This is a genomic window from Rhodococcus sp. 06-462-5 (assembly GCF_002258315.1).
Taxonomy (GTDB): domain Bacteria; phylum Actinomycetota; class Actinomycetes; order Mycobacteriales; family Mycobacteriaceae; genus Rhodococcoides.
Genome location: NZ_NOYD01000038.1, coordinates 288,357 through 384,144 on the forward strand (window position 1 = coordinate 288,357; position 95,788 = coordinate 384,144).

The 95,788-nt window shown below is 65.5% G+C and carries 90 protein-coding genes, 2 pseudogenes and 1 riboswitch (1 of these 93 running past the window's edge); of the genes and pseudogenes, 67 read left to right on the forward strand and 25 right to left on the reverse strand.

Annotated features, from left to right (window positions below; all coding sequences use genetic code 11):
• From mqo to CH251_RS18660, 11 genes are all read left to right on the forward strand, one after another.
• Positions 1 to 678: the end of a malate dehydrogenase (quinone) gene (gene mqo, locus CH251_RS18610; protein ID WP_256979157.1), read on the forward strand. Its footprint begins 891 nt before the window's first position; the window shows 678 of its 1,569 coding nt (coding positions 892-1,569); its start codon lies beyond the left edge, outside the window; its stop codon occupies positions 676 to 678.
• 11 nt (positions 679 to 689) lie between these two features.
• Entirely contained in the window at positions 690 to 1,166 is a 477-nt protein-coding gene (locus CH251_RS18615; RefSeq protein WP_027496727.1) for a GNAT family N-acetyltransferase, read from the forward strand.
• Positions 1,167 to 1,251: 85 nt separating this feature from the next.
• Positions 1,252 to 1,402, forward strand: a riboswitch (cobalamin riboswitch).
• A 40-nt stretch (positions 1,403 to 1,442) separates the two neighbouring features.
• A complete protein-coding gene (locus CH251_RS18620; RefSeq protein WP_179273377.1) occupies positions 1,443 to 3,383 on the forward strand; it encodes a magnesium chelatase subunit D family protein in 1,941 nt (646 codons plus the stop codon).
• A 10-nt stretch (positions 3,384 to 3,393) separates the two neighbouring features.
• On the forward strand, positions 3,394 to 4,014 hold the full coding sequence (cobO, locus tag CH251_RS18625) for a cob(I)yrinic acid a,c-diamide adenosyltransferase (protein WP_094614403.1): 621 nt from the start codon (positions 3,394 to 3,396) through the stop codon (positions 4,012 to 4,014).
• Positions 4,008 to 5,438 carry a cobyrinate a,c-diamide synthase gene (locus tag CH251_RS18630; protein ID WP_179273376.1) on the forward strand — a complete coding sequence of 477 codons (1,431 nt, stop codon included), beginning with the start codon at positions 4,008 to 4,010 and terminating at the stop codon, positions 5,436 to 5,438. The genes cobO and CH251_RS18630 overlap by 7 nt, the downstream gene beginning before the upstream one ends.
• Positions 5,439 to 5,452: 14 nt before the next feature.
• The gene (locus tag CH251_RS18635) at positions 5,453 to 5,839 is read left to right on the forward strand and encodes a cobalamin biosynthesis protein (protein WP_094614405.1); all 387 of its coding nucleotides are present in this window, start codon (positions 5,453 to 5,455) and stop codon (positions 5,837 to 5,839) included.
• 2 nt (positions 5,840 to 5,841) lie between these two features.
• Positions 5,842 to 6,861, forward strand: coding sequence for a zinc-binding alcohol dehydrogenase family protein (locus tag CH251_RS18640; RefSeq protein WP_094614406.1), 1,020 nt, complete (start codon positions 5,842 to 5,844; stop codon positions 6,859 to 6,861).
• A gap of 57 nt (positions 6,862 to 6,918) precedes the next feature.
• Positions 6,919 to 8,586 carry an alkaline phosphatase D family protein gene (locus CH251_RS18645; protein WP_179273375.1) on the forward strand — a complete coding sequence of 556 codons (1,668 nt, stop codon included), beginning with the start codon at positions 6,919 to 6,921 and terminating at the stop codon, positions 8,584 to 8,586.
• Between the two features lie 76 nt (positions 8,587 to 8,662).
• Positions 8,663 to 10,345 carry an ATP-binding cassette domain-containing protein gene (locus CH251_RS18650; RefSeq protein ID WP_094614408.1) on the forward strand — a complete coding sequence of 561 codons (1,683 nt, stop codon included), beginning with the start codon at positions 8,663 to 8,665 and terminating at the stop codon, positions 10,343 to 10,345.
• Complete coding sequence (gene cobA / locus CH251_RS18655) at positions 10,312 to 11,592, forward strand: uroporphyrinogen-III C-methyltransferase (protein WP_094614409.1); 1,281 nt, start codon at positions 10,312 to 10,314, stop codon at positions 11,590 to 11,592. Before CH251_RS18650 ends, cobA begins: the two co-directional genes overlap by 34 nt.
• Before the next feature lie 7 nt (positions 11,593 to 11,599).
• Positions 11,600 to 13,087: an MFS transporter gene (locus CH251_RS18660; RefSeq protein WP_094614410.1), complete on the forward strand. Its 1,488-nt coding sequence runs from the start codon at positions 11,600 to 11,602 to the stop codon at positions 13,085 to 13,087.
• A 13-nt stretch (positions 13,088 to 13,100) separates the two neighbouring features.
• Here the strand turns inward: CH251_RS18660 and mgtE are convergent, their stop codons facing one another.
• Genes mgtE through yaaA form a run of 3 tightly spaced genes read right to left on the reverse strand, consistent with a single transcriptional unit; the run spans position 13,101 to position 16,442 of the window.
• The gene (mgtE, locus tag CH251_RS18665; RefSeq protein ID WP_094614411.1) at positions 13,101 to 14,447 is read right to left on the reverse strand and encodes a magnesium transporter; all 1,347 of its coding nucleotides are present in this window, start codon (positions 14,445 to 14,447) and stop codon (positions 13,101 to 13,103) included.
• Positions 14,448 to 14,490: 43 nt separating this feature from the next.
• Entirely contained in the window at positions 14,491 to 15,702 is a 1,212-nt protein-coding gene (locus tag CH251_RS18670; RefSeq protein WP_094614412.1) for a DUF2786 domain-containing protein, read from the reverse strand.
• Entirely contained in the window at positions 15,699 to 16,442 is a 744-nt protein-coding gene (gene yaaA / locus CH251_RS18675) for a peroxide stress protein YaaA (protein WP_094614413.1), read from the reverse strand. Before yaaA ends, CH251_RS18670 begins: the two co-directional genes overlap by 4 nt.
• Positions 16,443 to 16,511: 69 nt before the next feature.
• Here yaaA and CH251_RS18680 point away from each other — a divergent pair, with 69 nt between their 5' ends.
• Both CH251_RS18680 and CH251_RS18685 read left to right on the forward strand, forming a co-directional pair.
• Positions 16,512 to 18,263: a proline--tRNA ligase gene (locus tag CH251_RS18680; RefSeq protein ID WP_094614414.1), complete on the forward strand. Its 1,752-nt coding sequence runs from the start codon at positions 16,512 to 16,514 to the stop codon at positions 18,261 to 18,263.
• Between the two features lie 75 nt (positions 18,264 to 18,338).
• A complete protein-coding gene (locus CH251_RS18685; RefSeq protein ID WP_094614415.1) occupies positions 18,339 to 20,063 on the forward strand; it encodes an acyl-CoA dehydrogenase family protein in 1,725 nt (574 codons plus the stop codon).
• 9 nt (positions 20,064 to 20,072) lie between these two features.
• Here the strand turns inward: CH251_RS18685 and CH251_RS18690 are convergent, their stop codons facing one another.
• Positions 20,073 to 20,681 carry a TetR/AcrR family transcriptional regulator gene (locus CH251_RS18690; RefSeq protein WP_256979158.1) on the reverse strand — a complete coding sequence of 203 codons (609 nt, stop codon included), beginning with the start codon at positions 20,679 to 20,681 and terminating at the stop codon, positions 20,073 to 20,075.
• A gap of 82 nt (positions 20,682 to 20,763) precedes the next feature.
• On the opposite strand from CH251_RS18690, the gene CH251_RS18695 reads away from it, so the two are divergent.
• Positions 20,764 to 22,218, forward strand: coding sequence for an MFS transporter (locus CH251_RS18695; RefSeq protein WP_094614417.1), 1,455 nt, complete (start codon positions 20,764 to 20,766; stop codon positions 22,216 to 22,218).
• On the opposite strand, the gene CH251_RS18700 is transcribed toward CH251_RS18695, so the two are convergent.
• Both CH251_RS18700 and CH251_RS18705 read right to left on the reverse strand, forming a co-directional pair.
• Entirely contained in the window at positions 22,181 to 22,621 is a 441-nt protein-coding gene (locus CH251_RS18700) for a ferritin-like domain-containing protein (protein ID WP_094614418.1), read from the reverse strand. The two genes, CH251_RS18695 and CH251_RS18700, sit on opposite strands and share 38 nt — an antisense overlap.
• Positions 22,618 to 23,121 (reverse strand): hypothetical protein, encoded by a 504-nt coding sequence (locus CH251_RS18705; RefSeq protein ID WP_094614419.1) that lies wholly within the window; start codon positions 23,119 to 23,121, stop codon positions 22,618 to 22,620. Before CH251_RS18705 ends, CH251_RS18700 begins: the two co-directional genes overlap by 4 nt.
• 167 nt (positions 23,122 to 23,288) lie before the next feature.
• Here CH251_RS18705 and rimP point away from each other — a divergent pair, with 167 nt between their 5' ends.
• The 8 genes from rimP to CH251_RS18745 all read left to right on the forward strand — a co-directional run bounded on the left by rimP (position 23,289) and on the right by CH251_RS18745 (position 31,705).
• The gene (gene rimP, locus CH251_RS18710) at positions 23,289 to 23,864 is read left to right on the forward strand and encodes a ribosome maturation factor RimP (RefSeq protein WP_094614420.1); all 576 of its coding nucleotides are present in this window, start codon (positions 23,289 to 23,291) and stop codon (positions 23,862 to 23,864) included.
• On the forward strand, positions 23,861 to 24,868 hold the full coding sequence (gene nusA, locus CH251_RS18715) for a transcription termination factor NusA (RefSeq protein WP_068050201.1): 1,008 nt from the start codon (positions 23,861 to 23,863) through the stop codon (positions 24,866 to 24,868). The genes rimP and nusA overlap by 4 nt, the downstream gene beginning before the upstream one ends.
• A 96-nt stretch (positions 24,869 to 24,964) precedes the next feature.
• Positions 24,965 to 25,297 carry a YlxR family protein gene (locus CH251_RS18720; protein WP_179273374.1) on the forward strand — a complete coding sequence of 111 codons (333 nt, stop codon included), beginning with the start codon at positions 24,965 to 24,967 and terminating at the stop codon, positions 25,295 to 25,297.
• Positions 25,298 to 25,394: 97 nt separating this feature from the next.
• Complete coding sequence (infB, locus tag CH251_RS18725) at positions 25,395 to 28,298, forward strand: translation initiation factor IF-2 (protein ID WP_094614421.1); 2,904 nt, start codon at positions 25,395 to 25,397, stop codon at positions 28,296 to 28,298.
• Positions 28,299 to 28,452: 154 nt separating this feature from the next.
• On the forward strand, positions 28,453 to 28,743 hold the full coding sequence (locus CH251_RS18730; protein WP_068050194.1) for a DUF503 domain-containing protein: 291 nt from the start codon (positions 28,453 to 28,455) through the stop codon (positions 28,741 to 28,743).
• Between the two features lie 103 nt (positions 28,744 to 28,846).
• On the forward strand, positions 28,847 to 29,380 hold the full coding sequence (gene rbfA / locus CH251_RS18735) for a 30S ribosome-binding factor RbfA (protein WP_094614540.1): 534 nt from the start codon (positions 28,847 to 28,849) through the stop codon (positions 29,378 to 29,380).
• Position 29,381: 1 nt separating this feature from the next.
• Positions 29,382 to 30,380 (forward strand): bifunctional oligoribonuclease/PAP phosphatase NrnA, encoded by a 999-nt coding sequence (locus CH251_RS18740; protein WP_094614422.1) that lies wholly within the window; start codon positions 29,382 to 29,384, stop codon positions 30,378 to 30,380.
• On the forward strand, positions 30,377 to 31,705 hold the full coding sequence (locus tag CH251_RS18745; RefSeq protein ID WP_094614423.1) for an MATE family efflux transporter: 1,329 nt from the start codon (positions 30,377 to 30,379) through the stop codon (positions 31,703 to 31,705). Before CH251_RS18740 ends, CH251_RS18745 begins: the two co-directional genes overlap by 4 nt.
• 8 nt (positions 31,706 to 31,713) lie before the next feature.
• Here CH251_RS18745 and CH251_RS18750 read toward each other — a convergent pair whose 3' ends face one another.
• Genes CH251_RS18750 through CH251_RS18765 form a run of 4 tightly spaced genes read right to left on the reverse strand, consistent with a single transcriptional unit; the run spans position 31,714 to position 34,838 of the window.
• Positions 31,714 to 32,808, reverse strand: coding sequence for a sulfate/molybdate ABC transporter ATP-binding protein (locus tag CH251_RS18750; RefSeq protein WP_094614424.1), 1,095 nt, complete (start codon positions 32,806 to 32,808; stop codon positions 31,714 to 31,716).
• Positions 32,805 to 33,635 (reverse strand): ABC transporter permease, encoded by an 831-nt coding sequence (locus CH251_RS18755; protein ID WP_256979160.1) that lies wholly within the window; start codon positions 33,633 to 33,635, stop codon positions 32,805 to 32,807. Before CH251_RS18755 ends, CH251_RS18750 begins: the two co-directional genes overlap by 4 nt.
• Positions 33,632 to 34,414 (reverse strand): molybdate ABC transporter substrate-binding protein, encoded by a 783-nt coding sequence (gene modA, locus CH251_RS18760; protein WP_094614542.1) that lies wholly within the window; start codon positions 34,412 to 34,414, stop codon positions 33,632 to 33,634. The genes CH251_RS18755 and modA overlap by 4 nt, the downstream gene beginning before the upstream one ends.
• A gap of 25 nt (positions 34,415 to 34,439) precedes the next feature.
• Positions 34,440 to 34,838: a molybdopterin-binding protein gene (locus tag CH251_RS18765; protein WP_032398374.1), complete on the reverse strand. Its 399-nt coding sequence runs from the start codon at positions 34,836 to 34,838 to the stop codon at positions 34,440 to 34,442.
• A 241-nt stretch (positions 34,839 to 35,079) separates the two neighbouring features.
• On the opposite strand from CH251_RS18765, the gene CH251_RS18770 reads away from it, so the two are divergent.
• Genes CH251_RS18770 through truB form a run of 3 tightly spaced genes read left to right on the forward strand, consistent with a single transcriptional unit; the run spans position 35,080 to position 37,633 of the window.
• Positions 35,080 to 36,003, forward strand: coding sequence for a metallophosphoesterase (locus CH251_RS18770; RefSeq protein ID WP_094614425.1), 924 nt, complete (start codon positions 35,080 to 35,082; stop codon positions 36,001 to 36,003).
• Complete coding sequence (locus tag CH251_RS18775) at positions 36,000 to 36,665, forward strand: 4'-phosphopantetheinyl transferase (protein ID WP_094614426.1); 666 nt, start codon at positions 36,000 to 36,002, stop codon at positions 36,663 to 36,665. Before CH251_RS18770 ends, CH251_RS18775 begins: the two co-directional genes overlap by 4 nt.
• A gap of 35 nt (positions 36,666 to 36,700) precedes the next feature.
• Complete coding sequence (truB, locus tag CH251_RS18780) at positions 36,701 to 37,633, forward strand: tRNA pseudouridine(55) synthase TruB (RefSeq protein ID WP_094614543.1); 933 nt, start codon at positions 36,701 to 36,703, stop codon at positions 37,631 to 37,633.
• Positions 37,634 to 37,648: 15 nt separating this feature from the next.
• Here truB and CH251_RS18785 read toward each other — a convergent pair whose 3' ends face one another.
• The 4 genes from CH251_RS18785 to CH251_RS18800 are packed head-to-tail and all read right to left on the reverse strand — an operon-like array spanning position 37,649 to position 41,050.
• Positions 37,649 to 38,401, reverse strand: coding sequence for a metal-dependent transcriptional regulator (locus CH251_RS18785; protein ID WP_371828393.1), 753 nt, complete (start codon positions 38,399 to 38,401; stop codon positions 37,649 to 37,651).
• A 1-nt stretch (position 38,402) separates the two neighbouring features.
• Positions 38,403 to 39,275, reverse strand: coding sequence for a metal ABC transporter permease (locus tag CH251_RS18790; protein WP_094614427.1), 873 nt, complete (start codon positions 39,273 to 39,275; stop codon positions 38,403 to 38,405).
• A gap of 3 nt (positions 39,276 to 39,278) precedes the next feature.
• Positions 39,279 to 40,091, reverse strand: coding sequence for a metal ABC transporter ATP-binding protein (locus CH251_RS18795; RefSeq protein ID WP_094614428.1), 813 nt, complete (start codon positions 40,089 to 40,091; stop codon positions 39,279 to 39,281).
• On the reverse strand, positions 40,088 to 41,050 hold the full coding sequence (locus tag CH251_RS18800) for a metal ABC transporter substrate-binding protein (RefSeq protein WP_373454965.1): 963 nt from the start codon (positions 41,048 to 41,050) through the stop codon (positions 40,088 to 40,090). The genes CH251_RS18795 and CH251_RS18800 overlap by 4 nt, the downstream gene beginning before the upstream one ends.
• Positions 41,051 to 41,153: 103 nt before the next feature.
• Between CH251_RS18800 and CH251_RS18805 the strand changes: the two genes are divergently transcribed.
• From CH251_RS18805 to CH251_RS18830, 5 genes are all read left to right on the forward strand, one after another.
• Entirely contained in the window at positions 41,154 to 42,122 is a 969-nt protein-coding gene (locus CH251_RS18805; protein WP_179273372.1) for a bifunctional riboflavin kinase/FAD synthetase, read from the forward strand.
• Between the two features lie 122 nt (positions 42,123 to 42,244).
• A complete protein-coding gene (gene rpsO, locus CH251_RS18810; protein ID WP_032397847.1) occupies positions 42,245 to 42,514 on the forward strand; it encodes a 30S ribosomal protein S15 in 270 nt (89 codons plus the stop codon).
• A 392-nt stretch (positions 42,515 to 42,906) separates the two neighbouring features.
• Positions 42,907 to 45,168 carry a polyribonucleotide nucleotidyltransferase gene (locus tag CH251_RS18815; protein WP_094614430.1) on the forward strand — a complete coding sequence of 754 codons (2,262 nt, stop codon included), beginning with the start codon at positions 42,907 to 42,909 and terminating at the stop codon, positions 45,166 to 45,168.
• A 61-nt stretch (positions 45,169 to 45,229) separates the two neighbouring features.
• The gene (locus CH251_RS18820) at positions 45,230 to 46,522 is read left to right on the forward strand and encodes a pitrilysin family protein (RefSeq protein ID WP_256979174.1); all 1,293 of its coding nucleotides are present in this window, start codon (positions 45,230 to 45,232) and stop codon (positions 46,520 to 46,522) included.
• Between the two features lie 212 nt (positions 46,523 to 46,734).
• Entirely contained in the window at positions 46,735 to 47,520 is a 786-nt protein-coding gene (locus tag CH251_RS18830; RefSeq protein WP_094614432.1) for an SDR family oxidoreductase, read from the forward strand.
• Between the two features lie 8 nt (positions 47,521 to 47,528).
• Here the strand turns inward: CH251_RS18830 and CH251_RS18835 are convergent, their stop codons facing one another.
• Both CH251_RS18835 and CH251_RS18840 read right to left on the reverse strand, forming a co-directional pair.
• Positions 47,529 to 48,272, reverse strand: a complete 744-nt coding sequence (locus CH251_RS18835; RefSeq protein WP_094614547.1) for a polyprenol monophosphomannose synthase — start codon at positions 48,270 to 48,272, stop codon at positions 47,529 to 47,531.
• 97 nt (positions 48,273 to 48,369) lie between these two features.
• The gene (locus tag CH251_RS18840; protein WP_094614433.1) at positions 48,370 to 49,134 is read right to left on the reverse strand and encodes a 2-phosphosulfolactate phosphatase; all 765 of its coding nucleotides are present in this window, start codon (positions 49,132 to 49,134) and stop codon (positions 48,370 to 48,372) included.
• 59 nt (positions 49,135 to 49,193) lie between these two features.
• Between CH251_RS18840 and CH251_RS18845 the strand changes: the two genes are divergently transcribed.
• Positions 49,194 to 49,625, forward strand: a complete 432-nt coding sequence (locus CH251_RS18845; RefSeq protein WP_094614434.1) for a hypothetical protein — start codon at positions 49,194 to 49,196, stop codon at positions 49,623 to 49,625.
• Between the two features lie 9 nt (positions 49,626 to 49,634).
• Here the strand turns inward: CH251_RS18845 and CH251_RS18850 are convergent, their stop codons facing one another.
• The gene (locus CH251_RS18850) at positions 49,635 to 49,910 is read right to left on the reverse strand and encodes a hypothetical protein (protein WP_094614548.1); all 276 of its coding nucleotides are present in this window, start codon (positions 49,908 to 49,910) and stop codon (positions 49,635 to 49,637) included.
• Between the two features lie 100 nt (positions 49,911 to 50,010).
• On the opposite strand from CH251_RS18850, the gene CH251_RS18855 reads away from it, so the two are divergent.
• Together CH251_RS18855 and CH251_RS18860 are read left to right on the forward strand one after the other, a co-directional pair.
• Positions 50,011 to 50,655: a hypothetical protein gene (locus tag CH251_RS18855; protein ID WP_143537810.1), complete on the forward strand. Its 645-nt coding sequence runs from the start codon at positions 50,011 to 50,013 to the stop codon at positions 50,653 to 50,655.
• 80 nt (positions 50,656 to 50,735) lie between these two features.
• On the forward strand, positions 50,736 to 51,185 hold the full coding sequence (locus CH251_RS18860; protein WP_094614436.1) for a hypothetical protein: 450 nt from the start codon (positions 50,736 to 50,738) through the stop codon (positions 51,183 to 51,185).
• Between the two features lies 1 nt (position 51,186).
• Here CH251_RS18860 and CH251_RS18865 read toward each other — a convergent pair whose 3' ends face one another.
• Entirely contained in the window at positions 51,187 to 51,900 is a 714-nt protein-coding gene (locus tag CH251_RS18865; protein WP_094614549.1) for an aquaporin, read from the reverse strand.
• 275 nt (positions 51,901 to 52,175) lie between these two features.
• On the opposite strand from CH251_RS18865, the gene CH251_RS18870 reads away from it, so the two are divergent.
• The 14 genes from CH251_RS18870 to nuoN all read left to right on the forward strand — a co-directional run bounded on the left by CH251_RS18870 (position 52,176) and on the right by nuoN (position 67,634).
• Positions 52,176 to 52,535, forward strand: a complete 360-nt coding sequence (locus CH251_RS18870; RefSeq protein ID WP_094614437.1) for an NADH-quinone oxidoreductase subunit A — start codon at positions 52,176 to 52,178, stop codon at positions 52,533 to 52,535.
• 72 nt (positions 52,536 to 52,607) lie between these two features.
• The gene (locus CH251_RS18875) at positions 52,608 to 53,162 is read left to right on the forward strand and encodes an NADH-quinone oxidoreductase subunit B family protein (protein WP_032397855.1); all 555 of its coding nucleotides are present in this window, start codon (positions 52,608 to 52,610) and stop codon (positions 53,160 to 53,162) included.
• The gene (locus CH251_RS18880) at positions 53,159 to 53,821 is read left to right on the forward strand and encodes an NADH-quinone oxidoreductase subunit C (RefSeq protein ID WP_094614438.1); all 663 of its coding nucleotides are present in this window, start codon (positions 53,159 to 53,161) and stop codon (positions 53,819 to 53,821) included. The genes CH251_RS18875 and CH251_RS18880 overlap by 4 nt, the downstream gene beginning before the upstream one ends.
• On the forward strand, positions 53,821 to 55,119 hold the full coding sequence (nuoD, locus tag CH251_RS18885) for an NADH dehydrogenase (quinone) subunit D (protein WP_094614439.1): 1,299 nt from the start codon (positions 53,821 to 53,823) through the stop codon (positions 55,117 to 55,119). The genes CH251_RS18880 and nuoD overlap by 1 nt, the downstream gene beginning before the upstream one ends.
• The gene (nuoE, locus tag CH251_RS18890) at positions 55,116 to 56,009 is read left to right on the forward strand and encodes an NADH-quinone oxidoreductase subunit NuoE (RefSeq protein WP_094614440.1); all 894 of its coding nucleotides are present in this window, start codon (positions 55,116 to 55,118) and stop codon (positions 56,007 to 56,009) included. Before nuoD ends, nuoE begins: the two co-directional genes overlap by 4 nt.
• A 1-nt stretch (position 56,010) precedes the next feature.
• Positions 56,011 to 57,312, forward strand: a complete 1,302-nt coding sequence (gene nuoF, locus CH251_RS18895; protein ID WP_094614441.1) for an NADH-quinone oxidoreductase subunit NuoF — start codon at positions 56,011 to 56,013, stop codon at positions 57,310 to 57,312.
• Positions 57,309 to 59,750 carry an NADH-quinone oxidoreductase subunit G gene (locus tag CH251_RS18900; protein ID WP_094614442.1) on the forward strand — a complete coding sequence of 814 codons (2,442 nt, stop codon included), beginning with the start codon at positions 57,309 to 57,311 and terminating at the stop codon, positions 59,748 to 59,750. Before nuoF ends, CH251_RS18900 begins: the two co-directional genes overlap by 4 nt.
• Entirely contained in the window at positions 59,747 to 61,057 is a 1,311-nt protein-coding gene (gene nuoH / locus CH251_RS18905; RefSeq protein WP_094614443.1) for an NADH-quinone oxidoreductase subunit NuoH, read from the forward strand. Before CH251_RS18900 ends, nuoH begins: the two co-directional genes overlap by 4 nt.
• Positions 61,050 to 61,595 (forward strand): NADH-quinone oxidoreductase subunit NuoI, encoded by a 546-nt coding sequence (gene nuoI, locus CH251_RS18910; RefSeq protein WP_094614444.1) that lies wholly within the window; start codon positions 61,050 to 61,052, stop codon positions 61,593 to 61,595. Before nuoH ends, nuoI begins: the two co-directional genes overlap by 8 nt.
• Positions 61,592 to 62,359, forward strand: coding sequence for an NADH-quinone oxidoreductase subunit J (locus tag CH251_RS18915; protein ID WP_094614445.1), 768 nt, complete (start codon positions 61,592 to 61,594; stop codon positions 62,357 to 62,359). Before nuoI ends, CH251_RS18915 begins: the two co-directional genes overlap by 4 nt.
• Entirely contained in the window at positions 62,356 to 62,655 is a 300-nt protein-coding gene (gene nuoK / locus CH251_RS18920; protein WP_008717020.1) for an NADH-quinone oxidoreductase subunit NuoK, read from the forward strand. The genes CH251_RS18915 and nuoK overlap by 4 nt, the downstream gene beginning before the upstream one ends.
• 13 nt (positions 62,656 to 62,668) lie before the next feature.
• A complete protein-coding gene (nuoL, locus tag CH251_RS18925; protein WP_179273371.1) occupies positions 62,669 to 64,540 on the forward strand; it encodes an NADH-quinone oxidoreductase subunit L in 1,872 nt (623 codons plus the stop codon).
• Positions 64,541 to 64,575: 35 nt separating this feature from the next.
• Entirely contained in the window at positions 64,576 to 66,075 is a 1,500-nt protein-coding gene (locus CH251_RS18930; protein ID WP_373454970.1) for an NADH-quinone oxidoreductase subunit M, read from the forward strand.
• Positions 66,072 to 67,634 carry an NADH-quinone oxidoreductase subunit NuoN gene (nuoN, locus tag CH251_RS18935; RefSeq protein WP_094614447.1) on the forward strand — a complete coding sequence of 521 codons (1,563 nt, stop codon included), beginning with the start codon at positions 66,072 to 66,074 and terminating at the stop codon, positions 67,632 to 67,634. The genes CH251_RS18930 and nuoN overlap by 4 nt, the downstream gene beginning before the upstream one ends.
• Positions 67,635 to 67,637: 3 nt before the next feature.
• On the opposite strand, the gene CH251_RS18940 is transcribed toward nuoN, so the two are convergent.
• Positions 67,638 to 68,117, reverse strand: a complete 480-nt coding sequence (locus CH251_RS18940; protein WP_094614448.1) for a DUF4188 domain-containing protein — start codon at positions 68,115 to 68,117, stop codon at positions 67,638 to 67,640.
• 76 nt (positions 68,118 to 68,193) lie between these two features.
• On the opposite strand from CH251_RS18940, the gene CH251_RS18945 reads away from it, so the two are divergent.
• The gene (locus tag CH251_RS18945; RefSeq protein WP_094614449.1) at positions 68,194 to 68,787 is read left to right on the forward strand and encodes a TetR/AcrR family transcriptional regulator; all 594 of its coding nucleotides are present in this window, start codon (positions 68,194 to 68,196) and stop codon (positions 68,785 to 68,787) included.
• On the opposite strand, the gene CH251_RS18950 is transcribed toward CH251_RS18945, so the two are convergent.
• Positions 68,781 to 69,659: a YdcF family protein gene (locus tag CH251_RS18950; RefSeq protein ID WP_094614450.1), complete on the reverse strand. Its 879-nt coding sequence runs from the start codon at positions 69,657 to 69,659 to the stop codon at positions 68,781 to 68,783. The genes CH251_RS18945 and CH251_RS18950 overlap by 7 nt on opposite strands.
• Positions 69,660 to 69,827: 168 nt before the next feature.
• On the reverse strand, positions 69,828 to 70,082 hold the full coding sequence (locus CH251_RS18955; protein WP_094614551.1) for a hypothetical protein: 255 nt from the start codon (positions 70,080 to 70,082) through the stop codon (positions 69,828 to 69,830).
• Between the two features lie 58 nt (positions 70,083 to 70,140).
• Between CH251_RS18955 and CH251_RS18960 the strand changes: the two genes are divergently transcribed.
• The 7 genes from CH251_RS18960 to CH251_RS18990 all read left to right on the forward strand — a co-directional run bounded on the left by CH251_RS18960 (position 70,141) and on the right by CH251_RS18990 (position 81,151).
• A complete protein-coding gene (locus CH251_RS18960; protein ID WP_094614552.1) occupies positions 70,141 to 70,671 on the forward strand; it encodes a DinB family protein in 531 nt (176 codons plus the stop codon).
• 100 nt (positions 70,672 to 70,771) lie between these two features.
• Positions 70,772 to 72,250 (forward strand): aldehyde dehydrogenase family protein, encoded by a 1,479-nt coding sequence (locus CH251_RS18965; protein ID WP_373454971.1) that lies wholly within the window; start codon positions 70,772 to 70,774, stop codon positions 72,248 to 72,250.
• Between the two features lie 25 nt (positions 72,251 to 72,275).
• On the forward strand, positions 72,276 to 73,787 hold the full coding sequence (locus CH251_RS18970; protein ID WP_094614452.1) for an APC family permease: 1,512 nt from the start codon (positions 72,276 to 72,278) through the stop codon (positions 73,785 to 73,787).
• A 12-nt stretch (positions 73,788 to 73,799) separates the two neighbouring features.
• Positions 73,800 to 75,347, forward strand: coding sequence for a GMC family oxidoreductase (locus CH251_RS18975; RefSeq protein WP_094614453.1), 1,548 nt, complete (start codon positions 73,800 to 73,802; stop codon positions 75,345 to 75,347).
• Positions 75,337 to 77,259, forward strand: coding sequence for a putative nucleotidyltransferase substrate binding domain-containing protein (locus tag CH251_RS18980; protein ID WP_094614454.1), 1,923 nt, complete (start codon positions 75,337 to 75,339; stop codon positions 77,257 to 77,259). The genes CH251_RS18975 and CH251_RS18980 overlap by 11 nt, the downstream gene beginning before the upstream one ends.
• A 24-nt stretch (positions 77,260 to 77,283) precedes the next feature.
• Positions 77,284 to 79,962 (forward strand): glucosidase, encoded by a 2,679-nt coding sequence (locus CH251_RS18985; RefSeq protein WP_256979161.1) that lies wholly within the window; start codon positions 77,284 to 77,286, stop codon positions 79,960 to 79,962.
• 82 nt (positions 79,963 to 80,044) lie between these two features.
• Entirely contained in the window at positions 80,045 to 81,151 is a 1,107-nt protein-coding gene (locus tag CH251_RS18990) for an alcohol dehydrogenase catalytic domain-containing protein (protein ID WP_094614455.1), read from the forward strand.
• A gap of 3 nt (positions 81,152 to 81,154) precedes the next feature.
• On the opposite strand, the gene CH251_RS18995 is transcribed toward CH251_RS18990, so the two are convergent.
• Positions 81,155 to 81,943, reverse strand: coding sequence for an ABC transporter ATP-binding protein (locus CH251_RS18995; RefSeq protein ID WP_094614456.1), 789 nt, complete (start codon positions 81,941 to 81,943; stop codon positions 81,155 to 81,157).
• Between the two features lie 91 nt (positions 81,944 to 82,034).
• Here CH251_RS18995 and dapB point away from each other — a divergent pair, with 91 nt between their 5' ends.
• The 4 genes and pseudogenes from dapB to CH251_RS19015 all read left to right on the forward strand — a co-directional run bounded on the left by dapB (position 82,035) and on the right by CH251_RS19015 (position 84,644).
• Positions 82,035 to 82,793, forward strand: a complete 759-nt coding sequence (gene dapB, locus CH251_RS19000) for a 4-hydroxy-tetrahydrodipicolinate reductase (RefSeq protein WP_094614457.1) — start codon at positions 82,035 to 82,037, stop codon at positions 82,791 to 82,793.
• Positions 82,794 to 82,843: 50 nt separating this feature from the next.
• Positions 82,844 to 83,263, forward strand: coding sequence for a hypothetical protein (locus CH251_RS19005; RefSeq protein ID WP_179273411.1), 420 nt, complete (start codon positions 82,844 to 82,846; stop codon positions 83,261 to 83,263).
• Between the two features lie 6 nt (positions 83,264 to 83,269).
• Positions 83,270 to 83,722: a flavodoxin family protein gene (locus CH251_RS19010; RefSeq protein ID WP_094614459.1), complete on the forward strand. Its 453-nt coding sequence runs from the start codon at positions 83,270 to 83,272 to the stop codon at positions 83,720 to 83,722.
• A gap of 16 nt (positions 83,723 to 83,738) precedes the next feature.
• Positions 83,739 to 84,644: pseudogene (locus CH251_RS19015) on the forward strand (alpha/beta hydrolase).
• A gap of 2 nt (positions 84,645 to 84,646) precedes the next feature.
• On the opposite strand, the gene CH251_RS19020 reads toward CH251_RS19015, so the two are convergent.
• A complete protein-coding gene (locus CH251_RS19020; RefSeq protein WP_256979162.1) occupies positions 84,647 to 85,090 on the reverse strand; it encodes a hypothetical protein in 444 nt (147 codons plus the stop codon).
• 137 nt (positions 85,091 to 85,227) lie between these two features.
• Here CH251_RS19020 and CH251_RS19025 point away from each other — a divergent pair, with 137 nt between their 5' ends.
• The 3 genes from CH251_RS19025 to zwf all read left to right on the forward strand — a co-directional run bounded on the left by CH251_RS19025 (position 85,228) and on the right by zwf (position 89,466).
• On the forward strand, positions 85,228 to 86,589 hold the full coding sequence (locus CH251_RS19025) for an OFA family MFS transporter (RefSeq protein ID WP_094614461.1): 1,362 nt from the start codon (positions 85,228 to 85,230) through the stop codon (positions 86,587 to 86,589).
• Between the two features lie 148 nt (positions 86,590 to 86,737).
• Positions 86,738 to 87,946, forward strand: coding sequence for a winged helix-turn-helix domain-containing protein (locus CH251_RS19030; RefSeq protein ID WP_094614462.1), 1,209 nt, complete (start codon positions 86,738 to 86,740; stop codon positions 87,944 to 87,946).
• Positions 87,947 to 88,011: 65 nt separating this feature from the next.
• A complete protein-coding gene (gene zwf / locus CH251_RS19035) occupies positions 88,012 to 89,466 on the forward strand; it encodes a glucose-6-phosphate dehydrogenase (protein ID WP_094614463.1) in 1,455 nt (484 codons plus the stop codon).
• 27 nt (positions 89,467 to 89,493) lie between these two features.
• Here the strand turns inward: zwf and CH251_RS19040 are convergent, their stop codons facing one another.
• A complete protein-coding gene (locus CH251_RS19040) occupies positions 89,494 to 89,973 on the reverse strand; it encodes a hypothetical protein (RefSeq protein ID WP_094614464.1) in 480 nt (159 codons plus the stop codon).
• A gap of 140 nt (positions 89,974 to 90,113) precedes the next feature.
• On the opposite strand from CH251_RS19040, the gene thyX reads away from it, so the two are divergent.
• The 3 genes from thyX to CH251_RS19055 all read left to right on the forward strand — a co-directional run bounded on the left by thyX (position 90,114) and on the right by CH251_RS19055 (position 93,734).
• Complete coding sequence (gene thyX / locus CH251_RS19045; RefSeq protein ID WP_037189533.1) at positions 90,114 to 90,866, forward strand: FAD-dependent thymidylate synthase; 753 nt, start codon at positions 90,114 to 90,116, stop codon at positions 90,864 to 90,866.
• Between the two features lie 100 nt (positions 90,867 to 90,966).
• Positions 90,967 to 91,875, forward strand: a complete 909-nt coding sequence (dapA, locus tag CH251_RS19050; protein WP_027496818.1) for a 4-hydroxy-tetrahydrodipicolinate synthase — start codon at positions 90,967 to 90,969, stop codon at positions 91,873 to 91,875.
• Positions 91,876 to 91,982: 107 nt separating this feature from the next.
• Complete coding sequence (locus CH251_RS19055; protein WP_094614465.1) at positions 91,983 to 93,734, forward strand: ribonuclease J; 1,752 nt, start codon at positions 91,983 to 91,985, stop codon at positions 93,732 to 93,734.
• A gap of 3 nt (positions 93,735 to 93,737) precedes the next feature.
• On the opposite strand, the gene CH251_RS19060 is transcribed toward CH251_RS19055, so the two are convergent.
• On the reverse strand, positions 93,738 to 94,517 hold the full coding sequence (locus CH251_RS19060; RefSeq protein WP_094614466.1) for a sulfite exporter TauE/SafE family protein: 780 nt from the start codon (positions 94,515 to 94,517) through the stop codon (positions 93,738 to 93,740).
• Between the two features lie 79 nt (positions 94,518 to 94,596).
• Here CH251_RS19060 and CH251_RS19065 point away from each other — a divergent pair, with 79 nt between their 5' ends.
• On the forward strand, positions 94,597 to 95,220 hold the full coding sequence (locus CH251_RS19065) for a TIGR03085 family metal-binding protein (protein ID WP_179273370.1): 624 nt from the start codon (positions 94,597 to 94,599) through the stop codon (positions 95,218 to 95,220).
• A gap of 69 nt (positions 95,221 to 95,289) precedes the next feature.
• Positions 95,290 to 95,788: pseudogene (locus tag CH251_RS27585) on the forward strand (cell division protein FtsK); the annotation flags it as partial.

Sequence of the window (95,788 nt, forward strand, 5' to 3'; positions counted from 1 at the left end):
GCACTGATCGAGCAGCACTCGGCCAAGGTGTACGGCAAGGCGTCGGTCGGTGCTCCGCCGATGTCGGTACCGCACCTCGACACCCGCGTGATCAACGGACAGCAGGGTCTGCTGTTCGGTCCGTATGCCGGCTGGTCGCCCAAGTTCCTCAAGCAGGGCAAGATCACCGACCTGCCCGGCTCGGTCAAGCCCGGCAACCTGATGTCGATGCTCGGAGTCGGCGTGACCGAACTCGGACTCGTCAAGTACCTGGTCAGTGAGCTGGCTCAGTCGCAGGCGGATCGTGTCGAGACGCTGCGCGAGTTCGCGCCCTCGGTACTCGGCGAGAACTGGGAGCTCGTCACCGCCGGTCAGCGCGTCCAGGTGATCCGCAAGAAGGGTCGCGGCGGCGTGCTCGAGTTCGGCACAGCCGTGGTCAACGCTGCGGACGGCACGATCGCGGGACTGCTCGGTGCCTCTCCCGGCGCCTCCACCGCCGTTCCGGCCATGCTGGACGTGCTGCAGCGGTGCTTCGGAGACAAGTACGACGCATGGCAGCCCAAGCTCAAGGAAATGGTCCCCTCGCTCGGGGTCAAGCTGGCACAGAACAGCTCGTTGTTCGACGAGGTCTGGGGCTGGACGTCGAAGACACTGGAACTGGAAAATGCTCGTGAGCTCGCACAGCCCACGGGTGTGTGATAGCAAAAGGTATGAATACGCAAGCAGCAGCTCTCAAACGATCATGGGCACTAGACCTGTCCAACAGCACGTTGTACGACCTGTTGAAGCTGCGTGTCGAGGTGTTCGTGGTCGAGCAGGCGTGTGCGTACCCGGAGTTGGACGGGCGTGACCTGCTGACCGAGACACGGCACTTCTGGCTCGAACGGGACGGCGAAGTGGTGTGCACACTCCGCCTGCTAGAGGAGCACGACGACGGCGAGAAGGCGTTCCGTATCGGCCGGCTCTGCACGCAGCGCTCGGCCAGGGGACAGGGCCACACCACGCGAATTCTGCGGGCCGCGCTTGCCGAGGTCGGCTCTGCGCCGTGCCGGATCAACGCTCAGAGCTACCTCGTCGACATGTACGCCAAGCACGGGTTCCTGCCCGACGGCGAGGAAGTTCTCGAGGACGGCATCCCGCACACCCCGATGCGTCGGGGCGGCGGCACCGCCTGGAGCGAGGCCTGACCTTCCGCAGTACTCGATTACCAGTGAGGTCATTCCGCAGGCTCCACTCCCGGAACGAATGCCACACCCGGTCCACACCGTGTGTGGCATTCGTTCGTTCGGCGGTAGTGTTCCGTTCGAAGTCGGTCGCGGAGAAGTCCTGTGTCAATCAGGCGCGGTCCCGCCACTGTGTTCAGGAGACTCTTCGATCGGAAGATTCCCCTGTCAGCCAGATCGCCGCCCGGCTTCGTGTATCTCGACCGAACGTCCGGCGCGGAACTCCGGGCACGAAGGGAATTGGCTGTGCAGCGAAGTGGGAGTGTTCCCGAACCGGGATATCCGTTCAGTGCGATCGTCGGTCAGGATCAGCTGAGGTTGTCGCTGATTCTGTGCGCCGTGCACCCCGGTATCGGCGGTGTACTGGTGCGAGGGGAGAAAGGCACCGCGAAGTCGACGGTGGTGCGCGCACTCGCGACTCTGCTGCCCGCTGTGGAGGACGAGGACGGCTCGCGCCCGGCGAAGCTCGTCGAACTTCCGGTGGGGGCAACCGAGGACCGAGTGGTGGGGTCCATCGACCTCGAGAAGGTTCTGCGCGACGGCGAACGTGCATTTCAACCCGGTCTCCTCGCGGCCGCGCACCGTGGTGTTCTCTACGTCGACGAAGTGAACCTGCTGCACGATCATCTGGTCGACGTGCTGCTCGACGCGGCCGCGATGGGCCGGGTGCACGTCGAGCGTGACGGTGTATCTCATTCCCACCCTGCGCAATTCGTGCTCGTCGGCACGATGAATCCCGAGGAGGGTGAGCTACGCCCGCAGCTGCTCGACCGGTTCGGTCTGGCAGTGGAAGTGACGGCATCACGGGACGTGGACGTCCGCATGAACGTCGTCCGCCGCCGGATGAACTACGAGCGGGATCCGCACGCGTTCGCCGCAGAATTCCGCAACGACGACATCGCCGTGGCCGAGCAGATTCTGGCCGCCCGGAAGATTCTCGACGATGTGGTGTTGAGCGACAAGGAACTTCGTCGTATCGCCGCGCTGTGTGCGTCCTTCGACGTCGACGGTATGCGCGCCGATCTGGTGCTGGCGCGTACCGCGTCCGCCCACGCCGCCTGGCGAGGCGCGAGCGAGGTGGCCGAGGAGGACGTGCGAATCGCCGCCGAACTGGCTCTGCCGCACCGCCGTCGGCGCGACCCCTTCGACGAGCCGGGCATCGACGACAAGCAGTTGGACGAGGCCATGCGGGACGCAGCCGAACAGGCCGATCAACAACCCGACCCGGAGCCCGACCCCGACGGCGGCGGGGGAGCGCCCGAGCCCGAGGCCCCCGACGACGACTCCCAGTCCCAGTCTTCCGATTCGCAGTCTTCCGATTCGCGCGACGAGTCGGCGCAACCACCACCGTCCTCGGGTGCAGGCAGCGAGAAGCAGGCAGGCACTCCGGGCGCACAGTTCAGAGCGCGATTGCTCGAGGTTCCCGGAGTGGGCGAGGGTGCGCCCGGCCGACGCTCGCGATCACGGTCCTCGCACGGACGGTCGGTTCGGCCCACTGTCGAGGCAGGCAAGGGTCTGCACCTGGTGGGCACCCTGTTCGCCGCGGCCGAGCAACAGGTGGTCCGCGGCCGTACCTCCGGCCGGTTGAAGCTCGCGCCGGCGGATCTGAGGGGCGCGATCAAGGAGGGACGCGAGGGCAACCTGATCGTCTTCGTCGTCGACGCCTCGGGATCGATGGCTGCACGAGATCGACTCTCTGCGGTGACCGGTGCGGTGCTGTCGCTGTTGCGCGATGCCTATCAACGCCGTGACAAGGTCGCCGTCATCACCGTGCGCGGCAGAGAGGCCGAGACAGTGTTGCCGCCGACGTCGTCGGTGGACGTGGCCGTGACGCGGTTGCGGAAGTTGAAGACCGGCGGCAGATCTCCTTTGGCACAGGGCTTTCTGCAGGCACGTGAACTCGTTCTGCGAGAGCGTGTTCGAGATCCGCTGCGCCGCGCTCTGGTGGTCGCGCTGACCGACGGACGGGCCACCGGAGGTACCGATCCCGTCGGCCGGGCCCGCATCGCCGCCCGGCGCATCGCGTCGGACAAGATCGCCTCCGTCGTCGTCGACTGCGAATCGGGAATGGTCCGCCTCGGACTCGCTGCCGATTTCGCGGCATGCCTCGGCGGCGGATACGTGGCCCTCGCGGACCTGTCGGCCGAACAGGTCGCCGCCGTCGTTCGCGCAGCGGCGTAGGGGGTACGCGATGCCTCGGGGTGTACCGGCTCCCGGAACCGTTCCGCAGGACGGCCTCACGACCCGTCAGCGCCGCAATCTGCCCGTGCTCGCCGTGCACACCGGCCCGGGCAAGGGGAAATCGACCGCCGCATTCGGAATGGCGTTGCGGGCCTGGAATCAAGGTTTCGACGTCGGAGTGTTCCAGTTCGTCAAGAGTGCCAAGTGGAAGGTCGGCGAGGAAGCGGCGTTTCGCACACTCGGCGACCTGCACGAGAGCACCGGGGTCGGCGGAGCCGTCGAATGGCACAAGATGGGCGAGGGGTGGTCGTGGACGCGTAAGAGGGGCAGCGACGTCGACCACGCCGAGGCCGCGGCGGAGGGCTGGCAGGAGATCGCCCGGCGCATCGAGCAACAGTCGCACCGTTTCTACGTGCTGGACGAGTTCACCTACCCACTCAAGTGGGGGTGGGTCGACGTAGCCGAGGTGGTCGACGTCCTGACCCACCGGCCTGGCAATCAGCACGTCGTCATCACCGGACGCGACGCACCCCGTGAACTGATCGAGGCTGCAGACCTGGTCACCGAGATGGCCAAGGTCAAGCACCCCATGGACGCGGGACGCAAGGGGCAGCGAGGCATCGAATGGTGAACGCGTCGTGTCCCGCAGTGGTGATCGCGGCCCCCGCGTCGGGCAGTGGAAAGACGACGGTGGCCACCGGACTGATGGGTGCGCTGCGCAGCGCCGGCCGCACCGTCGCACCGTTCAAGGTGGGGCCGGACTACATCGACCCCGGATATCACTCGCTCGCGGCCGGACTGCCCGGCCGTAACCTCGACGCCGTGATGGTCGGTGCCGACCGCATCGGGCCACTGTTCCGACACGGCAGTCGAGGCTGCGACATCGCGGTCGTCGAGGGCGTCATGGGACTGTTCGACGGCAAGATCGACATGACCGGTCCGGGGGAGGCCTCCGCCGAAGGATCGACCGCACGAGTGGCCGCGATGCTCGGTGCCCCGGTGATCCTGGTGGTCGATGCCCGCGGACACAGTCAATCGCTTGCCGCTGTGCTGCACGGCTTCTCGACGTTCGACGCCAGCGTCCGCATCGGCGGTGTGATTCTCAATCGCGTCGGAAGTCAGCGGCACGAGGACGTGTTGCGCCAAGCGTGCGAACGGGTGGGTGTTCCGGTACTCGGCGCGTTGCCGCGCATGAGCGAACTGGTGGTCCCGTCACGGCATCTGGGGTTGATCACCGCAGTCGAACACGGCGGTGCCGCAACCGATGCCGTGGAGGCGATGAGCGCTCTCGTCTCCCGGTTCGTAGACATCGAGGCAGTGAGCGCGCTGGCTCGATCGTCGGTGACAGCGCCGCAGTGGTCCCCGGAGAACGAGGTACGTACTTCCGAGGGATCGCCCGTGATCGCGGTGGCCGGTGGCCCGGCATTCACCTTCGGCTACACCGAACACGTCGAACTGCTCCGCGCAGCCGGGGCCGACGTGGCCGTGTTCGACCCGCTACGTGACGGATTGCCGCCCGGCACAGCAGGAGTGGTACTCCCCGGCGGATTCCCGGAGGAACATGCGGCCGCACTGTCGGCGAACGAATTACTGCTCGCCGACATTCGAGCAGCGGCAGCTCAGGGATTGCCGATCCATGCCGAGTGCGCCGGATTGCTGTATCTGGCAAGGCGATTGGACGGTCATGCCATGGCCGGGGTCGTCGACGTGGACGCGGAATTCGGGAACACCCTCACTCTGGGGTATCGCGATGCGGTTGCCCTCGAATCGTCCACTCTGTTCGACGCAGGCACCCGAGTCACCGGCCACGAGTTCCACCGAACGAAGCTCGTCGTGGGAGTGGAGCCTGCAGGAACGACCCGATTCGGGGACGTGCGCGAGGCGGCCTCGGCCGCCTGGGGCTGGCACAGGCAGAGCCCCGACGGCAGAGCTGCTGTGCGCGAGGGCTTCGTGCAGGGCGGCGTCCACGCGTCCTACCTGCACACCCACGCCGCAGGCAATCCCGAGTCAATCACCCGATTCGTCTCCGCTGCCGTCGATTACGCGCGCGTGTAAGAGGGGTCGCGAGAATGCGGGTGGTCGTCGGAATCGGTGCCCGAGCCGGCGTCGACTCCGCCGACGTCTTGGCCGCGATCGCCACAGTGCTGCAACCGGACTGGCGTGTCCAGGCCATCGCCTCGATCGACCGAAAAGCAGAACTGGTGGCGGCGGTGGCGTCGAGCATGGGGGTTCGGGGGGTGACCTACTCGGCGAGGGAATTGTCGACCGTCGTCACGCCCACCACATCGGTTCGGGTGCTCCGTGCCGTCGGAAGTGCCAGCGTCGCCGAAGCGGCGGCGTTGCTGGCCGGCGGTTCGACGGAGTTGACGGTGCCCAGGTTCGGTTCGGCCGGTGTCACCGTTGCAGTGGTCGAGCTCTGCCTTGACGGTGGACCGGGGGTTTCGGCCATCCTGTAGGTATGACCGAGACAATTATGAACGCCGTTGCCTACACCCGCTCGCTTCCGATCGACGACCCCGCCAGCCTCACCGATGTGGTCGTCGACGTGCCCACCGCGGGGCCGCGAGACCTGCTGGTCGAGGTGCGAGCAGTGTCGGTGAACCCGGTCGATGTCAAGGTCCGTGCCGGCAACGATCCGCAGGGCGTCCCGAAGGTTCTCGGGTTCGACGCCGCTGGTGTCGTGCGCGCCGTCGGTGCCGACGTCACGCTGTTCGCACCGGGGGACGAGGTCTACTACGCGGGAGACATCGGCAGACCCGGGACCGACTCGCAGTTCCATGCGGTGGACGAACGCATCGTGGCGAAGAAGCCGACGACCCTCGATTTCGCACAGGCAGCGGCGTTGCCGCTGACCGTGATCACCGCCTGGGAAGGACTGTTCGACAAGCTCCGCATCACTGCCGAGACCACCGGAACATTACTGATGGTGGGAGCCACCGGAGGTGTGGGATCTGTTGTGCTGCAGCTGGTTCGAACCCTCGTTCCCGGCGTGCGCGTGATCGCGACGGCAGCGGGCGAGGACGCCGTGGAGTGGGTCCGTTCTCTCGGTGCTGCCGACGTCGTGAATCACCGCCGCGACCTTCGCGACGAAGTACGTCGAGTGGCACCGGACGGCATCGACTACGTGTTCACCGCCCATTCCTCCGGGCAGGTCGAGATCTACGCCGACCTGTTGACGCCGTTCGGACAGATAGTCGCGATCGACGATCCCGAGACGCTCGACGTTCTCCCGCTGAAGACGAAGGCGATCTCGTGGCACTGGGAGTTCATGTTCGCGCGTCCGATGCACGACACACCGGATCTGATTCGCCAGCAACAGCTGCTGACCAGGGTGGCCGAGCTCGTCGATGCGGGTTCGCTGCGCACCACTGCCACGACGGTTCTGTCTCCGATCGACGCCGAGCAGCTACGCGAGGCACATCGGTTGGTCGAGGCCGGGCACGTACGGGGCAAGGTCGTGGTCGCTCCCCGCTCGTGAGAACCGATCCGCGCCACCGACTGGCGAAAGCGGGCCGACGCGGGCAATGTGGAACCAATGACTTCCGACAGCACCGTCCTACTCGGCCCGATCGTTCGGTACGTCGGTACCGAGACGGCGACCCTGTGGTTCGAGATGGCCGAATCGTCGACGGTTTCCGTGGTCACCGACGCCGGCGTGCAGGGTTCCGAACGAACGTGGGGAGTGCACGGCCACCACTACGCTCTGGTGCCGCTCGAGGGACTACCGGCCAACGCAACGGTGCACTACGAGGTGTTCGTCGACGAGCGTCGCGTGTGGCCCCCGGAGGGTCGGACGGCCGCCATCCACACCGTCGATGCCGAGGGGCCGGTCACGTTGGCCTTCGGGTCGTGTCGGCGCGGTGACAACTACAGCGACGAATCGCTGAAGCAGATCGGGGCCGACGCCTTGGCCGGGCTGGGGAACGCGCTGATCGAGGAGGATCCGAGTCGATGGCCGCAGGCGCTGTTGCTCCTCGGAGATCAGGTCTACGCCGACGACCCGTCACCGGAGATCGTCGAACGACTTCAGGCGCGCCGAAGCTCGGGCGAGGGACCGCAGAGCGCCATCGGTACCGACGCGGAGAACGAGATCTGCGATTTCGAGGAGTACTCCTGGCTGTACCGGGAATCGTGGGGACTCGAGCCGGTGCGGACTCTGATGGCGAGCATCCCGTCGTGCATGATCCTCGACGACCACGATCTGCGTGACGACTGGAACTCGTCGGCCTCCTGGCGTCGGGACATCGTCACTCGGCCGTGGTGGAACGATCGTGTGGTCGGCGCGTATTCGTCGTACTGGGTGTATCAACACCTGGGCAACCTCTCGCCCAAGGAGCTGGCGCAGGACGAGATGTATGCCGCAGTTCGGTCTGCCGACACCGACGACGAGCGAGAGAAGCTGTTGTCCGACTTCGCGTTACGCGTCGACCGCAGGCCCGAGACCGGACGCTGGAGCTTCTACCGCGATTTCGGCGACACTCGGCTGATCATGATCGACTCGCGGTGCTCGCGGAATCTGGATCCGAACAACAGAGAGATGGTCGACGAGAAGGAATGGGCATGGGTACGCGAGCGCGCACTCGAAAAGACCCCGCGACACCTGCTGTTCGGTTCGTCTTTGCCCTACCTCATGCTGCCTGCTCTGCATTACCTCGAGCAGTGGAACGAGGCTGTGGCGCAGGGCAGTTGGGGGTCGATGCCGGCCAAGGTGGCCGAGAAGATGCGGATCGGCCTCGATCTCGAACACTGGGCGGCCTTCACCAACTCGTTCAACGACATGGCGGCGTTGACGCGTGAGCTCTCCCGCGGCGAGAACACACCCGCCTCGATCATGTGGCTCTCGGGCGACGTGCACTGCTCGTACGTGGCGAACGCGGATTTCGGGGTCGGCGGGCGCGAGGTACCGGCCACGTATCAGCTGACGATGTCGCCGTTCCGCAATCCGCTCGATCTGCCGATTCGCGCGGTCAACAAGCTGGCCATCAAACGTCCCGCTGCCCGCATTCTGTCGAAGCTGGCGCGCGCGGCTCACTTGGGCCCGTCCGGTGTCGAGTGGGAGGCCGAGGCAGGGCCCTGGTTCGACAACGGCGTCATGCTGCTGACGCTGCACGGCGACTCGGCTCGGCTGCGGGTGCACCACGCCCACGTCGACGACGCCGGTAAGCAGGTTCTCACCGAGACGTCGGCCCTGGCCCTCGCCTAGAGAGGACCCTGGCCCTCGCCCAGCGGACGAGTAAACGATTGGCCATCGCCGGGCCGATGAGGTTGGCTGGTTCGTTGTGGCCCACCTCGAACTGAACGACATCGTCTACTTCCTGCCCGACGGACGGCAGTTGATCAACGGTGTCGGGTTTCGCGTCGGCGACGGTGCCAAGACGGCCTTGATCGGTCCCAACGGAACCGGCAAGACGACACTCACGCGGATCATCGCGGGGGACGAGACCCCCGACGAGGGGTCGGTGTCGAGCTCGGGTTCGCTCGGGGTGATGCGGCAGTTCGTCGGCCAGCTGCGAGACGACTCGACCGTGCGTGATCTGCTGCTGTCGGTTGCCTCCCCGGCCGTGCAGACGGCTGCTGCGGCACTCGACGCCGCCGAGAACACGATGATCGAGGTCGACGACGAGAAGACCCAGATGAAATACGCGCAGGCCCTGTCGGATTGGGGTGATGTCGGCGGCTACGACCTCGAGCCGTTCTGGGACAAGGTCACCACAGCTGCACTCGGAATGCCGTTCGATCGCGCGAAGTGGCGCGCTGCGTCGACTCTCAGTGGCGGCGAGCAGAAGCGCCTCGTGCTCGAAGCGCTGTTCGCAGGCTCGGACAATCTGCTCCTTCTCGACGAGCCGGACAACTACCTCGATGTGCCGGGCAAGCGTTGGCTCGAAGCGACCATTCGCGATTCCGACAAGTCCGTCCTGTTCATCAGCCACGACCGGGAGCTCATCGCCAACGCCGCGAACCGGATCGTGACGCTGGAACCGGGTGTCAGCGGTGCCACCTCCTGGGTGCACGGCGGCGGGTTCGCGACCTATCACGCTGCGCGTGAGGACCGGAATGCTCGGCTCGACGAACTGCGACGGCGGTGGGACGAGGAATTGGTCAAACTCCGGGCGCTGGTGTTGCGCCTGCGGGAGAAGGCCAAGTTCAACGACGGCGTCGCCGCTCGCTACCACGCGTCGCAGACTCGGTTGGCCAAGTTCGAGGAGGCCGGACCGCCCGAGGCGGTGCCGCTGAAGCAGCACGTCACCGTTCGGCTGCGTGGCGGCCGAACAGCCAAGCGCGCATTGGTGTGTACGGGTCTGGAACTGACCGGACTGATGAAGCCCTTCGACACCGAGATCTGGTACGGCGACCGCGTTGCGGTGTTGGGCTCCAACGGTTCCGGCAAATCGCACTTCCTGCGGTTGCTGGCCAACGGCGGCACCGATCCCGAGAAGGAGCACGAGCCGGTTCAGGAACTGGCACTGGATCCGGTTCCGCACACCGGCACCGCGGTGCTCGGCGCTCGCGTCCGGCCCGGCCTGTTCGCGCAGACCCACACTCGTCCGGATCTCGCGGGCAACACGCTGCTCGACATCTTGCACATGGGCAACGAACATCGCGACGGTATGGGCCGCGAGGCCGCAGGACGGGCATTGGACCGCTACGGTCTGGCCCGAGCCGCCGAGCAGTCCTACGACAACCTCTCCGGCGGCCAACAGGCGCGCGTGCAGATTCTGTTGCTCGAACTGTCCGGTGCCACCCTGTTGCTGCTGGACGAGCCGACCGACAACCTCGACCTCATGTCGGCCGACGCACTCGAAGACGCGATCGCAGCGTTCGACGGCACCGTCATCGCCGTGACCCACGACCGATGGTTCGCCCGCAGCTTCGACCGATTCCTCGTGTTCGGCAGCACCGGTCAGGCCTACGAATCCGATGAGCCCGTATGGGACGAGAAGCGGGTGCAGCGCGCGCGGTAGCGTTTCCTCTCGTGAACGCGACTGACTCTCCCTATCTGGTCGGCCTCAATCTGGAAGGTCGACGCGTCGTCGTGGTCGGTGGCGGCACCGTGGCGCAGCGTCGATTGCCACTGCTCATCTCCTGTGGTGCCGTGGTGCACGTCATCACGCGCGAGGCCACACCCGCAGTCGAGGCGATGGCGACCTTCGGACAGGTGACGATGGAGTTGCGTGACTATCGGGAGGGCGACCTCGTCGACGCCTGGTATGCCGTCGCCTGCACCGACGAGGCCGAGACCAATATCGCCATCGTTGCCGAAGCCACTGCGTCCAGGATCTTCTGCGTCCGAGCCGACATCGCCAAGGACGGCACCGCGGTCACCCCGGCGTCGGCCGAATGGGACGGGCTGACCCTCGGTGTCCTCGCAGGCGGCGAGCACCGTCGATCGGCCGCGGTACGCAATGCCGTGATCGAAGCCCTGCAGTCCGGTGTGGTCGCCGATTCCGCGCATGCGCCGTTGACCGGCGTCGCACTGGTAGGTGGGGGGCCCGGCGATCCGGACCTCATCACCGTCCGCGGGCGCAGGTTGCTCGCCTATGCCGATGTCGTGGTGGCCGATCGGCTCGCGCCGCCCGAGCTGCTCGCCGAACTGGGACCACACGTGGAGGTCATCGATGCCTCGAAGATTCCGTACGGCCGCGCGATGGCGCAGGAGGCCATCAACCAGGCGCTGATCGACGGCGCGAAGGCAGGCAAGTTCGTCGTCCGGCTCAAGGGCGGCGACCCTTACGTGTTCGGTCGGGGATACGAAGAACTCGAAGCGCTCGCCGCCGAGGGAATCCCGGTCACCGTGGTGCCCGGAATCACCAGCGCCATCTCGGTGCCCTCGTCCGCCGGGATCCCGGTGACGCACCGCGCCGTCACCCACGAGTTCGTCGTCGTCAGCGGCCACGTGGCACCCGACCATCCCGATTCTCTCGTCGACTGGAACGCGCTGGCCAAGCTCAAGGGCACCGTCGTGTTGCTGATGGCCGTCGAACGCATCGGCCTGTTCGCCGACGTTCTCATCGCAGGCGGCCGGCCGTCCGACACCCCGGTGATCGTCGTTCAGGAAGGCACCATGCGCACCCAGCGTGAAGTGCGCGCGACTCTGAGCACCGTCGCCGACGCGGTTCGCGACGCGGAGATAAGGCCTCCGGCCATCGTGGTCATCGGAACCGTTGCCGGTTTCTCTGTGCACGCCGGTAACGTGAACGCCCGTGCCTGAATCATCGATGTCCGATACCTCCAGTACCGAGGTCAAGTACCCGGTGACGACCCGAGCGTTCGGGTTGGCGATCATCGTCCTGAGCGGCCTGCAGTTGATGGTGGTGCTCGACGGCACCGTCGCCAACCTCGCTCTGGCACCGTTGCAGGCCGATCTGGGTCTGTCCGATGCCGGACGCAACTGGGTGCTCACCTCGTATGCCCTCGCCTTCGGCGGGCTGATGCTCCTCGGCGGCAGACTCGGTGACGCCTTCGGCCGCAAGAAGATGTTCCTGGCAGGCGTCGTGCTGTTCACCATCGCATCCCTGTTGTGCGGGCTCGCGGTCAACGAGGCAACGCTCGTGGCGGCCCGCGCGCTCCAGGGCGTCGGAGCTGCGGTGGCGTCGCCCACGGCGTTCGCGCTGGTAGCGACCACGTTCGCGCCGGGCCCGGTTCGGAATCAGGCCATCGCGATCTACGCGGCCATGACCGGTGTCGGCTCCATCGCCGGGCTGATCATCGGCGGTGCGTTGACCGAGGTGTCGTGGCGGTGGATCTTCCTGATCAACGTGCCCATCGGTGTGGTCATCGTGGTGCTCGCAGTCGTGTCGCTACAGGAGACGGTGGGCGCGAAATTGCCGCTCGACGTTCCGGGAGCGATTCTGGCGACGCTCGGCTGCACCGGAGTCGTGCTGGCCCTGAGCGAAGGCACCGAACTGGGCTGGACCAATCCGATCGTCATCGTCTCGCTGCTCGCCGGACTGCTCTTCCTCGGGCTGTTCCTGCTGGTCGAGCGCCGCGCCGACAATCCACTGCTCCCGTTCTCGCTGTTCGGCAGCCGAGACCGAGTGGCCACGTTCGTGGCCATCTTCTTCGCCGGTGGCGTGATGTTCTGCCTCGCCGCCTACGTGGCACTGTTCGTCCAGGACATCCTGGGATACAGCCCGTTGCACGCGGGCCTGGCGTTCGTGCCGTTCGCCTTCGGACTCGGTGCCGCCGCATTCCTGGCCTCGCAGCTGGTGACACGCATCGCCCCACGGTGGCTGATCCTGAGCGGTGCAGTCATCATGGTCGGCTGGCTGATGGTGTCGGTGGCGACGATGAACGCGGACTCGTCGTACTTCCCCGGACTGTTCTTCCCCGTCATCGGCATCGGATTCGGCGTCGGCCTGACGGTCGTGCCACTCCCGCTGTGCGCCATCGCCGGAGTGAGCCCCACCGAGATCGGCCCGTTGACCGCTATCGCCCTGGTTGCTCAGACCCTCGGCGGGCCGCTCGCGTTGGCCGTCATCGGCGCGCTGGTGACCTCGCGCACCCTGTCCCTGGGCGGCATCTCGGGACCGGCGACGCTGATGAACGACACCCAGCTCGATGCGTTGAGCTCGGGCTATATGTTCGCGTTGTTCTGCTGCGCCGTCTGCGCCGTGGTCGCGGGAATCGCTGCGGTGTTCATTCGTTTCACCCCGCAGCAGGTCGCTCAGGCCCAGGCTGCGCAGGAAAGCGCCCAGAAGAGCTGACGAGCAGGGCTGATCACACGCCCAGTACGGCCTTCGCGATGAGGAAGTAGACGATCAACCCCGTCGCGTCGCAGAAGGTGGAGATGAACGGTGTCGAGAAGACCGCCGGGTCCACACCGATCTTCTTCGCGATCAGCGGCATCGCGCCGCCGACCGTGGCCGCAAGCGTGCAGATCGACAGCAGCGTCGTTCCGATGACGACTCCGAGGTGCCAGTCGTAGACGAGTCCGGCGATGACGAAGCCCAGAGTGCCGAGCATCGCACCCATCGTCGCTCCGACCCGAACCTCGCGAAACAGCACCGCGGCGATGTCCCGCGGTCGTACGTCACCCAGCGCGAGCGCCCGCGTGACAGTGGTTGCAGCCTGCGAGCCGGTGTTGCCTCCGGTTCCGGTCAGCAGCGGAATGAACAGCGCGAGCGTGACGACTGCGGCGAGCGCGTGCTCGAAGATCTCGAGAACCTGCACCGTGAGAATGGCCGACAGCGCGAGCACCAGCAACCACACCACGCGAGAGCGAACGATGGACAGCACCGGCGTCGACAGATACGGCCGGCGCAGCGGCTCGGAGCCACCCGCGCGAGCGGCATCCTCGTCCTCGGCTTCCTCCAGAATTCGAGAGGATTGTTCGAGTGTGAGAATGCCGATCAGCCGTTGCTCGGAATCGACCACCACCACCGCAGGGCTGCGGTGCTCGAAGCACAGCCGTGCAGCCTCTTCCGCCGAAGAATCGGCCTCGACCACTGGATGATCCGAGTACAGATCGCCGACCGGAGTGCTCGGCGCGGCCGTCGCCAGATCGGCGAGGGTCACCACCCCCAGCAGAGTTCGGTGATCGTCGGTGATCGGCAACAGATACACCGACTCGGCGTCCGAGCCGGTGCGACGGACGGCATCGAGTGCATCGTCGGCGGTTGCGGCGGTCCGTAGCCGAACGAACTCCGGGCTCATGCGGCGGCCGACCGACCTGCGGTCGTAGCCCATCATGGGGGCGGTGAGCGCCCGCTCGTCGGGGGACAGACCCACCAACAGTCGATGCGCGACGTTGGAGGGGAGTTCGTCGAGCAATTCGACACGGTCGTCCGGGTCGAGTCCCTCGAACAGAGCGATCACATCGTAGCTTCGAAGACTCTCGAACAACTCGCCGCGAACGGTGGCGTCGAAGCGCTCGAAGACCGCCACCGCCTCGTCCTTGGGCAGAAGGCGAAACAACACCGCACGTCGAGACGAGTCGACGCGCTCGAGCATACGTACTGCATCGGTCGTCGACAGCTCGGCCATCAGAGTGGACAGGGCGGCCATGTCACGGTCGGTCAGCAGTTCGGACGTTCGCGTCATGATGTCGTCGAGAGTTTCGGGCACAGAACCATTTTGCCTTGCGTACGGGCGGTCCGACCCGCACACCTCAGCGCGAGAGATCCGCCCGATCCGCCGCGGCCTGGCCCGAATCCCATCCCTCGGCGTCCAGGCGTGGACCGCGCATCGGCTTCGCAGTCGGGAACAATCGATCGAATTCGGCTTCGACGGCGACGGTCTGCGCAGCGAGAATCGGTAGCAGATCACCCGATTCGTGACTCGCCTCCTCGAGGGCGTGTGCGTCGGCGTCGGTCAGACGGTCTCCGATACGGATGGCGTACGCGTACAGGAATGCTTTGCCGAACGCCGCCGATCCTGCCTTCTTGCGCTTCTTCGCCTGCGGTGAATGCCCGAGGGCGCGGGTTGCCTGAACCAACAGAGAGGTGAACAGCAACTCGGTCTGTTCCACGTCCACCGGGGCACCGACGAGGGTTGCGACGGCGAACTCCGGATCCCAGATCGCCTTGACGCGGTTGGCGGTTCCGACGACGTGCAGCAGCTGCGCCTTGGCGGGAGCATGCGGGCCATCGACATGAACGCGTCGGCCGTGAATATCGATGTGGCCCTGCGAGAGCAGCATGGTGTCGATGGAGTAGCGCGTCATCAACTCCTGCGCCTTGGCCGTCAGCGTTTCGGCCTCCTCCTCGAAATCCGTGGCGTCGGCCTTGGCCAGTAGGCCGCGAATCTTGCTCAGCATCTTGGTGTTCGGTGCGTCGGAGCCGGCGACACCCGTCACCGTGGGTCGAGTGCGCGGCCACTGGGACGGCTTGGGGCCGAGCTGAGGCCACCGGGGGAGTGTCTGCCATTGACCGAGCAGGGTGAGTACGTTCAGCCACTGATCGCTGGCAGCGATGTAATCGGTCTTACCGGAGGACGTCAGGTACGCGGTCAGGAAGTCGGGTGTGGCCTCGACCCGGGCCGCAACCTTGGGGAACTGCTCGCAGATCGTGGACATCTGATCCACCCAGTCCTGCGGGGCTCGTGCGTCGGCGTCGGTGAGATCGGCCTGGTGCAGCAGCACCGCACCAGCGAGATCGGCCACGGCCACCGTGTGCTGACGCCGCACGACGTGCACGAGATCCATGGGCTGCCAGCCGTTTTCGTACATCGTCTCGATCATGTTCGTCAGCGCCAGGGAGCCGAGTTGGGTCGCTTCCATCGACACCAGCCGATCTGCGACGTCGTCGGCGACGCGTTGGCTCTTGGTCTTGCCGACCGAGGCGTCGGCCCCGCGGCGGAGCAGTCCTGGAATCTCGTTCATTCGGTGAGCACGATCAACTCGGTGCTCGACGCCACTTCGACTCGCAGACCGGCCTTGGATGCTACGCGCGCAACGGCTTTCACGTCCTTCGGCTCGGCGGTGGTCAGCGTCAACGCGCGTGCCAGCAGGCCCTTGTGATGCTTGTTGAAATGGCTCACCACCGATCGGCTGCCGTCGGGCTTCTCGGTGAGCACCGTCGCGGTGATCGCGCCCGGAACAGGACCGAGCTGTTGATAGGTGCCCGATCGCAGGTCGACGACGATGCCCTCGTCCTCGGCGTCGATGGCATCGGAGAGTTCCGGCTTCCAGTGCGATCGCAGCGTGCCGAAGTTCGGCACGGTCGAGCCACCGGAGAGTCGGTAGGACGGAATCGGATCGGAGGCACGGACGGCCCCGAACAGGGCCGAGCCGATCCACAGTCTCGCGTCCGCTCGGGCGCGACCGGCACGGGTGAACGACGCCGCGTCGAGGGCGTCGTAGAGCACGCCGGTGTACCGCTGCAGCGCAGGTGTGGTGGGTGAGGTCCACAACCGGGCGTTGCGTTCGATCTCGTCCACCTGGGTGGGGCCCAGGCCGAGCGCCGCGATCGACGCGTCGACGTCGGCGGACAGTTCCACCAGCGCGTCGGCGAGCTTTCGACGAAGCGGAGTCAGCGAGGCCAACGACAGTCGGTCCAGATCGAGAGGTGCTCCGGAACCGCCGTCGGACTTCGTCTCGGAGGGAGGCAGCAGAATCAGCACGGGCTCGAGGCTACTCACTGTACGGCCGCCTGCTCACAGGCACTGCAGGAGCGACTAGTCTGACAACCCGTGATCACCCGTCTTTCGCAGTTGTTCCTTCGTACCCTTCGCGACGACCCGGCCGACGCCGAGGTCGACAGCCACAAGCTGTTGGTCCGCGCCGGCTACGTCCGTCGTATCGCGCCGGGCGTCTACTCCTGGCTGCCGCTGGGTCTGCGGGTGCTGCGCCAGGTCGAGCGTGTCGTGCGCGAGGAGATGAACGCCATCGGTGCACAGGAGATATCCCTGCCCGCACTGCTTCCGCGCGAGCCGTACGAGACCACCAATCGGTGGACCGAATACGGCGACGCCCTGTTCCGGTTGCAGGATCGCAAGGGCAACGACATGCTGCTCGGTCCCACCCACGAGGAACTGTTCGCGCTGACGGTCAAGGCCGAGTACAATTCGTACAAGGACCTGCCGGTCACGCTGTACCAGATCCAGACCAAGTACCGCGACGAGGAGCGTCCCCGCGCAGGCATTCTGCGCGGCCGAGAGTTCGTGATGAAGGACTCGTATTCCTTCGACATGGACGAGGACGGACTGAAGAAGTCCTACGCCGCCCACCGCGAGGCGTACCAGCGCATCTTCGCCCGCCTCGGGGTCAGCTACGTCATCGTCGCCGCGACGTCCGGTGCCATGGGAGGCAGCGCCTCCGAGGAATTCCTGGCCGAGAGCGACATCGGTGAGGACACCTACGTGCGCTGCATCGAGTCGGGATACGCGGCCAACGTCGAGGCCGTCACCACTCCGGCACCTGCGCCGCTGCCCATCGAGGGGCAGCCCGCTGCCGTCGATCACGAGACCGGCGACACCCCCACCATCGCGACCCTGGTGGAGTGGGCCAACTCCGCCGATCTCGGACGCACCGTCACCGGCGCGGACACGCTGAAGAACATTCTGCTCAAGGTGCGTAACGCAGAAGGGGAGTGGGAACTGCTCGCCGTCGGCCTGCCCGGTGACCGCGAGGTCGACGAGAAGCGCCTCGAGGCGTCGCTGGAGCCCGCCGAGTTCGCTCTGCTGACCGACGCGGACTTCGCAGCCAATCCGTTCCTCGTCAAGGGATACATCGGGCCTCGCGCGTTGCAGGCCAACGGAGTTCGCTACCTCGTCGATCCCCGGGTGGTCGACGGCACGTCGTGGATCACCGGCGCGGATGTCAAGGGCAAGCACGTGGTCAACCTCGTCGCCGGTCGCGATTTCGTTCCCGACGGCACCATCGAAGCAGCCGAGGTGCGTGACGGCGACATGTCTCCCGACGGTCGTGGACCGCTCGTCAGTGCTCGCGGAATCGAGATCGGGCACATCTTCCAGCTCGGCTACAAGTACACCGATGCGTTCTCCGTCGACGTGCTCGGTGAGACCGGCAAGCCGGTTCGCCTGACTCAGGGTTCCTACGGCGTCGGCGTCTCGCGTCTGGTCGCCGTGATCGCCGAGCAGATGCACGACGACAAGGGCCTGCGGTGGCCGTCGGAGGTTGCACCTGCCGATGTCCACCTGGTGATCGCGAACAAGGACGACGCTGCTCGCGCGGGCGCGGAATCGATTGCGACACAACTCGATACACAGGGCATCGAGGTGTTGTTCGACGATCGCAAGGCCTCGCCAGGAGTGAAGTTCAAGGACTCGGAACTGATCGGTGTTCCGCTGGTGGTCGTTCTCGGCCGCGGTTGGGCCGACGGCAAGGTCGAGATCCGTGATCGCTTCAGCGGTGAGAGTCGCGAACTCGACATCGACTCGGCGGTCGAGGAGATCGTCAAGGCCGTGCGAAACACCCCGTAGAACAGTCTCGCGATCTTTCTGCGCGGTCGTTTACCCGCTGGTAGCTTCGGGTCAACGACTAGGAGAGGTCACACCGTGGCTCAGTATGCGCTGTTCGATCCCACAACCTTCGATCCGGCCGAGCTCGACGAGGATTCTCGCCGACAATTGCGTGCACTGATCGAGTGGTTCGAGAGTCGCGGCAAAGGCAGGCTTCTGGCGGACGATCTGGACAGCGTCTGGCCGGCCGACTTTCTCGAATTCGTCGCCGAGCAGAAGCTGTTCGCAACCTTCTCCACGCCAGCCGCTTATGCGGAGGGACTGCCGAACACGCGATGGGACGCTGCTCGCAACGCCGCGCTGAGCGAGGTTCTCGGGTTCTACGGTCTGGCCTACTGGTACACCTGGCAGGTCACCGTGCTGGGTCTCGGGCCCATCTGGATGAGTGCCAACGACGACGCCAAACGCCGCGCCGCACGCGAGCTGGACCGCGGCGGTGTGATGGCGTTCGGACTGTCCGAGCGCGCACACGGGGCCGACGTCTACTCCACCGACATGCTGTTGACGCCCACGCCCGAGGACTCCGAACTCGAGTTCACCGCGTCGGGGGAGAAGTACTACATCGGGAACGGCAACGTCGCGGGCATGGTCTCGGTGTTCGGCCGACGCACCGACCTGGACGGACCCGATTCGTACGTGTTCTTCGTGGCCGACAGCGCGCACCCGGCCTATCGGCTTGCCGAGAGCGTCGTCCACGGGCAGATGTTCGTCAGCACGTTCGCGCTCGAGAACTACCCCGTCCGGCAGCAGGACATCCTGCACACCGGTGCCGACGCTTTCTCGGCCGCGCTGAACACGGTCAACGTCGGAAAGTTCAACCTCTGCACCGGATCCATCGGCATCTGTGAGCACGCGTTCTACGAGGCGATCACGCACGCGAACAACCGAATTCTGTACGGCAATCGCGTCACCGACTTCCCGCACGTTCGCAGCGCATTCGTCGACGCATACTCCCGGCTGATCGCCATGAAGCTGTTCAGCGCGCGGGCGCTCGACTACTTCCGTGCCGCGGGACCCGAGGACCGGCGCTACCTGCTGTTCAATCCGATGACCAAGGCAAAGGTGACCTCCGAGGGTGAAACGGTCGTCCGTCTGTTGCACGACGTCATCGCGGCCAAGGGATACGAGAAGCACACCTACTTCCGTGAAGCCGCCCAGTTGATCGGAACACTGCCGAAGCTGGAGGGCACGGTGCACGTCAACGTTGCGCTGATGCTCAAATTCATGCCGGCGTACATGTTCTCGCCGACCGACTACCCGGACGTCGGCAGTCGAACAGAGCCGGTCGACGACAGCTTCTTCTTCGCCCAGGGGCCGGCCCGTGGCGCGAGCTCGGTTCGGTTCCACGATTGGAACCCGCTGTACAGCAAGCACTCCGGGATACCCAACGTAGGACGGTTCTACGAGCAGGCACTGGCGTTCAGGTCGTTTCTCCAGGACTGTGCTCCCGACGAAGCACAGCAGAAGGATCTCGATTTCCTGCTCGTGGTGGGGCACCTGTTCTCGCTCGTCGTCTACGGCCATCTCGTGCTCGAACAAGCCGACGAGATCTCGCCCGAGATGCTGGACCAGATCTTCGACTTCCAGATCAGAGATTTCTCCGGTTACGCCGTCGCGCTGTACGGAAAGCCCTCGTCGTCTGCGGCGCAACAGCAGTGGGCCCTGGACGCCATACGCAAGCCAGTGGTCGATGCGGGTCGTTTCGAGGCGGTGTGGAACGAGGTCGCCTCCTACGACGGCCGGTACGAGATGCGTCCCTAGCGCCGACGGTCAGCCGGGATCGGCCGGAATCAGATTGGTTCCGAACGCGCACACCGTCATCTCGTGCAGTCCGGCGCTGTCGTTCGGATGCTCGAGCGCCTGCATCGACATCAGGACGTTGAGCAGCATCCCGTGCGCGATGAACTGCCGTGCCTGATCCTCGGAACAACCTGTGCCCTCACGTATCCGGCTGTAGATGGCACCCATTCCCTCCCGCGCTGCCCGGCCGATCTCGGGTACCGAGCCTGCGCCGAATCCGTGCATCATGACCATCAACAGGTCGCGATCGGCCACCAGATCGGCGTAGGCGGAACCGAGATCTGCCCAGGTGCCGTCGTCGTCGGGGTCGAGCGGGCCCGCCGCCAGCACGGCATCGAACGCGGCCATGATGCCGTCGACGGAGCGTTGGAACACCAGTCGAAACAACTCGACCTTGGTGCCGAACATACGGACCACGTACGGCTGAGAGACGCCGGCTTCCTTCGCGACGGCGTCGGTACTTGTGCCGGCGTAACCCCCGCGCGCGAACGCGCGCATCGCCGCGTCGAGGACGAGCTCTCGGCGTTCGGCCGCATCCATGCGGGTGGCTCTGGGCTTGGGCGCTGACGGGTCGGACATGTTGACAGGTTATCAGTCGATAACTTACGGTCTCCAACAAGTAATCATTCGATGCTTACAAACGCGAGACGGGACGACCGCAATGACCGCCACAGCCTCTCCACCAGGAGTGCAGCCTGCCACTCGGAACGTTCCCGTGTGGCTCGGCATCCTTGCAGCTTCCCTGCCGATGTTCATGGCAACCCTCGACAATCTGGTGATGACCAGTGCACTCCCGGTCATCCAGCAGGACCTGAACGCCTCCGTCGGACAGCTGCAGTGGTTCCTCAACGCGTACACCCTCAGCTTCGCCACCTTCATGCTGACGGCGGCGACGCTCGGCGACAGATGGGGCAGACGCACGGTGTTCCTCGGTGGGATCACCGTCTTCACCGCCGCCTCGGTGGCCAGCGCGCTCGCTGCGAGTCCAGCGATGCTCATCGCGGCGCGCGCCGTGCAGGGAATCGGTGCAGCCGCGATCATGCCGTTGTCCCTGGCGTTGCTCGCCGCGGTGGTGCCGGTGGGCAAGCGTGCGATGGCGATCGGGATATGGGGTGGAGTCTCCGGACTCGGTGTCGCGCTGGGACCGGTGGTCGGCGGAGCCGTCGTCGACGGGATTTCCTGGCAGGCGATCTTCTGGATCAACGTTCCGGTGGCCCTCGTCGCAGTTCCGCTGGCGTACGTCGCGCTGAAGGAAACAGCAGGGCGCATCCAACCGCTCGATCTGCCCGGCGTTGTCCTCGCAGGTGGCGGTGTCTTCCTTCTGGTGTGGGCGGTGGTCCACGGCAACGACGACGGGTGGGCGTCGGCCACGGTGCTCGCCGGCTTCATCGGCTCGGCGGTGCTGCTCGTCGCGTTCGTCCTGCGCGCTTCGCGCACCCGGCACTCGGTACTGCCGCTCGTACTCTTTCGTTCGCGCAGCTTCACCCTCGCCAACATCATCGGAATCACGTTCTCGCTCGGCATGTTCGGGGCGGTGTTCCTCCTCGCGCAATACCTGCAGATCGTGATGAACTACACGCCGTTCCAGGCAGGCCTACGCACGCTGCCGTGGACTGCAGCACCGATGGTGGTCGCACCGATCGCAGGTCTGCTCGCCGAGCGCGTCGGACTGCGCGGGTTGTTGGTCGGCGGCCTGTCGCTGCAGTCGGTCTCGCTCGTGTGGATGGCGCTGATTCTGGGAACCGACACCGAGTATTCGTCGATGGTCCCGGCCCTGCTGATGGCGGGCGTGGGCATGGGGCTGACGTTCGCTCCGTCCGCCACCGCAGTGCTGCGGGATATGAAGGACGACGATCACGCCACCGCGAGCAGTGCGAACTCCACTGTGCGAGAGGTGGGTATCGCGCTCGGCATCGCGGTACTGACAGCGGTGTTCATCGGAGCCGGTGGATCACTGACACCCACCGGTTACACCGACGCCTTGGCACCCGCTCTGCTCGTCGGCGCTGGGGCAGTGGCGATCGGACTGGTGGCGGCGCTGTTCATGCCGGGGCGTTCCGTCGGACCGGAACAAGCGCTCACGGTTGGCCGGGAAATGCCGTCGACGACGGACTGACGCCCAGAATCTGCTGCCACGTCGCGAGGCGCACCGCGGCGTCGGTCAACGCCTGCACCCCCATGTCGCGGGTCGCTCCCGAGCGGCTGCGTTCGATCAGCGAACGCCACGCGATGCTCGTGTCGATCTCGGCCTGCGCGGCCAACTGTGCAGCCGAGATCGCGTCGGTCACCGGAAACGGCGACGCGTACGCCGGATCGGGCAGTGGCACAGTGACGCTCGCTGCCTGGAGCGCATCGATGGTCGCGTCTCGGCGTGCACGGTGAGCGGCAGTGTTCGACGCCACCACCTCGGCGCGGGTGGGGTTGGAGAATGCCGCGACGACGCCGTAGGCGAACACCGCCGCGTATTCGGCGTCCAGGGCATCGACGAGGCCTTGCTGTTCCGGACCGAGATCGCTCATGCCAGAACCACCAGGGCCGAGACCGTGCAGGAGGCGCTGATCGAACCGAGAAGGCCTGCCCGGTAACCGCTTTCGTTGCGCGCCGCATCTGCTGCGCTGCGAGCGGAGGAGGTCAACATCTCCCGCACGGCCACGAGATCGGGCGGTGGCGTCGTGGGAGCGGGTGTCGTGGTGGCGGCGACCGAAGACGTGTCCGTCGAGGCGCCGGTGGCGCGGGCGATCTCGGTGTCGAGCGCAGCGGCGTGCTCGGTCCGCTGCGCCGCAACGATTCCGAGTGCTGCCGCGTAGTCGGTGATCACCGTCGCGGCCGCGGTGGCATCCGCGGCATCGGCGCGGGCAGCACGCAACTGCGCGGTCAGGGTATCGAGGGCAGGACCCGAGATGGTCTCCTGGCTGCAGGCCGCCATGCTGGACACGGTGGCCGCGGACAGAGCGGCGACACCGGCGAGTCGGAACAACCCGCGGCGACTGAGCGCGAGGGGGACGGTCGGCGTTGGCACTCCGATATCGTGCCAGACCGCAGCGCTCGCACGCGCCGTGCCCGTGTGTCGCGTCGGCGATCGTGGTCACGAGCAGTGCCTGCGGGGCGGTAGGCTGTTGGTTCACCAAACGCAGTCCGGCTGCCGTACGCCGGATCGCCCACAACTACACACGAGGAGTTCGCGACATGCCTGTTCCGTCCAAGGAAAGGGTTGTCGAACTGCTCGCCGACCTCGTTCGAGAACGGGGTTACGACCTCGAAGACGTGAACGTTGTCGCCGCAGGAAAGCACAGTGCAGTGCGGATCATGGTCGATCGCGAAGAGGGAATCGACCTCGACGCGCTCCCGGAACTGAGCCGCGAGATCTCGGATGTCTTCGATGCCGTGACCGATTTCGGGGAAGCCCCGTACACGCTGGAAGTCACCACCCCAGGAATCGACCGCCCGCTGACCGAGGCTCGGCATTGGCGTCGGGCCCGCGGACGCAAGGTGCGCGTCGAACTCGCCGACGGCAAGTTCGACGGTCGCGTCGGTGCGCTCGACGGTGACTCGGTCACCGTGGTGATCAAGGAGAAGGGTGTGCTGTCGACGCGCTCCGTTGCATTGGCCGATGTAGTGAAAGCTGTTGTACAGGTGGAGTTCTCGCGGCCGAGCGCCGAAGAGATGGACCTGGCGGGCGGCGTGGTCGGAAGCAGGCCGTCACCCGCGAACACCGATGAGATCGTGGACGTGGAAGCACCGGAAGAAGGGTCGGACAAGTGAATATCGACATCGCCGCATTGCGCGCCATCGAGGCGGACAAGGGAATTCCGATCGAGATGGTGATCTCGACGATTCAGACCGCATTGCTGACGGCCTACCGTCACACCGAGGGGCACCAGTCCAACGCGTGGATCGACGTCGATCGCAAGACCGGCTCCGTTCGGGTGATGGCCAAGGAACTCGACGCCGACGGCAATCTGATCTCCGAGTGGGACGACACCCCGGAAGGCTTCGGACGCATCGCGGCGACCACGGCGCGTCAGGTCATCCTGCAGCGCCTGCGCGACGCCGAGCACGAGCGGTCGTTCGGCGAGTACTCCACGCACGAGGGCGAGATCGTCAACGGTGTCATCCAGCGCGACACGCGTGCCAATGCCAAGGGCACCGTCATCGTCCGCATCGGCAGTGACGCCAACGGAGCCGACGGTCTGCTGCCGCCCGCCGAGCAGGTGCCGGGTGAGAGCTACGAGCACGGCGAACGCATCAAGTGCTACGTCGTCGGAGTCGCCCGGGGCAACCGCGGTCCGCAGATCACGCTCTCGCGCACCCATCCGAATCTGGTGCGCAAGCTGTTCGCCCTCGAAGTGCCCGAGATCGCCGACGGTTCGGTCGACATCGTGGCAGTGGCCCGCGAGTCGGGGCACCGCTCGAAGATCGCCGTTGCGTCCACCGTGTCCGGTCTCAACGCCAAAGGCGCGTGCATCGGACCGATGGGGCAGCGCGTGCGCAACGTGATGAGCGAACTTGCGGGCGAGAAGATCGACATCATCGATTTCGACGAGGATCCGGCCACGTTCGTCGGGAATGCACTTTCCCCGTCGAAGGTTGTCTCTGTGACGGTCGTCGACGCGGTTGCGCGTGCAGCCCGGGTCGTGGTTCCCGAATACCAGCTTTCTCTGGCCATCGGCAAGGAAGGGCAGAACGCTCGACTGGCCGCCCGATTGACCGGTTGGCGCATCGACATCCGCAGCGATGCGGCGGCACCCGAGACGACCAGCGCGTAGGGCCGGAATGCGGAGTTCGGGGCAATACAGCGGTAGAGTGGTCGATGGTTCGGTAACGACCTCTCCGCCCAGAGACATGAACGCGAGTATCCGGTAGTGACAAGCCGGCCGATTCGTACATGCATCGGGTGCAGAGAGCGAGTGCCGGCCGCCGATCTGTTGAGGATCGTGGTTCGAGAAGCTGGTTCGCACGAATTCGCTCTCGTCCCCGACGTCCGGCATTCGATGTCCGGCCGTGGTGCGTGGTTGCACTACAGCCGAGAATGCCTGCACAATGCGGAACGACGCCGAGTCTTCGGTCGCGCGTTTCGGATATCGGGAAATGTGGAATCGTCCGCAGTGACAGCCGTGCTCGACGAGTACGACAAGCTGCAGGCCGAGGACACGACAAGAGCAACACCCGTCGACAAGAACAGGCAACAGCACTGATGAGCACACCGTGAAGCACCAACGATGAACGTCCATCGGAGATAACCCGAGGTCGTGCGGGCACCAAGCCTCGCTCGGCCTCTCAGTGAGGAGAGCAGTGGCAGGCAAGGCCCGCGTGCACGAGTTGGCAAAAGAACTCGGTGTCACCAGTAAGGAACTACTCGCACGGCTCAAAGAGCAGGGCGAGTTCGTCAAGTCCGCATCATCCACAGTCGAAGCCCCCGTGGCACGTCGACTGCGTGAATCCTTCCCGTCCGACAGTGCGGACACGTCTGCACCCGCCGCAGCTGCACCGAACGGTCGCGCAGCGGCCGATCGTGCTGCAGGCAGCACCGCGAAGCCGGGCGCAGCGAAACCGGGCGGACCCCGTCCCGGCCCCAAGCCGGCACCCCGTCCGGCAGAGCCGGAAGCACCCGCAGCGCAAGCTCCCGTGGAGGCAGCACCGGCTGCACCCGCAACTCCGGCTGCCCCGCCGGCTCCGGCCCCGGCAGCACCGACCCCTTCGCCCGCAGCGCCCGCCGCTTCGGTCGAACAGGCTCCTGCCGCGTCTGCCTCAACCAGCGACGCTGCACCCGCCCCGGCCGCTCCCAAGCCCGCAGGTCCCGGTCCCAAGCCCGGCCCCAAGGCTCCGCGTGTCGGTAACAACCCGTACTCCTCGGCTCCCGTGGAGCGACCGGCTCCCCGGCCCGCTCCCGGTGCTCCGCGCCCCGGTGGCGGACGACCCGCTCCCGGACAGGGTGGGCCTCGTCCCGCAACACCGTCCGGTGGCAGTCGTCCGGCTCCCGGTCAGGGCGGGCCTCGTCCCGCACCGGGCCAGGCCGGACCTCGTCCGAGCCCGGGCTCGATGCCTCCTCGCCCCAATCCCGGTGCCATGCCGACCCGTTCGGCACGTCCCGGTCCCGCAGCAGGTCGTCCCGGTCGCCCCGGTGGCGCTCCGGGCGGACGTCCGGGCGGCGGTGGTGGCGGTGGTTACCGCGGCGGCGGCGCTCCCGGCGCTCCCGGTGGTGCCCCCGCAGGCGGCGCTCCCGCAGGTGGTTTCCGCGGTCGTCCCGGCGGCGGTGGACGCCCCGGTCAGCGCGGCGCAGCAGCAGGTGCATTCGGTCGTCCCGGCGGAGCAGTTCGTCGTGGACGCAAGTCGAAGCGGGCGAAACGCGCCGAGTACGAGAGCATGCAGGCTCCCGCAGTCGGCGGCGTCAGGCTGCCCCGCGGTAACGGTGAGACCATCCGTCTCGCCCGCGGCGCATCGCTGTCGGACTTCGCGGACAAGATCGACGCGAACCCGGCCGCACTGGTGCAGGCCCTGTTCAACCTCGGTGAGATGGTTACCGCGACGCAGTCCGTCAACGACGAGACGCTGGAGCTTCTCGGCGGCGAGATGAACTACGTCGTTCAGGTCGTCAGTCCCGAGGACGAAGATCGTGAGCTCCTCGACTCGTTCGACCTCACCTACGGCGAGGATGCCGGCGGCGAGGACGATCTGGAACAGCGTCCCCCGGTGGTCACCGTCATGGGCCACGTCGATCACGGTAAGACGCGACTGCTCGACTCGATTCGTAACACCACGGTGCGCGAAGGCGAGGCAGGCGGAATCACGCAGCACATCGGTGCGTACCAGGTGCTGACCGAGCTCGAAGGCAACGAACGTCTCGTCACCTTCATCGACACCCCCGGTCACGAGGCCTTCACGGCCATGCGTGCTCGTGGTGCGAAGGCCACCGACCTCGCGATCCTGGTGGTCGCAGCCGACGACGGCGTCATGCCGCAGACGGTGGAGGCCATCAACCACGCCCAGGCGGCCGATGTGCCGATCGTGGTCGCGGTGAACAAGATCGACAAGGAAGGCGCGAACCCGGACAAGATCCGGCAGCAGCTGACCGAATACGGTCTGGTCGCCGAGGAGTACGGCGGCGAGACGATGTTCGTCGACATCTCCGCCAAGCAGGGCACCAACATCGATGCCCTCCTCGAAGCGGTGCTGCTGACGGCCGACGCGTCGCTCGATCTGCGTGCCAACCCGGACATGGACGCTCAGGGTGTCGCCATCGAGGCGCACCTCGACCGTGGTCGTGGCCCGGTCGCGACCGTGCTCATCGCTCGCGGAACGCTGCGTGTCGGTGACTCGATCGTCGCCGGTGACGCGTACGGACGCGTTCGTCGAATGGTCGACGAGCACGGCGAGGACGTCACCGAAGCGATGCCGTCCCGTCCCGTGCAGGTCATCGGCTTCACGTCGGTGCCCGGTGCAGGCGACAACCTGTTGGTCGTCGACGAGGACCGGATCGCGCGGCAGATCGCCGACCGTCGAAATGCGCGCAAGCGCAATGCGCTGGCAGCCAAGAGCCGCAAGCGCATCAGCCTCGACGATCTCGATGCAGCTCTGAAGGAGACTTCGCAGCTCAACTTGATCCTCAAGGGTGACAACTCGGGAACCGTGGAAGCGCTCGAAGAGGCGCTGCTCGGTATCGAGATCGACGACGAGGTCGAACTGCGCGTCATCGACCGCGGTGTCGGTGGCGTCACGGAGACCAACGTGAACCTGGCGTCGGCATCCAACGCGATCATCATCGGCTTCAACGTTCGAGCGGAAGGCAAGGCCACCGAGCTGGCCAACCGCGAAGGCGTCGACATCCGGTACTACTCGGTGATCTACCAGGCCATCGACGAGATCGAGAAGGCCCTCAAGGGCATGCTCAAGCCGGTGTACGAAGAGGTTGCCCTCGGGCAGGCCGAGATCCGCGCGCTGTTCCGTTCCTCCAAGGTCGGAAACATCGCCGGTTGCCTCGTCACCTCCGGTACGATCCGTCGCAACGCCAAGGCACGACTCATCCGAGACAGTGCCGTTGTCGCGGAAACCGTCACGATCTCCTCGCTCCGCCGCGAGAAGGACGACGCGACGGAGGTCCGGGAGGGCTACGAGTGTGGTTTGACGGTGACGTACTCCGACATCAAGGTGGGCGATGTCATCGAGGCGTACGAACTCCGTGAAAAGCCGCGCGACTAGTACGGGTGCGGAGCCGTTCGGCTCCGCATTCGGTCGCGTCGGCTCGGTGGTGAAGCCAGGGGAGTGACACTGCGCTCCGACTTTCGAGCCGGTGGTGGTACGACAGATGTACCACCACCGGCTTTGTCGTCGAAGCTGATCGAAGGACGTCAGCGTGTATCTGGGTGCTCTGGAGTTGGACGTGTTGTTGGGGGATGTGCGTTCGCTCGCCGAGAAACGGTCGATGGTGGAACCGGTCCTCGGTGATTTGCAACGGCTGGGCGTCTCGGCTGCCGAAACCGGTGAGCGAGAACGTATTCGGCGGTCCCTGCTGGGGGTTGCCGCGGCCGGTACCGATGTCGACCTACTGCACGACAAACTGGACGAGTGCGAACGGCATGTCGCCGAACGCCACGATCTGGAACTGTTGGCAGTACGCCGGAGAATCTTCGGACCCGAGGATTGATCCGGGAAGTCCGCCGAGCCCTGCTCGGCAGACGTGAAGTGCACAACCGTCGGTACGTCGCAACACAATCGACGTTCGGCCATGAAAGAGGAGTGTGATTGTCGTGGTGGATCAGGCCAGGGCTCGTAAGTTGTCCAAGCGAATCGCTGCCATCGTTGCGACGGCGATCGATCACGAGATCAAGGATCCACGGCTGGCGTTCGTGACCATCACCGACACCAAGGTGACCGCCGACCTGCACGACGCCACGGTGTACTACACCGTGATGGGCGAAGATCTCGATACTCCGCCCGATCTGCAGGCCGCGGCGGCAGGACTCGAGAAGGCCAAGGGTGTGCTGCGCTCGAAGGTCGGAGCCGGAACGGGTGTTCGGTACACGCCGACATTGACCTTCGTGACCGACACGGTGCCCGACACCGCACGCCACATGGAAGACCTTCTCGAACGCGCCCGAGTGGCCGACGAGGAACTGGCCCGCGCCCGTGCGAACGCCAAGCCCGCAGGCGACCCAGACCCATACAAAGCCCCGCGCGAAGTCGCAGACTCAGATGGTCATTCCGCAGGCTCCACTCCTGAATTGGATGGTCATTCCGCAGGCTCCACTCCTGCAGACGTCGAGCCCGCCGAAGCCGACTGACATGTCCGATGGTTCGGGGTCGGTGTCAGAGGCCGACGAGGAGCTGGCGCACGCGATCGAGATGCTCGAACGTGCATCGTCGGTGACCGTGCTCTGTCATGTTCAGCCCGATGCCGACACGATCGGTAGTGGGCTCGCGCTCGGTTCGGTGCTCGAACGTCGCGGTGCGACCGTCCAGGTGGCGTTCGCGGCACCGGCGTCCCTGCCCGAGTCGATGGACGAGTTGCCCGGCAGGCACCTCCTGGTCGACGCCGATCAGGTCACCGACACCGTCGACCTGGTGGTCACGGTCGACGCCGGAAGCCGAGGTCGGCTGGGTTCGTTGGGTGACCGACTCGACACGGCGAAGGCCAGCCTCGTCATCGATCACCACCGCAGCAACACTCGATTCGGAACGCTGAACGTGGTGCATGCATCCGCCGAGTCCACCACCGCCGTGATCGCGCGTCTGTTCGATCGGTGGGGCGTCGAGATCGACGCCGATCTGGCTCACCTGCTCTTCGCGGGCCTGGTTACCGATACCGGTTCGTTCCGCTGGGTTCGCCCGGGTTCTCACCTGTTGGCCGAGAGACTGTTGGCCACGGGCATCGACGGCGCTCACATCGCCCGCAAGCTACTCGACACCCATCCGTTCGACTGGCTGCCGATGCTCGGGTCCGTGCTCGGCTCGGCATCCCTGATTCCCGACGCAGCAGACGGACGAGGGCTGGTGTACGCCGTCATTCGGAGCGAGGATTCGGCCGGACTGCGGTCCGAGGAAATCGAGAGTGTGATCGACATCGTGCGCACCACCTCCGAAGCGGAGGTGGCCGCGGTGCTCAAGCAACAGGATTTCGGCTCGGTCTGGGTGGTCTCCCTGCGCTCGAAGACCGAGGTCGACGTCTCGGCAGTGGCCTGTGAACTCGGCGGCGGCGGGCACCGCAACGCAGCCGGCTACACCGCGACCGGTGACCTGCCCGACGTGATCGAAGCGCTGCGCGGAGCCCTCTCGGCGTCGTGAGCTCCACTCCGGTCACCGCTCGAAAGATCCTCGGCCTGTCGCTGCCCTCCCTCGGCGTCCTTGCCGCCGAACCGCTCTACCTGTTGTTCGACGCCGCCGTGATCGGCAGGCTGGGTGCCTTGGCCCTCGCAGGCCTGGCCATCGGCGGGCTCGTGCTGGCCCAGGTCAGCACCCAGCTGACTTTCCTGTCCTACGGCACGACCGCGCGAGCGGCTCGCATGCACGGTGCCGGTCGCGAACGCGATGCCGTCGGCGAGGGTGTGCAGGCAACCTGGCTGGCCTTCGCGATCGGTATCGCCATCGTCGCGGTGATGCAGCTTGCGGCCGAGCCCGTGGTGTCGGTGCTCACCGGCGGCGGAGACATCGCGGCCGAGGCGGTCGCGTGGCTGCGGGTGGCCTTGCTGGGTGTGCCGTTCATCCTGGTATCTCTGGCCGGAAACGGATGGATGCGCGGAGTCCAGAACACGGTGACCCCGCTGCGTTTCGTCGTGTTCGGCTTCGGTGTGTCGGCAGTTCTGTGCCCACTTCTGGTTCACGGGTTGCTCGGATTCCCGCGTCTGGAGCTGGTGGGATCGGCCGTGGCCAACGTGATCGGGCAGGGCGTCGCCGGTGCGCTGTTCGTCGTCGCAGTGGTGCGGGCGAGCACCGAATTGCGCCCGCGCTGGTCGGTGATGCGCGCGCAACTGGTGCTGGGGCGCGACCTGATCGTGCGCAGCCTGGCGTTCCAGGCCTGCTTTCTGTCTGCCGCTGCGGTCGCGTCGCGCTTCGGAGCAGCCTCCGTCGCCGCCAATCAGGTGGTACTGCACATGTGGAACCTGGTGTCGTTGATGCTCGATTCGTTGGCCATCGCCGCTCAGACTCTGGTGGGGGCCGCCCTGGGCGCAAGCAGGACCGACGACGCGCGCGCACTGGCGTGGCGATTGACGGCATGGTCGACGGTGTTCGCGGTCGTCCTCGCCTGCGTGTTCGCCGTCGGACGCTCGTTCGTCCCGGAGTTGTTCACCACCGACGCGTCGGTCATCGACGAGATGCATGCGATCTGGTGGATCTTCGTTGCGATCATTCCCATTGCGGGCGTGGTGTTCGCGTTGGACGGAGTGCTGCTCGGCAGTGGTGACGCCGCTTTTCTGCGGAACGCAACCATGGCGTGTGCCGTCGTGGGCTTTCTGCCGTTCATCTGGTCGGCTCTGGTGTTCGACTGGGGTTTGGTCGGCATCTGGATCGGGCTCGGGGTCTTCGTCGGACTGCGCATGCTCGCGGTCGCGGGCCGGGTGCTGTCCGGTAAGTGGCTGGTGATCGGCAGCGACCGCCAACTACGCCACTGAGCTGTCGGTCAGGGCTGCGATCGCAACGCGGGGTGCAATGCCACCTCACGGCTCTTGACGACGAAGAACACGCTGCGGCCGGGCTCGAGCCCGAGATCCGACACCGCAGCAGGGGTGATGTCGGCGGCCATGCCGGGAGACCCGTCGGGTTGCGGACGTGACCGAACACGAATCCCGGAGCCCTGCACCTCCATCTCCTCGATCACCACCTCGAACACGTTGCGGGGGCTTGCATGCGGTGCAGTCGGGTGCACCGAGACGGCGGCGGGGGAGAACACCGCCACCAGATCAGTTCCGGTGGCGTGCCGCCCGGAGCCGTGGACCGTCACTCCCCATGTCGTGGTCAGGGACGTCGAGTCGTCGGCATCGACGGCCCGTCCCGAGATCAGATTCACCCCGGCGATGCGGGCACCGAATTCGCTGCGAGGGGCGGTGAGGACCTCGGTGACCGAGCCTCGCTCGACGACGCGCCCGCCGTCGACGACCGCGACGGAATCGGCGAGCGCGACGACGTCGAGCAGATCGTGGGTCACGATCAAGGCCGTGCGGCCGCTCTCGCGCAACACCGTGCGCAGCACTCGCCGAATGCCCGGTGCCGTATCGACATCGAGCGCCGCCAGGGGTTCGTCGAGCAGCAGCAGGCGCGGATCGGCGGCAAGAGCGCGCGCGATGGCGATACGTTGGGCCTGACCGCCGGACAATTGCGCAGGGCGGCGATCGGCGAGGTGGGAGGCTCCGACCGCGTCCAGCCAGGTATCGGCGACGCCTCGCGCGGTCGCACGGTTCGCGCCGGTGCTACGCGGTGCGAAGGCCACGTTCGTGCGAGCGTCCATGTGCGGAAACAGCAGAGCTTCCTGAGCGAGGGTCGCGACGCCACGCGCGTGAATCGGCACGACGGTGTTCGAGGCGGTGTCGGTCAACACGTCCGCGCCCAGTCGGACGATTCCGTCGTCGGGTGCCACCACGCCCGAGACGAGCTGCAGCAGCGTGGATTTGCCTGCCCCGTTCGGTCCGAGGACAGCGACCGTCTCACCCGCACGGGCATCCAGTTCCAGATCGATACCGCGGGCGCCGAGGGTGGCCCGGAGGTGTAGTGAATTCACAGCGTTCCGGACGATCGTGTGCCGCGCGCGGTCACGACGACGAGTGCCGCGACGAGAATCAGCACCAGCGACAGCGCCACCGCGGCATCGGGGTCGCTCTCGCGCTGCAGATAGATCTCCAGCGGCAGTGTCCTGGTCACGCCCTCGAGGGATCCGGCGAACGTCAACGTCGCTCCGAATTCTCCGAGTGCGCGAGCGAAGGCGAGAACGGTTCCCGACACCAGTCCGGGAAGAATCAGCGGAACGGTGACTCGCCGCAGGACTGTCGTGGGGGTGGCACCCAGGGTGGCAGCCACCACGTCGTAGCGGTCACCGGCCGTGCGTAAGGCACCCTCGACGCTGACGACGAGGAAAGGTAGCGACACGAACACCTGTGCCAACACGACGGCCGAGGTGGTGAACGCTATTCGAATCCCGAAAGCATCGAGGTGTTCGCCCAACAGGCCTTGGCGTCCGAAGGTGTAGAGCAGCGCGATGCCGCCGACCACGGGGGGCAGTACCAGGGGCAGGACGACGAGAGAGCGAAGGATCGAGAGCCCTCGAATCGAGCTGCGCGAGAGCACGATTGCCATCGGCACGCCCAGAAGCACACACACGACGGTGCTGGCCGTCGCCGTCTTCAGACTCAGGATCAGCGCTGCGACAGCGGATTCGGAGGTGACGAGCCCGAGAAAATTCGACCACTCGATTCGGGTGAACATCGCGGCCAGCGGCAGTACGACGAGCAGAGCGCCCACGGCGGCCGGCGCGAATATCCACAGCGGTACTCCGACCGTCGGACGATGCCCTGCCGTGGGCAGCCCGCCGTCGGCGGCTCGAGCGGTCACGGTGCCGCGAAGCCGGCTCGACCGAGGACGTCTCGCCCGACGGGTCCGGCGACGAACTCCGTGAAGGCGCGCGCTGTGTCGGGGTTGCCGGAACCGCTCAGTGTCGCGATCGGGTAGGTGTTGACGGCCTCGCTCGACTCCTCGAAGGGCACCGTGGTCACGGCAGCGCCTGCCCCGGCCGCGTCGGTGACGTAGACCAGTCCGGCATCGGCCTGCCCCGAGGTGACCTTGCCCAGTACGTCGGTGACCGAGGATTCCTCGCTCACGGCCGGGACGAGCGTGCCGGTGGCGGTCTCGACCGCGGCCGTCGCCGCGCCGCACGGCACCTGGGGCGCGCAGATCACTGTCAGAACATCGGGGTTCGCCAGATCGGCGAACGATGCGATGCGGTCCGGGTTTCCGGGGGCGGTCACGATGGTCAGAGTGTTGGACGCGAAGTCGACGGGACTGCCCGCCACCAGATCCTCGTCGACCGTCGCGGTCATGTTCTTCGTATCTGCGGAGGCGAAGACGTCGGCGGGCGCGCCGGAGATCAGCTGCGCGGCCAGATCGGACGAGCCCGCGAAACTGAACTCCACCGAGGTGCCGGGGTGTTCGGCCTCGAATCGAGTACCGAGATCGGTGAACGTCGCGCGAAGCGATGCTGCGGCGAAGACCGTGATCTCGCCTCCGACTGCGTGGGCGTCCGAGGCCACATCGGGTGTTGTCGTATCGGACTGCGAGCTGCACCCGACGAGCATCAGGGTGGCTGCAACCACGAGGGCGGATGCCGGGCGCATTGTCTTCACGAACATCTCCTGCGTTCTACGGTGTCTCGACGATGACGGTGGTCGCCTTGACGACGGCGACGGTGACCTTGCCGGGCTCGAGCCCCAGTTCGCGAACCGATCGGGTGCTCATCAGCGACACGATCGTGAACGGCCCGCACTGCATGCTCACCTCGCTCATCACTGCGTCCGAGACGACCTCGGTGACCAAACCCACGAGCCGGTTGCGGGCCGAGCTGCCGCCCGACGAGATCTCCGGCGGGGGGACGGCGTGTTCGCGTGCGTAGTCGGCAAGGTCGCGGCCGGCGATGACCTTCCGTCCGGTTTCGTCCTCGAGCGCGGGGAGTGCGCCGCTGTCGATCCATCGGCGCACGGTGTCGTCACTGACGCCGAGGAGCGCTGCGGCGTCTCGAACGCGGACCGGGGGCACCGTCATCGAGATGTCACCCGACCGAACCTCCGCAAACAAGTCATGAGAGGCACCATACACCCGAATCTGCGGGTGTTTCGACTCGATCCTGTTCTCGGCGAGCAGCACCGTCCGACGGTCGACCGGGTTGCCGCGTCACCCGGCCGGACAGGCCGCGGAATCTGCGTGGAGTATTGGGCGTTGGTACGTTCTCGGACGGTTCTGGCGATTCGACGTCGGCGGCCGAGCGCATCGGAAGGAATTTTCAGTGGCAGCGAAGCTGTGGGCAGTGAGCGACATCCATGTCGGACATCGGGGCAACCGACCCGTGACCGAGGACATCTTTCCCGAATCTCCCGACGACTGGCTGATCGTTGCCGGCGACGTGTCGGAGAAGACCGACGACATCAAATGGGCGCTCGAACTGCTCCGTAGCCGTTTCGCGAAGGTCATCTGGGTTCCCGGCAACCACGAACTGTGGACGACGGTGAAAGATCCCGTCCAGATTCACGGTGCCGCCCGCTACGAGTACTTGGTCAACCTGTGCCGCGAGATCGACGTCGTCACCCCGGAGGATCCGTACCTGCGGTGGGAGGGCGAAGGCGGCCCGGCGACGATCGTGCCGATGTTCCTGCTGTACGACTACACGTTCCTGCCGCGGGGAGCTCGAGACAAGGAGCACGGGCTGGCGATCGCACGTGAGAAGAACGTCGTCGCCACCGACGAGTTCCTGCTGTCCTCGCAGCCGTACGCGACGCGCGACGCCTGGTGTCATGCGCGGATCGACGCCACCCGGGAGCGTCTCGACGCGCTGGACACCTCCGTTCCTACCGTGTTGATCAACCACTTCCCGATGGTTCGGCAGCCGACCGAGGTGCTGTTCTACCCGGAGTTCGCACTGTGGTGTGGGTCCACTCTGACGGCGGATTGGCACACGCGGTACAACGCGATCTGCTCGGTGTACGGGCACCTGCACATCCCGCGGACGACCTATTACGACGGCGTTCGCTTCGAGGAGGTATCGGTGGGCTACCCGCGCGAATGGCAGCGCCGCGGCCTGCCGAAGAACGTTCTGCGGCAGATTCTTCCGGTCCCCGAGTATCCGCCGGGTGCGTTGAACAAGTGGGGTGGACACTTCACGGTGACGCCCGAGATGGAGGCAGAGGTAGAGAAGATGAGGGCAGGCAAGTGATCGAGTCCATACTTCCCAACGGCGTCGTCTCGGCCGAATTATTCGCCGACCCACCGGGTTTGACGCCGCATCCACTCGAAGCCCCGCTGGTGGCCAAGGCGGTGGACAAGCGCAAGCGTGAGTTCACCTCGGCTCGACACTGTGCGCGCGTGGCGATGGAGAAGTTGGGCGTGGAGCCTGCACCGATCATGCGCGGTAAGTCCGGTGCCCCGCAGTGGCCGAAGGGTGTGGTCGGATCGTTGACGCACTGCGACGGTTATCGCGGTGCGGTGTTGGCCTACTCGATGCAGGTGCGGTCGGTGGGAATCGACGCCGAGCCACACGGACCCTTGCCCGATGGAGTGCTCGGGGCGGTGAGCCTGGAGGCCGAACGCGAGTGGCTCGCGACCGTGGGCCGTGAGGACGTGCACTGGGATCGAGTGTTGTTCTGCGCCAAGGAGGCGACGTACAAGGCCTGGGAGCCGTTGACCGGACGTTGGCTCGGCTTCGAGGACGCGCACATCACCTTCGAGCGCACCGGCTCCGGTGACGATGTGTCGGGAACGTTCCATTCGGAGCTACTGGTGCCAGGGGAGACGTTGTCCGGTCCGCCGTTGCGGGCTTTCGACGGTCGATGGATGGTGGCGGGCGGTCTGGTGATGACCGCGATCTCGGTGATGTGACGACCGGCTCCGCGAGCCTGGCACAATGCTCTCTCGTGAGTGCTCGCGAAAAGATTTCGTCCGGTCTTGTCGGTGCCGGCCTGCTCGTGGTCGACAAGGGGCCGGGAGTGACGAGCCACGATGTGGTGGCGTCGTGCCGAAAGCTGTTGCGCACCAGAAAGGTCGGCCATGCTGGGACCCTGGATCCCATGGCGACCGGCGTGCTCGTGCTCGGCGTGGAGCGTGCGACCAAGATGCTCGGATTGCTCTCGCTGACCACCAAGTCGTACACCGCCACCATCCGGCTCGGCCGGAGCACGACGACCGACGACGCCGAGGGTGACGTGCTGGCCGATGTCTCGGCCGCGCATGTCTCCGAATCCGAGATCCAGGCCGCGATCGCCGCCCTGACCGGCGATATCGAGCAGGTGCCTGCCAGCGTCAGCGCCATCAAGGTCGACGGGCAACGTGCTCACAAACTGTCCCGCGCAGGTGAGGAGTTCACCCTCGCCGCCCGCAAGGTCAGCGTCACCCGATTCGACGTGATGGCCAGGCGCGATGTGGTGGAGAACGAATCGGCCTTCGTCGACCTCGACGTCGAGGTGGACTGCACGTCGGGGACCTATGTGCGCGCCCTGGCGCGCGATCTCGGCGCGGCGCTCGGCGTCGGCGGCCACCTGACCGTGCTGCGCCGCACTCGCGTCGGACCCTTCACCCTCGACCACGCACGGACACTCGACGAGCTGGCCGAGGACCCGGCCGTGAGCCTGGACATCGACCAGGCGGCGCGAACGGCCTTTCCGCACCGGCAGATCGACGCGGGTGAGGCGGAATCGTTGAGCCAGGGACGGTGGCTGGATCCGGTCGGAATCGACGGGGTGTACGCGGCGGTCGATCCCACGGGGCACACCATCGCTCTGCTCCAGGAGAAGGGCAAGCGCGCCAGTTCGGTCATGGTCGTGCGGCCCGCGACCTTGCGCGGGCACTGAAGCGAAACCCGACGATCAGTTCGCCGGAACCATCCAGATCGCCTCGGCGGCGCGGTGGCCGAGGTCGATCGAATCGGTGGCGTCGGTGCGGGCGAGCTCGATGGCGACGGTGCCTGCGTAGTCGCGTCGTTCGACCACTGTGATCGGCAGGTCCAGCGTGATGCCGACGGAATCGAAGTACCGAAGCATCGCCGGGTCGGAGTCGGAAATTCTGGCGACTCGGCCGGATTGTCCGTCGAGGTACTCGCTCAGGCGGGTCGCGGACGGAGTCTCGATCGCACCGTCGACCGACGGAATCGGGTCGCCGTGCGGATCCCGTTCGGGGTGGCCCAGTTTGGCGTCGATTCGATCCATCATCAGATCCGAGACGGCATGTTCGAGAATCTCTGCCTCGTCGTGCACTTCGTCCCAGCCGTAACCCAGTTCTCGGACCAGATAGGTCTCGATCAGACGGTGCCGACGCACCATACCGATGGCAGCCAGTCGACCCTTCTCGGTCAGTGAGATGGCTCCGTACCGGGCGTGGTCGACCATGCCCTGGTCGGCGAGCTTGCGAATCGCCTCGGACACCGTCGAAGCGGAGACCCCGATGCGCTCGGAGAGCATCTTGGTGCTGACGGAGTCCTCGCTCCATTCGCTGGCCGTCCAGATGACCTTGAGGTAGTCCTGCGCAACCGCGGACAGTTGGACGCCCTCGTCGGCCGGTGCAGGATCGTCTTTTCGTTGCGCCACGTCGCCGAGCTTAGGCAATCCAATGGAAAAAGACATCTCACCCGGCCGGAGCCACCGGCACCTGTCCGCGTTGGCGCAGGGCGCGGATGACGATGCCCTGTGAGGGGCTGAAGAGGTAGGCAAGAACGAAGACCAGCCCCTGAGTGAGCACGACGCTGCCACCGGAGGACACGTCGAGGTAGAAGCTGGCGTAGATGCCCACCAGCGCGCAGCCCACCGAAACGATCGGTGCCAGCACCAGCATGCGGCCGAAGCTGTGGGTGAGCAGATACGCGGACGCACCGGGAGTGATGAGCATCGCCACCACGAGGATGACGCCGACGGCCTGGAGTGCCACCACGGTCGTCAGAGCGAGCAGGGTCAGCATCACGGCCGAGATCACCGTCGGGTTGATACCGACGGCTCGTGCCTGGGTGCGGTCGAAGGCGAAGAGAGTGAAGTCCCGACGCTTGACGATCATGACGGCCAGCGCGATGCCGCCGAGCACGAACACCTGGATCATGTCTGCCTGCGAGACGCCGAGCAGATTGCCGAACAGGATGTGGTTGAGGTCGATCTGGCTCGGAAACTTGGAGATCAGGACGACGCCGAGCGCGAACAGGGTGGTGAAAACGACGCCGATCGCGGCGTCCTCCTTGACGATGGTGGTGTTGCGAACGACTCCGATGGCGCCGACCGCGATGAGGGCGAACAGAAGAGCTCCGATCGCGAACGGGGCCCCGAACAGGTACGACAGCGCGACACCGGGCAGAACGGCGTGCGAGACGGCGTCGCCCATCAGCGACCACCCGATGAGAACGAGCCAGCAACTCAACACCGCGCACACGATCGAGGCGGTGACGGTCACCAGCAGGGCCCGCTGCATGAAGGTGTATTCGAGTGGATCCACGAGAAAGTCGATGACGTACACGGTTCAGCTCGCTTCCGTTGTCGGGGTGGCCGGAGTCCGAGTGCCCGCACCGAGTTGGTCGACCTTCGACGGGTCGATGCCGAAGGCCAGCGCCAGGTTCTCCGGGCGCAGTACCTCGGCGGGACTGCCGTGCATCAGCACCCGTTGCTGCAGCAGGATCGCCTCGTCGCACAGATCCGGCAACGCATGGAGATCGTGCGTGGACACGAGGACCGAGGCGCCGTGTGCGGCGAGTTCGCGGAGCAGCCGAGTGATGGTTGCCTCGGTCTTCTTGTCCACACCGGCGAAGGGCTCGTCGAGCAACAGCAGCGACGCTTCCTGTGCGATCGCGCGGGCGACGAACGCACGTTTGCGTTGCCCTCCGGAGAGCTGGCCGATCTGTCGGCTGGCGAGTTCGGCCAGATCGACGCGCTGCAGAGCCTCGTCGACGGCCAGTCGATCGGCTGCACGGGGAGTGCGAAAGAAATTCTGCTTCCCGTATCGGCCCATCATCACCACGTCGCGCACGCTGATCGGGAACGTCCAGTCGACGGATTCGGCCTGGGGTACGTAGCTGACCGTGCCTGCCTTGCGCGCCTGGGCCGGGTCGCCGCCGAACACGGTGATCGAGCCGGAGTTCGGCTTGACCACTCCCATGACGGCCTTGAACAGCGTCGACTTACCCGATCCGTTCATGCCGACCAACCCGCACACCCGGCCGGGCGCGAGCGTGAGACTGGCATCGGTCAGGGCCACGACGTCGCGGTATCGAACATTGACGGTGTCCACCGTCAGCGCCGCTCCATTCACGTGTGTGGTGGCGTCAGGTGAATTCATCGTTCTCCTACCAGTGCGTCGGCGATCAACCGTGCGTCGTAGCGCAGGAGATCCAGGTATGTGGGGACGGGGCCGGTCGCATCGCTCAGGGAATCGACGTAGAGCTGTCCGCCGAACCGAGCGCCGGTGTCCTCGGCGACCTGCAGCTGCGCCTTGTCCGAGACGGTCGACTCGCAGAATACGGCGGGTACGTCGTTGTCACGAACGAAATCGATGGTGCGCACCACCTGCTTCGGAGTTCCTTCCTGCTCGGCGTTGACCGGCCACAGGTAGGCCTCCTGCAGATCGAAGTCACGGGCCAGATAACCGAATGCGCCCTCACAGGTGACAAGCGCACGTTGCCGAGCGGGCAGCCCGGAGAGATCTGCGTCCAGCTCGGCACCGACCTCGCGGAGTTGTTCGATGTACGCGGCTGCGTTCGCGCGATAGTCGTCGGTGTTGGCGGGGTCGAGCGCGACGAACGCGTCGGCGATGTTCTCGACGTACGTCTCGGCCACGACGGGGGACATCCATGCATGGGGGTTCGCTTTGCCCGCGTAGGCATCGTCACGGATGTAGATCGGATCCACGTTCGCACTGACCACGGCGTGGGGTGCGGGGATTCGCTCGACGAATTTCTCGAACCAGGCCTCCAGCCCGAGCCCGTTGTCCAGTATCAACTCGGCCTGCTCCGCGGTGCGTAGGTCTCCTGGTGTCGGCTCGTAGCCGTGGATCTCGGCACCGGCTTTTGTGATCGATTCCACTCGAAGGTGGTCGCCGGCGACATTGGCGGCCATGTCGGCGAGGACGGTGAAGGTCGTCAGAACCAACGGTCTGCCGTCGTCGAGCACCGTCGGATCGTCCTCTCCGACGGCACGGGCACAGCCGGTCGACGCTGCTACCAGGAGTCCCACCACGGCCCAGCTCGCGAGAATCCGCCGGACGCGAAATCCACGCTGGCGAAGAAATAAGTTAGGCACACCGAAATATTTACCGTGGGGATACCTTTTTGTCCATACCCACCGCGCGCGACACGCCTGTCCGAGAGTGACCGAGCGGCCGTCGGGCCGTAGGCTTCGCGGTGTGCAGAGATGGCGAGGTCTCGACGATGTACCTGCCGACTGGGGTCGGTGCGTGCTCACGATCGGCGTCTTCGACGGCGTTCATCGCGGACACGCACAACTGATCGGGCGAGCGGTGGCCGCTGCGAAGAAGCGCGGCGTTCCCAGCGTGCTCATGACGTTCGATCCCCATCCGATGGAGGTCGTACGGCCGGGCAGCCACCCTGCTCAGTTGACCACCCTGACGAGGAGAGCCGAACTCGCCGAGGAACTGGGAATCGACGTCTTCTGCGTCATGCCGTTCACGCCCGAGCTGATGAAGCTCACCCCCGAGCGATACGTGCACGAGATCCTGATCGAACGCCTGCACGTTGCCGAGGTCGTCGTCGGTGAGAACTTCACCTACGGGAAGAAGGCGCTCGGTACCGTGCCCATGCTGCGCAAGATCGGCGAACGGTCCGGATTCGCAGTCGACGGAGTCAACCTGCTCGCCGAGCACGCCGTGACGTTCTCCTCGACGTACATCAGGTCGTGCGTGGACGCCGGAGACGTCGCCGCAGCCGCTGCCGCCCTCGGGCGACCGCATCGCGTGGAGGGCGTCGTGGTGCACGGCGACGGCCGAGGTCGCCAGATGGGTTACCCCACAGCCAATGTCGCGCCGCCCATGTACTCGGCCATCCCCGCGGACGGCGTCTATGCGGCGTGGTTCACCGTGCTCGGGCCGGGGCCGATCATGGGGACGGTCACGCCGGGGGAGCGACATCCGGCTGCGGTCTCGGTGGGTACCAATCCCACGTTCTCGGGTCGCACCAGGACCGTCGAGGCGTTCGTGCTCGACGGTGATGCCGACCTGTACGGGCAGCATGTGGCAGTCGACTTCGTGGATCGACTGCGCGGCATGGAGAAGTTCGACTCGATGGAAGCGCTCGTGGAGGAAATGGGGCGCGACGCCGAGCGAGCCCGCTCGATCCTGGCGGCGAAAACGGCCTGATAGGCTGTCCCCTCGGTGCTCGCTGCGGTCCGTGGCGGCTGTACCGGCTTCGATCCCGTGGTTTCGACCACCGGGCGCGTTGCTTCCTTTCACGCGGACGTCATTGATCAGGAGTAGTACCAGTGGCATTGACCACCGAACAGAAGAAGGCCGTTCTCGGCGAGTACGGCTTGCACCCCACCGACACGGGCTCACCCGAGGCGCAGGTTGCAATGCTCACCAAGCGCATCGTCGACTTGACCGAGCACCTCAAGACGCACAAGCACGACCACCACTCCCGCCGCGGCCTGCTGCTGCTGGTCGGACGTCGTCGTCGTCTGCTCAAGTACATCGCGAAGGTCGACGTCACCCGCTACCGCTCGCTCATCGAGCGTCTGGGTCTGCGTCGATAATTCGCATCGACGCGAGGATGTCACCGACGCACGGTTCGACGCGCCGGTGCGCACCCGACTCGCACCAATAGTGCAGTAGCCAACGAGGCAGTGCTTAGACTGTTCCTCGTTGGCTATCTGTGTTTGTACCGCAAGAACAGTTACGCCAGCACGAGAAAGCGGATGCACGGCATCCGCACACCGCCGTGTATGCCTGTCACGCCGTGGTGACGGTCTTCGGTAGTGGCCTTTCGGATACGAGATCCGGTGGGCTTCGATCGATGGCCGCCTCCGCGCAGCCGCGTCCCGAGAGAAGCTCGGAGATGGACGGCACAGGTATGCCGCCACAGCCAGGAGGGCTCGTGGTGTGTCCACGCGGGCACGGCAAAGACGAGAGGACGAGAACAGAACACATGTCGGAAACCACAACGTTGGACGTCGAAGAAGGCGTCTACGAAGCAACTGCGATCATCGACAACGGCACGTTCGGCAAGCGGACCATCCGCTTCGAGACCGGCCGCCTCGCACAGCAGGCCGCAGGCGCAGTCGCCGCGTACCTCGACGAGGACACCATGCTGCTGTCGGCAACGACCGCAGGCAAGCACCCCCGTGAGGGATTCGATTTCTTCCCGCTGACGGTCGACGTCGAAGAGCGCATGTACGCCGCGGGCCGCATCCCCGGATCGTTCTTCCGCCGCGAGGGCCGTCCGTCCACCGACGCCATCCTCACCTGCCGCCTGATCGACCGGCCGCTGCGTCCGACGTTCGTCGACGGACTGCGCAACGAGATCCAGGTCGTCATCACGGTCATGAGCCTCAACCCGGCCGATCTGTACGACGTCGTCGCGATCAACGCGGCATCGGCCTCGACGCAGATCGCCGGCCTGCCGTTCTCCGGCCCGATCGGTGGCGTTCGCGTTGCACTGATCGACAAGCAGTGGGTCGCCTTCCCGACCAACGAGCAGCTCGAGAAGGCCGTGTTCAACATGGTCGTCGCCGGCCGCATCGTCTCCGGCTCCGGTGCCGACGCAGACGTCGCCATCATGATGGTCGAAGCCGAGGCCACCGAGAACGTCATCGAGCTCATCGAGGGTGGCGCCACCGCGCCCAACGAGACCGTCGTCGCCGAGGGCCTCGAGGCATCCAAGCCCTTCATCGCGGCCCTGTGCACCGCGCAGCAGGAGCTGGCGTCCAAGGCCGCCAAGCCCACCGGCGACTACCCGGTCTTCCCGGCGTACCAGACCGACGTCTTCGAAGCAGTCGAGAACGCCGCGAAGATCCCGCTGAACGAGGCACTGACCATTGCGGGCAAGGCCGAGCGTGAGAACAAGCTCGACGAGGTCAAGGCTCAGGTCCTCACGTCGGTCGGAGACAGCTTCGCCGGCCGCGAGAAGGAGATCGGTGCCGCATTCCGCGCACTGACCAAGAAGTCGGTTCGCCAGCGCATCCTCACCGATCACTTCCGCATCGACGGCCGCGGCATCACCGACATCCGGTCGCTGTCCGCCGAGGTCGCGATCATCCCGCGTACCCATGGATCGGCCCTGTTCGAGCGCGGCGAGACCCAGATCCTGGGCGTCACCACACTCGACATGGTCAAGATGGCGCAGCAGGTCGACTCGCTCGGGCCCGAGACGTCCAAGCGCTACATGCATCACTACAACTTCCCGCCCTACTCCACCGGTGAGACCGGTCGCGTCGGTTCGCCCAAGCGTCGCGAAATCGGTCACGGCGCACTCGCCGAGCGCGCTCTGCTGCCGGTTCTGCCCAGCCAGGCAGAGTTCCCGTACGCGATCCGCCAGGTCTCCGAGGCACTGAGCTCCAACGGCTCGACCTCGATGGGCTCGGTCTGCGCTTCGACCCTGTCGCTGCTGAACGCCGGTGTGCCACTGCGTGCACCGGTCGCCGGAATCGCGATGGGCCTCGTCTCCGACGAGGTCGACGGAGAAACCCGCTACGTCGCACTCACCGACATCCTCGGTGCCGAGGACGCGTTCGGCGACATGGACTTCAAGGTCGCCGGAACCAAGGACTTCGTCACGGCACTGCAGCTCGACACCAAGCTCGACGGCATCCCCTCCAAGGTGCTCGCCGGCGCGCTGTCGCAGGCCAAGGACGCTCGTACGACGATCCTCGAGGTCATGGCCGAGGCCATCGACACCCCGGACGAGATGAGCCCGTACGCACCTCGGGTCACCGCGATCAAGGTGCCGGTCGACAAGATCGGCGAGGTCATCGGGCCCAAGGGCAAGATGATCAACTCCATCACCGAGCAGACCGGCGCCAACATCTCGATCGAAGATGACGGCACTGTCTACGTCGGTGCAGCGGACGGCCCGTCCGCACAGGCCGCGATCGACATGATCAACGCCATCGCCAACCCGCAGCTGCCGAAGGTCGGCGAGCGATTCCTCGGAACCGTCGTCAAGACAACGGCTTTCGGTGCATTCGTCTCGCTCCTCCCGGGCCGCGACGGATTGGTGCACATCTCCAAGCTCGGTAACGGCAAGCGCATCAACAAGGTGGAGGACGTCGTCAGCGTCGGATCCAAGTTGCGCGTCGAGATCGCCGATATCGACAACCGCGGCAAGATCAGCCTCGTTCCCGTCGAGGACGACAACGCTGCTGCTCCCGCCGACGCTCCCGAGGCACCCGCCGAGGCCAGCGCTGAGTAAGAAGCAACCGAGCCGAACGGTACGTCCCCTCGGGACGTACCGTTCGGCCGTTCCAGAGAGCATCACCATCGATACGGGTGTGCAACGGACGACTCTGCCCGGCGGTCTTCGGGTGGTCACCGAGTTCGTGCCAGGCGTTCGCTCGGCCTCGGTCGGTGTGTGGGTCGGAGTCGGTTCCCGGGACGAGCAACCCAGTGTCGCCGGTGCAGCACACTTCCTCGAGCACCTGCTGTTCAAGTCGACTCCCACGCGCAGTGCGCTCGAGATCGCCCAGGTGATGGACGGTGTCGGGGGAGAGCTGAACGCGTTCACCTCGAAGGAGAGCACCTGCTTCTATGCGCACGTGCTCGACGAGGACGTGGCCCTTGCCATCGATCTGGTCAGCGATGTCGTGCTTCGTGGCCGGTGCCGATCGGCAGATGTCGACGTCGAGCGGCAGGTGGTCCTCGAAGAGATCTCCATGCGCGACGACGATCCCGAGGATCTGCTGGGAGATGCCTTCCTGGAAGCGATGTTCGGCGATCATCCGATCGGACGCCCGATCATCGGTTCCGTCGAATCCATCGAGTCGATGACCCGTGCGCAATTGCACTCGTTCCACGTTCGCCGCTACACCCCGCAGCGCATGGTCGTTGCTGTCGCGGGCAACGTCGATCACAAACAGATCGTCTCGCTCGTCCGCCGAGCGTTCTCCGGCCATCTGGTCAAGGGCGTGCGGCCGGCCGAAAGAAGGTCCGGCACAGCGCGATTGCGCAACGCTCCCACGTTGAGTCTGACCACTCGTGACAGCGAGCAGGCGCATCTGTGCCTCGGCGTGCGTGCGTTCGGCCGACACGAAGGACATCGTTGGGCGTTGTCCGTGCTGAACTCGGCCGTGGGCGGTGGGCTCAGTTCTCGTCTTTTCCAGGAGATCAGGGAAGAGCGGGGCCTGGCGTACTCGGTGTACTCGTCGGTGGACACGTTTGCCGACAGCGGTGCGTTCTCGGTGTACGCGGGTTGCCAGCCGGAGAACTTGGGCGAAGTGACCACGGTGATCAGGGAAGTGCTGGCCAAGGTCGCCTCGGAGGGCATCACCGACGCCGAGTGTGCTCGGGCGAAGGGCTCGTTGCGAGGCGGATTGGTTCTGGGACTGGAAGATTCGGGGTCTCGGATGAACCGGATCGGTCGCAGCGAACTGAACTACGGCAATCACCGCGACATCACCGACACGTTGGCGCGGATCGACAGCGTCGGCAACGACGAGGTACGCGAGGTCGCTGCCGTGTTGCTCGAGCGTCCTTTCGGTGCCGCGGTGGTCGGCCCGTACAAGAACGTTCGCCAGCTGCCGGCGTCGGTCAAGTCCCTGGTTCGCTAGCGTCGGCGATCACGTCGCGCACTGCGCGACGGGTCAACTCCGTCACCGCCGAACGATCGGTGATCGGCTCGAATGCGCGGGTGGAGTTGAGCGCCGCTATTCCGTGCACGGAGGTCCACAATCTCAGCGCGGTGACTGTGGATTCTCCGGCGCGACGGCACCGACCGCGCATTCGACGTTGACGTGCATGCCCGTACGGTCGACAATGCAGCATGAACAGCGATGGGCGTACCGTCCTCGTCACCGGCGTAGGTCGGCGGCAGGGGATCGGCTTCGCCATCACCCGCAGATTGCTGCAGGACGAGCGCGCCCGGGTCTTCGCGCAATCGTGCGACGACTACGACGTGAGCGAACCGTGGGGAACAAACACGCCCGGAGCGGTACAGGTACTCCGCGAGTTGTCCGCCGCACAAGGTGAACTCGGGCACCTCGACATCGATCTCTCCGATCCGGCGGCACCTTCGACCCTGTTCGATGCTGCTGAATCCAGGCTCGGCACCATCGATTCTCTGGTGATCAACCATGCGCGGTCGCAGCTGGGTGATCTGGATTCGATGACCGCGGAGTCGCTCGACCTGACCTGGGCTGTGAACGTGCGAGCGTCTCTGCTCCTCGTGCAGGAATTCGTGCAACGGTACGTCGATCATCCCGACGGTGGTCGCGTCGTACTGTTCACCTCCGGGCAGGACGAAGGGCCCATGCCGACCGAAATTCCTTACGCAGTGAGCAAGGGCGCCATTGCGTCGATCACCCCTACGCTGGCCGATTCGGTGATCGAGAGAGGCATCACCGTCAACACGATCAATCCGGGTCCCACCGACACCGGGTGGGCGAGCGCCGATCTGGACGAATTCGTCGGACGCCACATGCCGCGCGGTCGGTGGAACTCACCCGAGGAGGCCGCAGCAGTCGTGGCGATACTGCTCTCGCCCGATTCGGGCTCGATCACCGGTCAGATCATCGGAGCCGAAGGCGGATTCCGACGCTTCACGCCGTAATGCTTCGGTCAGAGCTTCTTCTTGCGCAGCAACAACTTCCAGGGCACCAATGCCGACTCGAGCTGAACCGACAGGCTCATCTTGGATTCGCCCTCGCTGCGCTCCTCGAACGTGATCGGTACCTCGGCGAGAGTGAGTCCGTGCTTGACGGTTCGGTAGTTCATCTCCACCTGGAACGCGTACCCGTTGCTCTCGACCGAGGCCACGTCGATGGTGCGCAGGGTGCGCGCGTGCCACGCCTTGAATCCCGCTGTCGCATCCTTGACTCCGAGGCTCAGGATCGTGTTGACGTAGAAATTCGCCCATGCGGACAGGGCCTTGCGGTGCCAAGGCCAATCGGCCGCGACCGCTCCGCCGGGTACGTATCGAGATCCGAGCACCACGGCCGCGTCGGTGGTGTTCAGTTTGTCGATCATCGCCGGGATCACCTCGGTGGGGTGCGAGAGGTCGGCGTCCATCTGGATGACGATGTCCGCACCCTCGTCGAGCGCTCGCGTCATTCCTGCGACGTATGCGCGTCCGAGACCGTTCTTCTCGGTGCGGTGCAGAACGCTGACGTCGATGGGGCCGTCGATGGCCAACTTGTCGGCGACGTCGCCGGTGCCGTCGGGCGAATTGTCGTCGACCACCAACACACCGAGCCCTTCCACCTGCAACCCGGCCAGCAGCTCGACCAGCTTGGGGAGGTTCTCACGTTCGTTGTACGTCGGTACAACGACGGTGGTCTTCGGGGCGACTCGTTCCGTACTCACCACCGTATGATCCGTGATTCGGGGTTCCGATCCAAATATCGGACACGATCGGCCGTGTCGGGTCGGCATCGTGGGTCGTTTTCGAGCGCGCGTCGATTCACGACCGAGTCGCGTCGACGAATACGCCGTCGCGCAGAATCGGAACGCAGGAACTCGAATCGACCTCGGCCGCAATGTCCACGTCTTCCGGGTGTCCCATCCCGGCCAATTCGCGACCGGAGCCGCATTGCCGCAGCTCGGACCCCACGTCGTGCTCGACGGCTCGCCATGCGGCAGCGGCCGTTCTCGCCTCGGGGGAGGCATCGGAAGCTCCGGCATCGAGCAGGGCGGCGATGACTGCACCGGCCCCCCACAGGTCCTCGACGGCAGGCCGAAGCGATCCGTCCGGCCACCGTTCCCCGGCCGCTATGACGGCTGTCACCGCACCCGGGTTCCTGGCACGTATCCACTGAGCTACCGCGGCCGCGTTTCTCAGCGACGCTCCCACACACAGCGGGGCCGTGCTCGCGAGCTCGTGGGCGATGGTCGACCCGTTCGGTGACGGCAGCACCAGCCGAGCCGGGGCAGGCGCGGACCGTACGGTGGCCGGGCACAAGCTGATCCGGCCCGGTGAGGCGGCCGACCGGCCCACTGCGAGGACCGCGTCGAACTGCTCGGCCAACTGCGTGGCCCGGTCGTCGCGCCACTGACTGGGGATGACGTCGATACCCGCGTCGACAGCGACCGTGAGAGTGGTCGTGAACGAGAGTACATCCACGACGACGGCGGTGTCCGTGCCCTCGGCGCTGGCATCGGCGCCGCACAGACCCCAGTCGAAGCGGAGTCCGTACGCGTTCTGGGACAGTTCGGGGTCGGCGGGCATTGCCGAAAAGGTATCAAGTCCGGTGATACCTTCGGCGCGGGATCGAGTGGGGGAGAGACATGCAGCTGGAACTGGACACCAAGGTGATCGTCCTCGTGGCCGGTCTTCTGCTGCTGTGGGCTCTCGGGTTGGGGGTGGTCAAGTATCACCAGATGTCGACGTCGGCGGATGGCACTGCGCATCGTTATGTCGACATCGCCCATCGGGCAGCATTGATGTATTCGTTCGCTGCTCTGGTACTCGCGGTGTTGGCGCAATTCAGCGCGTGGTCGGTCGCGGTGGATCTGATTGCCGCTTCGGTGGTGCTGTTGTTCTTCGTCGCTGCCGTCGTGGGCTACACGGTGCACGGGTTTCGTCGGGACACCGAGAACCAGTTCGTCGATCCCGTCCCGGGGACGCATCTGTTCATGGTGTCGTTGATCGTCGGCGAAATCGGCGGTACAGCGGTGCTCGTGGCCGGTTTCGCAGTCGAGCAGTTCGGTCCGAGCTGAGACCCGGAGCTACCGAGGGTCCAGGTACAGCTCGGCGGTCTCGGTGGCGACCGCGGACACTGCAGCAGCGAGACCGGGCTCGAGGTCCAGTGCGGCGGTGAGTCGTTCTCCGCGCAGCCCCCGCGTTCGGAGTAGCTCCCAGGCCTGTTCGACCAGGCGCACCGAGGTGGGATGGTCCAACTCGGGACGGTTCGAGCGCAGTGCAGTGGCAGCCCAGTCCGCGTCGAACGTCCCGTTGGGTGGACCGAACACACGCTCACCGGACGAATAGCTCTTGGGCTCCATACCCTCCGACGCTAGCAGCATCGCGGGACGGCGCAATCGTGACCGAATTGCGTCGGGACAGCACTACCGAACCGATCGGTATCTTCAGTACGGTATGGCGATGTACGACGGCCACCGAAGGTCTCCACTCGCGCTCTCGGTCGTCGGATCTCTGGCGCTCGGTCTTCTCGCCGGCTGTGCCGGCGAGGACGGCAGCGGCCCCGTCGACGAGGTCTCGGCGGGCACGAACTACATGACGGTCACGGGATCGTTGGTCGTCGGTGATCCCATGTCCGGTCCGGCACCGCCCACCGAAGCGCTTCCGCCCGCGGTGACAGAGCTTCCCCTGAGCCTCGATGGCGCGCGGTTCCCGAGCGCGTCGCCGGTCGGTGTCACCGACGTGGTGATCGAGGAGTCGTCGACCGTCGAATTCAGGTTGGCAGGCAACGGCCCGGTGTCCTACACGGTGCGGTACGTCGACGAAGCCGTCCGCTATGCCACCAGTGAACCGGTGGCAGTGCCGGGAAGATCGGTGTTGCAGGTGGACCTGTCGGGTACGTCGACGGACTCCGACGACACGTTCTCCCCGTATGCCGGGCCCGAACGGGTCCGAGGCGGTGCGGATTCCGCCGTCGTCTCGGTCGATTTCCTGGCTGATCCCGGCGGAATCTCGCAGGCCTTCGTCGGAGTTGCGGCCGATCGACCCGAGTTCACGGTGACCACGACCGAAGAACCCGCCGCGGTGATCGTCACCGTCGAGTCCTGACCCGGACTCGCAGCGTCGAATGCACTTCGGCCGTGGCTGTTTCGATCCGTTTCCCGTGGACATCGCGGTAGCATCGCGGTGTGTCCGACGCCACAGCGGGAGAGAGTCCATCCGGTCGTGTGCGCGTGCTCGTGTACAGCAGCAATGCGGCGACCCGTGCCCAGGTGCGGTCTGCGGTGGGAACTCGACCGGATCCCGCACTCGGTGACATCGAGTACGTCGACATCGCCACGGCAGCCGTCGTCATCGAGAACATGGATGCAGGCGGTGTCTCGTTGGCGATTCTCGACGGTGAGTCCTCACCCGTGGGCGGTCTGGGTCTGGCGAAGCAGTTGAAGGACGAGATCGTCGACTGCCCACCGGTGTTGGTGCTGATCGGACGTCCGGACGACGCGTGGTTGGCCGAATGGTCGCGCGCCGAGGCTGCTGTTCCGCACCCGCTGGATCCGATCCGGCTCGGGCGCGCAGTGGTCGATCTGCTGAGGCAGCACTCGGGACGCGTCGGTGCCCCGGTCTCTCGATCGCAGTAGATCAGACCGTCTTCTCCGATGCGGGCACCGTCAGCACTAACCGGTGGATCGAGCCGGCGATGACGGCTCCGAGCACGGGGAACACCACGAATACCCACAGTTGTGACAGGGCAGGTCCGCCGGCGAGGAGGGCTGGGCCGAAGGACCGAGCAGGGTTCACCGAGGTCGAATCGATCCCGATGCCCAGCAGGTGAACCACGGTCAGGGTCAGGCCGATCGGGATACCGGCCGCCACGACGGGGTGAACGGTGGGGGCGGTGGTGGCCAGTACGACGAGGACGAGCAGGCCGGTCGCGATCGTCTCGAACACCGCCACCGACGCCAGCCCGTATTCTCCGGGCGAGGAGCTGCCGAATCCATTGGTGCCCAGACCGTCCGACGCCATGTCGTAACCGGGACGGCCGGAGGCGACGAACAGTACGATCAGCGCGCCGATCACTGCACCGACGGCCTGGGCGGCGATGTAGAACACAGCCTTGATCGGGGTGATGGCGCGAGCAATCAGGGCTCCGATCGTCACGGCCGGGTTGATGTGGCATCCCGAGATCGGGCCGATCGCGTAGACGAGGGCGAGCAGTGTGAGCCCGAATGCCAGGGCGATGCCCGGGGTTCCGACGGTGTCGCCCGCGATGACGGCGGTGCCGACGCCGAAGATCACGAGCAGGGCAGTTCCCAGTCCCTCGGCGGCGAGCGCCGAGACGGAAATCGACTTCATCATTTCTCCTGTTGCATGTAGGCGGCCGCGTTCGGCCGGGATCGTCGGGAGGTTTGTCGTTGTCCTCGGACCGGATCGCATGGGGCCGTCGAGTGATCTGAGTCACAGTGCCGAGATCGGGTGCCCCATGCGCGTCAACGGATTACGAAACTGGACTTCTCGAAATCCCGCGAGATCGACACCGAACCCATACTGTGTGGTTCAGGTCACATTGGTACGGCCGTCGCATTTACTACGCGCCGGCGCGGTAGTCGATCGAGGGAGCAGATGCCGGGATGAACGCCTACGTTCCGATCCTCGTTCTCGGTGCCATTGCGGTCGTGTTCGCGGTGTTCTCGGTGATGGTCGGAACCATGGTGGGGCCGGCGCGGTACAACCGAGCGAAGTTCGACGCGTACGAGTGCGGCATCGAGCCCACGATGCATGCGCCTACGGGCCAACGATTTCCGGTGAAGTTCTACCTGACCGCCATGCTGTTCATCATTTTCGACATCGAGATCGTCTTCCTCTATCCGTGGGCCGTCCACCTGGACGTTCTGGGCGCTTTCGGGCTGGTTGCCATGGCACTGTTCGTCGTCAACGTGTCGATGGCCTACGTCTACGAGTGGCGGCGAGGCGGGCTCGGATGGGACTGACGTCCGAACACTGATCGGCGACGGCACGATGCACGGTTCTCACCTCGAGCGGATGCGGAAAGAGTGTGATCGATGGGACTCGAAGAGAAGCTACCCAGCGGATTTCTGCTGACCACCGTCGAGGGGTTGGCCGGCTACGCACGCAAGGGTTCGTTGTGGCCCGCGACATTCGGTCTCGCGTGCTGCGCGATCGAGATGATGGCAACCACCTCCGGTCGGTTCGATCTCGCGCGGTTCGGCATGGAGGCGTTCCGTGCGTCTCCGCGCCAAGCGGACCTGATGATCGTGGCAGGCCGTGTCAGCCAGAAGATGGGGCCCGTACTGCGGCAGGTGTACGACCAGATGGCGGAACCGAAATGGGTCCTGGCCATGGGAGTCTGCGCGTCCTCGGGCGGAATGTTCAACAACTACGCGGTGGTTCAGGGTGTCGATCATATCGTTCCCGTCGACATCTACCTACCCGGTTGCCCGCCCCGACCCGAGATGCTGCTCAACGCAATCCTGGAGCTGCACAAGAAGATTCAGGAGATGCCGCTGGGTGTCAATCGCGAGCAGGTGCGCGCGGCCGCCGAGGCTGCTGCGCTGGCGTCCACCCCGACCATCGACTTGAAGGGGCTGCTGCGATGACGGCGCGCGGGTCCCGCGGGATGTTCGGTGTCCGAGGGAGTGGCGACACCTCCGGTTACGGTCGGCTGCAGCCGCCGGTGGAGTCGGTGGACACGGCCGTCCGGCCCTACGGCAGCTACTTCGACGCCCTGGTCGATCGATTGGCCGCTGTTCTCGGCACCGGTGACGCGGCCGTGGCGTTCGAGGACGCCGTCGAGCGTGCGGTGATCTTTCGCGGTGAACTGACGCTGCATCTCTCGCGGGAGCACGTGCCCGCGGTGGCCCGTGCTCTCCGTGACGACGAGGAACTGAGATTCGAATTGTGCACGGGCGCATCGGGTGTGCACTACCCGGATCAGGTCGGCCGGGAATTGCGCGCGGTCTACCATCTGGTGTCCATCACGCATGGACGCCGTTTGCGACTCGAAGTGGCTGTGCCCGATGCAGATCCGCACACACCCTCGCTCTGCGCGGTGTATCCGACCAACGACTGGCACGAGCGTGAGGTGTACGACTTCTTCGGCATCGTCTTCGACGGTCATCCCGCATTGACGCGGATCGAGATGCCCGACGATTGGGTCGGACACCCGCAACGCAAGGACTATCCCCTGGGCGGAATTCCCATCGAGTACAAGGGCGCTCGGATCGCGCCTCCCAACGAGCGCAGGTCGTACAACTGATGAGCGCAACGGACGAAACCATCTATGCAGTGTCGGGCCAGGACTGGGACGACGTGGTCGAACTGGCGCGCGGGTCGACCACGGAACGCATCGTGGTCAACATGGGTCCGCAACACCCGTCCACCCATGGTGTGCTGCGGTTGATACTCGAGATCGAAGGCGAGACCGTCACCGAGGCGCGGTGTGGAATCGGCTACCTGCACACCGGTATCGAGAAGAATCTCGAGTATCGCAACTGGACTCAGGGCGTCACGTTCGTCACTCGAATGGACTATCTCTCGCCCTTCTTCAACGAGACCGCGTACTGCCTCGGGGTGGAGAAGCTACTCGACATCACCGACGACATTCCCGAGCGCGCGACGGTCGTCCGGGTGATGCTGATGGAGCTCAATCGGATCTCCTCGCACCTCGTGGCGTTGGCCACGGGCGGAATGGAATTGGGTGCCGTGACGGCGATGCTGTTCGGCTTCCGGGAACGCGAACTGATTCTCGACGTCTTCGAGGCCATCACCGGACTTCGGATGAACCACGCCTACATCCGTCCCGGCGGCTTGTCTCAGGATCTACCCGCCGATGCGATCGACAAGGTCCGCGAGCTGTTGCGGGTACTTCCCGGACGGCTTCGCGACCTCGAACTCATGCTCAACGACAACCCGATCTGGAAGGCCAGAACCGAGAACGTCGGCTACCTGGACCTGACGGGATGCATGGCCCTCGGCGTCACCGGTCCGGTGCTTCGCTCGACCGGACTTCCCTACGACCTGCGCCGGTCCGATCCCTACTGCGGGTACGAGAACTACGAGTTCGATGTCGTCACCGACACCGGATGCGACTGCTACGGGCGTTACCTGATTCGCGTCGAAGAGATGAAGGAATCGCTCAAGATCATCGAGCAGACATTGGATCGGCTGCGGCCGGGACCGGTGGTCATCGACGACAAGAAGATCGCCTGGCCGGCCGAGCTGGTCTCCGGACCCGACGGTCTCGGCAATTCTCAGGACCACGTGCGCACCATCATGGACACCTCGATGGAGTCGTTGATCCACCACTTCAAATTGGTGACCGAGGGAATGCGAGTGCCGGCGGGCCAAGTGCTGTCCACCGTGGAATCGCCGCGCGGCGAACTCGGCGTGCACATCGTCAGCGACGGCGGCACTCGGCCGTACCGAGTGCATTTCAGAGACCCCTCGTTCACCAACCTGCAGGCGGTCGCCGCGATGTGCGAGGGCGGCATGATTTCCGACGTCATCGCTGCCGTGGCCAGTATCGACCCGGTGATGGGCGGGGTGGACCGATGACCGCGCCGCGCTCGGAGCCGGTGCTCGTCCAACTGGGGGCCCGGCCCGAGGAAGCCGTACAACTGGTCGGCCCCGACGCACGCGAGTCCTATCCCGACGACGTCCGGGCCCGCCTGCGCGCCGACGCCGACATCGTTCTCGCCCGCTATCCTCAGGCCCGATCGGCGCTGCTGCCATTGCTGCACCTGGTGCAATCCGAGGACGGATACCTCACGCCTGCCGGAATCGAATTCTGCTCGGATGTACTCGATCTCACCGGGGCAGAGGTGACCGCAGTCGCGACGTTCTACTCGATGTATCGCCGCGAGCCCACCGGCAACTATCGCGTCGGAGTGTGCACCAACACCCTGTGCGCCGTCATGGGCGGCGACGCCATCATGGATGCCCTGCGGGATCACCTCGATATCGATCACGGCGGAACGACGGCCGACGGTGCCATCACCCTCGAGCACATCGAGTGCAATGCCGCGTGCGACTTCGCGCCGGTGATGATGGTCAACTGGGAGTTCTTCGACAACAGAACTCCGGCGTCGGCGCGGGAACTGGTCGACGCGCTCCGCTCCGGTGCGCAGGTGACCCCGACTCGCGGCGCTCCGCTCTGCACGTTCCGCGAGACCGAGCGAATTCTGGCCGGGTTCGCCGACGACCGACCCGGGGCGCTCGAATCCCCCGGCAGCGCAGGCGAAGCCACTCTCGCCGGCCTCCGGTACGCCCGAGAGCACTCGATGTCGGCTCCCCGGGCCGACGCCGGCTCCCCGGACGATCACCCCGATCTGGGTGCCGAAGCAGTGGCGGAGACGGTGCGCGAGAAACCCGCTCCGGCGCCTTCGGCCACCGTTCCACCGCAGCCGAACACCACCGAAACCGATCCGTCGACGAAGGGGAAGTGACATGGCCCTGACGCCGGTGCTGAGCGAATTCTGGGACGAGAAGAACTCGTGGACCCTCGACACCTACCGCAGCCACGAGGGATATCGAGGGCTGGAAAAGGCCCTGGCCATGGACCCCGACGACCTCATCGCCTTCGTCAAGGACTCCGGTCTGCGAGGCCGTGGCGGTGCGGGATTCCCGACCGGAACGAAGTGGAGCTTCATTCCACAGGGTGACGGGAAAGCCCACTATCTGGTGGTCAACGCCGACGAGTCGGAGCCGGGTACCTGCAAGGACATGCCGTTGCTGATGGCGAGCCCGCACACGCTGATCGAGGGGATCATCATCGCGGCGTACGCAATTCGTGCATCGCACGCCTTCGTGTACGTCCGCGGTGAAGTGGTACCGGTGTTGCGCCGACTGCAGGCCGCGGTTGCCGAGGCATACGCGGCAGGCTACCTGGGCAAGGGTGTTCTCGGAACGGGATTCGATCTCGAACTGGTGATACATGCCGGTGCAGGCGCGTACATCTGCGGCGAGGAGACGGCTCTGCTCGACTCGTTGGAGGGTCGGCGCGGACAACCCCGGCTGCGTCCACCGTTCCCCGCGGTCGCAGGTCTGTACGCGAGCCCGACAGTGGTCAACAACGTCGAGTCGATAGCCAGCGTTCCGGTGATCCTGCGCAACGGAATCGAATGGTTCCGGTCGATGGGCAGCGAGAAGTCACCCGGATTCACCCTCTACTCGATCTCCGGCCACGTGTGTCGCCCCGGCCAGTACGAGGCCCCGCTGGGCATCACCCTGCGGGAACTGCTGGACTACGCGGGCGGCATCCGGCCCGGTCACGAATTGAAATTCTGGACACCGGGAGGATCGTCGACACCGATGTTCACCGGCGATCACCTCGACGTGCCACTCGACTACGAAGGCGTCGGTGCCGCCGGATCGATGTTGGGTACCAAGGCACTGCAGATCTTCGACGACACGACGTGCGTGGTGCGAGCGGTATTGCGCTGGACGGAGTTCTACGCACACGAATCCTGCGGCAAGTGCACCCCGTGCCGAGAAGGAACCTATTGGCTGGTGCAGATACTGCGCCGCCTCGACGGCGGAACCGGCACCGAAGCGGACCTCGGCACGCTGCTCGACATCGCGGACGGAATCGCCGGAAAGTCGTTCTGCGCCTTGGGAGACGGAGCCGCAAGCCCCATCGTGTCCTCGCTGAAGTACTTCCGCCAGGAATACATCCGGCACGTCACCGAACAGGGTTGCCCCTTCGATCCACACCGATCGACCCTGATGGCAGAGGAGCTGACGTCATGACCGCAGCTGCACATGGTCGGTCCGCGGTCACCCACGTGGAGATGGTGACACTGACCATCGACGACCACGAGATCAGCGTTCCCAAGGGCACGTTGGTGATTCGCGCCGCCGAGCTGATGGGCGTGCAGATTCCGCGCTTCTGTGATCACCCGCTGCTCGATCCGGTGGGGGCGTGCCGGCAATGTCTGGTCGATGTCGAGGGGCAGCGCAAGCCGTTGGCGTCCTGCACCACGACGGTGGCCGAGGGCATGATCGTGCGCACTCAGGTGACATCGGAGTCGGCGGAGAAGGCGCAGCGAGGCGTCATGGAATTGCTGCTGATCAATCATCCGCTGGACTGCCCGGTGTGCGACAAGGGCGGCGAGTGCCCGCTGCAGAACCAGGCGATGGCTGCGGGTCGAGCAGAGTCCAGATTCGTCGAGACGAAACGCACGTACCCCAAGCCGATCCCGCTGTCGGCGGAGGTCTTGCTGGACCGGGAACGGTGCGTCCTGTGCGCGCGCTGCACTCGGTTCGCGGCTCAAGTGGCCGGCGACCCGTCCATCGACTTGCTCGAGCGCGGTGCGATTCAACAGGTGGGGATCTTCGGCAACGAGCCGTTCGACTCCTACTTCTCGGGCAACACCGTTCAGATCTGTCCGGTGGGTGCGCTGACCAACACCGAATATCGGTTCCGAGCGCGCCCCTACGATCTCACCTCGTCACCGAGCGTGTGCGAGCACTGCGCAGGCGGCTGCGCTCAACGCACGGACCATCGACGCGGCAAGGTTCTCCGCCGGCTGGCGGGGGACGACCCGCAGGTCAACGAGGAATGGAACTGCGACAAGGGGCGGTGGGCGTTCAAGTACGCCACCGAACCCGATCGCATCACCGCGCCGATGATCCGCGACGAATCGGGGGAGTTGATCGAGACGTCGTGGTCGGCGGCGCTGGCCGCCGCGGCGGCGGGGTTGGCCGAGTCGGTCGGGCAGGCTGCGGTACTCGTAGGCGGACGATCCACGCTCGAAGACGCCTACGCCTACGCCAAGTTTGCTCGAACAGTTCTGCACACCAACGATATCGACTTCCGCAATCGCAGCCACAGCGCCGAGGAGGCGGACTTCCTGGCCGGCCGGATAGCAGCGACCGGGTTGGGGGTCACCTACACCGACCTCGAGAACGCCCCGGTGGTGTTGCTCGTCGGTTTCGAGCCCGAGGAAGAATCACCACTGGTGTTCCTGAGGCTTCGGAAGGCGCACCGCACGAGCGCGGTGGTGGTGGCGTCGGTCGCGCCGTTCTCCACCCGGGGTCTACGAAAGCTCGACGGCGTTCTGCTGCAGTCGATTCCCGGCGACGAACCGGGGTGGCTCGATGCATTGCACGTCGGCGATCGTGGCACCGAATCGATTGCCCAACTCCTCCGTGAGCCCGGTGCGATCGTGCTCGTGGGCGAGCGGCTCGGCTCCGTTCCCGGAGGTCTGGCGGCGGCTTCGAAACTGGCGGACGACACCGGGGCGAGCCTGGCCTGGATTCCACGACGCGCCGGCGAACGCGGTGCCCTCGACGCAGGGGCGCTGCCGAACGTCCTGCCCGGTGGGCGTCCCGTGGCCGATGCGGCGGCGCGCGCCGAGGTCGCCGCGGTGTGGGGAGTGCCAGAGCTGCCGGCGGAGGCGGGCCGCGACACCGCCGCGATCCTGGCCGACGCCGGACCGGAACGCGCATTGGTCACTGCCGGAATCGATCTCGACGATCTGCCGGACCCCCGGGCTGCACTCGATGCACTGGACCGATCGGCGTTCGTGGTGAGCCTCGAGCTACGCCGCAGCGCGGTCACCGAGCGGGCCGACGTGGTGTTCCCGGTGGCGCCGGTGGTCGACAAGTCGGGAACTTTCGTCGACTGGGAAGGACGACCTCGCGCGTTCGACACTGCCCTCGGTGCCGGCGCGGTGATGCCGGATCAACGCATCCTCGACGCTCTCGCGGCCCAGATGGGCGTCGAACTGGCGGTGCCCGACGCGGCAGCGGCACGCGCCGAGTTGGCGCGCCTCGGTGTGTGGAACGGCCCGCGCACAGCGGTGGCCCGGGTGGCACCCCGGGCGGAGATTCCGGCCCTCGGCTCGGGGGACGCGATTCTGGCCACGTGGCGGATGCTCCTCGATGCGGGTCGGATGCAGGACGGTGAGGACAATCTCGCCGCGACCGGTCGCACGCCCACGGTTCGGTTGTCGGCGGCGACGGCCTCGGCCATCGGAGCCGAGACCGGTGACCTGGTGAGCGTCGCGACGGACCGGGGATCGATCACGTTGCCGCTGACGATCACCGACCTGCCCGACAGCGTGGTGTGGGTGCCGATGAACTCACCCGGTTCGGCGGTGTATCGCTCGCTGGGGGTGCAGTCGGGCGCGGTGGTGCGCATCGGTCGTGGTTCTGCGGAACGACCCGAGGGAGGCCGGTCATGATCGTGGCCGCGCCGACCGATCTGTCGATGTTCGGCACCGATCCGTGGTGGTTGGTTGTCGGGAAGGCCTTGGCTGTCTTCGTGTTCCTGGTCCTCACGCCGCTGGTGGCGATCTATGCCGAACGCAAGATCATGGCGTGGATGCAGATGCGGGTGGGGCCCAACCGGGTCGGTCCGTGGGGTCTGTTGCAGTCGTTGATGGACGGGATCAAGCTGGCGCTGAAGGAGGGGATCACTCCGACCGGCGTCGACAAGCCGATCTACGTTCTGGCTCCGATTATTTCGGTGGTTCCTGCGTTCATGGCTTTCGCGGTGATTCCGTTCGGGCCCGAGGTGTCGGTGTTCGGTACGACGACGCCGCTGCAGATGACCGACCTGCCGGTGGGGGTTCTGTACATTCTCGCGGTCACGTCGGTGGGTGTGTACGGGATCGTGTTGGCGGGGTGGGCGTCGGGCTCGACGTACCCGTTGCTCGGTGCTTTGCGTTCGACGGCGCAGGTGATCTCCTACGAGGTTGCGATGGGCCTGTCGTTCGCAGCGGTCTTCCTGTACGCGGGCACCATGTCGACGTCCGGAATCGTTGCTGCGCAACAGAATACCTGGTACGTGTTTCTGCTGCTGCCGTCGTTCCTGGTGTACGTGACGGCCATGGTCGGCGAAACCAACCGCGCTCCGTTCGATCTGCCGGAGGCAGAGGGTGAGTTGGTGGGCGGGTTTCACACCGAGTACTCGTCTCTTCGTTTCGCCATGTTCATGCTCGCCGAGTACATCAACATGGTCACCGTGTCGGCACTGGCGACCACGCTGTTCCTCGGCGGCTGGCGGGCTCCGATTCCGCTGAGTCTGTGGAGCGGTGCCAACTCGGGGTGGTGGCCGGTGCTGTGGTTCACCCTCAAGGTCTGGGTGTTCCTGTTCGTGTTCATCTGGCTGCGTTCGACGCTGCCGAGGCTGCGCTACGACCAGTTCATGAACTTCGGCTGGAAGATTCTCATTCCGGTTGCCCTGATCTGGGTGATGGTGATCGCGACGGTGCGGGTACTCGGGGCCGATCGCTACGACGTACCACTGGTCACGTTCGGTGTGTCGATGATCTTTGCGGTGGCCGTGCTGGGTGCGCTGCTGCTGATGGTGCGCAGGCGGGCACGGGAACGGAACGTGCCGCCTCCTCTACCCGTCGCCGAGTTCGATGCTGTGGCAGGCGGATTCCCGATACCTCCCATTCCCACGCAGGGCTCGAATTTCCCGAGCCGGCACGCCGGTGTGCGCTCGCGCGCCGCCAGGTCACCGAAGGAGAACGCCGATGCCTGAATTTCTCGGTCCCATAGCGGGTTTCGGGGTCACCTTCGCCACGATGTTCAAGAAGGCCGAGACGGAGCTGTATCCGGAGGAGAAGAAGCCCACCGAGGTTCGCTACCACGGTCGTCATCAGCTCAATCGGTATGCAGACGGTCTCGAGAAGTGCATCGGCTGCGAGCTCTGCGCGTGGGCGTGCCCGGCCGACGCCATCTACGTCGAGGGAGCCGACAACACCGAGACCGAGAGATTCTCTCCGGGAGAGCGCTACGGCGGCGTCTATCAGATCAACTACCTGCGGTGCATCGGGTGCGGATTGTGTGTGGAGGCCTGCCCCACACGGGCTCTGACGATGACCAACGAGTACGAGCTCGCCGGTGACAACAGAGCCGATCTGATCTACGAGAAGGAATCTCTGTTGGCCCCTCTGCAACCGGAGATGGTGGCACCGCCGCACGCGATGGCACCGGGCTTGTCGGCCGAGGACTACTACCGAGGAACGGTCACCGGGGATGAGAGCACGACCGAAACCGAGGACGGTTCGGTTCGATGACTGCCACAGTGCAGCTCGCCCTCGATGCGACGTCCACCGGTGAGGCCGTGCAGTTCTGGACCCTGGGTGTCGTTGCCGTCATCGGTGCTCTCGGGGTGGTGATGAGCACCAAAGCCGTCTACTCGGCGTTGTTCCTCGCTGCCACGATGGTGGTACTGGCGACCTTCTACATGGCGCAGGGGGCGTTGTTCCTCGGTGTCGTGCAGATCGTCGTCTACACCGGCGCGGTCATGATGCTGTTCCTGTTCGTTCTGATGCTCGTCGGAGTCGACACCTCGGAGTCGCTGACCGAAACCCTGCGTGGTCACCGCATCGCGGCCGTCGTCATCGGAATCGGCTTCGGACTGTTGATCATCGGGGTACTGCTGCGCGACGCGGCAAATGCCGGTCGGCTCGACTTCGCCGGTCTCGACGCCGTCAACTCCACCGGAAACGTCGAGGGCCTGGCAGAGCTGATCTTCGTCGAGTACGTGTGGGCGTTCGAGTTGACCGGGGCGCTGCTGATCACTGCCACCATCGGGGCGATGATCCTGGCACACAGGGAAGCTCTGGGGCCGGTCAAGGGTCAGCGAGAAATGGCACAGGATCGATTCCGCGACGGCTCGAGGGTGACGCCGCTGCCGAGCCCCGGGGTGTACGCCAGACACAACGGGGTCGATCGCCGCGCTCTGTTGCCCGACGGAACCGAATCCGAGTCCTCCGTCAACGCGATGTTCGCCGATCAACGGAGCCAGGACAAGGTGGACGGGGGTGACGAGCGATGAATCCCGAGAACTACCTCTACCTGTCCGTTCTGCTGTTCACGATCGGAGCGGCGGGCGTCATCGTCAGACGCAACGCCATCATCGTGTTCATGTGCATCGAATTGATGCTCAACGCAGTCAATCTCGCGTTCGTGACGTTCTCCCGCATGCACGGCAATCTCGACGGGCAGTTGTTCGCGTTCTTCACCATGGTGGTCGCCGCCGCCGAGGTGGTGGTGGGCCTTGCGATCATCATGGCCATCTTCCGATCTCGTCGGTCGATTTCGATGGACGAGAACTCCCTGATGAAGAATTGACGGGGGCGCAGAAATGATGTCGATGCTGTGGCTTCTTCCGGCTCTGCCGGCGTTCGGTGCAGCGTTCCTGCTGCTCGGTGGCAGGCGCACCGACCGCTGGGGGCACCTCGTCGCGACGGCGGCGGCAGCGTCCTCGTTCGTCGTGGCCGCGGTGGTGTTCGGCTCGATGCTCGGCCGCGCCGAGTCGGGCCGAGCCTTCACCCAGACCCTGTTCCGGTGGGTTCCGGTCGACGAATTGCAGGTCGAGTTCGGCTTGCGTGCAGATCAATTGTCGATCTGCTTCGTCCTGCTGATCACCGGGGTCGGGTCGCTCATTCACGTGTACTCCATCGGCTACATGAGCCACGACGCCGAGCGGCGGCGTTTCTTCGCGTACCTCAACCTGTTTCTGGCAGCCATGCTGCTGTTGGTTCTGGCCGACAACTTCCTCGGTCTCTACCTGGGGTGGGAGGGTGTGGGTCTGGCGTCGTATCTGCTCATCGGCTTCTGGCAACACAAGCCGTCGGCTGCGTCGGCTGCCCGAAAAGCGTTCGTGGTCAACCGAGTCGGCGACATCGGCTTGGCTGTTGCGCTGATGATCATGTTCGTCAACTTCGGCTCCGTGCAGTACGACGACGTGTTCGCCGGAATCGGTGAGGCGAGTGAATCGGTGGCCACCGCCATGGCGCTGATGCTGCTGGTGGCCGCGTGTGGAAAGTCGGCGCAGGTGCCGTCGCAGTCGTGGCTCGGCGACGCCATGGAGGGCCCGACACCGGTATCGGCATTGATCCACGCGGCCACGATGGTCACGGCCGGGGTGTATCTCATCGTGCGCTCGGGACCGGTGTTCGAGGCCTCGCCCACTGCCCGCGCGGCCACCGTCACCGTCGGAGCGGTCACCTTGCTGTTCGGAGCCGTCATCGGTTGCGCGAAGGACGACATCAAGAAAGCGCTCGCGGCGTCGACGATGAGTCAGATCGGGTACATGGTGCTCGCGGCCGGGCTCGGTCCCTCCGGGTACGCGTACGCCATCGTGCTCCTGATCTCGCACGGCTTCTTCAAAGCGGGCTTGTTCCTGGGCGCGGGCTCGGTGATGCACGCGATGAACGACGAGACCGACATGCGACGGTTCGGTGGACTCCGCGCCGCCATGCCCATCACGTTCGTCACGTTCGGCCTCGGGTATCTCGCCATCATCGGACTGCCGCCGTTCTCCGGCTTCTTCGCCAAGGATCCGATCATCGAGGTCGCCTTCGCCGCCGGGGGAGTGGCAGGTCCGATTCTCGGCTGCGTGACCTTGCTCGGTGCAGGCCTGACGGCCTTCTACATGACTCGGGTCATGCTGTTGACGTTCTTCGGTCCGAAACGCTGGTCGGCGCAGGCACATCCGCACGAGGCGTCGGCGACGATGACCGCTCCGATGATTGTGTTGGCGATCGGTTCGGTGGCGTCGGGCGCCTTTCTCGCGGTGGGCGGCCGCCTCGAGACGTGGCTCGAGCCCGTCGTGGGATCGGCCCACGAGGAGCACGCGATTCCGGCCTGGGTGGTCACCGTCGCCGTCCTGGTGGTCGTGCTGATCGGCGTGACCCTCGCCTACCGCAAGTACATCGTCGGTGAGGTTCCGCCGACTCCACCCGAGGATGTGTCGGCCCTGACCCGAGCTGCACGTGCCGATCTCTACGGAGACGCCGTCAACGAGGCGGCATTCATGCGTCCAGGACAGACCCTCACGCGCGCACTGGTGCACGCCGACAACGGTATCGACGCCGTCGTGGACGGGGTGGGTAGCTCGATCGGTGGCGCATCGACGCGGTCCGGGCGGCTGCAGACGGGATATGTGCGGTCGTATGCGTTGGCGATGTTCGCGGGAGCCGTTCTCGTGGTCCTGATGGTGGTGGCTCTGTGACGACTCCCTGGTTGACCGTTCTGTGGGTGCTCCCGATGCTCGGCGCGATCGTCGTCGCCCTGGTGCCCGCCGCTCGCCCGACCGCCGCGCGCAGTGTCGCAGTGGGTTTCGCTGCCGGGACCTTGGCCGTGTCGGTCGCATTGGCAGTGTCGTTCGAATCCGGTGGTGATCGGTACCAGTTCGTCGAGGACCATTCGTGGATAGCGGCTTTCGGTGCGCGGTACACCCTCGGTCTGGACGGAATCGGCCTCGTTCTGGTGTTGCTCACCACCGTTCTCACGCCCTTGCTGCTCGTCGCGGGCTGGAACGACGGCACTCGTGTCGCGAACTACGGCTCCCGTCGGGTGGCGCACACGTACATGGCGTTGATTCTGGTGGTCGAGTCGATGGTGCTCGTGTCGTTCACCGCGTTGGACGTGTTGTTGTTCTACATCTTCTTCGAGGCGATGCTGATTCCGATGTACTTCCTCATCGGAGGCTTCGGGGGAGTCCATCGAACGCGCGCCGCGGTGAAGTTCCTGTTGTACAACCTGTTCGGCGGTCTGGTGATGTTGGCGGCCGTCATCGGCCTGTACGTGGTGACTGCGAGACCCGACGGGCCCTTCGACGGCGGGACATTCGATCTGCGTGCGATCGCCGACGCGGCGGCATCGGGCGGACTCGGTGTGGATCCGATGGTGCTGAACGCACTGTTCCTCGGCTTCATGTTCGCGTTCGCGATCAAGGCGCCGTTGTGGCCGTTCCATTCGTGGCTACCCGACGCCGCTGTGCAGTCCACACCCGCGACTGCGGTGCTGATGATGTCGGTGGTGGACAAGGTCGGCACGTTCGCAATGCTGCGGTTCTGTCTCGAACTGTTCCCCGGCTCGTCGCAGACGTTCGCGCCGTGGATCATCACTCTCGCGGTCATCGGCATCGTCTACGGCGCGATTCTGGCGATCGGCCAGACCGACATGATGAGACTGATTGCGTACACGTCGATTTCGCACTTCGGATTCATCATCCTCGGCATCTTCGCCATGACCGGCCAGAGTCAGGCCGGTGCCACGCTGTACATGGCCAACCACGGAATCTCCACGGCCGCACTGTTCCTGATCGCGGGCTTCCTCGTGTCGCGTCGAGGGTCACGAGCGATAGCCGATTACGGCGGGGTGCAGAAGGTGGCGCCGGTGCTTGCCGGAACGTTCTTGATCTCGGGACTCGCCACGCTCTCGCTCCCCGGGCTCGCCCCGTTCGTGAGCGAATTCCTCGTGCTGATCGGCACATTCGGTCGATACGGAGTCGCCGCGATCGTGGCCGCCGGAGCCCTCGTGCTGTCGGCGATCTACATTCTGTGGCTCTACCAGCGCGTGATGACCGGGCCGGTCCGGGAGGGCAACGAGACGGTGCCGGATCTCGTCCGACGCGAGCTGGCCGTGGTGGTGCCGTTGATCGCGTTGCTGATCGTGCTCGGGGTGTATCCGAAACCGGCGCTCGATGTCATCACCCCGGCAGTGCAATCCACGATCGTCGACAGTTCAGGAGGTCAGCGATGACCACACCCGAGGTGCAGTACGGTCTGTTGGCACCGATGCTGATCGTGTTCTCGGTCGCAGTGCTCGGTGTTCTCGTCGAAGCGTTCGTGCCGCTGCGGGCCCGTCGGAGCACGCATCTGGGTCTCGCTCTCACGGGACTGGTGGCGGCGCTGGCGGCAATCCTCGGTCTGGCAGGCACGGAGGCGTCGGCGATGTCCGGGGCAGTCGCGATCGACGGTCCTACCCTTTTTCTGCAGGGAACCATTGTGCTGGTGTCGATTCCGGCGATCGCACTGCTGGCGGAGCGCACCGTCGCAGTCACCGGGGCCGGTGCCGAGCGCCGCATCGATTCGTTCACTCCGCAGGCATCGACCACTCCGGGCAGCGTGGCGGAGAAAGAAGCCATCGATGCAGGCGTCGCCCAGACCGAGGTGTTTCCTCTGGCGATGTTCGCGATCGGTGGCATGTTGCTGTTTCCTGCTTCCGCCGATCTGCTGACGATGTTCGTCGCGCTCGAAGTGCTGTCGTTGCCGCTCTATCTGCTCTGCGGTCTGGCCCGACGGCGGCGGTTGCTCTCTCAGGAAGCGGCTCTCAAATACTTTCTGCTGGGCGCGTTCTCGTCCGCGTTCTTCCTGTTCGGAGTCGCGTTTCTGTACGGATACGCCGGAACCGTTCGGTTGGACGGCATCGCCGACGCCATCGCGGTGGACGGTCCGGGCAGATCGCTCGCGCTGATCGGAACCGCCTTGCTCGCAGTGGGTTTGCTGTTCAAGGTCGGCGCTGTGCCCTTTCATTCGTGGATTCCCGACGTCTACCAGGGTGCCCCCACACCGGTGACGGCGCTGATGGCCACGGTGACCAAGGTCGCGGCGTTCGGTGCGATTCTTCGCATCTTCGGGATGGCGCTACCCGGTCTCGAATCGAGTTGGCGACCGATGCTGTGGGTCGTCGCCATCGCGACGATGGTGCTGGGTTCCGTTGTCGCGGTGACGCAGACGGATGTCAAACGGATGCTGGCGTATTCGTCCGTTGCGCACACCGGATTCATCCTCACCGGAGTGACGGCACTGGGTGATTCCGGTGATGTGGGTGATTCCGGCGTGTCGGCCACCATGTTCTATCTGTTGGCGTATGCGTTCAGCACTTTGGGAGGGTTCGCGATCATCGGGTTGGCGCGCGACGAACGCGGTGAGGTGAGCGATCTGGATCGGTGGGCGGGAATCGGCCGTCGATCACCGCTGGTGGCGGCGGTGTTCGGGTTGTTCCTGCTCTCGTTCGCCGGCATTCCGCTCACCAGTGGGTTCATCGGCAAGTTCGCGGTGTTCAGCGCAGCCTCGGGAGCCGGGGGAGCGGCACTGGTCGTGGTCGGAGTGGTGTGCAGTGCGATCGCGGCGTTCTTCTACGTGCGGGTCATCGTGCTGATGTTCTTCACCGATCCGGGAGTCGAGACCGCCACGATCGTGCGCCCGACGGCGTCGGTGTCGTGCGCGATCGGGCTCTCGGTGGTGGTCACCGTCGCTCTCGGAGTCTTCCCGCAACCCGTTCTCGATCTCGCTGCGCGTGCCGCGAACTTCCTGTAGCTGTTACTTCGCGGACTTCATGCGCTGCTTCCACGTGTGCGAGCCAGTACCGACCGGTAGTCCGCCGATGGCTCCCGCGAGGCCGAACGTAGGCATGTTGACGTAGATGGCCTCACTGTTCTGCGCTGTCGCGGTATAGGTTTCGTGCCACACGCCGACATGGCGGGTTGCGGCTACCGATCGGTTGAAGGCCCGCCAGGCGGGTGCATGTGGTGCATCGGGATCGGAGGCGAATCGCGTCAGGTGCTCGGCCGTGCGCCAGTAGCTGACCAGCATGGTGGTGCGCCCCAGCCACGAGTGGTACCCGAGCAGCCCGGAATCTGGATCCTGCTCCAGATGGCCGAGCATCCGCGGCATCGCGCGCACCGCGGGTAGCCAGGCGCGAACGGCCGTCGGGTTGTTGATGCGCATTCCGATGAGGAAGACCGTGACGGTGTCTCGTTCGGATTCGACCGTACGGCGGCCGTCGACGATGGGTGGCATGACGTGTTCCCGTCTGTTCGGTGAGTGAAGCGTTATGTGACACTGTTATAAAACACCGTTGTGATAGGTTTCGCAAGTGGCGAGACCCAGAATTCACGACGCGGAGTTGCGGACCCGGCTACTGGAGGCCGCGGCGGAAACCGTTGCCCACCAGGGCGTCGACTCGTTGTCTCTGCGCAAACTCGCGGCGGAGCAGAGAACCTCGACGACGGCGATCTACTCACTGTTCGGCGGACGAGCCGAGTTGCTCGTGGCCCTGTTCGCCACGTCGTTCGCGAGTTTCGGGGACTCCCAGCGCCGGGTCCCGGTCACCGGCGATCCCGACGTCGATCTGCGCGAACTCGCCGTCGCGTACCGAGGCTGGGCTCTACGTAATCCGCATCTGTACGCGGTGATGTTCGGCGGTGTGCTCGGTTCGGTCGATGTATCCGAAGAGGCGCAACTCGCTTCCGCAGCGATGGACCCGCTGCGGTCAGCGGTGGCGAGCGCCGTCGCGGCGGGAACCATGGCCGGGGCGTCGGTCGAGTTGATCAGTCACTCGTTCTGGGCGATCGTGCACGGGCTGGTGTCGCTCGAGTTGGCAATGCCCTCGCCCTCCGGCGACGAGACCCGTCGGGCGATGTTCGACGCGGGCACCGAGTCGGTGCTGCGCGGGTGGTCGCGTCAGTAGGTGCGCGGGATCCCGAGGATCTTGGTGGCGTCCACAGTCATACCCAACCGGGCCGTCGGGGCGAGCGCGGGCAGATCCGGAAGATCGTCGGGAGTCGACGCCGCCGCACCGATCACGTCGGCACCAGCGATCTCGAAGTCCGATATCGCGCGCCGTAGGTGGCTCGGAGTCGTCGCCAGCACCATGTTCTCGATGCCGATCTCAGCGGCCAGTGCGGTGGTGCGCTGCGCGTTCTGCACCGTCGAATTCGCAGTGGGTTCGGTGTGAATGCGGTCGGCCGCGATACCTTGCTCGACGAGCCAGCGCTGCATCGCCTCGGCCTCGGTGATGCCGCTCTGCGGATTCCCACCGGTGACGATGACGGGGGATTCGGGGGAGCGCTCCGCCGCGGCGACGGCCGACCGTAGACGTGTCACCAACTCGGGCGTCATGCTGCCGTCACCGTCGAGCCCCAGCCCGAGTACCACGATCGCGGTGCTCGGTCCGTCGGTGGTCGGGGCGAAGTCGATTGTCTCGGTGGCGGCTTCGTCGATGACGCCGATGGCTCGATCGACTGCATCGGCCAGGGTGGGAGACAGACCGCGTAGGCGAGCCCCGTGCTCCGCCACAGCAGCGGTGTCGGCGGTTGCGTTGGCATGGAACGTCTGCAGCGCGGCCACATTGGCGTCGTTCGGGGCGGCAGCTGCGAGCGCATCGAGTGCGGCGAAACCGGCGTCGTAGCGTCCTTTCACCAACGCATTCTGCGCGTCGTTGTACTGCTCCACGTCGGCCGAACGAACCGACTCGGCGACGGTTGCCGGGGCGGACGCCTCGGGGGCGGCAATCGCCGTGATCGAGCCGAAACCGACAGCGAGCGCAGCGGCACAGGTCACGACAGCAACGCGAACGGTCGGATGTACTCGGCCTTGTCGCACTACTGACGTCCTTCCGAACGGTGACGGGTTTCCGCCACCCTAGCTCAGTTCGGTGCCAGTGTGACTGGTGTGAGCAGAGTTGTTCGAGTTACACGAATGTACTTCTGAGCAGGGACTCTGTTGCAGTCACAGGGTGACGGGGGCGCGTCCGCGATCGGCGGGTTCGATGGTCACCTCGGCATCGGGAAGGAAAACTCGCTCGGTCGTGGTGGTTCCGTCGACGCCATCGGTCACCGTCACCGCCACGCTCTCGGCAACCTGGCCCGCACTTTCGATGAACCCGGTCGCGACACCGTCTTCGATGAGCAGGTGATCACCCACCAGGAGAAGAAGCTCGTCCGCCGTCACCGTTCGTCTGCCGCCCACATCTTCGATAGTCATGAATCCCACCGTAATGCGCGGCGCTGCACAGTGCCGTCGCATGTTCGACAATCGCAGCATGACCGAACGGGGAAAGACATGGACAGCGCCCGCACCGGAACCGGTCGACGGTCCACTCATCGGCGACGAGCGGCCGATTCTCGAGGGAATGCTGCGGTGGCATCGAGCGACGCTGCTCAACATCTGCGCAGGCGCGAACTCGGAGCAGCTGGCACGACGTCCGTTTCCGCACTCGGCGCTCTCGCTGCTCGGACTCGTTCGTCATCTCGCCAAGGTCGAACGCATCTGGTTCCGAGAGCGATTGGGCTCGATGTCGTTCGACCCGATGTACGACCCGGCGTTGGGCAAGGACTCCGACTTTCTGGGAGCGACCGAGCCCGGGGCAGAATCCGACTTCGCGCGATTCTCCGCCGAGTGCGGTGCCTCGGACGAGACAGCGGCCCGACACTCGTTGGACGATCTGGTGGACTCCCGAGGTGGCCCGATGTCGCTGCGGACGGTCTACGTGCACATGATCGGTGAATACGCCCGACACAACGGACACGCGGACATCATCCGCGAACAGATCGATGGGGTCATCGGCCGTTGAGGGCATAGCGTAGACACACGACCCGACCCCCCATACGGAAGAAGGTGTTTCGGTGACCGACTCCGACGCAGTGTTCGACCCGACCTCGCTACGGCCGTCGTTGTTCGTCGACGGGCAGTGGCAGGGATCCGGGGACGGGGGAACCCGAGACATCGTCAACCCAGCGGACGGCAGCACGGTTGCCGTCGTGGACGAGGCCACGCCGGACGACGCGCTGCGGGCGGTGGCCTCGGCGCGGGCGGCGTTCGACGACGGGCCGTGGCGTTCGGTGACGGTGGGCGAGCGCAGCGATCTGCTCAACCGCATCGCAGATCTGCTCCAGCGAGACAAGGCCGAGCTCGCGCGCATCGAGACTCTCGATACCGGAAAGACGTTCGGCGAGAGTGAAATCGACATCGACGACGTGACGTCGGTCTTCCGCTTCTACGCCGATCTTGCTGTGGTGCAGGCCGATCGGCTGATCGACGTGGACCGACCCGAAATCCTCAGTCGCGTGGTGCACGAGCCAATCGGCGTCTGCGTCATGATCGCACCGTGGAACTACCCGCTGCTGCAGATCTCGTGGAAGATCGCCCCTGCCTTGGCGGCCGGCTGCACGATGGTGCTCAAGCCGAGCGAGGTGACTCCGCTGAGCACCATCGCGTTCACCAAGCTCGTGGAAGAAGCCGGGGTGCCGGCGGGGGTGGTCAACCTGCTGCAGGGCAGCGGCGCGGTTCTGGGGGACGCACTCACCAGGAACCGCGACGTCGACTTCATCTCGTTCACCGGCGGACTGGCGACAGGCAGGCACATCTTGGCCGCGGCGGCCGAGAACGTCACCAAGGTGGCCGTCGAACTCGGTGGCAAGAATCCACATATCGTGTTCGCCGACGCGGTGGCCGACGATCGGGCCTTCGCCGACTCGGTCGACAACGTTCTGACCGGAGTCTTTCTGCATTCGGGTCAGGTCTGTTCTGCCGGCACTCGACTCATCATCGAAGAATCGGTCGCCGACCGCTTCGTGGCAGCCGTGGCCGAACGCGCGAAGACCATCGTGATCGGTCCGGGGATGGACCCGGCGAGCGAGACCGGGCCACTGGTGTCGCAGGCGCAGCGAGAGAAGATCGAGGCCTTCGTCGCGGGCGGGATCGACGAGGGCGCGACGCTGGTCATCGGCGGAACCAAACCGGACGATGCGGCTCTGGACGGGGGTAGTTATTTTCTACCGACGATTTTCGACCACTGCAATCGGTCGATGAATATCGTGCAGGAGGAGACATTCGGGCCCATACTCACTGTGGAGCGCTTCGACACCGAGGCCGAAGCACTCCTGTTGGGCAACGATACGAATTACGGTCTCGCCGCGGGAGTTCGGACATCCGACGCCGCTCGAGGCGAGAGAATGGTACGTGGGCTTCGCCATGGCACGGTGTGGCTCAACGACTTCGGCGTCTACACCGCTGCCGCGGAATGGGGCGGGTTCAAACAGTCCGGCAACGGACGTGAGCTCGGACCGTCCGGAATGTCCGAATATCAAGAAGCGAAACACATTTGGCACAACACCTCACCGACCGCGGCGGGGTGGTTCGGTACCCGATAGTACGAGATCGGAAAGGCCGTCGACCATGGCACTACTGAACGACAATTCGAGCGGAATGGACGACTTCGGCTACAAGGAGTCACTCGATCGAAGTCTCGGCAAATTCGCAAGCTTCGCCGCGGGCGTCAGCTACATCTCCATTCTCACCGGCACGTTCCAGCTCTTCTACTTCGGTTTCGGCACCGCCGGGCCTGCGTACCTGTGGTCGTGGCCTGCAGTCTTCGTCGGCCAACTCTGCGTGGCACTGTGCTTCATGGAGTTGGCCGCGAAGTATCCGGTGGCGGGATCGGTGTACAACTGGGCGAAGCTGTTGGGCCGCAGGATCGTCGGATGGTCGGCGGGATGGTTGATGCTCACGGCATCGATCGTGACACTGGCGGCCGTTGCCCTCGCTCTGCAGCTGAACTTGCCACGCATCTGGAGCGGGTTCCAGATCATCGGCGACGGCTCGGGTGCCACCGACTTCGCGGCGAACGCAGTGCTGCTCGGTGCGATTCTGATCGCGATCACCACCACGATCAACGCGCTCGGCGTTCGATTGATGGCCATGATCAACAGCGCCGGTGTGTTCATCGAACTCATTGCTGCCGTTCTCATCGCGATCCTGCTCGCGGCCAACATCACTCGCGGACCCGAGGTGTTCTTCTCCACCAACGGCTACGGAGCCGGCGAGAGCGGCGGCTACCTCGGAGCCTTCCTGGTCGCGTCGCTGGCCTCGGGTTACGTGATGTACGGATTCGACACCGCGAGCTCGCTCGGGGAGGAAACCGTCGAACCTCGGCGCACCGCCCCCAAAGCGATCTTTCGCGCCATCCTCGCCTCGTTTGTCATCGGCGGAGCCATCCTGGTGTTCGCCGTCATGGCCGCGCCCGATCTGAACGATCCTTCCCTCGGCAGCCCCGACGGCAGCCTGCAGTCCATCGTCGAAGCGGTGATGTGGGGCCCACTGGGCACCGTCTTCCTCATCTGCATCGTCATCGCGGTCTTCGTCTGCTCGCTGGCAGTGCACACCGCGGCCATCCGGCTCACGTTCGCCATGGCCCGAGACAATGCGTTGCCCTTCGGCGAGAGTCTGGCCAAGGTGAATCCGAAGACCCAGACCCCGGTGGTGCCCGCGGTGACCATCGGCGTGCTGGCCATCGTCATTCTGGTGGTCAACATCGGTCAGCCGCAGATCTTCACGGTCCTCACCTCGATCGCGATCATCATGATCTACCTTGCGTATCTCATGGTCACCGGGCCGCTGTTGGTCAAGCGAGTGCAGGGTGAGTGGCCGCCGGCAGATCTGAAGCCCGGCGGGTACTTCACGATGGGCAGGTGGGGCCTGCCGGTCAACATCGCGGCAGTGGTGTGGGGCGCAGGGATGGCGATCAACCTCGCCTGGCCGCGCGAGGCCGTGTACGGAACCCCCTGGTACAACACGTTCGGCGCATTCGTCTACATCGGCGGCATCCTGGGCGTGGGCCTGCTGTGGTACGCAGTCAAGGGACGCAAGCACATCGGCACTTTGAAATCACATGCCTCCACGGGCAACTAGAAGGAGCGTGCAGTGACAGACACCCAGTTCGATTACGTCGTCGCAGGTGGCGGGACGGCGGGGTGTGTCCTCGCTGCCCGGCTGAGCGAGGACCCCTCCGTCAGTGTCTGCCTCATCGAAGCAGGGCCAACCGACGTCGGCGACAAGGCAATTCTCGAACTGGTGGAGTGGATGCATCTGCTCGACTCCGGCTACGACTGGGACTATCCCGTCGAACCTCAGGAGCGGGGCAACAGCTTCATGCGGCACGCGCGGGCGAAGGTGCTCGGTGGCTGCTCCTCGCACAACTCCTGCATCGCCTTTCACCCGCCCGCGGAAACCCTCGACGATTGGGCGGCTGCGGGCGCGACGGGGTGGGGCGCGTCGGACATCCTTCCTTTCGTTTCGCGAGTGGAGAACAACGACACCGGTCGTGGACACGACGGCCCGGTGCGGATTCGCGACGTGCCACCCAACGATCCGTGCGGTGCCGCGGTACTCGAGTCGGCCGCGGCCGTAGGCCTTCCCACCGTCGCATTCAACCGCGGAACGACGGTGCTCAACGGTGCCGGCTGGTTCCAGATCAACGCGGGTGAGGACGGCTCGCGGATGTCGACCTCACACGCCTACCTGCACCCGATCATCGGATCGCGGCCCAACCTCGAGGTGCGCACCGACTGCTGGATCAGCGAGATTCTGATCGACGAATCGCTGACCGCGACCGGAGTGCGGTACCAACGCCCCGATCTCACCGGCTACGACACCGTCTCCGCGCGGCGCGAGGTGATCGTCACAGCCGGGGCCATCGACACGCCGAAGTTGTTGATGCTCTCCGGAATCGGACCGGCGGCCCAGTTGCGCGAGATGGGAATCACGGTGCGAGTCGACTCGCCCGGTGTGGGCGAGAACCTCGACGACCACGTCGAAGGGTTGGTGTTCTGGGAGGCGAGCAAGCCGATGGTCACCACTTCCTCGCAGTGGTGGGAGATCGGAGTGTTCGCGCAGACCGACGACTCGCTGAACTACCCGGACATCATGATGCATTACGGCAGCGTGCCGTTCGACATGAACACCCTCCGATGGGGCTACCCGACCACCGACAACGGATTCTGCCTGACTCCGAACGTCACGCAGGGGCGCTCGCGTGGCACTGTTCGCCTGCGCAGCAGAGACTTTCGCGATCGGGCAAAGGTGGACCCGCGCTACTTCACCGATCCCGACGGCCACGACGACGCAGTGATGCTAGCCGGTCTGAAGCTGGCTCGTCGGATCGCGGCGGACGGCCCGCTGGCCGGCTGGATCGAGCGTGAACTCGCCCCAGGGCCCGAGGCCGTCACCGACGACGACCTGCTCGACTACGTGCACAAGACCCACAACACGGTCTATCACCCGGCGGGTACGGCGCGGATGGGATCGGTGGACGACGCCATGGCCGTGCTGGATCCCGAGCTGCGCGTCAAGGGAATCTCGCACCTGCGCGTGGTCGACGCGTCGGCGATGCCCAAGCTGCCGTACGTCAATCCCAACATCACGGTGATGACCATGGCGGAGAAATGCGCCGACATGATCCGTGGCGGATAGCTCGGAGCTGGCCGATTTTCTCGGCGCGCATCCACCGTTTCAGGGCGCGCCACCGGCCGTCCTGGCCGAGCTGGCCGCAGCGGCCGTCGAACGCGAGTACGGCAGTGGGGCATGGGTTGTGGACCCCGAGCGGGTGGACGTCTCGGCAGATGCCGACACCGTGTGGGTGGTGCGCACCGGGCGCGTGGTGATCACGCACCCGGACGCGACCTCTCCCACGGAGGTGCCGATCGACACCATCGGTGAAGGTGGTGTCTTCGGTTTCTCGGCTCTGCTGTCCGGCGGAACCGTCGAATTCCGGGCGCGGGCAACGGAACCGAGCATCGTGATTCGTCTGCCCGGCGAGCTGATTCGACCGTTGTTCGCAACGCCGACCGGTCTGGCGTTCCTGGCCGATGCCGTCACCTCGGCCACCGCGCATCGCGGCGGGCCGGTCGAGGGGAGCGCCGGTCGTGCTGTCGGTGAATTGCTTTCGGCACCAGCGGTGTTCACGCCCGTCGGGACCACCGTTCGAGACGCCGTCCGGCACATGACCGAGCAGGGCAGCTCCTACGTACTGGTTCCGCTGCGTGGTTCGCGGCACGGCATCTTCACCGACCGCGACCTCCGCATTCGTGTGGTGGCCGCCGGGATCGGCGTCGATACTCCGATCGAGCAGGTCATGACCTCGCCCGCCGAGACCGTCACCGCGGATCGGTTGGCCGGCACCGTGCTGATGGACATGCTCGAGCGAGGGTTGCGTCACATGCCGGTGGTCTCGGCCCGCGGTGAGGTACTCGGCGTCGTCGAGGATTCGGATCTGCATGCCGCATCGACCCGACGCAGTTTTGTGGTCCGCCGAGCGGTGGCATCGGCGTCGACCTCCGCCGAACTCGCAGACGCGGGCAGGCTCGTGCCGCGACTGGTGGTGGATCTGTTCCAGGGCGGAACCGATGCGATGGCGGTCAGCGCGATCCTGTCCGTCGTGGTCGACAGCCTCGTCCGCCGGGCCGTCGAGATCGAGTGGACCGCACATCCCGACGTGCCGCGTGACCACTTCGCCTGGATCACACTCGGCAGCGTGGCGCGTCGAGAAGCCATGCCCTCCTCCGACGTCGACAGCGCATTGACCTGGGCAGACGCCACCGCGGACCCCGATGTGCGAGGGAAATCGGACGCGGTGCCGAGAACCCGCGACGAGGCGCTGATGGACTTGGCCGCTCGCGTGCACGTGAGCCTCGACGGTGCCGGGCTACCGTCGGACACCAACGGCGCGGTCGCGAGCTCGCCCCGATTCGCCCGCTCGGCCGGTCAGTGGGAACGCGCCGCGGCGCACTGGCTCAGCAACCCCTTCGGTGAACGCGGCAACCCGGCAGAGGACTCGGGCCTGATCATGTCCTCACTGATGATCGACGGCAGAGTGGTGTGGGGCCCGAGGGAACTGCACACCGTTCCCGAGGCCTACCGTCGACTCCTGGTCGATCACCCCGATGCATTGCGGTTGCAACTGCGTGACGCGCTCGCCGGCCGCGCCCGGCTGCGATCGCTGCGCGACGTGCTGGCTCGGCGCGGCGGCACATTCGACCTCAAGGCCCATGCACTGACCCCCATCGTCAACCTCGCTCGCTGGGGAGGGTTGTCGGTCGGTATCGCCTCTTCCTCCACCCCCGCGCGGCTCGCGGCGGCGTCGGGCAACGGCATGCTCTCCGAACGCGATGTCGCCGCACTGACCGAGGTGTTCGCACTGCTGCAGCGCCTGCGACTGTCGCACCAGATCGACCAGATCACCGCGGGCCACCGCCCCGGCGACGTGCTGATCATGGCCGATCTGTCGCCGCTCGAACGAAGCCTGCTGACCGACGGCATCCGCGAGATCGCCGCGGTGCAGCGTCGCGTCGGGTATCTGGCGGCCAACGTCGGCGTGCATCGTTGAGCTCGAACGACAAGACTGTGTGCCGTGACCACCAATCCCGTGACCGTTCCCACCCCGTCCACCGTCGAACACCATCGGTTGGCAGAATCGCCCGGGGTCAGCGGCCCGTGGCGTCAGTGGGGCCCGTACCTGGCGGGACGTCAGTGGGGCACAGTGCGCGAGGACTACTCGGAGGACGGCAATGCCTGGGCGTCGTTCCCGTTCGATCAGGCGCACAAGCGGGCCTACCGCTGGGGCGAGGACGGTATCGGCGGAATCTGCGACCGCTTCGGGTTCCTGAACTTCTCGTTCGCACTGTGGAATAGAGAGGATCCGATCCTCAAGGAACGGTTGTTCGGTCTCGCCAACGAAGAGGGCAATCACGGCGAGGACGTCAAGGAATACTTCTGGGCCGTCGACGGAACACCGACGCACAGCTGGATGCAGTGGCTCTACCGCTATCCGCATGCGGAGTATCCCTACGCCCACCTGCGAGAAGAGAATGCCCGACGCGGGCGTGACGACCGCGAATACGAGCTGGCCGACACCGGAATCCTCGACGAGAACAGATTCTTCGACGTCCAGGTCACGTACGCCAAGGCCTCACCCGACGACATCTGCATCACCATCTCCATCACCAACCACGGCCCCGAGGCGGCGTCGGTCGACCTACTGCCGCACCTGTGGTTGCGCAACACCTGGTCCTGGGGACGTGACGACCGCGGCGGATCGCTGGAGCAGCTGAGCCCACCGGACCTCATGGCAGGTGGACTCGAAGCCATCGCCGTCGATCACGGATTTCTCGGTCGCTACTACCTCAGTGCCGCAGGGACGCCGGCAGTTCTGTTCTGCGACAACGAAACCAATGCCGAAGCCCTGTGGGGCCAGGAGAACATCTCGGCCTACCCCAAGGACGGCATCGGCCGCCGAGTCGTCGACGGGGAGCTCGACGCGGTCAACCCCGAGCAGACCGGAACGAAGGCTGCATTCTGGTATCGCTTCGACGACATCGCATCGGGTGCAACGGAATCCGTCCAACTGCGGCTCTCGCCTAACCGCCCGGACGAGCAGACGTTCGGTTCCGGATTCGATGCCGTCAACGTCGATCGCCAGGCCGAGGCCGACGAGTTCTACGGGGCCGTGATCGGTGCCGATCTCACCGACGTCGACCGACACGTGGCGCGGCGCGCGTACGCCGGCTTGCTGTGGACCAAGCAGCTCTATCGATACGACGTCGAGGAGTGGATCGAGGGCGACAAGGTCGGAGCTCCGGCACCGGACTCGCGGCAGGACCCGGGCGGTCGCAACGCGCATTGGCGTCACCTGGCGTTGGCCGATGTGATCTCGATGCCCGACGAATGGGAGTATCCGTGGTTCGCGGCCTGGGACCTGGCCTTCCACGCGATTCCGTTGGCGCACGTGGACGCCGATTTCGCCAAGGAACAGTTGGTGCTCATGTGCCGGGAATGGGCGATGCACCCCAACGGCCAACTGCCCGCGTACGAATGGGAATTCGGAGACGTCAACCCACCCGTGCACGCGTGGGCGGCGTGGCACGTCTATCGCATCGACGGCTACCGCGATCGCGAATTCCTGGTGCGGGTGTTCACCAAGCTACTGCTCAACTTCGCCTGGTGGGTCAACCGCAAGGACTCCGAGGGCTCGAACATCTTCGAGGGTGGATTCCTCGGCATGGACAACATCGGCTTGTTCAACCGATCTGCACCGCTGCCTCCCGGTTTCCGGCTCGAGCAGTCCGACGCGACCAGCTGGATGGCGTTCTACTGCCAACAGATGTTCAAGATCGCACTCGAACTCGCGCGGCACGACAGCGCCTGGGACGACGTCGCGACCAAATTCTTCTCGCACTTCCTCTCGATCGCCAAGGCCGTCAATTCTTTCGGTTCGCAGCATATTTCGCTGTGGCACGAGGACGACGGGTTCTTCTACGACGTCCTGGTTCAGCCCGAGGGCGATGCGGTCCCGATGCGGGTGCGGTCGATGGTCGGTCTGCTGCCCATCCTCGGTGCCACCGAGATTCCGCCGTGGGTCGAGGAGGAATGTCCCGACCTCACCGCCCGCCTGCGATGGATTCAGCGTCGACGGCCGGACATGGTCAGCCCGCTGCTGGCTCGGCGCGAGAACGGTGAGGTGCGGATGCTGCTCACGCTCGTCCAGCCCGAGCGGCTCAAACGCATCCTCTCGCGGATGTTCGACTCCGAGGAGTTCCTGTCGCAGTTCGGAATTCGATCGCTCTCGGCCTCGTATCGCGAGCCGGTGACCTTCGACGTGGACGGTCGTAGCCTGTCCATCGAATACGAGCCAGGGGAGTCGCGTACCGGAATGTTCGGCGGCAACTCCAACTGGCGCGGTCCGGTGTGGTTCCCGGTGAACGTATTGCTGGCCGACAAGCTGCGAGCCTACGGCCGGTACTACGGCGACTCGTTCACCATCGAGATCCCCACCGGCTCGGGCAACCATCGCACCCTCACCGACGCGGCCGATCTGATCGACAACGGTCTCGCCGGACTGTTCCGGCCGGTGGACGGCAAGAGGCCCGCCGACGGCAACCGCATCGAGTCCAGTGCCGACCCACTGTGGAGCGAGCATCCCAGTTTCAACGAGTACTTCGACGGAGACACCGGCGAGGGACTCGGGGCAACGCACCAAACCGGGTGGACCGCATTGGTTGCGCACCTGCTCAGGCCCCGTCTGCCGCTGTAGTGCGCTACGCGCAGTGGTGTGCTTATGTGCCCTCCACGGCACTTTTCCACACCACTGCGGCGGAGCCGCATAGTCTGGCGGGATGAAGATTCGCGGCGCAGTACTCGAAGAAATCGGCCGATCTCGTCCCTTCGCGGACTCGCATCCCATCACCGTCTCCGACCTCGAGCTCGGCTCGCCCGGCGACGGCGAACTGCTGATCAGAATCGAAGCCGCAGGGCTGTGCCACTCGGACCTGTCGGTGGTCGACGGCAATCGAGTTCGTCCGGTCCCGATGCTGCTCGGCCACGAGGCCGCGGGCCGAGTCGAGGAAGTCGGACCGGGCGTCGACGACGTCGAGGTCGGCACGCGCGTCGTCATGACGTTCCTGCCGCGCTGCGGCGAGTGTGCCGGGTGCGCTACCGACGGCCAGATGCCGTGCGTCACCGGCAGCGCGTCGAACAATGCCGGGACACTTCTCGGCGGTGGCATCAAGTTGCATCGTGACGGGGAAGAGGTCAAGCATCACCTCGGAGTCTCCGGATTCGCCACCCACGCTGTGGTCAGCCGAAAGTCCGTCGTTCCTGTCGAGGACGACATCCCGGCCGACATCGCAGCCGTCCTCGGTTGTGCGGTACTGACCGGCGGCGGCGCGGTGCTCAACGCCGGAACTCCCAAGCCCGGTCAGTCGGTGATGGTGGTGGGCCTCGGCGGAGTCGGCATGGCAGCCGTTCTGACGGCCGTATCGGTGGGTGCCGGTGAGGTGATCGGAGTCGACGGGGTCCCGGACAAGCTCTCCACCGCAACCGATCTGGGTGCAACACAGGTCTACTCGCCGGCCGAGCTCGCCGAGAAGGCAATCAAGGCCGATATCGTCATCGAAGCCGCCGGCAACGCCCGAGCCTTCGAAACTGCCGTCGCTGCAACGGCTCCCGGTGGCAAGACCATCACGGTCGGTCTTCCCGCACCAGACGCCCGCTCGTCCATCTCACCGCTGGGCCTGGTGGCGGAGGCGCGCACGATCATCGGCAGCTACCTGGGCTCCGCTGTACCGGCACGCGACATCCCGACCTACGCCCAGATGTGGCGTGAGGGTCGGCTTCCCGTCGAGAAACTGATCTCGTCGAGAATCACGTTGGACGAGATCAACCGCGGCATGGACGAATTGGCCGACGGCAACGCGATCCGTCAGGTCATCGTCTTCGAATGAGCGTCAGCGATGGGACGCGGTGGCGACCCACCGGCCGCGCTGCTTCGAGATCTCGATGGGATGGTCGAAACACTCACTGATGTTGTCGGTGGTCAGCACCGCGTCGACGGCTCCCTGCGTCTGCACTCGTCCGTCACGGATGAGCAGGGCGTGGGTGGTCGAGGTCGGGATTTCCTCGAGGTGATGCGTCACCAGAATGCTGGCCAGGGTGGGGTGCTCGGCGCGCAGCGAGTCGAGTGCACTCAGAAGTTGTTCGCGGGCAGCGAGATCGAGTCCGGTGGCAGGCTCGTCGAGCAGTAGCACTGCAGGGTCGGGGAGCAGGGCGCGCGCGATGAGCGCTCGACCTCGTTCGCCCTGGGAGAGTGTGTGCCACGACGCCTCGGTGCGATGAGCGACGCCGAGGGAATCGATCAGCCGATGAGCACGGGCGATCTGGTTCTCGGTGGCCGACCATCTCGGGATCAGGTCGGGGGTGTTGGTCAGGCCGGTCAGCACCACCTGAAACAGAGTCAGCGGAGCCTCGATCTTCAACCGCGGATCGACGTGGCCGATGTGCGTCCGTAATTCGCGCATGTCCACCCGGCCGAGGCGATGACCGAGAACGTGCACGGAACCGTGCGTGGGATGGACGACGGCACCCAGCAAGCTGAGCAGAGTGCTTTTGCCTGCGCCGTTCGCACCGAGCAACACCCAGTGCTCGCCCTCCTCGACCCGCATCGTGGCATTGCTGAGCAGGTATCGGCCGCCGCGGACGAGATCGACTCGGTCGGCGAACAGGACGTTGGATGGCACCCGACGACCGTAACTGCCGGGGCGGATCGTGGAGAAGTAGGCTCTGAGGTCGGTAGAACCGACAAGACGACGAAACGAGTGTGGGTACGACGTGAGTGCAACGGCACCTGTTCGAGTAGGGGTACTGGGGTCGCGCGGCAAGGTCGGTCAGGCCATCTGTGCCGCCGTCGAGGCAGCCGACGATCTCGAGCTCGTGGCGACCGTCGACCAGGGCGATCCGCTGGCGAACTTCGTCGATGCGAACGCCCAGGTGGTCGTCGATTTCACCCATCCCGACGTGGTGATGGACAACCTGCAGTTCCTGATCGAGCAGGGCATCCATGCAGTGGTCGGCACCACCGGATTCGATGAGCGGCGACTCGAACAGGTTCGCGAATGGCTGGCGGGATCGCCGCAGACCGGGGTGCTGATCGCGCCGAACTTCGCCATCGGTGCCGTGCTGTCGATGCGGTTCGCGCAGCAGGCAGCGCGGTTCTTCGATTCCGTCGAGGTGATCGAACTGCATCACCCCAACAAGGCCGATGCGCCGTCGGGAACGGCGTACCGCACTGCCGCGCTGATTGCCGAGGCACGCGCCGCCGCAGGCACTGCGCCGAGCCCCGACGCGACGACGACCGAACTCGACGGCGCGCGCGGTGCCGACGTGGACGGAGTGCGGGTGCACTCGATCCGGCTCGCGGGACTCGTTGCGCATCAGGAAGTTCTGCTCGGCACGCAGGGGGAGACGCTGAGCATTCGGCACGACTCGCTCGACCGAACGTCCTTCGCGCCCGGAGTTCTTCTCGGAGTCCGCGAGATCGCCGGACGACCGGGGTTGACCGTCGGCCTCGATCCACTGCTGGATCTGTGAGCTGATCGACGGTGAACAAAACGACGAAGGTCCTCGCCATCATCACGGTGATGGTGCTGGTCCTCGGCTTCTACTTCTTTCTGCTCGGCCAGCGCGGTGTGACGCTGATCCAGAACGGTGGCGTGGCGAGCATCGCGCTGGGGATCGGGGTCCTGCTGCTGCCGATCCTCGGGTTGTGGATCGTGTGGGCCACCCTCAAAGCCGGCTTCGACCACCAGAGACTGGCCTCGCGTATCCACGAGGAGGGCCTCGAACTCGACGTCGCCGATCTTCCGCGCAGACCGTCGGGACGCATCGAACGTGATGCCGCAGACGAGTTGTTCCAACAGATCAAGACGGAGTGGGAGAAGGACCCGGACAACTGGCGCAACTCGTACCGGTTGGCTCGTGCTTACGATTACGCCGGTGACCGCGGGCGGGCCCGCGAGACGATGAAGCGCGCCGTGGCACTCGAACGGAACGAGAACTGACCTTCGATGTCGCGCACCCTGCTGGTCGTTCATCACACCCCGAGTCCGCTCACTCGTGAGCTGCTCGAGGCAGTGCTCGACGGCGCACACGATCCCGAGATCACCGGCGTGGACGTGCGCAGTGTGCCTGCTCTCGGCGCGACCGTTCCCGATGTCCTCGGTGCCGACGGATTTCTCTTCGGAACACCGGCGAATTTCGGCTACATGAGCGGAGCTCTGAAACACTTCTTCGACACGGTGTACTACCCGTGCCTCGGTGCCGTGGCCGGAAAGCCCTACGCCGCTTGGGTTCACGGCAACGACGACACCGTGGGTGCCGGGCGGGCCATCGAGAAGATCGCGTCGGGGTGGGGCCTCGAGAAGGTCTTCGGCACCGTGCACATCGCCGAGAGCGGCAAGCCCGCACGTGAACGCTGCTACGAATTGGGCGGAACCGTCGCGGCGGGGCTGTCGATCTGACCGCTACCGTGTGTCGATGGACGTCGACCGCTATGCCCGGTTCCTGCCCGAGCAGTATCGGCCGCCAGTAGGGGAGAAGCCCGAGTCGACGTACTGGATGTGGGGCGAGCAGCGCGTGCACATCGCCCGCGCTGCGCGGCCCGAGTCCAGGGTCCGCGTCATGGCGTTGCATGGTGCCGGGGGCTACTCCGGTCTGTTGTGGCCGTATGCCGCCATCGCCGCCCGAGAAGGCTAGGAGGTGATGTGCCCCGACCTGCCTCTCTACGGAGACACCGTCGTCTCGGACCCCGCGTCCGTTCGCTACCGCGACTGGATCGATCTGCTGTGCGAGCTCGTGGCCGCCGAGAAGTCCCGCGACGGCCGCCCTCTCGTACTGCTGGGCGCAAGTATGGGAGGCATGCTCGCGTACGAGGTGGCGCACCGAACGGGGCTGGTGGACAGGGTGATTGCGACCTGCCTGCTCGATCCGGCCGATCGAAGCGCTCGCCGGGCTGCGGCGAGATTCGACCTGCTCGGTGGGCCGGCACCACAGCTGCTGCGGACACTCGCGGCCGTCGCAGGCGGCGTACTCGTTCCGGTCAGGTGGATGGCCGACATGGCGAACATGAGCCTGAACGCGGAGCTGTCCGGCGTGTGCGCACGTGACCCCAGGGGCGGCGGGGTGCGCATTCCGATCGGATTCCTCGCGAGCTTCTTCGGCTACTCACACACCCGACCGGAGGACTACGACGGTCCGCCGGTACTCCTGACTCACCCGGCCGACGACCGGTGGACGCCACCGGACGTCAGTATCCGGTTCCTGGAACGAATCCGGGCCGACACCGAGATCGTGATGCTCGACGGGTGTGGTCACCTGCCCGTCGAGGAACCCGGGCTGACCCAGCTGGCCGACGCCATGAGGACCGTGCTGGGACGCTACTGATTTCAGTCGGAATTCTCGGGGGAGTCCGAACGAAGAATGTCGTCGGCCGGAATCGGTAGTGCAATCTCGAGCAGGCGTTCCGGCCAACTCGGATACGCGGGCCGAATCCACACACGGTTGTCGTCGAGTTGCGTCATCAGCACCCGCCGCCACGGCCAATCGTCCTGCGGTGCACTCAGATCGGTCTCCGACTCCAGCGGCAGGGGTGCCTTCGTCCAATGTGGAGCCGACAGCGATGCCAGACCGCGATCCTCGAGGTGGGCGATCGCAGTCTCGATAGGAACGCCCTGCGCGACGGTGATCCCGGCGGGATTGACGGCATCGACCACATAATCGTCGTCGTATTCGTCCTGTGCACTCGTGCCGTGCGCGACGGTCCACCCGATCACCTCACCGTCGGAGGCTCGTCTCACCGGCAATCTGCTGCGCCACCGCTCGATGTCCACTGCCTCGAGGATACGCGGGTCAGGAATGTGAGTTCGGTGAAGAAACTATTCCTGGTTGTGAGCGAGCCGAGCGGTGACCGTGTTTGACTGCAGGGGATAGTGCAATTTTGTACCACATTCTATCGCAAGGGATTTCGATGACCCTCCGCATTCTCGACCGCTCCGCCATCGTCGCGACACCCGAGTGGAGCCGCTGGCTGATACCCCCGGCCGCGCTGTCGATTCACCTCGCGATCGGTTCCGCCTACGCCTGGAGCGTGTTCAAGAACGCCATCTCGCAGCCCGAAGCGCTCGGGCTCAGTGGCACCGTCACCGCCATTCCGTTCCAGCTCGCCATCGTGATGCTCGGCCTGTCCGCGGCGATCTTCGGAACCCGCGTCGAGAAGAACGGTCCACGGTGGGCCATGGCCGTCTCTCTGGTCTTCTTCGTCTCGGGACTGCTGCTGTCCGCACTCGGGATGGCCCTCGGACAGTTCTGGCTGGTGATCTTCGGCTACGGATTCGTCGGCGGTATCGGCCTCGGAATCGGTTACATCTCACCCGTCTCGACCTTGATGAAATGGTTCCCCGACCGGCCGGGCATGGCCACCGGTATCGCCATCATGGGATTCGGCGGCGGCGCACTCATCGCGTCTCCGCTCACCAGCCAGCTGATGGTGAACTTCGGCGGCTTCACCGAAGGTTCCATCGCCAAGACGTTCCTCACCTTGGGCGTCGGATACGCGGTGTTCATGGCCCTCGGTGTCGTGCTGATCAGAGTGCCTGCCGAGGGATGGACGCCGGCCGGGTGGACCCCGCCCGCGTCGTCGTCGATGATCTCGACGCACAACGTCTCGGCCGCGAACGCAGTGAAGACTCCGCAGTTCTGGCTGCTGTGGGTCGTGCTGTGCTTCAACGTCACTGCCGGAATCGGCATTCTCGAGCGGGGCTCGGGCATCTATCAGGACTTCTTTCCCGACGCCACCTCGCCGGAATCTCTCGCCGCTGCGGCCGCGGGCTTCGTCGCATTCCTCTCCCTGACCAACATGATCGGACGGTTCGTCTGGTCATCGGTATCCGATGTGGTGGGACGCAAGAACATCTACCGGATGTACCTCGGTGTCGGCGCACTGCTGTACCTCTACATCGCGTTGTTCACCAACACCAACAAGATCCTGTTCATGGTCTCGGCCCTGCTGATTCTCTCGTTCTACGGTGCGGGGTTCGCGACGGTTCCGGCGTATCTCAAGGACCTCTTCGGCACGTATCAGGTGGGCGCGATCCACGGACGACTCCTCACCGCGTGGTCGGTGGCCGGAGTGCTGGGCCCGCTGATCGTGAACGCCATCGCCGACGCCGGAGAGCCAGGAACCACCGGCCGCTACCTGCCGGCGTTCTACGTGATGATCGGCCTGCTGGTGGTCGGATTCCTGGCCAACGAGGCGATCAAGCCGGTCGCGTCGAAGTATCACGAAGCCGATCCGGCGAAGGCCGCGACGACCACAGGAGCGAAGGCATGAGCGGCGCACAGAGGCAGGTCACGATGGCGGTCGCATGGGCGTGGGTTGCCGTGCCGTTCGCCTACGGGTTGTACGAATTGATCCTCAAGGCGGCGAATCTGTTCAGCACCTGAGTCGGTGTGTCGGTGGGCCGTGACAGGCTGATCCGATGCAGGAGATGAGTGCCGCTGCCGCCCGTCGCACCGCCCTGGCCGCCCAGGGGCTGGCATCGAGGCGGTCGCGTACTCGGCCGGCGAGCAGGGCCGCGGTACACGCAGCCATCGACACCACCGGGTTACTGCAGATCGACTCGGTGTCGGTGGTCGTCCGCGCGCACTATGCACCGGTGTTCAGCCGCGTCGGTGCCTACGACCGCACGATCGTCGACGACGCCGCATGGACCGACACTGCACGTCGGCCCCGTCGATTGGTGGAGTACTGGGCGCACGAGGCCGCACTGCTGCCCGTGAAGGATTGGGCACTGATGCGGTGGCGAATGGAGTTGTATCGACACGGGCGGTGGGGCGGAGCGGCCCACATTCTCGATCGCGAGCCCACGCTCGTCGACGACGTCCTCGCGGTGATCGGCGACACCGGTGCGGCCAGCGCGGGGGAGATCGAGAAGCACCTCGAGGTGGACACCCCCGGTCGCAAGGGTCCGTGGTGGGACCGCAGCGATGTCAAGGTCGTCTGCGAACAGCTGTTCGCGGCCGGCGTGGTTACCGTGCCGACACGGACGGGATTCGTGCGCCGGTACGAGCTCAGCGAACGGGTTATCCCGGACGACGTCCTGCGCAGGCGCGTCGACGAACCGGATGCGGTACGTGCTCTGATCGAAAAGTCCTCTCGGGCACTGGGAGTCGGTACCGAGCCGGATCTGAGGGACTACTACCGGCTCTCGCAGAAGCAGGCCAAGGCGGCGATCGGTGAACTCGTCGAGGACGGTGTGCTCGAACAGGTGGCCGTTCGAGGCTGGAACGCACCGGCATACCTGCACCGCGAGGCCAGAACGCCCCGAACGGCCACCGCTGCCGCACTGCTGTGCCCGTTCGATCCGATGATCTTCTATCGGCCTCGGGTGCAGCGAATCTTCGACTTCCACTACCGAATCGAGATATACACCCCGCAACACAAGCGAGTTCACGGCTACTACGTGTTCCCCTTTCTGCTCGACGGGCACCTGGTGGCCCGACTCGATCTCAAGGCAGTGCGAGCGCAGTCCGAACTGCACGTGATCGCGGCTTATGTCGAAGGCGACCGCAACGCCGGTGACATCGCGCTTCGACTGCGAGAGGTACTGCGGGAGATGGCGGATTGGCTGGAACTCGAAAGCGTGGTGGTGGGGGACCGGGGAGACCTCGTCGCCGCATTGCGGTGATTTCCGTCAGTGAGTCGACTCCTGCCGAAGTGCACTCGGGCAGGATCGGTGCCACTATTCGAACTGTGACTTCACGCCGGACGGACACTGCCACGGAACTCCCACCCCAGGTCGTCGTCCTGTTCGGGGCGACGGGAGACCTGGCCAAGCGAAAACTCCTGTCCGGGATGATGCATCTGGCGCTCTCCGATCTCGCGCCGAACATCCGCGTCGTCGGAACCTCACTCGAGGAGATGTCGACCGACGAATTCCGCGCTCTCGCTCGCGAATCGATCAACGCCTATTCGAGTCGCAAAGTCGGTGACGAGCAATGGAGTCGTTTCGCCTCGCGATTGACGTACGTGTCGCAGAAGGCAGGACCGGCGGCGTTGGGGGAGGCCGTGGCCGAGGCCGAGATCGAACTCGGAGGAAGCGCCAAACGGCTGCACTATCTGTCCGTTCCGCCGAGAGCTGCTCTGGCAGTGGTGGATACGCTCGCGTCGGCCGATCTGGTGAAGCGCTCCCGGATCATCATGGAGAAGCCGTTCGGTACCGACCTCGAGAGCGCGATCGCGCTGAACGCTCGGGTGCACGAGACGTTCGACGAGGATCAGATCTTCCGCATCGATCACTTTCTCGGCAAGGAACCCGCTCAGAACATCCTGGCCTTCCGCTTCGCCAACGGGTTGTTCGAGCCGATCTGGAACCGTAATTTCATCGATCACGTCCAGATCGACATCCCGGAGAAGCTCGCCCTGGACGGACGAGCCGGATTCTACGAATCCACCGGCGCGTACAAGGACATGGTGGTCACCCACTTGTTCCAGGTGCTGGCATTCATGGCAATGGAACCGCCGACGGCGCTCGAACCCCGCGCCATCAGCGAGGAGAAGAACAAGGTGTTCCGATCCATGATTCCGCTCGATCCGAAAAGCGTTGTCCGAGGCCAGTACACGGGCTATCGCTCGGAGGAGGGGGTGGCTCCCGACTCCGACACCGATACCTTCGTGGCACTCAAGTGCGAGATCGACAACTGGCGCTGGGCCGGAGTGCCCTTCTACCTGCGCAGCGGAAAACGCCTTGCCGAGGGGCAGCGCATCATCTCGATCGCCTTCAGGGAACCACCGAAGAGCATGTTCCCGGCTGGCTCGGGCGTGGGCGCGCAAGGTCCCGACCACCTGACCTTCGACCTCGCGGACGCCTCGAAGGTGTCACTGTCGTTCTACGGCAAGCGTCCCGGACCCGGTATGCGCCTGGACAAACTCAGCATGCAATTCGCCACTCATGAAACCGAGCAAGCCGGAGATCTGCTCGAAGCCTACGAACGGCTCATTCTCGATGCCATGTACGGCGATCACACGCTGTTCACCACGGCCGAGGGTATCGAGCGGCTGTGGAAGGTGTCCGAGCCGCTGCTCGCCGACCCGCCCCCGGTTCGTCTGTACGCACCGGGGTCGTGGGGTCCCAACGCCATCCATCAACTCATCGCCCCACACGCGTGGCGGTTGCCGTTCGAGCGGGAGTGGCGCGAGAAGAAGTAGGGTCCAGCGCTCGCTCGAACCCGAAGCTCAGTTGTTCCAGCCGCGATCCTTGCGCATCTGATCGCGCAGTGCGCCCTGAACTGCTTGCGACAACCACGAATTGAGCGACACTCCGCTGTTGTTCGCGGCGTCCTCGGCGCGTTCCTTGATCTGCTCGACCAGTCGCAGCGTCACCCGTCGCACCTCACCGGACACATCGTCCATGGTCGGGTAGTCCTCGGTGACGGGCTCGGCCGGATCGCCGTCGTGCAGACCGGGCACCGGGCTGTCGCGTCGAACATCGGCGTGCGCCTGCGTACCGTCGAGACGAACGGTGACCGTATGACCGTCCAGATCGTTCGATACCTCTGCTGCGAAGTCCGACAGCGCCGTGAGCAGCATCAATCTGGCCGAGGCCTCCGCCGTCTTGCCGAGTGCTTCGGCCGTCTGACGGGTGTGCTCGTCGCCCAGGGCCGCCGCCGCGAGTAGATCCGTGCGCAGCGACGCGGTGTACTTGTCCAATTCCATGACGCCAGTGTGACGTCAAAGTTGACGTCGGTCAAGCAGCGCTGGTGGCGTCACGTGGCGGCATCGTGACGTCATCGTTCGCCGGGCATCGGTACCGCGTTTAGGGTTGTGCGGTGTCAGCAGAAAACGAAGGTAGAGCTGTGCCACGGACAGTTGCGCTGAGAGTGCAACTGGTCGCCCGAACCGAGTTCGTGCCGCCCGTCGACATTCCCTGGGAAACCGACGCCGACGGTGGGCAGGCGTTGGTCGAGTTCGCCGGACGTGCCTGCTATCAGAGCTGGTCCAAGCCCAATCCCCGGACCGCGACCAATGCGTCGTATCTGCGTCACCTCCTCGACGTCGGACACCTTTCGGTTCTCGAGCACGCGAGCGTGAGTTTCTACATCACCGGCATCTCGCGATCGTGCACTCACGAGTTGATTCGGCACCGGCACTTCTCTTATTCGCAGCTCTCGCAGCGATTCGTTCCCGAACACGACGCCAACGTCGTTCTTCCGCCGGCAGTCGAAGGCGATCCCGAGCTCGAGGCGCTGTTCGCGTCGGCGACCGAGGCGAGCCGGGCGGCCTACACCGAGCTGCTCGGTGCGCTCGAGGGAAAGCTGGAATCGGTCACCAACGCTGCGTTGCGCGGTAAGCAGGCCCGGCAAGCGGCCCGGTCGGTGTTGCCGAATGCGACCGAGACGCGGGTGGTGGTGAGCGGAAACTATCGCGCATGGCGGCATTTCGTGTCGATGCGTGCCTCGGAACATGCGGACGTGGAAATTCGACGTGTTGCCGTCGAATGTCTGCGTAAGCTCGTGGGAGTGGCTCCGGACGTGTTCGGCGACTTCGAGATCTCGACGCTGCCGGACGGCACGGAAGTCGCCCGCAGCCCGTTCGTGACCGAGGTCTGACGACCAGGTTCGGGGGCGCCGAAGACCGGGTATGCATGGTCGGTGTCGGCGGGGAGTCCCGCTGCGCGAGAGTGGGTAAAGCACCGGGTAATCTGCTGCCATGACCTACGGTGACGCCGCTCCTTCCGTTGCGCCTGTGTTCGGTACGGTGCTCACCGCCATGGTGACTCCGTTCACAGCGGACGGTAAGTTGGATATCGATGCGGGCGTTCGGCTGGCACATCATCTCGTCGAGCAGGGCAACGACGGATTGGTTCTGGCCGGCACGACGGGCGAATCGCCGACCACCACCGAGAACGAGAAGCTCGAACTGCTGCGCGCGGTGATCGCCGCGGTCGGTCATCGAGCTCGTATCATCGCCGGGGCAGGCAGCAACGACACCGCGCACAGCGTCGAACTCGCGCGTGACGCCGCCCGCGCAGGCGCGCACGGTCTGCTGGTCGTCACCCCGTACTACTCCCGGCCACCGCAGGCAGGTTTGTACGCGCACTTCACCGCGGTCGCGAACGCCACCGACCTGCCCGTGATGCTCTACGACATTCCGCCGCGGTCGGTCGTTCCCATCGAAACCGAGACATTGCGTCGGCTCGCCGAGCATCCACGGATCCTCGCGGTCAAGGACGCCAAGGGCGATCTGAACGCCGGCGCCGAACTGATCGCGTCGACCGGCTTGCAGTTCTACTCCGGCGACGACCCACTGAACCTGCCCTGGCTCTCGGTCGGTGCCACCGGCTTCGTCAGCGTCATCGGCCACCTCGTTCCGGCTCGTCTCCGTGAGCTGCACACCGCCTTCATGATGGGCGACATCGCACGCGCACAGGCCATCAACGTCAGCCTCATCCCGGTCATTCGTTCGGTCGCGCGCCTCGGCGGCGTCAGCGCATCGAAGGCCGGCCTTCGCCTCATCGGACTCGATGTCGGCGAACCACGACTTCCCCAGGTGCCACCGAGCATCGACCACATCGAATTGCTCGCAGCAGAGCTGCGCGCGGCAGGAGTTCTTGTATGACACGACCGAACAGATCGCGCGGACGCGCAACCCGAAACGCCGGACCTCCCTCCGAGCGTCCGGCCCCGAAGCAGGGCCAACCGGCAGGAGCCCGGCAGGGCAAGCCGATGGTGCAGAACTCGGCGCGCACGCAGCGTCCCGACAAGCGTCGTGAATTCGATCCGACGGAGCGCCTCGGCACACCGCCGAAGGCCCCGTTCAAGGGCCTTCGAGTGGTCGCACTCGGTGGTATAGGCGAAATCGGTCGCAACATGACGGTGTTCGAGCACCAGGGCAAAATGCTCATCATCGACTGCGGCGTGCTCTTTCCCGAGGACCAGCAGCCCGGCGTCGACCTGATCCTGCCCGACTTCCGCCACATCGAGAACCGCATGGCCGACGTCGAGGCCGTGGTGTTGACGCACGGTCACGAGGACCACATCGGAGCAGTGCCGTTCCTGCTGCGTCTGCGTCCCGACCTGCCCGTCGTCGGATCGAAGTTCACCCTCGCGCTCGTCGCGGCCAAGTGCCGTGAGCATCGGTTGCGTCCGAACCTCGTCGAGGTCATCGAGGGCCAGCACACCCAGCACGGCCCGTTCGACTGCGAGTACTTCGCGGTGAACCACTCGATTCCCGATGCGCTTGCCATCGCCATCAGGACCGACGCCGGTCTGGTGTTGCACACGGGCGACATCAAGCTCGATCAGCTGCCGCTCGACGGTCGCCTGACCGACCTGGCCGGTTTCTCGCGGCTCGGCGACGAGGGCGTCGACCTGTTTCTGGTCGACTCCACCAATGCCGAGGTGCCCGGATTCGTCACGCCGGAACGTGAGATCGGCGGAGTGCTCGACACCGTCATCGGCAAGGCGAAACAGCGCGTCATCGTCGCGTCGTTCGCCAGTCACGTGCACCGGATTCAGCAGGTCATCGACGTCGCGGAGCGGTACAACCGTCGGGTGGCATTCGTCGGCCGGTCGATGGTCCGCAACATGCAGATCGCTCAGGACCTCGGCTACCTGCGTGTGCCCGACGGCCTCGAGGTCAATGTCGACACTGCCGCGACGCTTCCCGACGACCGGTTGGTACTCATCTCCACCGGTTCGCAGGGCGAGCCGCTCTCGGCGCTGTCCCGGATGGCCCGCGGTGAGCATCGCCAGATCAACGTCAAGGCGAACGATCTCGTGGTGCTGGCGTCCTCGCTCATCCCCGGCAACGAGAACTCGGTGTTCGCGGTGGTCAACGGCCTCGCCAAGCGCGGTGCGACCGTCGTGACGCAGCAGAATGCGAAGGTTCACGTCTCGGGCCACGCCTCGGCGGGTGAACTGCTGTACCTCTACAACGCGGTACGGCCCACCAATGCGATGCCGGTGCACGGCGAGTGGCGTCACCTGCGTGCCAACGCGGCGCTGGCCAAGGCGACGGGTGTCCCCGAGGAGCGGGTGGTGCTGGCCGAGGACGGCGTGGTGGTCGACATGGTCGACGGTCTCGCCGAGATCGTCGGGCAGGTGCCCGTGGGGCACGTGTACGTCGACGGCCTCTCGGTCGGTGACGTCGGCGATTCGACGCTCTCCGATCGACTGGTACTGGGCGAGGGTGGATTCATCGCGATCAGCGTTGCCGTCGATTCGGCCACCGGGCGTGCGGTGACCGCACCCGAGGTGTCCGGTCGCGGATTCTCCGATGATCCGGCCGCACTCAAGGAAGCCGGTCAACTCGTCGAGTCGGAGTTGCAGCGTCTGGCGTCCGACGGTGTGTCCGATACTCATCGCATCGCACAGGCCGTGCGCCGTGTGGTCGGTCGGTGGGTGGCGGACAAGTATCGCCGCAAGCCGATGATCGTTCCGACGATCATCGCGGTCAAGCCGCAACCGCAGTCCTAGAGTTCAGACGAGCAGTCGCCAGAGTCCGATCAGACCGAGAACGACGATGGCACCACGCAGGGCCGCCGGCGAGAGCCGGCGGCCGTAGCGTGCTCCGACGGCTCCACCGATCAGGGAGCCGACCGCGATCAGTCCGGCTGCCTGCCAGCTGATGTCGTCGAATCGAAAGATCGTGTACGTCACCGCTGCAACGACATTGACGACCAGCGACAACAGATTCTTTGCCGCGTTCATCCGCTGCATGGTTTCGGGGAGCAATGCCCCCATCACTCCGATGAGCAGAATGCCCTGTGCGGCAGTGAAATAGCCGCCGTAGATGCCGACCAGCAGAGTGCCTCCGGTGACCAGTGCCATCCGGGTACGGCTGATGTGGTTCGCGGCCTTGCCCGCGGCTTCCGATCGCCGCTTGGCCCAGGCCTGGATTCTCGGTTGTGCGACAACGAGAATCAGCGCGCCGATGAGCAACACCGGAACCACTGCGGCGAACACCGTCTCGGGTAGATGCAGCAGTAGCCACGCCCCGCCTAGCGCTCCGAGGAACGAGGCGGGCAACTGCCACCGCAGTCGATGCCACTGTCCGCGCAGCTCGCGTCGATACCCCCACGTGCCCGAGACGCTTCCCGCGACCAGTCCCACCGCATTGGACATGGTGGCGACCACCGGGGGATAGCCGAACGCGACCAACGTCGGAAACGTGATCAACGTTCCGGAACCGACGACGGCGTTGATGGCTCCGGCTCCGAGCCCGGCGAGCAGGATGACGAGAATTTCCGATACCGGCACTGTTGGGAGGTTACCCAGACAAAGGGTGGGATCCCGCGGCAGGATGCCGCTGGTTCCGTCTGGCCGTAGCCTGGAGCCCGTGAGCCTTGCCCAGGATGAACGTTCCCAACTGGTCCAGACCCTTCTCGACGTGGGTCCCGATGCGCCGACGCTGTGCGGTGAATGGACAGCGGCCGATCTTGCGGCGCATCTCGTCGTTCGGGAGCGACGCCTGGACGCCTCGCCGGGCATATTTCTCTCCCCGCTCGCGGGATACACGGAGCGGGTCCAGCGATCCGTGGCGAACAGGCCGTTCGCGACCGTGGTGGAGGACGTACGGACCGGGCCGCCCATGTGGTCGCCGTTCGCATTGCTGGATCCGTTGATCAACCTCGGTGAGATGTTCGTTCATCACGAGGACCTGCGCCGGGCAGGGGAGAACTGGACTCGGCGAGTGTTGCCCACCGCGGTGGAGACCCGGCTCTGGCCGCAGGTCCGTCTGGTGGGTCGGGGCGGTCACCGCTCCTCACCCGTGCCGGTCCACGTGCGCACTCCCGACGGCCGACAGGCCACGTTCAAGGGCGGGTCGGGCCCCGGCGTGACCGTGGTGGGGGAGCCGTCGGAACTGCTGCTGTACGCTTTCGGGCGCGATCAGATCGAGGTGCTGTACGAGGGCTCGGCGGACGATGTCGCTGCCGTGAAGGCCCTCGATCTGAGCTTCTGACACATTCACCTCCGCTGTTACTGGTGTTGCGGATGGTTTCGACGGGGCTGTTGCGACTAGCCTGGGGGCATGGCAGGAAAGACCAGCACCTCCACCGCCAGGGCCGGATCCAGCGGATCCGGCTCCTCGCGCGCGTCCGGCACCGCCCGTAAAACCGGTGGCGGCCGTACCGCGCGCACCGTCACCACGCCGAAGAAGCCCACCGCGCCGCGCAATCCGGCGACGTCCCGCGCGAACGCATCCTCGCGCGGCAAGGCCCCCGCCAGGGGCTCGTCGACGGCTCGGCGGCCTGCGGCGAAGAAGAAGTCACGCGGTGCCCTCGACGCGATCGGGCGGGGCATTGCGTCCACCTGGTCGATGGCGGCACGCGGAGTCGGTGCCACGACCCGGACGGTGAGCAAGGCCGCCGACATCGAGCACGGCCACCGCCGAGACGGCATTGCCCTCGGACTGATCGCTGTCGGTGTGGTCGTGGCCGCGAGTGTGTGGTTCAGCGCCGGGGGACCGGTCGGCGAATGGATCGAGGTGGGCATTCGCGCCGTCATCGGCGAAGCCGGTTACGTCGCGC

Bases quoted from the DNA above. Each gene is read 5' to 3' on its own strand.
- CH251_RS18615 (WP_027496727.1), top strand. From the start codon at position 690: ATGAATACGCAAGCAGCAGCTCTCAAACGATCATGGGCACTAGACCTG.
- cobO (WP_094614403.1), top strand. From the start codon at position 3,394: ATGCCTCGGGGTGTACCGGCTCCCGGAACCGTTCCGCAGGACGGCCTC.
- CH251_RS18630 (WP_179273376.1), top strand. From the start codon at position 4,008: ATGGTGAACGCGTCGTGTCCCGCAGTGGTGATCGCGGCCCCCGCGTCG.
- CH251_RS18635 (WP_094614405.1), top strand. From the start codon at position 5,453: ATGCGGGTGGTCGTCGGAATCGGTGCCCGAGCCGGCGTCGACTCCGCC.
- CH251_RS18640 (WP_094614406.1), top strand. From the start codon at position 5,842: ATGACCGAGACAATTATGAACGCCGTTGCCTACACCCGCTCGCTTCCG.
- CH251_RS18645 (WP_179273375.1), top strand. From the start codon at position 6,919: ATGACTTCCGACAGCACCGTCCTACTCGGCCCGATCGTTCGGTACGTC.
- cobA (WP_094614409.1), top strand. From the start codon at position 10,312: ATGGGACGAGAAGCGGGTGCAGCGCGCGCGGTAGCGTTTCCTCTCGTG.
- CH251_RS18660 (WP_094614410.1), top strand. From the start codon at position 11,600: ATGTCCGATACCTCCAGTACCGAGGTCAAGTACCCGGTGACGACCCGA.
- CH251_RS18670 (WP_094614412.1), bottom strand. From the start codon at position 15,702: ATGAACGAGATTCCAGGACTGCTCCGCCGCGGGGCCGACGCCTCGGTC.
- CH251_RS18690 (WP_256979158.1), bottom strand. From the start codon at position 20,681: ATGTCCGACCCGTCAGCGCCCAAGCCCAGAGCCACCCGCATGGATGCG.
- CH251_RS18695 (WP_094614417.1), top strand. From the start codon at position 20,764: ATGACCGCCACAGCCTCTCCACCAGGAGTGCAGCCTGCCACTCGGAAC.
- CH251_RS18700 (WP_094614418.1), bottom strand. From the start codon at position 22,621: ATGAGCGATCTCGGTCCGGAACAGCAAGGCCTCGTCGATGCCCTGGAC.
- rimP (WP_094614420.1), top strand. From the start codon at position 23,289: ATGCCTGTTCCGTCCAAGGAAAGGGTTGTCGAACTGCTCGCCGACCTC.
- CH251_RS18740 (WP_094614422.1), top strand. From the start codon at position 29,382: ATGTCCGATGGTTCGGGGTCGGTGTCAGAGGCCGACGAGGAGCTGGCG.
- modA (WP_094614542.1), bottom strand. From the start codon at position 34,414: ATGCGCCCGGCATCCGCCCTCGTGGTTGCAGCCACCCTGATGCTCGTC.
- CH251_RS18765 (WP_032398374.1), bottom strand. From the start codon at position 34,838: ATGACGGTGCCCCCGGTCCGCGTTCGAGACGCCGCAGCGCTCCTCGGC.
- CH251_RS18785 (WP_371828393.1), bottom strand. From the start codon at position 38,401: ATGTCTTTTTCCATTGGATTGCCTAAGCTCGGCGACGTGGCGCAACGA.
- CH251_RS18795 (WP_094614428.1), bottom strand. From the start codon at position 40,091: ATGAATTCACCTGACGCCACCACACACGTGAATGGAGCGGCGCTGACG.
- CH251_RS18815 (WP_094614430.1), top strand. From the start codon at position 42,907: ATGTCGGAAACCACAACGTTGGACGTCGAAGAAGGCGTCTACGAAGCA.
- CH251_RS18830 (WP_094614432.1), top strand. From the start codon at position 46,735: ATGAACAGCGATGGGCGTACCGTCCTCGTCACCGGCGTAGGTCGGCGG.
- CH251_RS18840 (WP_094614433.1), bottom strand. From the start codon at position 49,134: ATGCCCGCCGACCCCGAACTGTCCCAGAACGCGTACGGACTCCGCTTC.
- CH251_RS18845 (WP_094614434.1), top strand. From the start codon at position 49,194: ATGCAGCTGGAACTGGACACCAAGGTGATCGTCCTCGTGGCCGGTCTT.
- CH251_RS18850 (WP_094614548.1), bottom strand. From the start codon at position 49,910: ATGGAGCCCAAGAGCTATTCGTCCGGTGAGCGTGTGTTCGGTCCACCC.
- CH251_RS18855 (WP_143537810.1), top strand. From the start codon at position 50,011: ATGTACGACGGCCACCGAAGGTCTCCACTCGCGCTCTCGGTCGTCGGA.
- CH251_RS18865 (WP_094614549.1), bottom strand. From the start codon at position 51,900: ATGAAGTCGATTTCCGTCTCGGCGCTCGCCGCCGAGGGACTGGGAACT.
- CH251_RS18870 (WP_094614437.1), top strand. From the start codon at position 52,176: ATGAACGCCTACGTTCCGATCCTCGTTCTCGGTGCCATTGCGGTCGTG.
- CH251_RS18875 (WP_032397855.1), top strand. From the start codon at position 52,608: ATGGGACTCGAAGAGAAGCTACCCAGCGGATTTCTGCTGACCACCGTC.
- CH251_RS18880 (WP_094614438.1), top strand. From the start codon at position 53,159: ATGACGGCGCGCGGGTCCCGCGGGATGTTCGGTGTCCGAGGGAGTGGC.
- nuoD (WP_094614439.1), top strand. From the start codon at position 53,821: ATGAGCGCAACGGACGAAACCATCTATGCAGTGTCGGGCCAGGACTGG.
- nuoE (WP_094614440.1), top strand. From the start codon at position 55,116: ATGACCGCGCCGCGCTCGGAGCCGGTGCTCGTCCAACTGGGGGCCCGG.
- nuoF (WP_094614441.1), top strand. From the start codon at position 56,011: ATGGCCCTGACGCCGGTGCTGAGCGAATTCTGGGACGAGAAGAACTCG.
- CH251_RS18900 (WP_094614442.1), top strand. From the start codon at position 57,309: ATGACCGCAGCTGCACATGGTCGGTCCGCGGTCACCCACGTGGAGATG.
- nuoH (WP_094614443.1), top strand. From the start codon at position 59,747: ATGATCGTGGCCGCGCCGACCGATCTGTCGATGTTCGGCACCGATCCG.
- nuoI (WP_094614444.1), top strand. From the start codon at position 61,050: ATGCCTGAATTTCTCGGTCCCATAGCGGGTTTCGGGGTCACCTTCGCC.
- CH251_RS18915 (WP_094614445.1), top strand. From the start codon at position 61,592: ATGACTGCCACAGTGCAGCTCGCCCTCGATGCGACGTCCACCGGTGAG.
- nuoK (WP_008717020.1), top strand. From the start codon at position 62,356: ATGAATCCCGAGAACTACCTCTACCTGTCCGTTCTGCTGTTCACGATC.
- nuoL (WP_179273371.1), top strand. From the start codon at position 62,669: ATGATGTCGATGCTGTGGCTTCTTCCGGCTCTGCCGGCGTTCGGTGCA.
- CH251_RS18930 (WP_373454970.1), top strand. From the start codon at position 64,576: ATGCTCGGCGCGATCGTCGTCGCCCTGGTGCCCGCCGCTCGCCCGACC.
- nuoN (WP_094614447.1), top strand. From the start codon at position 66,072: ATGACCACACCCGAGGTGCAGTACGGTCTGTTGGCACCGATGCTGATC.
- CH251_RS18940 (WP_094614448.1), bottom strand. From the start codon at position 68,117: ATGCCACCCATCGTCGACGGCCGCCGTACGGTCGAATCCGAACGAGAC.
- CH251_RS18955 (WP_094614551.1), bottom strand. From the start codon at position 70,082: ATGACTATCGAAGATGTGGGCGGCAGACGAACGGTGACGGCGGACGAG.
- CH251_RS18960 (WP_094614552.1), top strand. From the start codon at position 70,141: ATGACCGAACGGGGAAAGACATGGACAGCGCCCGCACCGGAACCGGTC.
- CH251_RS18970 (WP_094614452.1), top strand. From the start codon at position 72,276: ATGGCACTACTGAACGACAATTCGAGCGGAATGGACGACTTCGGCTAC.
- CH251_RS18990 (WP_094614455.1), top strand. From the start codon at position 80,045: ATGAAGATTCGCGGCGCAGTACTCGAAGAAATCGGCCGATCTCGTCCC.
- CH251_RS19005 (WP_179273411.1), top strand. From the start codon at position 82,844: ATGGTGCTGGTCCTCGGCTTCTACTTCTTTCTGCTCGGCCAGCGCGGT.
- CH251_RS19010 (WP_094614459.1), top strand. From the start codon at position 83,270: ATGTCGCGCACCCTGCTGGTCGTTCATCACACCCCGAGTCCGCTCACT.
- CH251_RS19025 (WP_094614461.1), top strand. From the start codon at position 85,228: ATGACCCTCCGCATTCTCGACCGCTCCGCCATCGTCGCGACACCCGAG.
- CH251_RS19030 (WP_094614462.1), top strand. From the start codon at position 86,738: ATGCAGGAGATGAGTGCCGCTGCCGCCCGTCGCACCGCCCTGGCCGCC.
- CH251_RS19040 (WP_094614464.1), bottom strand. From the start codon at position 89,973: ATGGAATTGGACAAGTACACCGCGTCGCTGCGCACGGATCTACTCGCG.
- dapA (WP_027496818.1), top strand. From the start codon at position 90,967: ATGACCTACGGTGACGCCGCTCCTTCCGTTGCGCCTGTGTTCGGTACG.
- CH251_RS19055 (WP_094614465.1), top strand. From the start codon at position 91,983: ATGGTGCAGAACTCGGCGCGCACGCAGCGTCCCGACAAGCGTCGTGAA.